Annotated in this window: 102 protein-coding genes, 2 tRNA genes and 7 pseudogenes (1 of these 111 only partly in view); 47 read left to right on the plus strand and 64 right to left on the minus strand. The window is 70.7% G+C overall.

What is annotated here, in order from left to right; all coding sequences use genetic code 11:
- From ACWD1U_RS23820 to ACWD1U_RS23845, 6 genes are all read left to right on the plus strand, one after another.
- On the plus strand, positions 1 to 1,718 hold the 3' portion of the coding sequence (locus ACWD1U_RS23820; RefSeq protein ID WP_451110310.1) for a phosphatidylglycerol lysyltransferase domain-containing protein. It extends 124 nt beyond the left edge of the window; 1,718 of the gene's 1,842 nt are visible here — the last part of the coding sequence; the start codon falls outside the window, past its left edge; its stop codon occupies positions 1,716 to 1,718.
- Between the two features lie 72 nt (positions 1,719 to 1,790).
- Entirely contained in the window at positions 1,791 to 2,672 is an 882-nt protein-coding gene (gene folP / locus ACWD1U_RS23825; RefSeq protein WP_451110312.1) for a dihydropteroate synthase, read from the plus strand.
- Positions 2,669 to 3,172, plus strand: a complete 504-nt coding sequence (locus ACWD1U_RS23830; RefSeq protein WP_451110314.1) for a nuclear transport factor 2 family protein — start codon at positions 2,669 to 2,671, stop codon at positions 3,170 to 3,172. The genes folP and ACWD1U_RS23830 overlap by 4 nt, the downstream gene beginning before the upstream one ends.
- A gap of 238 nt (positions 3,173 to 3,410) precedes the next feature.
- The gene (gene folB, locus ACWD1U_RS23835; protein WP_451110316.1) at positions 3,411 to 3,770 is read left to right on the plus strand and encodes a dihydroneopterin aldolase; all 360 of its coding nucleotides are present in this window, start codon (positions 3,411 to 3,413) and stop codon (positions 3,768 to 3,770) included.
- Complete coding sequence (gene folK, locus ACWD1U_RS23840) at positions 3,767 to 4,378, plus strand: 2-amino-4-hydroxy-6-hydroxymethyldihydropteridine diphosphokinase (RefSeq protein WP_451110317.1); 612 nt, start codon at positions 3,767 to 3,769, stop codon at positions 4,376 to 4,378. Before folB ends, folK begins: the two co-directional genes overlap by 4 nt.
- 58 nt (positions 4,379 to 4,436) lie before the next feature.
- Positions 4,437 to 4,925, plus strand: a complete 489-nt coding sequence (locus ACWD1U_RS23845) for a DUF3180 domain-containing protein (protein ID WP_451110318.1) — start codon at positions 4,437 to 4,439, stop codon at positions 4,923 to 4,925.
- A 158-nt stretch (positions 4,926 to 5,083) separates the two neighbouring features.
- Here ACWD1U_RS23845 and folE read toward each other — a convergent pair whose 3' ends face one another.
- From folE to dacB, 6 genes are all read right to left on the minus strand, one after another.
- Complete coding sequence (gene folE, locus ACWD1U_RS23850) at positions 5,084 to 5,689, minus strand: GTP cyclohydrolase I FolE (protein WP_451110320.1); 606 nt, start codon at positions 5,687 to 5,689, stop codon at positions 5,084 to 5,086.
- A gap of 112 nt (positions 5,690 to 5,801) precedes the next feature.
- Positions 5,802 to 7,841 carry an ATP-dependent zinc metalloprotease FtsH gene (gene ftsH / locus ACWD1U_RS23855; RefSeq protein WP_451110322.1) on the minus strand — a complete coding sequence of 680 codons (2,040 nt, stop codon included), beginning with the start codon at positions 7,839 to 7,841 and terminating at the stop codon, positions 5,802 to 5,804.
- Between the two features lie 186 nt (positions 7,842 to 8,027).
- Positions 8,028 to 8,588: a hypoxanthine phosphoribosyltransferase gene (gene hpt / locus ACWD1U_RS23860; protein WP_094057060.1), complete on the minus strand. Its 561-nt coding sequence runs from the start codon at positions 8,586 to 8,588 to the stop codon at positions 8,028 to 8,030.
- A 60-nt stretch (positions 8,589 to 8,648) separates the two neighbouring features.
- Positions 8,649 to 9,686, minus strand: coding sequence for a tRNA lysidine(34) synthetase TilS (tilS, locus tag ACWD1U_RS23865; protein WP_451110324.1), 1,038 nt, complete (start codon positions 9,684 to 9,686; stop codon positions 8,649 to 8,651).
- Between the two features lie 196 nt (positions 9,687 to 9,882).
- On the minus strand, positions 9,883 to 11,010 hold the full coding sequence (locus ACWD1U_RS23870; protein ID WP_451110325.1) for a zinc-dependent metalloprotease: 1,128 nt from the start codon (positions 11,008 to 11,010) through the stop codon (positions 9,883 to 9,885).
- 393 nt (positions 11,011 to 11,403) lie between these two features.
- On the minus strand, positions 11,404 to 12,990 hold the full coding sequence (dacB, locus tag ACWD1U_RS23875; protein WP_451110326.1) for a D-alanyl-D-alanine carboxypeptidase/D-alanyl-D-alanine endopeptidase: 1,587 nt from the start codon (positions 12,988 to 12,990) through the stop codon (positions 11,404 to 11,406).
- A gap of 79 nt (positions 12,991 to 13,069) precedes the next feature.
- On the opposite strand from dacB, the gene ACWD1U_RS23880 reads away from it, so the two are divergent.
- Complete coding sequence (locus ACWD1U_RS23880; RefSeq protein WP_010044289.1) at positions 13,070 to 13,561, plus strand: inorganic diphosphatase; 492 nt, start codon at positions 13,070 to 13,072, stop codon at positions 13,559 to 13,561.
- Between the two features lie 117 nt (positions 13,562 to 13,678).
- Entirely contained in the window at positions 13,679 to 15,376 is a 1,698-nt protein-coding gene (locus tag ACWD1U_RS23885) for a threonine/serine ThrE exporter family protein (RefSeq protein WP_451110328.1), read from the plus strand.
- Positions 15,377 to 15,416: 40 nt separating this feature from the next.
- Here ACWD1U_RS23885 and ACWD1U_RS23890 read toward each other — a convergent pair whose 3' ends face one another.
- Positions 15,417 to 16,325, minus strand: a complete 909-nt coding sequence (locus ACWD1U_RS23890) for a DedA family protein (RefSeq protein ID WP_451110330.1) — start codon at positions 16,323 to 16,325, stop codon at positions 15,417 to 15,419.
- Positions 16,326 to 16,460: 135 nt separating this feature from the next.
- Here ACWD1U_RS23890 and ACWD1U_RS23895 point away from each other — a divergent pair, with 135 nt between their 5' ends.
- Entirely contained in the window at positions 16,461 to 16,826 is a 366-nt protein-coding gene (locus ACWD1U_RS23895; RefSeq protein ID WP_451110332.1) for a YbjQ family protein, read from the plus strand.
- A 19-nt stretch (positions 16,827 to 16,845) separates the two neighbouring features.
- On the opposite strand, the gene ACWD1U_RS23900 is transcribed toward ACWD1U_RS23895, so the two are convergent.
- Positions 16,846 to 17,607: a MerR family transcriptional regulator gene (locus ACWD1U_RS23900; protein ID WP_451110334.1), complete on the minus strand. Its 762-nt coding sequence runs from the start codon at positions 17,605 to 17,607 to the stop codon at positions 16,846 to 16,848.
- 102 nt (positions 17,608 to 17,709) lie between these two features.
- Between ACWD1U_RS23900 and ACWD1U_RS23905 the strand changes: the two genes are divergently transcribed.
- Positions 17,710 to 18,996, plus strand: coding sequence for an ion channel protein (locus tag ACWD1U_RS23905; RefSeq protein ID WP_451110336.1), 1,287 nt, complete (start codon positions 17,710 to 17,712; stop codon positions 18,994 to 18,996).
- Between the two features lie 30 nt (positions 18,997 to 19,026).
- A complete protein-coding gene (locus ACWD1U_RS23910) occupies positions 19,027 to 20,433 on the plus strand; it encodes a glutamate decarboxylase (RefSeq protein ID WP_451110338.1) in 1,407 nt (468 codons plus the stop codon).
- On the opposite strand, the gene ACWD1U_RS23915 is transcribed toward ACWD1U_RS23910, so the two are convergent.
- From ACWD1U_RS23915 to ACWD1U_RS23940, 6 genes are all read right to left on the minus strand, one after another.
- Positions 20,430 to 21,191 (minus strand): ABC transporter permease, encoded by a 762-nt coding sequence (locus ACWD1U_RS23915; RefSeq protein ID WP_451110340.1) that lies wholly within the window; start codon positions 21,189 to 21,191, stop codon positions 20,430 to 20,432. The genes ACWD1U_RS23910 and ACWD1U_RS23915 overlap by 4 nt on opposite strands.
- Complete coding sequence (locus ACWD1U_RS23920) at positions 21,188 to 22,138, minus strand: ATP-binding cassette domain-containing protein (RefSeq protein ID WP_451110342.1); 951 nt, start codon at positions 22,136 to 22,138, stop codon at positions 21,188 to 21,190. The genes ACWD1U_RS23915 and ACWD1U_RS23920 overlap by 4 nt, the downstream gene beginning before the upstream one ends.
- A gap of 73 nt (positions 22,139 to 22,211) precedes the next feature.
- The gene (locus ACWD1U_RS23925; RefSeq protein WP_451110343.1) at positions 22,212 to 22,853 is read right to left on the minus strand and encodes a PadR family transcriptional regulator; all 642 of its coding nucleotides are present in this window, start codon (positions 22,851 to 22,853) and stop codon (positions 22,212 to 22,214) included.
- Between the two features lie 24 nt (positions 22,854 to 22,877).
- On the minus strand, positions 22,878 to 23,426 hold the full coding sequence (locus ACWD1U_RS23930; protein ID WP_451110345.1) for a DinB family protein: 549 nt from the start codon (positions 23,424 to 23,426) through the stop codon (positions 22,878 to 22,880).
- 106 nt (positions 23,427 to 23,532) lie between these two features.
- Positions 23,533 to 24,996 (minus strand): aldehyde dehydrogenase family protein, encoded by a 1,464-nt coding sequence (locus ACWD1U_RS23935; protein ID WP_451110347.1) that lies wholly within the window; start codon positions 24,994 to 24,996, stop codon positions 23,533 to 23,535.
- 72 nt (positions 24,997 to 25,068) lie between these two features.
- Entirely contained in the window at positions 25,069 to 25,893 is an 825-nt protein-coding gene (locus ACWD1U_RS23940) for a helix-turn-helix domain-containing protein (protein WP_059419115.1), read from the minus strand.
- Positions 25,894 to 26,255: 362 nt separating this feature from the next.
- Between ACWD1U_RS23940 and ACWD1U_RS23945 the strand changes: the two genes are divergently transcribed.
- A complete protein-coding gene (locus tag ACWD1U_RS23945; protein ID WP_451110349.1) occupies positions 26,256 to 26,750 on the plus strand; it encodes an ATP-binding protein in 495 nt (164 codons plus the stop codon).
- Between the two features lie 91 nt (positions 26,751 to 26,841).
- On the opposite strand, the gene ACWD1U_RS23950 is transcribed toward ACWD1U_RS23945, so the two are convergent.
- The 5 genes from ACWD1U_RS23950 to rpmG all read right to left on the minus strand — a co-directional run bounded on the left by ACWD1U_RS23950 (position 26,842) and on the right by rpmG (position 29,550).
- Positions 26,842 to 27,060 carry a DUF397 domain-containing protein gene (locus ACWD1U_RS23950; protein ID WP_359762346.1) on the minus strand — a complete coding sequence of 73 codons (219 nt, stop codon included), beginning with the start codon at positions 27,058 to 27,060 and terminating at the stop codon, positions 26,842 to 26,844.
- Between the two features lie 637 nt (positions 27,061 to 27,697).
- On the minus strand, positions 27,698 to 27,931 hold the full coding sequence (gene rpsR / locus ACWD1U_RS23955) for a 30S ribosomal protein S18 (RefSeq protein WP_451110351.1): 234 nt from the start codon (positions 27,929 to 27,931) through the stop codon (positions 27,698 to 27,700).
- Positions 27,932 to 27,937: 6 nt separating this feature from the next.
- Positions 27,938 to 29,131, minus strand: a complete 1,194-nt coding sequence (locus ACWD1U_RS23960) for a CobW family GTP-binding protein (RefSeq protein ID WP_451110353.1) — start codon at positions 29,129 to 29,131, stop codon at positions 27,938 to 27,940.
- A gap of 4 nt (positions 29,132 to 29,135) precedes the next feature.
- Complete coding sequence (locus ACWD1U_RS23965) at positions 29,136 to 29,384, minus strand: type B 50S ribosomal protein L31 (protein ID WP_451110355.1); 249 nt, start codon at positions 29,382 to 29,384, stop codon at positions 29,136 to 29,138.
- A gap of 1 nt (position 29,385) precedes the next feature.
- Positions 29,386 to 29,550 carry a 50S ribosomal protein L33 gene (gene rpmG / locus ACWD1U_RS23970; protein ID WP_333932256.1) on the minus strand — a complete coding sequence of 55 codons (165 nt, stop codon included), beginning with the start codon at positions 29,548 to 29,550 and terminating at the stop codon, positions 29,386 to 29,388.
- A 64-nt stretch (positions 29,551 to 29,614) separates the two neighbouring features.
- Between rpmG and rpmB the strand changes: the two genes are divergently transcribed.
- The 4 genes from rpmB (at position 29,615) to ACWD1U_RS23990 (ending at position 31,505) form a co-directional block, all read left to right on the plus strand.
- The gene (gene rpmB, locus ACWD1U_RS23975; protein ID WP_031115922.1) at positions 29,615 to 29,851 is read left to right on the plus strand and encodes a 50S ribosomal protein L28; all 237 of its coding nucleotides are present in this window, start codon (positions 29,615 to 29,617) and stop codon (positions 29,849 to 29,851) included.
- On the plus strand, positions 29,851 to 30,156 hold the full coding sequence (rpsN, locus tag ACWD1U_RS23980; RefSeq protein ID WP_031115923.1) for a 30S ribosomal protein S14: 306 nt from the start codon (positions 29,851 to 29,853) through the stop codon (positions 30,154 to 30,156). Before rpmB ends, rpsN begins: the two co-directional genes overlap by 1 nt.
- A gap of 109 nt (positions 30,157 to 30,265) precedes the next feature.
- Entirely contained in the window at positions 30,266 to 30,781 is a 516-nt protein-coding gene (locus ACWD1U_RS23985) for a hypothetical protein (RefSeq protein WP_451110357.1), read from the plus strand.
- Positions 30,782 to 30,962: 181 nt separating this feature from the next.
- Positions 30,963 to 31,505 carry a DUF4232 domain-containing protein gene (locus ACWD1U_RS23990; RefSeq protein ID WP_451110359.1) on the plus strand — a complete coding sequence of 181 codons (543 nt, stop codon included), beginning with the start codon at positions 30,963 to 30,965 and terminating at the stop codon, positions 31,503 to 31,505.
- A gap of 7 nt (positions 31,506 to 31,512) precedes the next feature.
- Here the strand turns inward: ACWD1U_RS23990 and ACWD1U_RS23995 are convergent, their stop codons facing one another.
- On the minus strand, positions 31,513 to 32,613 hold the full coding sequence (locus tag ACWD1U_RS23995) for a DUF2786 domain-containing protein (protein WP_451110361.1): 1,101 nt from the start codon (positions 32,611 to 32,613) through the stop codon (positions 31,513 to 31,515).
- A gap of 108 nt (positions 32,614 to 32,721) precedes the next feature.
- On the opposite strand from ACWD1U_RS23995, the gene ACWD1U_RS24000 reads away from it, so the two are divergent.
- The 3 genes from ACWD1U_RS24000 (at position 32,722) to ACWD1U_RS24010 (ending at position 35,913) form a co-directional block, all read left to right on the plus strand.
- Positions 32,722 to 33,354, plus strand: coding sequence for a LysE family translocator (locus ACWD1U_RS24000; protein ID WP_451110363.1), 633 nt, complete (start codon positions 32,722 to 32,724; stop codon positions 33,352 to 33,354).
- 67 nt (positions 33,355 to 33,421) lie between these two features.
- Complete coding sequence (locus tag ACWD1U_RS24005; RefSeq protein WP_451110365.1) at positions 33,422 to 34,165, plus strand: Clp protease N-terminal domain-containing protein; 744 nt, start codon at positions 33,422 to 33,424, stop codon at positions 34,163 to 34,165.
- 56 nt (positions 34,166 to 34,221) lie between these two features.
- Positions 34,222 to 35,913: a bifunctional 3'-5' exonuclease/DNA polymerase gene (locus ACWD1U_RS24010; RefSeq protein ID WP_451110367.1), complete on the plus strand. Its 1,692-nt coding sequence runs from the start codon at positions 34,222 to 34,224 to the stop codon at positions 35,911 to 35,913.
- Between the two features lie 676 nt (positions 35,914 to 36,589).
- On the opposite strand, the gene ACWD1U_RS24015 is transcribed toward ACWD1U_RS24010, so the two are convergent.
- A complete protein-coding gene (locus ACWD1U_RS24015) occupies positions 36,590 to 37,483 on the minus strand; it encodes a glycosyltransferase family 2 protein (RefSeq protein WP_451110369.1) in 894 nt (297 codons plus the stop codon).
- Between the two features lie 566 nt (positions 37,484 to 38,049).
- Between ACWD1U_RS24015 and ACWD1U_RS24020 the strand changes: the two are divergent.
- Positions 38,050 to 38,993 (plus strand): annotated as a pseudogene (locus ACWD1U_RS24020) (tyrosine-type recombinase/integrase); the annotation flags it as partial.
- 128 nt (positions 38,994 to 39,121) lie between these two features.
- On the opposite strand, the gene ACWD1U_RS24025 reads toward ACWD1U_RS24020, so the two are convergent.
- From ACWD1U_RS24025 to bldG, 11 genes are all read right to left on the minus strand, one after another.
- Positions 39,122 to 39,195: transfer RNA gene (locus ACWD1U_RS24025), tRNA-Thr, on the minus strand.
- 108 nt (positions 39,196 to 39,303) lie between these two features.
- Positions 39,304 to 40,932 (minus strand): alpha/beta hydrolase, encoded by a 1,629-nt coding sequence (locus ACWD1U_RS24030; protein ID WP_451110371.1) that lies wholly within the window; start codon positions 40,930 to 40,932, stop codon positions 39,304 to 39,306.
- A 123-nt stretch (positions 40,933 to 41,055) separates the two neighbouring features.
- A complete protein-coding gene (locus ACWD1U_RS24035) occupies positions 41,056 to 42,261 on the minus strand; it encodes a DNA polymerase III subunit delta' (RefSeq protein WP_451110373.1) in 1,206 nt (401 codons plus the stop codon).
- A gap of 506 nt (positions 42,262 to 42,767) precedes the next feature.
- A complete protein-coding gene (gene tmk / locus ACWD1U_RS24040; protein ID WP_451110375.1) occupies positions 42,768 to 46,064 on the minus strand; it encodes a dTMP kinase in 3,297 nt (1,098 codons plus the stop codon).
- Positions 46,065 to 46,262: 198 nt separating this feature from the next.
- Positions 46,263 to 49,094, minus strand: a complete 2,832-nt coding sequence (topA, locus tag ACWD1U_RS24045) for a type I DNA topoisomerase (RefSeq protein WP_451110377.1) — start codon at positions 49,092 to 49,094, stop codon at positions 46,263 to 46,265.
- A gap of 245 nt (positions 49,095 to 49,339) precedes the next feature.
- Positions 49,340 to 49,537 carry a hypothetical protein gene (locus tag ACWD1U_RS24050; protein ID WP_451110379.1) on the minus strand — a complete coding sequence of 66 codons (198 nt, stop codon included), beginning with the start codon at positions 49,535 to 49,537 and terminating at the stop codon, positions 49,340 to 49,342.
- A gap of 233 nt (positions 49,538 to 49,770) precedes the next feature.
- A complete protein-coding gene (locus tag ACWD1U_RS24055) occupies positions 49,771 to 51,300 on the minus strand; it encodes a DUF7059 domain-containing protein (protein WP_451110381.1) in 1,530 nt (509 codons plus the stop codon).
- Between the two features lie 165 nt (positions 51,301 to 51,465).
- Complete coding sequence (locus ACWD1U_RS24060; protein ID WP_451110383.1) at positions 51,466 to 52,053, minus strand: small secreted protein; 588 nt, start codon at positions 52,051 to 52,053, stop codon at positions 51,466 to 51,468.
- 193 nt (positions 52,054 to 52,246) lie between these two features.
- Positions 52,247 to 54,652 (minus strand): sodium-translocating pyrophosphatase, encoded by a 2,406-nt coding sequence (locus ACWD1U_RS24065; protein WP_451110385.1) that lies wholly within the window; start codon positions 54,650 to 54,652, stop codon positions 52,247 to 52,249.
- 273 nt (positions 54,653 to 54,925) lie between these two features.
- Positions 54,926 to 55,363, minus strand: coding sequence for an ATP-binding protein (locus ACWD1U_RS24070; RefSeq protein ID WP_451110387.1), 438 nt, complete (start codon positions 55,361 to 55,363; stop codon positions 54,926 to 54,928).
- A gap of 122 nt (positions 55,364 to 55,485) precedes the next feature.
- Positions 55,486 to 55,827, minus strand: coding sequence for an anti-sigma factor antagonist BldG (gene bldG, locus ACWD1U_RS24075; protein WP_003991900.1), 342 nt, complete (start codon positions 55,825 to 55,827; stop codon positions 55,486 to 55,488).
- Positions 55,828 to 55,906: 79 nt separating this feature from the next.
- On the opposite strand from bldG, the gene ACWD1U_RS24080 reads away from it, so the two are divergent.
- Positions 55,907 to 58,423 carry a DEAD/DEAH box helicase gene (locus ACWD1U_RS24080; protein ID WP_451110389.1) on the plus strand — a complete coding sequence of 839 codons (2,517 nt, stop codon included), beginning with the start codon at positions 55,907 to 55,909 and terminating at the stop codon, positions 58,421 to 58,423.
- Here ACWD1U_RS24080 and ACWD1U_RS24085 read toward each other — a convergent pair.
- From ACWD1U_RS24085 to ssd, 7 genes are all read right to left on the minus strand, one after another.
- Positions 58,326 to 58,796: an Rv3654c family TadE-like protein gene (locus tag ACWD1U_RS24085; RefSeq protein WP_451110391.1), complete on the minus strand. Its 471-nt coding sequence runs from the start codon at positions 58,794 to 58,796 to the stop codon at positions 58,326 to 58,328. The genes ACWD1U_RS24080 and ACWD1U_RS24085 overlap by 98 nt on opposite strands.
- A complete protein-coding gene (locus ACWD1U_RS24090; RefSeq protein WP_451110393.1) occupies positions 58,793 to 59,152 on the minus strand; it encodes a TadE family type IV pilus minor pilin in 360 nt (119 codons plus the stop codon). Before ACWD1U_RS24090 ends, ACWD1U_RS24085 begins: the two co-directional genes overlap by 4 nt.
- Positions 59,139 to 59,348, minus strand: coding sequence for a DUF4244 domain-containing protein (locus ACWD1U_RS24095; RefSeq protein WP_451110632.1), 210 nt, complete (start codon positions 59,346 to 59,348; stop codon positions 59,139 to 59,141). The genes ACWD1U_RS24090 and ACWD1U_RS24095 overlap by 14 nt, the downstream gene beginning before the upstream one ends.
- A 70-nt stretch (positions 59,349 to 59,418) precedes the next feature.
- Positions 59,419 to 60,210: a type II secretion system F family protein gene (locus ACWD1U_RS24100; RefSeq protein WP_451110395.1), complete on the minus strand. Its 792-nt coding sequence runs from the start codon at positions 60,208 to 60,210 to the stop codon at positions 59,419 to 59,421.
- 90 nt (positions 60,211 to 60,300) lie between these two features.
- Entirely contained in the window at positions 60,301 to 61,176 is an 876-nt protein-coding gene (locus tag ACWD1U_RS24105; protein WP_451110397.1) for a type II secretion system F family protein, read from the minus strand.
- Positions 61,173 to 62,447 carry a TadA family conjugal transfer-associated ATPase gene (locus ACWD1U_RS24110; RefSeq protein WP_451110399.1) on the minus strand — a complete coding sequence of 425 codons (1,275 nt, stop codon included), beginning with the start codon at positions 62,445 to 62,447 and terminating at the stop codon, positions 61,173 to 61,175. Before ACWD1U_RS24110 ends, ACWD1U_RS24105 begins: the two co-directional genes overlap by 4 nt.
- Complete coding sequence (gene ssd / locus ACWD1U_RS24115) at positions 62,444 to 63,553, minus strand: septum site-determining protein Ssd (RefSeq protein WP_451110401.1); 1,110 nt, start codon at positions 63,551 to 63,553, stop codon at positions 62,444 to 62,446. Before ssd ends, ACWD1U_RS24110 begins: the two co-directional genes overlap by 4 nt.
- 566 nt (positions 63,554 to 64,119) lie before the next feature.
- Between ssd and ACWD1U_RS24120 the strand changes: the two genes are divergently transcribed.
- Positions 64,120 to 64,953 (plus strand): HAD family hydrolase, encoded by an 834-nt coding sequence (locus tag ACWD1U_RS24120; protein ID WP_451110403.1) that lies wholly within the window; start codon positions 64,120 to 64,122, stop codon positions 64,951 to 64,953.
- A gap of 333 nt (positions 64,954 to 65,286) precedes the next feature.
- On the opposite strand, the gene ACWD1U_RS24125 is transcribed toward ACWD1U_RS24120, so the two are convergent.
- Positions 65,287 to 66,108, minus strand: coding sequence for an oxidoreductase (locus ACWD1U_RS24125; RefSeq protein ID WP_451110405.1), 822 nt, complete (start codon positions 66,106 to 66,108; stop codon positions 65,287 to 65,289).
- 90 nt (positions 66,109 to 66,198) lie between these two features.
- Positions 66,199 to 67,464, minus strand: coding sequence for a polysaccharide deacetylase family protein (locus tag ACWD1U_RS24130; RefSeq protein WP_451110407.1), 1,266 nt, complete (start codon positions 67,462 to 67,464; stop codon positions 66,199 to 66,201).
- A gap of 291 nt (positions 67,465 to 67,755) precedes the next feature.
- Between ACWD1U_RS24130 and ACWD1U_RS24135 the strand changes: the two genes are divergently transcribed.
- The 6 genes from ACWD1U_RS24135 (at position 67,756) to ACWD1U_RS24160 (ending at position 76,055) form a co-directional block, all read left to right on the plus strand.
- Entirely contained in the window at positions 67,756 to 70,137 is a 2,382-nt protein-coding gene (locus ACWD1U_RS24135; RefSeq protein ID WP_451110409.1) for a bifunctional SulP family inorganic anion transporter/carbonic anhydrase, read from the plus strand.
- 395 nt (positions 70,138 to 70,532) lie between these two features.
- Positions 70,533 to 72,491, plus strand: coding sequence for an acetate--CoA ligase (gene acs, locus ACWD1U_RS24140; protein WP_451110411.1), 1,959 nt, complete (start codon positions 70,533 to 70,535; stop codon positions 72,489 to 72,491).
- 202 nt (positions 72,492 to 72,693) lie between these two features.
- Positions 72,694 to 74,130 (plus strand): Na+/H+ antiporter NhaA, encoded by a 1,437-nt coding sequence (gene nhaA / locus ACWD1U_RS24145; protein ID WP_451110412.1) that lies wholly within the window; start codon positions 72,694 to 72,696, stop codon positions 74,128 to 74,130.
- A gap of 121 nt (positions 74,131 to 74,251) precedes the next feature.
- Positions 74,252 to 74,740: a phage holin family protein gene (locus ACWD1U_RS24150; protein ID WP_451110414.1), complete on the plus strand. Its 489-nt coding sequence runs from the start codon at positions 74,252 to 74,254 to the stop codon at positions 74,738 to 74,740.
- Positions 74,737 to 75,687: an alpha/beta fold hydrolase gene (locus ACWD1U_RS24155; RefSeq protein WP_451110415.1), complete on the plus strand. Its 951-nt coding sequence runs from the start codon at positions 74,737 to 74,739 to the stop codon at positions 75,685 to 75,687. Before ACWD1U_RS24150 ends, ACWD1U_RS24155 begins: the two co-directional genes overlap by 4 nt.
- A gap of 185 nt (positions 75,688 to 75,872) precedes the next feature.
- The gene (locus tag ACWD1U_RS24160; protein WP_451110417.1) at positions 75,873 to 76,055 is read left to right on the plus strand and encodes a hypothetical protein; all 183 of its coding nucleotides are present in this window, start codon (positions 75,873 to 75,875) and stop codon (positions 76,053 to 76,055) included.
- Between the two features lie 50 nt (positions 76,056 to 76,105).
- Here ACWD1U_RS24160 and ACWD1U_RS24165 read toward each other — a convergent pair whose 3' ends face one another.
- From ACWD1U_RS24165 to nth, 3 genes are all read right to left on the minus strand, one after another.
- Entirely contained in the window at positions 76,106 to 77,305 is a 1,200-nt protein-coding gene (locus tag ACWD1U_RS24165; protein ID WP_451110419.1) for a MarP family serine protease, read from the minus strand.
- 13 nt (positions 77,306 to 77,318) lie between these two features.
- Positions 77,319 to 78,014 carry an NUDIX hydrolase gene (locus tag ACWD1U_RS24170; RefSeq protein WP_451110421.1) on the minus strand — a complete coding sequence of 232 codons (696 nt, stop codon included), beginning with the start codon at positions 78,012 to 78,014 and terminating at the stop codon, positions 77,319 to 77,321.
- Between the two features lie 169 nt (positions 78,015 to 78,183).
- Positions 78,184 to 79,308, minus strand: a complete 1,125-nt coding sequence (nth, locus tag ACWD1U_RS24175; RefSeq protein ID WP_451110422.1) for an endonuclease III — start codon at positions 79,306 to 79,308, stop codon at positions 78,184 to 78,186.
- Between the two features lie 275 nt (positions 79,309 to 79,583).
- Here nth and ACWD1U_RS24180 point away from each other — a divergent pair, with 275 nt between their 5' ends.
- Both ACWD1U_RS24180 and ACWD1U_RS24185 read left to right on the plus strand, forming a co-directional pair.
- Entirely contained in the window at positions 79,584 to 80,258 is a 675-nt protein-coding gene (locus tag ACWD1U_RS24180; RefSeq protein ID WP_010031945.1) for a Crp/Fnr family transcriptional regulator, read from the plus strand.
- Positions 80,259 to 80,372: 114 nt separating this feature from the next.
- Positions 80,373 to 81,192: pseudogene (locus ACWD1U_RS24185) on the plus strand (nucleotidyltransferase domain-containing protein).
- Positions 81,193 to 81,204: 12 nt separating this feature from the next.
- Here ACWD1U_RS24185 and ACWD1U_RS24190 read toward each other — a convergent pair.
- The 4 genes from ACWD1U_RS24190 to ACWD1U_RS24205 form a co-directional block, all read right to left on the minus strand.
- Positions 81,205 to 82,035, minus strand: coding sequence for an MBL fold metallo-hydrolase (locus ACWD1U_RS24190; protein WP_451110424.1), 831 nt, complete (start codon positions 82,033 to 82,035; stop codon positions 81,205 to 81,207).
- Complete coding sequence (locus ACWD1U_RS24195) at positions 82,032 to 82,910, minus strand: NUDIX hydrolase (RefSeq protein ID WP_451110426.1); 879 nt, start codon at positions 82,908 to 82,910, stop codon at positions 82,032 to 82,034. Before ACWD1U_RS24195 ends, ACWD1U_RS24190 begins: the two co-directional genes overlap by 4 nt.
- Positions 82,911 to 82,991: 81 nt before the next feature.
- The gene (locus ACWD1U_RS24200) at positions 82,992 to 83,453 is read right to left on the minus strand and encodes a RidA family protein (protein ID WP_451110428.1); all 462 of its coding nucleotides are present in this window, start codon (positions 83,451 to 83,453) and stop codon (positions 82,992 to 82,994) included.
- Positions 83,453 to 83,611, minus strand: a complete 159-nt coding sequence (locus ACWD1U_RS24205; RefSeq protein WP_003991873.1) for a DUF4177 domain-containing protein — start codon at positions 83,609 to 83,611, stop codon at positions 83,453 to 83,455. Before ACWD1U_RS24205 ends, ACWD1U_RS24200 begins: the two co-directional genes overlap by 1 nt.
- A 129-nt stretch (positions 83,612 to 83,740) precedes the next feature.
- Here ACWD1U_RS24205 and ACWD1U_RS24210 point away from each other — a divergent pair, with 129 nt between their 5' ends.
- Complete coding sequence (locus ACWD1U_RS24210; protein WP_451110430.1) at positions 83,741 to 84,718, plus strand: ArsA family ATPase; 978 nt, start codon at positions 83,741 to 83,743, stop codon at positions 84,716 to 84,718.
- 49 nt (positions 84,719 to 84,767) lie between these two features.
- Positions 84,768 to 86,168, plus strand: a complete 1,401-nt coding sequence (locus ACWD1U_RS24215) for an ArsA family ATPase (RefSeq protein ID WP_451110432.1) — start codon at positions 84,768 to 84,770, stop codon at positions 86,166 to 86,168.
- 76 nt (positions 86,169 to 86,244) lie between these two features.
- Here ACWD1U_RS24215 and wblA read toward each other — a convergent pair whose 3' ends face one another.
- Positions 86,245 to 86,583 carry a transcriptional regulator WblA gene (gene wblA, locus ACWD1U_RS24220; RefSeq protein ID WP_451110434.1) on the minus strand — a complete coding sequence of 113 codons (339 nt, stop codon included), beginning with the start codon at positions 86,581 to 86,583 and terminating at the stop codon, positions 86,245 to 86,247.
- A 407-nt stretch (positions 86,584 to 86,990) separates the two neighbouring features.
- Here wblA and ACWD1U_RS24225 point away from each other — a divergent pair, with 407 nt between their 5' ends.
- Positions 86,991 to 89,297 (plus strand): transglycosylase domain-containing protein, encoded by a 2,307-nt coding sequence (locus ACWD1U_RS24225; protein ID WP_451110436.1) that lies wholly within the window; start codon positions 86,991 to 86,993, stop codon positions 89,295 to 89,297.
- A 79-nt stretch (positions 89,298 to 89,376) separates the two neighbouring features.
- Here ACWD1U_RS24225 and ACWD1U_RS24230 read toward each other — a convergent pair whose 3' ends face one another.
- Complete coding sequence (locus ACWD1U_RS24230) at positions 89,377 to 89,841, minus strand: GatB/YqeY domain-containing protein (protein WP_451110438.1); 465 nt, start codon at positions 89,839 to 89,841, stop codon at positions 89,377 to 89,379.
- A gap of 74 nt (positions 89,842 to 89,915) precedes the next feature.
- Positions 89,916 to 90,068: a hypothetical protein gene (locus ACWD1U_RS24235; RefSeq protein ID WP_451110439.1), complete on the minus strand. Its 153-nt coding sequence runs from the start codon at positions 90,066 to 90,068 to the stop codon at positions 89,916 to 89,918.
- A 20-nt stretch (positions 90,069 to 90,088) separates the two neighbouring features.
- Between ACWD1U_RS24235 and ACWD1U_RS24240 the strand changes: the two genes are divergently transcribed.
- The 3 genes from ACWD1U_RS24240 to ACWD1U_RS24250 all read left to right on the plus strand — a co-directional run bounded on the left by ACWD1U_RS24240 (position 90,089) and on the right by ACWD1U_RS24250 (position 92,146).
- Positions 90,089 to 91,015 (plus strand): metallophosphoesterase, encoded by a 927-nt coding sequence (locus ACWD1U_RS24240; protein ID WP_451110441.1) that lies wholly within the window; start codon positions 90,089 to 90,091, stop codon positions 91,013 to 91,015.
- Positions 91,016 to 91,254: 239 nt separating this feature from the next.
- Positions 91,255 to 92,040, plus strand: coding sequence for a Pr6Pr family membrane protein (locus ACWD1U_RS24245; RefSeq protein ID WP_451110443.1), 786 nt, complete (start codon positions 91,255 to 91,257; stop codon positions 92,038 to 92,040).
- Between the two features lie 32 nt (positions 92,041 to 92,072).
- Positions 92,073 to 92,146 (plus strand) — tRNA-Pro (locus tag ACWD1U_RS24250).
- A gap of 331 nt (positions 92,147 to 92,477) precedes the next feature.
- On the opposite strand, the gene ACWD1U_RS24255 is transcribed toward ACWD1U_RS24250, so the two are convergent.
- Entirely contained in the window at positions 92,478 to 93,275 is a 798-nt protein-coding gene (locus ACWD1U_RS24255) for an SDR family NAD(P)-dependent oxidoreductase (protein WP_451110445.1), read from the minus strand.
- Positions 93,276 to 93,334: 59 nt separating this feature from the next.
- Between ACWD1U_RS24255 and ACWD1U_RS24260 the strand changes: the two genes are divergently transcribed.
- On the plus strand, positions 93,335 to 93,715 hold the full coding sequence (locus ACWD1U_RS24260) for a MerR family transcriptional regulator (protein WP_451110447.1): 381 nt from the start codon (positions 93,335 to 93,337) through the stop codon (positions 93,713 to 93,715).
- A 111-nt stretch (positions 93,716 to 93,826) separates the two neighbouring features.
- Here the strand turns inward: ACWD1U_RS24260 and ACWD1U_RS24265 are convergent.
- The 9 genes and pseudogenes from ACWD1U_RS24265 to ACWD1U_RS24305 all read right to left on the minus strand — a co-directional run bounded on the left by ACWD1U_RS24265 (position 93,827) and on the right by ACWD1U_RS24305 (position 99,780).
- Positions 93,827 to 94,991 (minus strand): annotated as a pseudogene (locus ACWD1U_RS24265) (site-specific integrase).
- Positions 94,991 to 95,179, minus strand: a complete 189-nt coding sequence (locus ACWD1U_RS24270; protein WP_451110449.1) for a helix-turn-helix domain-containing protein — start codon at positions 95,177 to 95,179, stop codon at positions 94,991 to 94,993. The pseudogene ACWD1U_RS24265 and the gene ACWD1U_RS24270 overlap by 1 nt, the downstream one beginning before the upstream one ends.
- Positions 95,176 to 96,165, minus strand: a pseudogene (gene repSA, locus ACWD1U_RS24275) (replication initiator protein RepSA); the annotation flags it as partial. The pseudogene repSA and the gene ACWD1U_RS24270, both read right to left, overlap by 4 nt.
- A 207-nt stretch (positions 96,166 to 96,372) precedes the next feature.
- Positions 96,373 to 96,696, minus strand: coding sequence for a SpdD-like protein (locus tag ACWD1U_RS24280; protein WP_451110633.1), 324 nt, complete (start codon positions 96,694 to 96,696; stop codon positions 96,373 to 96,375).
- 192 nt (positions 96,697 to 96,888) lie between these two features.
- Positions 96,889 to 97,080, minus strand: coding sequence for a mobile element transfer protein (locus ACWD1U_RS24285; RefSeq protein ID WP_451110451.1), 192 nt, complete (start codon positions 97,078 to 97,080; stop codon positions 96,889 to 96,891).
- A 1-nt stretch (position 97,081) separates the two neighbouring features.
- Positions 97,082 to 97,276, minus strand: a complete 195-nt coding sequence (locus ACWD1U_RS24290) for a hypothetical protein (protein WP_451110453.1) — start codon at positions 97,274 to 97,276, stop codon at positions 97,082 to 97,084.
- 19 nt (positions 97,277 to 97,295) lie between these two features.
- The gene (locus ACWD1U_RS24295) at positions 97,296 to 97,985 is read right to left on the minus strand and encodes a DUF2637 domain-containing protein (RefSeq protein WP_451110455.1); all 690 of its coding nucleotides are present in this window, start codon (positions 97,983 to 97,985) and stop codon (positions 97,296 to 97,298) included.
- An 83-nt stretch (positions 97,986 to 98,068) separates the two neighbouring features.
- Complete coding sequence (locus ACWD1U_RS24300; RefSeq protein ID WP_451110456.1) at positions 98,069 to 99,424, minus strand: FtsK/SpoIIIE domain-containing protein; 1,356 nt, start codon at positions 99,422 to 99,424, stop codon at positions 98,069 to 98,071.
- Between the two features lie 2 nt (positions 99,425 to 99,426).
- Positions 99,427 to 99,780: an SCO3933 family regulatory protein gene (locus ACWD1U_RS24305; protein ID WP_451110458.1), complete on the minus strand. Its 354-nt coding sequence runs from the start codon at positions 99,778 to 99,780 to the stop codon at positions 99,427 to 99,429.
- Positions 99,781 to 99,939: 159 nt separating this feature from the next.
- On the opposite strand from ACWD1U_RS24305, the gene ACWD1U_RS24310 reads away from it, so the two are divergent.
- The 3 genes from ACWD1U_RS24310 (at position 99,940) to ACWD1U_RS24320 (ending at position 101,620) form a co-directional block, all read left to right on the plus strand.
- The gene (locus ACWD1U_RS24310) at positions 99,940 to 100,671 is read left to right on the plus strand and encodes an XRE family transcriptional regulator (protein ID WP_451110460.1); all 732 of its coding nucleotides are present in this window, start codon (positions 99,940 to 99,942) and stop codon (positions 100,669 to 100,671) included.
- A 92-nt stretch (positions 100,672 to 100,763) separates the two neighbouring features.
- Positions 100,764 to 101,234: an NUDIX hydrolase gene (locus ACWD1U_RS24315; protein ID WP_451110462.1), complete on the plus strand. Its 471-nt coding sequence runs from the start codon at positions 100,764 to 100,766 to the stop codon at positions 101,232 to 101,234.
- 107 nt (positions 101,235 to 101,341) lie between these two features.
- Positions 101,342 to 101,620, plus strand: coding sequence for a hypothetical protein (locus ACWD1U_RS24320; RefSeq protein ID WP_451110464.1), 279 nt, complete (start codon positions 101,342 to 101,344; stop codon positions 101,618 to 101,620).
- A gap of 27 nt (positions 101,621 to 101,647) precedes the next feature.
- On the opposite strand, the gene ACWD1U_RS24325 is transcribed toward ACWD1U_RS24320, so the two are convergent.
- The gene (locus ACWD1U_RS24325; RefSeq protein WP_451110466.1) at positions 101,648 to 102,199 is read right to left on the minus strand and encodes an HD domain-containing protein; all 552 of its coding nucleotides are present in this window, start codon (positions 102,197 to 102,199) and stop codon (positions 101,648 to 101,650) included.
- 117 nt (positions 102,200 to 102,316) lie between these two features.
- Positions 102,317 to 104,138 (minus strand): annotated as a pseudogene (locus ACWD1U_RS24330) (IS481 family transposase).
- A gap of 721 nt (positions 104,139 to 104,859) precedes the next feature.
- On the opposite strand from ACWD1U_RS24330, the gene ACWD1U_RS24335 reads away from it, so the two are divergent.
- From ACWD1U_RS24335 to ACWD1U_RS24360, 6 genes are all read left to right on the plus strand, one after another.
- Positions 104,860 to 105,102: a hypothetical protein gene (locus tag ACWD1U_RS24335; protein WP_451110467.1), complete on the plus strand. Its 243-nt coding sequence runs from the start codon at positions 104,860 to 104,862 to the stop codon at positions 105,100 to 105,102.
- A gap of 193 nt (positions 105,103 to 105,295) precedes the next feature.
- On the plus strand, positions 105,296 to 105,907 hold the full coding sequence (locus ACWD1U_RS24340) for a hypothetical protein (protein WP_451110469.1): 612 nt from the start codon (positions 105,296 to 105,298) through the stop codon (positions 105,905 to 105,907).
- Positions 105,908 to 106,651: 744 nt separating this feature from the next.
- On the plus strand, positions 106,652 to 107,794 hold the full coding sequence (locus ACWD1U_RS24345) for a TIGR02391 family protein (RefSeq protein WP_451110471.1): 1,143 nt from the start codon (positions 106,652 to 106,654) through the stop codon (positions 107,792 to 107,794).
- Between the two features lie 439 nt (positions 107,795 to 108,233).
- Positions 108,234 to 109,142 carry a NucA/NucB deoxyribonuclease domain-containing protein gene (locus ACWD1U_RS24350; RefSeq protein WP_451110473.1) on the plus strand — a complete coding sequence of 303 codons (909 nt, stop codon included), beginning with the start codon at positions 108,234 to 108,236 and terminating at the stop codon, positions 109,140 to 109,142.
- A 19-nt stretch (positions 109,143 to 109,161) separates the two neighbouring features.
- Complete coding sequence (locus ACWD1U_RS24355; RefSeq protein ID WP_338781954.1) at positions 109,162 to 109,689, plus strand: hypothetical protein; 528 nt, start codon at positions 109,162 to 109,164, stop codon at positions 109,687 to 109,689.
- 77 nt (positions 109,690 to 109,766) lie between these two features.
- On the plus strand, positions 109,767 to 110,543 hold the full coding sequence (locus ACWD1U_RS24360) for a hypothetical protein (RefSeq protein ID WP_451110475.1): 777 nt from the start codon (positions 109,767 to 109,769) through the stop codon (positions 110,541 to 110,543).
- A gap of 132 nt (positions 110,544 to 110,675) precedes the next feature.
- Here the strand turns inward: ACWD1U_RS24360 and ACWD1U_RS24365 are convergent.
- A pseudogene (locus ACWD1U_RS24365) lies at positions 110,676 to 110,846 on the minus strand (LacI family transcriptional regulator); the annotation flags it as partial.
- A gap of 56 nt (positions 110,847 to 110,902) precedes the next feature.
- Between ACWD1U_RS24365 and ACWD1U_RS24370 the strand changes: the two are divergent.
- Positions 110,903 to 111,559: pseudogene (locus ACWD1U_RS24370) on the plus strand (transposase); the annotation flags it as partial.
- Positions 111,560 to 112,630 lie beyond the last annotated feature (1,071 nt).

Here is a 112,630-nt window from a genome sequence, read left to right on the forward strand (position 1 = left end):
GCCTCCTGGACATCGCCGCGGGCGTCTTCCCCCGCTTCCGGCACAGCCGGATGCACGCCATCGCCGAAGTGCTGCCCGGCGCGCTCGGCCCCTTCGCGGCCGCCCTGGCCCTCAGCACCGGTGTCCTGTTGCTGCTGCTCGCCCACGGCCTCAAACGCGGCAAGCGCCGGGCCTGGCGGGCGGCCGTCGCCCTGCTCCCGGCCGGCGCCGTCGCGCAGTTCACCTACCGGCACTCGATCGTCGGGGTCCTCATCTCCCTGGCCCTGCTGGCACCCCTGCTGCGCCACCGCGACCAGTTCGACGCCCTGCCCGACCCGCGCAGCCGCTGGCGGGCCCTCGCCAACTTCGTCCTGATGAGCGCCGGTTCGCTGATGCTGGGCCTGCTCATCGTCAGCGTCCACGCCGAGCGCATGCTGGGCGACCCGAGCCTGGCCGACCGCATCACCCACGTCATCTACGGCCTCTTCGGCTTCGAAGGCCCCGTCGACTACCGGGGCGACGCCTCCTGGACCGTCGCCTTCTCGCTCGGCGCCCTCGGCCTGCTCACCGCCGTCACCACCATCTACCTGGCCTTCCGCCCCGAGCACCCGGCCGCACACCTCACCGAGGAGGACGAGGCGAAGCTGCGCGCCCTGCTGGAGCGGCACGGCGGCCGCGACTCCCTCGGCCACTTCGCGCTGCGCCGCGACAAGGCCGTCGTCTTCTCCCCCAGCGGCAAGGCGGCCGTGACCTACCGCGTGGTCTCCGGCGTGATGCTCGCCAGCGGCGACCCCATCGGCGACGTCGAGGCCTGGCCCGGTGCCATCGAACGGTTCATGGACGAGGCCAAGGCCCACTCCTGGACCCCCGCCGTCATGGGCTGCTCCGAGACCGGCGGCGAGGTGTGGACCCGCGAGACCGGGCTCGACGCCCTCGAACTGGGCGACGAGGCGGTGGTGGACGTCAAGGATTTCTCCCTCGCCGGCCGTGCGATGCGCAACGTGCGCCAGATGGTCAAGCGCATCGAGCGCGCCGGTTACGAAACCCGGGTACGACGTGTCCGTGACCTCGGCGATGCCGAACTGGAGCGCATCCGGCTCGCCGCCGACGACTGGCGCGGCACCGACACCGAGCGCGGCTTCTCCATGGCACTGGGCCGCGTCGGCGACCCCGCCGACGGCGACTGCCTCATCGCCACCGCCCACAAGCAGGAGGAACACCCCGGCCCCTACGGCGACCTGAAGGCCATCCTGCACTTCGTGCCGTGGGGCACCGACGGCGCCTCCCTGGACCTCATGCGCCGTGACCGCTCGGCCGACCCCGGCATGAACGAACTGCTCATCGTGGCCGCCCTCCAGGCCGCCCCGAGGTTCGGCATCGCACGCGTCTCCCTCAACTTCGCCATGTTCCGCTCGGCCCTCGCACGCGGCGAGAAGATCGGCGCCGGGCCGGTGCTGCGTGCCTGGCGCGGCCTGCTGGTCTTCCTCTCCCGCTGGTTCCAGATCGAGTCCCTGTACAAGTTCAACGCCAAGTTCCAGCCGCGCTGGGAGCCCCGCTTCGTCGTCTACCGCGCCTCCGCCGACCTGCCCCGCATCGGCTTCGCCGCCATGCAGGCCGAGGGCTTCGTCAACCTCGCCCTGCCCCTGCCGCGCTTCCTGCGCCGCGGGCGCCTGGCCGGCCGCCGCCCCTGCGCCCACGGCACGGGCACGGCGACGGAACGCAGCGTCAGAGCGGCGTGACCCGAACCCTCGCACGGGGCCGCGCCCGGGCCGCAGCGCCGGGCGGCCCCCGCCTGGGCCTACGCTGAACATATGAGCAACCAGAGCGGACGCCGGTGCGTGGCGGGCCTACCCGAACGGGACCGCTGCGCGGTCATGGGAGTCGTGAACGTCACCCCCGACTCCTTCTCCGACGGCGGCCGCTTCTTCGACACCACAGCGGCCGTCAAACACGGCCTCGACCTGGTCACCGAGGGCGCCGACCTGGTCGATGTCGGCGGCGAGTCCACCCGCCCCGGCGCCACCCGCGTGGACGAGGCCGAGGAACTGCGTCGCGTCATCCCCGTCGTCCGCGGCCTGGCCTCCGAGGGCGTCACCGTCTCCGTCGACACCATGCGCGCTTCCGTGGCCGAACGGGCCCTCGCGGCCGGCGCCGCCCTCGTCAACGACGTCAGCGGCGGCCTCGCCGACCCGCGCATGATCCCGGCCGTCGCCGACGCCGGCGCCCCCTTCGTCGTCATGCACTGGCGCGGCTTCCTCGAGGGCGGCAACGTCCGCGGCGCCTACACCGACGTCGTCACCGAGGTCGTCGACGAACTGCACGCACGGGTGGAGGCCGTCCTGGCGGGCGGCATCGCCCCCGACCGCGTCATCGTCGACCCCGGCCTCGGCTTCTCCAAGGACGCCGAGCACGACCTCGCCCTTCTCGCCGGGCTCGACCGGGTCCTCGCCCTCGGCCACCCGCTGCTCGTCGCCGCTTCCCGCAAGCGCTTCCTCGGCCGGGTCCTGGCCGGCCCCGACGGCCCGCCGCCGCCCGCCCGCGAACGCGACGCCGCGACCGCCGCCGTCTCCGCCCTCGCGGCGCACGCCGGCGCATGGGCCGTGCGCGTGCACGAAGTACGCGCCACCGCCGACGCCGTGCGCGTCGCCCGGGCCATCGCAGAAGCACGCACTCGCGCAGAAGGAACCCGGTGAGCGCCCCGCACACCGACGTCGAGCAGGTCGAAGCCGCCAACACCGCCTTCTACGAGGCACTGGAGCGCGGCGACTTCGAGACACTCGCGTCGCTCTGGCTGACCCCCTCCGACCTCGGCGTCGACGAGACCTACCACGACCCCGCCGACACCGGCGTGGTCTCCTGTGTGCACCCCGGCTGGCCCGTGCTCACCGGCCGCGGCGAGGTCCTCCGGTCGTACGCCCTGATCATGGCCAACACCGACTACATCCAGTTCTTCCTCACCGACGTGCACGTCTCTGTCACCGGCGACACCGCCCTCGTGACCTGCACCGAGAACATCCTCAGCGGCGGCCCCGCCCCCGAGGGCGACGAGGAGCTCGGCCCGCTCGTCGGCCAGCTCGTGGTCGCCACCAACGTGTACCGGCGCACGCCCCAGGGGTGGAAACTCTGGGCCCACCACGCTTCCCCCGTCCTGGCCGAAACCGACGAGGACGAACAGGACGACACCCCCGCCTGAGTGGGTACGCGCCAGGAGGTGGTGGGAATCACCGACCCGCGGGTAGGGGCGGCTACCAGCCTGTGAGCCGCCGGATCCCCCAGGGGAAACACCAGATGAACCCTGACGGGCCCGGCCAGGACCCACACCCCCGTGGCCCGGCCCCAGCCGTGCTCGCGGGTAGATTCGACCGAGGCCGATGTGCCGCCCGCACACGGCACCGACCGGCCCGAGACCGACGACTGCAGGAGTGATTCGCGTGGATCGTGTCGCGCTGCGCGGCCTGAAGGCCCGCGGGTACCACGGTGTGTTCCCCAGGGAACGCAAGGAGGGCCAGACCTTCATCGTGGACCTCGTCCTCGGCCTGGACACCCGACCGGCCGCGGCCGACGACGACCTGGCGAAGACCGTGCACTACGGCATCGTGGCGGAGGAGGTCGTGGCCGTCGTCGAGGGCGAGCCCGTCGACCTCGTCGAGACACTCGCCGAGCGCATCGCCCAGGTCTGTCTGAAGCACGAAGAGGTCCAGCAGGTCGAGGTCTGCGTCCACAAGCCGGACGCCCCGATCACGGTCCCCTTCGACGACGTGACCGTCACCATCACCCGGAGCCGAGTATGACCGCGCCCTTCCTCAAGGGTCCCAGTGACCCGACCGTACAGCCGGTACCGACCTCCGTCGTCGAGAAGGTCGACGCCGCCGACACCACCCTGTCCAACCCGAAACGGGCCGTCGTCGCCCTCGGCTCCAACCTCGGCAACCGCCTGGAGACCCTCCAGGGAGCCATCGACGCCCTCGAGGACACCCCCGGCGTCCGCGTCAAGGGCGTCTCCCCGGTCTACGAGACCGAGCCCTGGGGCGTGGACCCGGACAGCCAGCCCTCCTACTTCAACGCGGTCGTGGTCCTCAAGACCACCCTGCCGCCGTCCTCCCTCCTGGAGCGCGCGCACGCCGTCGAGGAGGCCTTCCACCGCGTCCGCGACGAGCGCTGGGGCCCCCGCACCCTCGACGTCGACATCGTGTCCTACGCCGATGTCGTCTCCGACGACCCGCAGCTCACGCTCCCCCACCCCCGGGCCCACGAGCGCGCCTTCGTCCTGGCTCCCTGGCACGACCTCGACCCCGAGGCGCAGCTCCCCGGCCGCGGCCCGGTCGCCGGCCTGCTGGACGCCGTCACCCGGGAAGGCGTGGCGCCCCGCAGGGACCTGGAACTCCGGCTGCCCGAGTAGCCGTTAAGGTCAAGACGGCCGCGAACCGGGCCGAAGCCGGGGGAACCGAAGGGACACCGTGAAAGAGCTGCGCATCAGGTTGCTGGCGGGCGTCTTCGTCGTGGCCGGAATCCTGTCCTGGGCGGGCGCCCGCCTGTGGAACTCGATCGGCACGCTCCCAAGCGTCCCCCTGGCCGCCCCCATCGTCCTGGCCCTGATCGCCGTGGTCCTCCTGGCCACGGCGCTCTCGATCCGCGCCCGCCTCAAGGCCCAGCGCGAGCGCCGCCCCGAGGCCAAGGGCGTCGACCCCCTCATGGCGGCCCGCGCGGTCGTCTTCGGCCACGCCAGCGCTCTGGTCGCCGCCCTCGTCGCCGGAATGTACGGCGGCACCGGCGTCTTCCTCCTGGAGTCCCTCGACATCCCCGCCCGCCGGGACCAGGCCATCTACGCCGGCTTCTCCGTCCTCGCGGGCATCGGCGTCATAGCCGCAGCGATCTTCCTGGAGCGGGTCTGCAGACTCCCGGAAGACGACGAGAACGACGGCGCGGGCGCGGCACCGGCGGTGTGACGGGCGGAGGTCACCAGGGCAGGCGGGCGAGATGTCCTTCGGCCACGAACGGCGTTCACCGCCTGCTTGCTCGGCCGTCCGCAGCCCACCGCGATCCCCCTTGACCGGCGATCCCCATCACTGAGCAAGCACAGTGCCGGGCGCCACCGACCATCAGGTCAGCGCGCCAGTATCAGGCTCATGGCCTCGGCCCGGGTCGTGGAGTCCCGAAGCTGGCCGCGGACCGCGGAGGTCGTGGTCTTGGCCCCCGGCTTGCGGATGCCGCGCACGGACATGCACATGTGCTCCGCCTCGATCACGACGATGGCGCCCCGCGCCTCGAGGATCTTCATCAGGGAGTCGGCGATCTGCGTGGTGAGTCGCTCCTGCACCTGCGGCCGCCGGGCGAACACCTCGACGAGACGTGCCAGCTTCGAAAGGCCGGTGATCTTGCCGGTCTCGGCCGGGATGTATCCGACGTGAGCCACGCCGTGGAACGGCAGCAGATGGTGTTCGCACAAAGACACGATCTCAATGTCCTTGACCAGGACCATCTCGTCGTGCCCCAGGTCGAACGTAGTCGTCAGGACGTCCTCTGGTTCCTGCCGAAGCCCGGCCAGAAGTTCCCGGTACGCCCGTGCCACCCGCGTCGGCGTCTCCCGCAGGCCCTCGCGGTCGGGGTCCTCGCCGACCGCGATCAGGAGTTCGCGGACGGCGGTCTCGGCGCGCTTCTCGTCGAACTCGCCGATCTTGCCGGCGCCGGCCAGCGTCACGGGGTCGGTCATCTGGTGCCTCGTTCCTGTGTCCTAAATGGCGGAAAGCCGCGCCCCCCAGGCTATAAAACCTGGGGGGCGCGGCATCCATTCCGGGGCCGGTGGGCCGCCGGGAGAGCGTCGGTCAGCTCTCGGGGCGGTCCTCCGGGGTCCGCTCGGGCGCCGGGGCGGGCTCCGCCACGGTGCTCTTCGCGGTGGTGATGGCCGGCGTCGCGCCGTTCGCCCCGTTCGTCAGGGCCAGCTCCTTGGGGGAGAGGACCGGCGGACGGGTGGACGGCGTGCGGCGGGAGGAACCGGTCCAGGCGGGCCGCGGCGGGCGCTTGACGATCGGGGCGAAGATCTCGGCGATCTCCTCCTTGCCGAGCGTCTCCTTCTCCAGCAGCTGCAGCACCAGGTTGTCGAGGACGTCGCGGTTCTCGACCAGGATCTCCCACGCCTCGTTGTGCGCGGTCTCGATGAGCTTCTTGACCTCTTCGTCCACGAGCGCGGCGACCTCTTCCGAGTAGTCGCGCTGGTGAGACATCTCACGTCCGAGGAACGGCTCGGTGTTGTCGCCACCGAACTTGATCGCGCCGAGCCGCTCGGTCATGCCGTACTGCGTGACCATCGCGCGGGCCAGGCCCGTGGCCTTCTCGATGTCGTTGGCGGCACCCGTGGTCGGGTCGTGGAAGACGAGCTCCTCGGCCGCGCGGCCGCCCAGCATGTACGCGAGCTGGTCGAGCATCTCGTTGCGCGTGGTGGAGTACTTGTCCTCGTCCGGCAGCACCATCGTGTAGCCGAGGGCACGGCCTCTCGACAGGATCGTGATCTTGTGGACCGGGTCGGAGTTCGGCGAGGCCGCCGCGACCAGGGCGTGACCGCCCTCGTGGTACGCGGTGATCTTCTTCTCCTTGTCCGACATGATCCGGGTCCGCTTCTGCGGGCCCGCGACCACGCGGTCGATCGCCTCGTCGAGCATGTGGTTGTCGATCAGCTTCTGGTCGCTGCGGGCCGTCAGCAGGGCGGCCTCGTTCAGCACGTTGGCGAGATCGGCACCCGTCATGCCGGGCGTACGGCGGGCGACGGCCGACAGGTCGACATCCGGCGCGACCGGCTTGCCCTTCTGGTGGACCTTGAGGATCTCCAGGCGGCCCTGCATGTCCGGGCGGTCGACGGCGATCTGCCGGTCGAAGCGGCCGGGGCGCAGCAGCGCCGGGTCGAGGATGTCGGGCCGGTTCGTCGCGGCGATGAGGATCACACCGCCCTTGACGTCGAAGCCGTCCATCTCGACGAGGAGCTGGTTAAGGGTCTGCTCGCGCTCGTCGTGACCACCGCCGAGGCCGGCGCCGCGGTGGCGGCCGACCGCGTCGATCTCGTCGACGAAGACGATCGCCGGGGCGTTCGCCTTGGCCTGCTCGAACAGGTCACGGACACGGGAGGCGCCGACACCGACGAACATCTCGACGAAGTCGGAACCGGAGATCGAGTAGAACGGCACACCCGCCTCGCCCGCGACGGCACGCGCGAGCAGCGTCTTGCCGGTACCGGGAGGCCCGTAGAGCAGGACGCCCTTGGGGATCTTGGCGCCGACGGCCTGGAACTTGGCCGGCTCCTGGAGGAACTCCTTGATCTCGTGGAGCTCCTCGACGGCCTCATCGGATCCGGCGACGTCGGAGAACGTCGTCTTGGGGGTGTCCTTGGTGATGAGCTTCGCCTTGGACTTCCCGAAGTTCATGACGCGGGAGCCGCCGCCCTGCATCTGGTTCATCAGGAACAGGAAGACGACCACGATGAGGACGAAGGGCAGGAGCGAGAGCAGGATCCCGACGATGGGGTTCTGCTTGGACGGCGAGACCGTGTAGCCGTCCGGGATCTGCTTGTCCTGGTACTTGTTCTGCAGGTTGTTGGCGATGGCCACGCCCTGGTCGCCGATGTAGCTCGCCTGGATCTTCGAGCTGCCGTCGACCTTTACGCCGTCCTTGAGCGAGACCTTGATGATCTGCTCGTCACCGGTGGTCAGCTTGGCCGACTCCACCTTGTTCTGGTTGATCGCCTGGACGACCTCGCCGGTGTCCACCGTCTTGTAGCCGCCGGACGAGCCGACGACCTGCATCAACACGACCACGGCGAGGACGGCCAGCACGATCCACATGACCGGCCCACGGAAGTATCGCTTCACGTCCATCCATACGGAGCGGTGCCGCCCCGTCCCTCCTGCCATAGTGAGTTTGATAAAGACTGTTCTTCGGACGGTACCCCAGCATTGTCACCTGAAGCTGCCCGGGATGACTGGCGATCCGTCTACGCATGCTCCAACGGCGGGAAGCCCGCTGGGGTTCCCGATCACCGTCACGGCACTCCGGCCGGGAATTCAGCCGCCGTACACGTGGGGCGCGAGCGTACCGACGAACGGGAGGTTGCGGTACTTCTCGGCGTAGTCGAGGCCGTAGCCGACGACGAACTCGTTGGGGATGTCGAACCCGACCCATTCCACGTCGATCGCGACCTTCGCGGCCTCGGGCTTGCGCAGCAGGGTGCACACCTTGAGGGAGGCGGGCTCGCGCGAGCCGAGGTTGGAGAGCAGCCACGACAGGGTCAGGCCGGAGTCGATGATGTCCTCGACGATCAGGACGTGCTTGCCCTTGATGTCGGTGTCGAGGTCCTTGAGGATCCGCACCACACCGGAGGACTGGGTGCCCGCCCCGTACGAGGATACGGCCATCCAGTCCATGGTGACGGGGGTGGACAGCGCCCGGGCGAGGTCGGCCATGACCATCACCGCGCCCTTGAGGACGCCGACGATCAGCAGGTCCTTGCCCGCGTACTCCGCGTCGATCTTCGCGGCCAGCTCGGCCAGCTTGGCGTCGATCTCTTCCTTGGTGATGAGTACCTGCTGAAGGTCGGCACCCATGTCTTTCGCGTCCACCCGCATCACTTTCGGTCGTCCCACCGGCTGAGCGGCCCTCCTCCGACTGCTCGGAGGGGTGGTGCTTCAGCCTTGCCGAATCACCAGTCTGCCACCCTGCCGCCGGGCCACGACCTTGCCGGGGAGGTTGATGGCTCCCTGACCGCGCCAGCCGGTGATCAGCCGGTCGACTTCCTCGATGTGGCGGGCGAACAGCGATCCGGCCGGCGCACCGGCCGCGATGGCGGCCCGGCGCAGGACGCGGCGGCGTACGGCGGGCGGCAGGGCGTAGAGCTTGGCGCACTCCAGCAGCCCGGTGGCGTCGATGACGGTGGCCTCGGCCTGGGCGGCCCAGGAGTCGAGGGCGTCGGCGTCGTCCCGGGAGAGCCGGGCCGTACGGGCGAGGGCTTCGACGAGGCCCTTGCCGAGGGCCTTCTCCAGGGCGGGCAGGCCTTCGTGGCGCAGCCGGGAGCGGGTGTAGGCCGGATCGGCGTTGTGGGGGTCGTCCCAGACGGGCAGGGACTGGACCATGCAGGCCTTGCGGGCGGTCTGCCGGTCGAGTTCCAGGAAGGGGCGTCGGTAACGGCCGTCGGCCCCCGAGACCGCGGCCATTCCGGACAGGGAGCGGATGCCGGAGCCCCGGGCGAGGCCGAGCAGGACGGTTTCGGCCTGGTCGTCGCGGGTGTGCCCGAGCAGGACGGCGGCGGCGCCGTGGCGCTCGGCCGCGGTGTCGAGTGCGGCGTAGCGGGCGTCGCGGGCGGCGGCTTCGGGTCCGCCGGCGCGGCCGACGGTGACGGCGACGGAGTCGACGGGGTCGAGGCCGAGTTCGCGCAGGCGCTGGACGACTTCCGCGGCGCGTACGTCGGAGCCGGGCTGCAGGCCGTGGTCGACGGTCACGCCGCCGGCTCTGATGCCGAGCTTGGGGGACTCGAAGGCGAGGGCGGAGGCGAGGGCCATCGAGTCGGCGCCGCCGGAGCATGCCACGAGCACGAGCGGCGGGGGCGGCCCCTCGTGCGAGGAGTCGTGCGGGAGTGCGGCGGGGGCGCGGTGGTGTTCGGTGAGGAGGTCGTGGAGGACGCGGCGGACCGCCAGGCGTATCGCCGCGACCGCAGGATGGGGACCCATGTCCGGTTCCCTTCATGAAGTTTTCGGGGGGTGGCCCGAGTGTCGGTCACGCAGAGTGTGTAAATGGTGACAGAACCGGGCCGTTCCCTGAGCATTGCACGCCTACCCCTGCCTCACGGTCCCTCGAACGGGTGATTGAAGGGGCGTCCGCCTGCCGCCGGCCGGTTTCCTTTCACGACCCTCTCCCCGCCGTGCACTACTCGGACCTGCGGTGCACCCGCGCGACCCAGTCCGCCGGTTTGGCGATCTCCGACTTGGTGGGGAGGGTGTTGGGCGAGGTCCACACGCGGTTGAAGCCGTCCATGCCGACCTCGTCGACGACGGCCCGTACGAAGCGTTCGCCGTCCCGGTACTGGCGGAGTTTGGCGTCCAGGCCGAGCAGCTTGCGCAGGGCCAGGTCGAGGCGGGAGGCACCCTTGGCGCGGCGTTGCTGGAACTTCTCGCGGATCTCGCCGACGGACGGTACGACGGCCGGGCCGACGCCGTCCATCACGAAGTCGGCGTGGCCTTCCAGCAGGGACATCACGGCCGTGAGGCGGCCGAGGATCTCGCGCTGGGCGGGGGTCTGCACGATCTCGACGAGGGAGCGGCCGCCGTCGTCCTCCTCGCCCTCGGGGCGGCCTCCGGCGAGGCTCTGGGCGGCTTCCCGGACGCGTTCCAGGAGGGTCATGGGGTCGACGTCGGTCTCTCCCAGGAACGACTGGATTTCACCCTCGAGGTGGTCCCTGAGCCAGGGCACGGCGGTGAACTGCGTCCGGTGCGTCTCCTCGTGCAGGCACACCCAGAGGCGGAAGTCGTGCGGGTCGACGTCGAGTTCGCGCTCGACGTGCACGATGTTCGGGGCGACGAGCAGGAGCCGGCCGCCGCCGTTCTCGCCGGCCGGGAGGTCGCGGGTGGCGGGGGCGAAGGTCTCGTACTGGCCGAGGACGCGGGAGGACAGGAAGGACAGCAGCATGCCGAGCTCGACGCCGGTGACCTTGCCGCCGACGGCGCCCATGACCGCGCTGCCGGGGGTGCTGCCGCGTCGTTCCTGCATCTTGTCGAGCAGGGGCCGGAGGATCTCCCGGAAGCCGGCGACGTTCGCGCGGATCCAGCCCGGGCGGTCGACGACGAGGACGGGGGTGTCGTGCCCCTCCTCGGTGCCGAGCCGGGTGAAGCCGCGGACGTGTTGCTCCGAGGCCTTGGCGTGCCGGCGCAGTTCCGCGACGGCGGCCCTCGCCTCGTCGCGGCTGACCTCGGGGCCCGGCCGTACGAGCCGGGTCGCGGTCGCCACCGCGAGATTCCAGTCGACCATGCCGGTTGAAGCACCACCGATGCTCGTCATGCGTCAACCGTACGTGAGCCCCGGCCGCTGGGGCAGGGCGGCGAGGGGTGGGTGATGCCGGGGGCGCTTTCCTGTGCTCGGGGTCGGCGGGGCCCACAGGTCCTTGAGTTCCCCGGCCGGTGCCCGGCGCCGATGGCCGTGCCCACCCGTTCCGCCCCAGCGGAACGACTGACGCGCGGCGGGGCGGAACGGCTGTCCGCGGCCAGGGTGGCCGGCGACCTGCGGCGGGGCTGCGCGGCTGCTCGCGGCGGGCAAAGCGGCTGCCTCAGTCCCCCCGAGGGGCCGCGGCCCGCGTCCGGGGGCGGCTGCCCGCGGCGGTACAGAGCAGCTGCCGCCGACCGGCCGGTGGGACGACTGCCTGCGGCGGCCGGCGGCGGCCGGGTTCCTGGTTGTTCAGCCGCAGCCGCACGCCGCCAGCGTCGTCGCCGCTCTGTCCAGCGCCTTCTGGGTCGCCTCCGGAGCGATCCCGTCCGTGTCCGTGGCCATGAAGGCGAAGGCCAGCAGGCGGCCGTCCTGGTCGACCAGGGTGCCCGCGAGGGCGTTGACACCGCTCAGGGTGCCGGTCTTGGCGCGGACCACGCCGGATGCCCCGTCCGTGTAGCGACCGGTCAGGGTGCCGGTGAAGCCGGCGACGGGGAGGCCGGTGAGGGCCGGGCGGAGTTCGGGGTGGGCGGGGTCGGCGGCCTTCGCGAGCAGGGCCGTGAGGAGGTCGGGTGTCAGCCGGTCGGCGCGGTTCAGGCCGCTGCCGTCCTTGAAGGCGGCACCCTTCAGGGGCAGCCCGAGCTCGCGCAACCGGGAGCTGATCGCCTTGTCGGCACCCGCGAAGTCGGCCCGCTCGCCCGTGGCGATCGCGGTCTGGCGGGCGAGGGCCTCGGCGATGTCGTTGTCGCTGTTGGTCAGCATGCGTTCGACGAGGGCCGACAGCGGGGGCGAGGAGACCACAGCGAGGGTCTCGGCGCGGGTCGTGGCCTTGGAGAGGCCGGGGGCCGTGGTCTTGATGCCGTGGGCCCTCAGGAGGTCCCCGAACTGGCGGGCCGCGTCCACCGCCGGATCCTCGACCCGCTTGGCCGGGCCGCTCGTCGAGTCGTCGATGCGACCCTCGTCGGCCATGAGGGGGCTGACCGGGGCGAGATTGCCGTTGACTCCGATCGGGTGCATTCGGGGGCCCGCGTAGAGGGTCGTGTCGTAGGAGAGGGTCACCTCGCGCACCCCGCGTTCGCCGAGGGCGGCGGCCGTCTCGGCCGCGAGGGTGCGCAGGCTCGCCGCGCCCTCGGCGTTCTCGCGGGCCGTGAGGGTGGGATCGCCGCCGCCGACCAGGACGACTTCCTTCGTGTCGGGTTCCAGCGCGGCGCGGGTGGTGAGGCGGTGGTCGGCGCCCATCGCGGACAGTGCCGCGACGGCCGTGGCGACCTTCGTGGTGGAGGCCGGGGTGAGCGCGGCGTCCGAGTTCGTGCCGTACAGGCGCCTGCCCGTGGTGACGTCGATGACCGCCGCGGCGGGCCGGGGGCCGAGCGCCGGGTCCTTCATCAGGGGCGTGAGGGCATCGGCGAGGGCCTTGCCGTCCGGGGCCGACTTCACCGTGCTGACGCCGCCGAGACCGGTCAGCACGGGGCCGGCGCTGGGCGCGGGCCGGGGCCGGCCGGGCGCCCCGGAGGCGCTGCCGTGATCTGCGCCACCCGCGCGCCCCAGCACCACTGCCCGGTCCCGCTCGGCCGTACGCTGACCCGAGGAGTCCCAGGGACCGGCGGCGGTCACCACTCCGGCCGCCAGTGCGAGCCCGGCGGTGGCGGCACCCGTGGTGTACTGCCAGGTCCTGGGCCGCATGAGCTGCGCGACCTGCGGTCTCCCGGCTCGTCCGAGCCGCGCGAGCCGAGGTTTCGCGGCCGCCGCGGCCCGGGCCAGGCGTGGTCGTACGGCACCCGCGATCCGCACCACGTGCGGCCTCGCGGCCCGCCAAGGCCTCAGCTCTGGCACGACCACCAGCCCCTTTCGCGATCACCCACCTGCGTGAGGGACACTTAACCACCAGAACTATGTGTTGATCATGGAGGAGCCACCGGTGGAGTTCGACGTCACGATCGAGATTCCGAAGGGTTCGCGCAACAAGTACGAGGTGGACCACGAGACCGGTCGTATCCGCCTGGACCGGCGACTCTTCACCTCGACCGCCTACCCGACCGACTACGGCTTCGTCGAGAACACCCTCGGCGAGGACGGCGACCCGCTGGACGCGCTGGTCATTCTCGACGAGCCGACGTTCCCGGGCTGCCTGATCAAGTGCCGTGCGATCGGTATGTTCCGCATGACGGACGAGGCCGGCGGCGACGACAAGCTGCTGTGCGTGCCGGCGACGGACCCCCGCGTGGAGCACCTGCGGGACATCCACCACGTGTCGGAGTTCGACCGCCTGGAGATCCAGCACTTCTTCGAGGTCTACAAGGACCTTGAGCCCGGCAAGTCGGTCGAGGGCGCCAACTGGGTGGGCCGTACGGACGCCGAGATCGAGATCGAGCGCTCCTACAAGCGGTTCAAGGAGCAGGGCGGTCACTGACCCCTTGGGATACTCACGGGCCGTACGCCTGCGCGTGCGGCCCGTTCGCCTGTATGTGCGCATACTGAGGCTGATGGGGGTACTGGGGCTGAGGTGTCGTACAGGGAGCGCCAGGCAGTGACGGACGCGGAGGACCGCAAGCCGAAGTCGGACGAGGTGAGGAGTTCCTTCCTGCCTCCGTCCGGTCCGGCCGTCGACGGGGACATGTCGACGACGTCGGAGTTCGCGATCCCCGAAGGGCTGGCCGTCCTCAGGGCGACCGTTTCGGAGTCCGAGACCACGTCCGAGTTCGCCCTCCCCCAGGGGCTGGACGTCCCGCCGGTGCCCGCGGTCGAGCCGGAGGGGTCGGCGTTCACGCCGCCGAGCACGTACAGCGCGAAGCACGCCCCGACGGCCTTCACCCCGCCGAACGGGATCCCCAAGGTCAGTCTGACCAAGGACGTGCCCTGGCAGGACCGGATGCGCACGATGCTGCGCATGCCGGTGGCTGAGCGCCCGGCACCGGAGAGCAGTCAGCGCAGCAGCGACGAGAGCGGGCCCGCGGTGCCGCGCGTGCTCGACCTGACGCTGCGTATCGGCGAGTTGCTGCTGGCGGGCGGTGAGGGCGCCGAGGACGTGGAGGCGGCGATGTTCGCCGTCTGCCGGTCCTACGGGCTGGACCGCTGCGAGCCCAACGTCACGTTCACACTGCTGGCGATCTCGTATCAGCCGTCCCTGGTCGACGACCCCGTCACGGCGTCGCGGACCGTGCGGCGCCGGGGCACCGACTACACGCGGCTGGCGGCCGTGTACCAGCTGGTGGACGACCTCAGCGACGACGAGACGGCGGTGTCCCTGGAGGAGGCCTACCGGCGGCTCGCGGAGATCCGCCGTAACCGGCACCCGTATCCCGGCTGGGTGCTGACCGGGGCGAGCGGGCTGCTGGCGGGTGCGGCCTCCGTGCTGGTCGGCGGTGACCTGATCGTGTTCGTCGCGGCGGCGCTGGGCGCGATGCTCGGTGACCGGCTGGCGTGGCTGTGCGCGGGGCGCGGGCTGCCGGAGTTCTACCAGTTCACGGTGGCCGCGACGCCGCCGGCCGCGATCGGGGTCGCGCTGACGCTGGGCCAGGTGGACGTGAAGGCCTCCGCGGTCATCACCGGTGGGCTGTTCGCGCTGCTGCCCGGGCGGGCGCTGGTGGCGGGCGTGCAGGACGGGCTGACCGGGTTCTACATCACCGCGTCCGCGCGTCTGCTGGAGGTTCTCTACTTCTTCGTGGGCATCGTCGCGGGTGTGCTGCTGGTGATGTACTTCGGCGTGCAGTTGGGGGCCCGGCTGAACCCGGACGCGGCGCTCGGGGTGTCCGATCAGCCGGCGCTGCTGATCGGGGCGTCGATGCTGCTGTCACTCGCGTTCGCGGTGCTGCTTCAGCAGGAACGGTCCACCGTGGTCTGGGTGACGCTCAACGGGGGTGTCGCCTGGATCGTGTACGGGGCGATGCACTACGCGGGCGACATCTCGCCGGTGGCGTCCACGGCTGCGGCCGCGGGGCTGGTGGGGTTGTTCGGGCAGTTGCTGTCCCGGTACCAGTTCGCCTCCGCGCTGCCCTACACGACCGCGGCGATCGGGCCCCTGCTGCCGGGTTCCGCCACGTACTTCGGGCTGTTGGCGATCGCGCAGAACGAGATCGACGAGGGGCTGGTGTCGCTGTCCAAGGCGGTGGCGCTCGCCATGGCCATCGCCATCGGGGTGAATCTGGGGTCCGAGATCTCGCGGATGTTCCTGCGCATCGGATCTGCGGAGAAGCGGCGAGCCGCCAAGCGGACCAGGGGTTTCTGAGGTCCGGTGGCGGCTGCCGGTTGTTCGTGGCTGTGCCGGCTCAGTAGCCGCCGTTGTAAGGCTGCTGGCCGCCGCCCTGCTGCGTGCCGTAGGGCTGCTGCGTGCCGTGCGGCTGCTGCGTGCCGTGCGGCTGCTGCCGGCCGTAGCCCGGGGACTGGGGGTACTGGTTGTAGTACTGCTGGTCGTTGTAGCCGCTCTGGTTGCCGTACGGGGGCTGCGGCTGCTGGTGCGGGGGCTGGTCGTCCGGGGTGATGCGGCGAAGCTGGGTCGTCGCGTCGTCCATGACGGGGGGCTGCTGCTGCCGCTGCGCGGGGGCCTCGGCCGCCGCGCGCTTCTTCTTCGAGCGGTCCCGGAGGTACTCGATGATGATCGGGACGACGGAGAGCAGGACGATCAGGATGAGGATCGACTCGACGTTCTTCTTGATGAAGTCGATCTGGCCGAGCCAGTAGCCCGCGAGGGTGACGCCGGTGCCCCAGGCGATGCCTCCGATGACGTTGTACGTGAGGAACGTGCGGTACTTCATGCGGCCGGCGCCGGCGACGATGGGGGCGAACGTACGCACGATCGGAACGAAGCGGGCCAGGACGATCGCCTTGGGGCCGTACTTCTCCATGAACTCGTGGGCCTTGTCCAGGTTCTCCTGCTTGAAGAGCTTGGAGTTGGGACGGTTGAAGAGCTTCGGGCCCAGGAACTTGCCGATCGTGTAACCCACTTGGTCGCCGATGACGGCGGCGAGCACGATCAGCGTGCACACCAGCCACAGGGGCTGGGTGATGTAGGTGCCCTCGGCCACGAAGAGGCCCGCCGTGAACAGCAGGGAGTCGCCGGGCAGGAACGCGAAGAGCCCGGACTCGGCGAAGACGATCAGCAGGATGCCGGGCAGGCTGAAGGTCTCGATCAGGTAGTTCGGGTCGAGCCACTCGGGGCCGAGCGCAAGCGTGGTCACGGGGATGTGGCTCCTGCTGCTGTGGGATACGGGCTGGGGCTGACTGCCTCAAGGTATCAACGCAGCCGTCACGGCCCGGGTTCCATGGGGGTACTCAGGATGCACCGTGGGTCGTCCCGGACGAAGCTGTGAGCCATGGGCATCGATGAATACGGCGGCGGTCAGGGCCCTGAGCCCGATGTGCTCGTCGTCACCACGAACGACGTACCCGGCTACCGCGTGCAGGAGGTGCTCGGCGAGGTCTTCGGCCTGACCGTGCGCTCCCGGCACCTGGGGAGCCAGATCGGCGCCGGGCTGAAGTCGATGGTCGGCGGCGAGCTGCGCGGGCTGACCAAGACGCTCGTGCAGACCCGCAACCAGGCCATGGAGCGACTCGTCGAGCAGGCACGCGCCCGTGGCGCCAACGGCGTGCTCGCGTTCCGCTTCGACGTGACGGAGGCGGCCGACGTGGGCACCGAGGTGTGCGCGTACGGCACGGCGGTGATCCTGGCCCGGGAGTGAGACACCCCCGGGCCAGGGATCAGGAGGTGTGACGCTCCGCGTTCGCGGCGATCGCTTCCTTGAGGTGCTCGGCGAGGCCCGGGCGCATCGAGTCGTAGAACGCCTTGAAGCGCTCGTCGGAGACGTACATCTCACCGAGGCAGCGGTGGAGCTCGTAGGAGCACTCGTAGTACCAGGTGCAGATGTGCTGCCGGTGCTCCTCCGCCAGGGCCATGGCCGCCTCGCCGGTGGGCGGTTCGCCGGCGGTCATCAGGGCGTCGTAACGCTCGCCCCAGTCGGCGGTCCGGTCCTGGATCCGCTGCCAGTCCTCCTTGGTGTAGCGGGCGACGCGGCGTTGCGACTCGGCGTACTCCGCCGTACCGCCCCAGCGCGCCTCCACCTCGTCGGCGTACTGCTCCGGGTCGTTGTCCCCGAAGACCTCGAACTTCTCCTCGGGCGTGAGGTTGAGTCCCATCCTGCGTGCCTCCATGGCGTGCTCCACGGCCGCCGCCATCTTCCGCAGCTTCTCGATCCGGGCGGTCAGCAGCTCGTGCTGGCGGCGCAGGTGCGCGCGCGGGTCCGCGTCCGGGTCGTCGAGCAGGGCGGCGACCTCCTCGAGCGGGAAGCCGAGCTCCCGGTAGAACAGGATCTGCTGCAGCCGGTCGAGGTCGGCTTCGCTGTAGCGCCGGTGCCCCGCGTGGCTGCGTTCGCTCGGGACGAGCAGGCCGATGTCGTCGTAGTGGTGCAGGGTGCGCACCGTGACGCCGGCGAAGCCCGCGACCTGTCCCACGGAGTAGCTCACTTCCGCTCCCTTCTTCTTCCGTGCTTCACGGTCGGGCCTCACGCCACGTGAGGTGCAAGCGTGTTTCCGGTTTGTTCCCTTTGATCCCCTTATCGTGTGCCCGTGGTCCAGGACACCGAGCGGCAGGCGCCCTCCGTCACCCCGGCGGCCCCCGCCCGCGTGCTGCTGCCGTCGATCCTGCCCGCCGTGGCCGTCGGCGTGGTCTCCAGCCTGCTCCTGGTGGGGGTGGAGGTCGCCGCCGGGGAGCTCCAGCACGTGCTGTGGGAGACCGTGCCGGACGCGCTCGGAGTCGGCCGGTACTCCGTGGTGTGGATGTGCGTGGTGCTCGTCGCGACCGGGGCCGCGGTAGGGCTGGTGGTGTGGAAGGTGCCGGGGCACGCGGGCCCGGATCCGGCGACCGTCGGCCTGGACGCCCCCGTCCTGCCGCCCGTCGTGCTGCCGGGGCTGCTGCTGGCGACCGCGCTGATGCTGGCCGGCGGGCCCAGCCTGGGGCCGGAGAACCCGATCATCACCGTCAATGTCGGTCTGGCGGTCTGGCTGGGCGGCCGGGCCCTGCCCCGCGCCCCGGACCGGATGTGGCCGGCCCTGGCGGAGGCGGCGACGCTGGGCGCGCTGTTCGGCACGCCCGTGGCGGCCGCCCTGGTGATCTCCGAGGCGCTGTCGAGGCGGGAGACGCGCGGGCTGCTGTGGGACAACCTCTTCGCGCCGCTGACCGCCGCCGCGGCCGGTGCCCTGACCGCCACCCTCGTCGACCACCCCGGCTTCGACCTGGACCTGCCCTCGTTCGGCCGGCCGGGGTGGGGAGACCTGCTGGCGGTGGTGGTGGTCACCTGCGCGGGCGCCCTGCTCGGCATGTGCGCCGTGCGGGCCTTCCCGTACGTCCACGGAGCCTTCCGGCGGCTGCGGCACCCGATGCTGATGCTCCCGGCGGGCGGGGCCGTGCTCGGCGCCCTGGCGGCGCTGGGCGGGCATCTGACGCTGTTCAAGGGGCTCGACGAGCTCGCCGCGCTGGCGCACGACCCGGACGGCCGGTCCGCCGGGGAGTACGCCGTCCTGACGGTGGTGAAACTGGCCGCGCTGCTGGTCGCCGCGTCCTGCGGCTTCCGCGGCGGGCGCATCTTCCCGGCCGTGTTCTGCGGAACGGCCCTCGGCCTGTGCGCGCACGCCCTGGTGCCCGGGGTGCATCCCTCGGTGGGGGTGTCCGCCGGTGTGCTCGGGATGCTGCTGGCGATCACCCGGCAGGGCTGGATCAGCCTGTTCGTCGCCGCGGTCCTGGTCGCTTCGCCGGGGGTCCTCGCCCTGCTCTGTGTCGCCTCGCTGCCGGCCTGGCTGCTGGTCACCGGCCGCCCGCAGATGCAGCTGCACCCGGACGGCACGCCCGTCCGCTGACCCCTCTCGAACCCACCCCTGGAGGCTCCCTTGCCGCTCAACGAAGGCCCCCGCCAGACCGGCGACCACCGCCTGTCCGTCAACCCGTTCTACGGCCCCGCCAACCCGCTCGGTGACATGGCCGAGGCCCCGCCCACGCACCGGCTCCCGGACCAGCCCATGGCACCGGCGACCGCCCACCAGCTGGTCCGCGACGAGCTGATGCTCGACGGCAACGCGCGGCTGAACCTCGCCACCTTCGTCACCACCTGGATGGAGCCGGAGGCCGGGGTGCTGATGGCGGAGTGCCGGGACAAGAACATGATCGACAAGGACGAGTACCCGCGCACGGCCGAGCTGGAGCGGCGGTGCGTGGCGATGCTCGCCGACCTGTGGCACGCGCCCGACCCGGCGGCGGCCGTGGGGTGCTCGACGACCGGGTCGAGCGAGGCGTGCATGCTCGCCGGGATGGCCCTGAAGCGGCGCTGGGCGCGGCGCAACGCCGACCGGTACCCGGGAGCCCGGCCCAATCTGGTGATGGGCGTGAACGTGCAGGTCTGCTGGGAGAAGTTCTGCAATTTCTGGGAGGTGGAGGCCCGGCTGGTCCCCATGGAGGGTGAGCGGTTCCACCTCGACCCGCAGGCCGCGGCCGAGTTGTGCGACGAGAACACCATCGGGGTCGTCGGCATCCTGGGCTCGACCTTCGACGGGTCCTACGAGCCGGTCGCCGAGCTGTGCGCGGCGCTGGACGCGGTGCAGGAGCGGACCGGGCTCGACATCCCCGTGCATGTGGACGGGGCGTCCGGTGCCATGGTCGCGCCGTTCCTCGACGAGGACCTGGTGTGGGACTTCCGGTTGCCGAGAGTGGCGTCGATCAACACCTCGGGACACAAGTACGGACTGGTCTACCCGGGTGTCGGCTGGGCGCTGTGGCGGGATGCGGAGGCACTGCCCGAGGAGCTGGTGTTCCGGGTGAACTACCTGGGCGGTGACATGCCGACGTTCGCGCTGAACTTCTCCCGGCCGGGCGCGCAGGTCGTGGCGCAGTACTACACGTTCCTGCGGCTGGGCCGGGACGGCTACCGGGCCGTGCAGCAGGCGGCGCGGGACGTGGCCACGCGGCTGGCCCGGCGGGTCGAGGCACTCGGCGACTTCCGGCTGCTGACCCGGGGCGACCAGCTGCCGGTGTTCGCCTTCACGACCGCGCCGGACGTGATGGCGTACGACGTCTTCGACGTGTCCCGGCGGCTGCGCGAGAGCGGCTGGCTGGTGCCCGCGTACACCTTCCCGCCGCACCGGGAGGACCTGTCCGTGCTGCGGGTGGTGTGCCGCAACGGCTTCTCCGCCGACCTCGCCGACCTGCTCGCGCAGGACCTGGAACGGCTGCTGCCGGACCTGCGCCGGCAGCCGCGCCCGCTGACCGTGGACAAGGGCGCGGCCACCGGCTTCCATCACTAGCGGCTGAGCCGCCCGAACCGCCGTACCGCCAGCGGGAAGAACACGGCCAGCAGCGCCAGGGGCCACAGCACCGCGGCCCAGATGTGTCCGGACTCCGTGCCGGGGACGCCGAACAGGTGCCGCACGGCCGTGGCCGTGTGGGACATCGGGTTCCACTCGACGGCTGTGCCCAGCCAGCCGGGCATGGAGCCGGGAACGGCCAGGGCGTTGGAGAGGAAGCCGACCGGCCAGACCAGGATCTGCACGGCCTGGACCATCTCCGGCTTCCCGGCCACCAGCGCCAGGTGGATGCCGATCCACAGCATGGCGAAACGGAACAGCAGCAGCAGGCCCACGGCTCCGAGAAGGGCCGCCGGACCGCCCTCAGGACGCCAGCCGAGCGCGGCGCCCACGCCGACGAGCACCAGCAGGGCCATCGCCGACTGGAGCATGTCGGCGGCCGAACGGCCCACCAGCACCGCCGCGTTGGTCATGGGCATGGAGCGGAAGCGGTCGATGACGCCCTTGTCGAGGTCCCGGGTGACGGCGATCATCGTGCCCTCCAGGCCGAAGGCCATGGTGAGCGCGAGCATGCCCGGGATGAGGTAGTCGCGGTACTCGCCGCTCACGCCCCGGCCGCCGCCGACCAGGTAGCCGAACATGAGCAGCAGCATCACCGGGAAGACGAGATTGACGACCAGCTGGACCGGCTGCCGCCCCCAGCGGGCGAGTTCGCGGCGGGTCATGGTCCAGGAATCGGTCAGGGCGTAGGCGGTCACGCGGCCTCCTTCACTCGGCGGTCGTCTCCGGTGAGGTGCAGGAACACCTCGTCCAGCGTCGGGCGGCGCAGGGCGACGTCCTCCGCCTCGATGCCGGCCCCCTGCAGGGCTCGCACGACCCCGGAGAGTGCCTCCATGCGGTCGGTGACGGGGGCGCTCAGCAGGCGGCGGTCGGGGTCGACGGTGACCCCGGTGAGGGGCAGCAGGGCGACGGCCGTACCGAGCAGGCCCGCATCACGCAGGACCACGTCGATGCGGTCGCCGCCGGTCTCGGCCTTCAGCTCGTCCGCCGTGCCCTCGGCGATGACGCGGCCGGTGTCGACGACCGAGATGCTGTCGGCGAGCTGGTCGGCCTCCTCCAGGTACTGCGTGGTGAGCAGGACCGTCGTACCTCCGCCGACCAGGGAGCGGACGGAGCGCCACACCTCGGCGCGGCCGCGCGGGTCGAGGCCGGTGGTCGGCTCGTCCAGGAACAGCACCTCCGGTTCGGTGATCAGGGAGGCCGCGAGGTCCAGGCGGCGCCGCATGCCGCCGCTGTACTGCCCGACCGCCTTGCGGCCGGTGTCAGCCAGGTCGAAGCGCTCCAGGAGCTCGTCGGCACGCGCGCGCGCCCGCCGGGCGCCCAGATGGTGCAGCCGGCCGAACAGCTCCAGGTTCTGCCGGCCGCCGAGCTCCTCGTCGAGTGCGGCGTGCTGGCCGAGCAGGCCGATGCGCAGCCGCACGGCGTACGCCTCGCGCACCACGTCGTGGCCGGCGACCTCGACCCGGCCCGCGTCGGGCCGCAGCAGCGTGGACAGGATCCTGACCAGGGTGGTCTTGCCCGCGCCGTTCGGGCCCAGCACCCCGTGCACCGTGCCGCGCGCGACCGTGAGGTCGAGCCCGTCCAGCGCCTTCTTGGCGCCGTACCTCTTCTCCGCGCCTTCGACGGTGATCGCCGCGTCGGCCACTGAGCCTCCCTCGCTAGTCAAACTTGACTACAGGCTCGAGAGTAACCCCGTCCACGCCATTCGTCAAATTTGATTAGAGAGCGTCCCCGGGATGCCGCTCCCCCGTCGCGTACGGGTTCTCCTCGTCCTCGGCCAGCACGCCGACGAACGGGTCGCCCTCGTCGGCGAAGGTGTACGCACCGCCCTCGATGCGCTCGATGAGACCGCGGGTCCACTCGGCCTCGGAGTCGGCCGTGTGGACCCACATGTTCATGATCTCGCCGATGTGGCCCAGCTGTCCGGGCCCTTCCTCGGGGACGTAGTGCTCCAGGACGGAAGCCCGCCACTGCTCGATCCGCAGAGTGCGCTCCTTCAGCAGCGCGACCGCCTCGGCCCGCGGCAGGTCGACGACGAAGCCGACGGCGGCCGTCTTCACGTCCCCCCGCTGGTCGTACGTGACCAGCGCCTCGCGCAGCAGCCGGAAGTACTCCTCGGTCCCCGGCTCGGTGATCTCGTACTCCGTGCGCGGCGGGCCGCCGGCCGTGGACGGGGCGACCTCGTGCGCGTGCAGCAGTCCCTGCTTCGCCATCTGCTTCAGGGCGTGGTAGATCGAGCCGGGCTTGGCGTTGGACCACTCGTGCGCGCCCCAGTACTCCAGGTCGTTGCGTACCTGGTAGCCGTGGGCCCGCCCGTGCATGCGGACCGCGCCGAGCACGAGGAGACGGATCGCTGACATGGGCCCAGCGTAGAACCAGGGAGATCAGCCCCAGGAGCTGCCCTGCTCCTTCGCCACCAGCTCGAAGGCCGTCGCGCCGTCCAGCGACTCACGGATGATGTCGGCGTGACCGGCGTGCCGAGCCGTCTCGCGGATCAGGTGCAGGCACAGCCAGCGCAGCGAGAGCCGCTCGTCCTTCGGGTTCCAGGACGTCTTCGCCAGCAGGAAGGTGTCGTCGAGGCTGGGCGCCGAGCGGATGAACCTCTCCGTCTCGGCCGCCACCTTCTCGTAGTACGCGAGACAGGACTCCACGGTCTCGTCGCCCACCAGCCGGAAGCACTCGTGCCAGTTCGACTCGTCCCGGTGGACGGCCGGCGGCTCGCCCTTCGCGCGGGCGACCCAGCCCTGCTCGACTTCCGCGACATGCTTGAGCAGCCCGGCCAGGGACAGCTCGCCGGCGCTGGGACGGGACGACGCCTGCTCCTCCGTCAGCCCCAGCAGCGCCCGCCGGATGCCGCCGCGCTGCTCGGCGATGAAGGACAGCAGCGCACCGCGCTCGTCGCCCTGCGCCTCCGCGGGAACGTGAGTGACCATGACCGCCGCCTTTCGTCGGTGTCAGGGGGCTGCTCCCCCTGACACCGACGAAACTACGGGCCCTTGCGGTCAGGTTCTGTCCGCAAGGGCCCGGCGTGCGGACGTTCTAGAACGGGAACCCGCTCCGGCCGTGCTGCACCGAGATCCACTTGGTCGTGGTGAAGGAGTCCAGCATCGTCTCGCCGTTGAGCCGGCCGAGGCCCGAGTGCTTCTCGCCGCCGAAGGGGACGATCGGCTCGTCGTGGACGGTGCCGTCGTTCACGTGGAACATGCCCGTGTCGATCTGCTTGGCAAAGTTCACACCGCGCTCGATGTTCCCGGTGTGGACCGCGCCGCTCAGGCCGTACGGGGTGTCGTTGACCAGGCGGACGGCCTCCTCCTCGCCGTCGAACGGGACGAGGAAGACGACCGGGCCGAAGACCTCCTGCCGCAGCAGCGCCGAGTCTGCGGGCACGTCGGTCAGCACGGACGGCTCGACGAGGTTGTCGGTCCGCCCGCCCCGCACCAGGGCCGTGGCGCCTTCGGCGAGGGCCTGCTCGACCACGCCCGCGATCGCGTCGGCCTGCGAGGAGTTGATGACCGGGCCGATGACCGTCTCCGGGTCGCCCGGGTCGCCCGCCTTCAGGGTCTTCACCCTGGCGACGAACTTCTCGGTGAACTCGTCCGCGATCGAGAGGTCCACCAGGACGCGGTTGGCGGCCATGCAGACCTGGCCCTGGTGGACGTACCGGCTGAAGACGGCCGCGTCGACGGCGTAGTCGATGTCGGCGTCGTCGAGGACCACCAGCGCGCTGTTGCCGCCCAGTTCGAGAACGGAGCGCTTGAACTGCCGGGCACAGACGGTCGCCACGTGCCGGCCGACCTGGTCGGAGCCGGTGAAGGAGATGACCTTGGGGACCGGGTGCTCGAGGAAGGCGTCGCCGATCTCGGCGATGTCGGTGATGACGACGTTCAGCAGCCCGCCGGGCAGACCCGCGTCCTCGAAGATCTTCGCCACCAGGGAGCCGCCGACGATCGGCGTGTTCTGGTGCGGCTTGAGCACCACGGCGTTGCCGAGCGCGAGCGCCGGGGCGACGGACTTGATCGACAGCAGGAACGGGAAGTTGAAGGGGCTGATCACGCCCACCACACCGACCGGCACGCGGTAGACGCGGTTCTCCTTGCCCTCCACCGGCGAGGGGATGATCCGGCCCTCCGGGGAAAGCGCCAGGTGGACCGCCTCGCGCAGGAACTCCTTGGCGAGGTGCAGCTCGAAGGCGGCCTTCAGGCGCGTGCCGCCGAGCTCGGCGATGATGGCCTCGGAGATCTCCGCCTCGCGCTCCTCGATGAGCCTTAGGGCCTTCTCGAAGACCGCGCGGCGGGCGTAGGGGTTGGTCGCGGCCCACTGCTTCTGGGCGCGGGCGGCGGCCCGGTACGCCTGGTCGACCTCGTCGACCGTGGCTATGGTGATCGACGCCAGCTTCTCGTCGTCGTACGGGTTGAAGTCGATGATGTCCCAGGAACCGGTACCCGGGCGCCACTCACCGTCGATGTACTGCTGTGCAAGGTCGGTGAAGCAGGACGACGACATGTGATCCCTCGATCCCTAGCAGACCCTCGATCGCGCCTCCACGATCTGATCACATGTCATCGTACTTATGTTTCAGGAGAGTTGGAGGAGTCCCCGGAGAAGATCCCGGCTCTCCGAAGGGCCCGGGCTGTCGCTCTGGAGCTCCTTGAGCGCCTTCTCGTACTGGGCGACGTCCTCGGGCTTGTCCAGGTACAGCGCGCTGGTGAGCTGCTCCAGGTAGACGACATCCGAGAGGTCGGACTCCGGGAAGCTGAGGATCGTGAACGCGCCACTTTCGCCGGAGTGGCCGCCGAGGCTGAACGGCACCACTTGGAGCCGCACGTTGGGCCGCTCGGAGACCTCGATGAGGTGCTGGAGCTGGCCGCGCATCACCTCGCGGTCGCCGTACGGGCGGCGCAGGGCGGCCTCGTCCAGGATGATGTGGAAGTCGGGCGCGCTCTCGTCGACGAGGTACTTCTGCCGCTCCAGCCGCAGTGCCACCCGCCGCTCGACATCGGCCTCGCTCGCGCCCTGCATGCCCCGGCGGACCACAGCGTGCGCGTACGCCTCGGTCTGGAGCAGGCCGTGCACGAACTGCACCTCGTACGCCCGGATCAGCGAGGCGGCGCCCTCCAGACCGACGTAGGTGGGGAACCAGCTGGGCAGCACGTCGGAGTAACTGTGCCACCAGCCCGCGACGTTGGCCTCCTTCGCGAGCGAGAGCAGGGAGGCGCGCTCCTGCTCGTCCGTGATGCCGTACAGCGTCAGCAGGTCCTCGACGTCCCTGGTCTTGAAGCTCACCCGGCCCAACTCCATCCGGCTGATCTTCGACTCGGAGGCGCGGATCGAGTAGCCCGCCGCCTCGCGCGTGATGCCTCGCGCCTCACGCAGTCGCCTGAGTTGTGATCCGAGCAGCATGCGCCGCACCACCGATCCCGGCTCTCCCGCGCTCACGTTCGCCAGCCTCCCCAACGTTTTCAGGGGCCGAAGTCTGCCACTAAAACACTCCGAGCAGTACTCGTCCGGTTACGGAAACGGAATCCGGTCGGTGCACGCTCGCGCGCGAGGGAAGAAAGAGGCAAGTGAACGACCGGAGAGCCACGTGAAGGTGACGGAAAAATTGACCAACAAGCGGTACGGGACGTCTCATTCCGGTCACCTGCACGTGCATCTGCCCTTGCATCTGCTGAACGCATCCGAAACCATGGTCCCGCACCACCGCCGCTCGCACCGACCGCGAATTCCCGGGAGTGCCTCGCATGGGGACGAATGGATCGACCATGCTCGAGCCGTTACGGCAGGGCCTTCCGCCGCTGGACCCCGCGGCCGCGTCCGACGCCGCCTCCTGCGCCTTGCCCGCCCGCTTCGAAGCGGTGCGCGAGGCACGGCAGTTCACCTGCAGGACCCTCGACCAGTGGGACCTGGGCGACCGTTTCGACGACGTCTGTCTGGTGGTCTCGGAACTCGTCACCAACGCCCTGCGACACGGTCTGCCGGCGCACACCATGCGCGGCACCGGCCAGGAGTCCCCGGTGCGGCTGCACCTGATGCGGTGGACCGGGCGACTGGTGTGCGCGGTGCGCGATCCCAGCCACGACAGCCCGGTCGCCCGGGAGACCGACGACTTCTCGGCCGAGTCGGGCCGGGGGCTGTTCCTCGTCGACTCCTTCAGCGACGGCTGGGGCTGGCACCCGCTCGCGGGCGCGCTCGACGGCAAGGTGGTCTGGGCGCTGTTCCGGCTGCCGCGGAGCGGAGCCCGGCCGCACGCGGAATGAGGAACCGCGACGCTTCCTCGCGTCGCGGTTCTACGCGCGTCACAGCGCGTCGGGTCCCCGATCACCCTGTGGGCGGGGGCCGGTCCTGCGGTCAGCCGCCCACCAGGTGGTCGAACTCGCCGTCCTTCACGCCGAGCAGCATCGCCTCGATCTCCGCCCGGGTGTAGACCAGCGCGGGGCCGTCGGGGAAGCGGGAGTTGCGGACGGCCACGTCACCACCCGGCAGCCGGGCGAACTCCACGCACGAACCCTGCGAGTTGCTGTGCCGGCTCTTCTGCCAGGCCACGCCGTGCAGCCTGGCGGCCGCCATCCCGTTGTACACGTCGTGGTCCACAGGTCGCTCCCCGATGGTGCACTGGCTGGTGTGGCCATTGATGCAGTGGTCAACTGACCCGGATCATAGCCCTGTTCATGTGCAGATGCATGGGCAGATGCACGTGCACGCGGGGTGGGCATGCGGTTACAGCTTTGACGACCGCTTTACCGCGAGAAGGCTCTCGCTTGTCTGACGGCCCTGCCACGCCCCGCGTTCCCCCAAGCCGACGCGGAAGCCGGCGGGTTCGGCGGGAATCTGATGGAGGCGGAGCATCCGCTCGGCGGTGCCGACGGGTGGCTGTGCCGGGGCGAGGCGGGCCGGCCGGCGGCGATGCGGAAGCGGCGGGCACCGGCCGGGAGCATGGAGAAATGCGCCGGGCGGACGACCGCGGCGCCGTCCCCGGGTCGGATGCCCGGCTCGGACCATCGCCGGACCCGTGGTCGGCGAACCGCACCTGACGGCCCGGTGGCAGCGTGCCCCTGACGGTCCGTCGAGCATCCGAGGCGGGGCGGGCGACCAGCCGGCTCGGCCGGCCCCCGCGGCCGACCGGAGTCGTGTCGCGCCCGTCGTGCCGACGACATGAGGTCCCCCACGCGTCAAGCGTGGGGAACCTCACCCGGACCGGACGCGCTCAACGACTGGAGTACGGCAGCAGCGCCATCTCGCGCGCGTTCTTGATCGCCTTGGCGAGCTGCCGCTGTTGCTGCGCCGAGACCCGGGTGACGCGGCGGCTGCGGATCTTGCCGCGATCGGAGATGAACTTCCGCAGCAGATCGGTGTCCTTGTAGTCGATGTACGTGATCCCGGCCTGGTCCAGGGGGTTGGGCCGGTTCTTCACGGGCTTGCGGTCGAGCTTGCGGGGCATGTCGGGTCAGACCTCCAGGAGGGTGTCGAAGGCGTGCGGCAGCCGCTGCCAGGCATCGCGCCCGGCGGCGTACTCGGCGTCGGTGAGCAGGCAGGACTCCAGCAGGCGCTCCAGGCCGTCCCGGTCGAGGCCGGGCGAGGTGAAGACGAGGTGCTGGCAGCGGTCGCCGTGTTCGGGGTGCCAGTCCAGCGCGGCGGCGGCGCGGCGCACCGGCGGGACCATCTCCCAGGCCGCGTCCGGCAGGGAGGCCAGCCACGGCCCGGCGCTCTCCACGCACAGGGCTCCGCCCGCCGCGTCCCAGTGGAACAGCGTGTCGGGCTTGTCGGCGAGCCAGAAGCGGCCCCGGCTGCGGGCGGCCGCGCAGGTCAGGTCCTCCAGCGCCGCGTACAGCCGCTCCGGGTGGAAGGGGCGTCGCTGGTGCCACACCAGGGTGGAGACGCCGTGCGCGTCGGCCTCGGCGGGCAGCAGGGCGCAGGCCGGGTGCTGGGCGGCTGCGGCCGCCTCGACGTCGAAGCCGGCCAGGGCCGCCTGGGCCAGGGACGACAGCGGGCGCGGGCGCGGCGCCGGAACCGTCAGGCCGTCCTCGGCCGGGTCCGCCGGGCTGTCCGGGCCGATCGGGACCTGGCGGGCCGTCGGATGCAGCTGGGCGAGCAGCTCGCGGTCCTCGTCGTCGGCTTCCGGGGACTCGGCGACCGCGAGGACGGGGGCGTACTCCAGCTGGCGCGCGAAGGTGTCGGCGACCGTGCGCTGGTCGGTGGTGGCGGCGGCGAGACCGCCGTCGGCCAGGTCGTCGCCGTTGCCCAGGTACGGCAGGACCAGGGCCGGGTCGACGGCGGTGATCACACCGGTGACGGTGAGACCGCCGGCCGTGACGACCTCGGCCATGGCCTTGGGCTCGACGGAGTCCCACAGCTCGACGACGGCGAGGCGGGTGCCGCCCGCGTCCTGGAGCCGCTCCAGCTCCGGCACCAGGTCCTCGCGCAGGGCGCAGCAGGCGCAGTCGTTGACGAGCGGCGCCTCCCCCGCGTCCAGGACGCCGTCGGCGTCCCGGACGGTCCGTACGACCGTGCCCGCGGCGGCCGTCGCCAGGTCGTGGTGGAGGACGACGCTGCCGGGCACGTCGGCGAGCAGCCGCGCGACGGCCGCCTTGCGGGCGTCGGCGTGCAGCCCGCCGACGATCACGACGGGGAGCTCGGGCACGGGGTCAGCCCTTCTTTCCGTACCGGCGCTCGAAGCGCTCGACGCGACCGGCGGTGTCCAGGACGCGGGCCGTGCCCGTGTAGAAGGGGTGGCTGACGTCGGAGATCTCGACGTCGACGACCGGGTAGGTGTTGCCGTCCTCCCACTCGATCGTCTTCTCGCTCGTCATGGTCGAGCGGGTGAGGAAGGCGTAGTTCGCGGCACGGTCGCGGAAGACGACGGGGCCGTACTCCGGGTGGATTCCCTCGCGCATGTCAGCGCTCCTCTCGGAAGTCGACGTGGCGGCCGGCGACCGGGTCGAACTTGCGCAGGGTCAGTCGGTCCGGGTCGTTGCGACGGTTCTTGCGGGTCACGTAGGTGTAGCCGGTCCCGGCCGTGGACCGGAGCTTGATGACCGGCCGGAGTTCATTGCGTGCCATGCCGCTATGCTACTGAAAATGAATTCCATTTACATCACCTGAGCCAGAGAGGTACGTCACCACCATGTCCGCGCACTGCATGCTGACCGGGACCCAGCCCGGCTTCGGCAACCGCATCTCGCACTCCCACCGGCGCACGTCCCGCCGGTTCGACCCCAACATCCAGTCCAAGCGGTACTGGCTGCCGAGCGAGGGCCGGTACGTCCGGCTCCGGCTCAGCGCCAGGGCGATCAAGACCGTCGACACGATCGGGATCGAGGCGGCCGTCGCCCGGATCCGGGCCCGGGGAGTGAAGGTCTGATGGCGAAGAAGAGCAAGATCGCGAAGAACGACAAGCGGCAGGAGGTCGTCGCGCGGTACGCCGCCCGGCGGGCCGAGCTGAAGGAGATCATCCGGCGGCCGTCGTCGACGGAGGCCGAACGGCTGGCCGCGCAGGCCGAGCTGCGCAGGCAGCCGCGCGACGCGAGCGCCACGCGCGTGCGCAACCGGGACCAGGTGGACGGGCGCCCGCGCGGTTACTTCCGGGCGTTCGGGCTGTCCCGGGTGAGTCTGCGGGAGCAGGCGCACGCGGGGTATCTGCCGGGGGTGCGCAAGTCGTCCTGGTAAGAGGCCGTCCCAGGGTCCTTGACGGGCCCTGGTAGCTTGCTGCGGTCGTTCCGGCCACGGGGCCGGCCGGTTCCGCCCGGGCCGGCCGGCTACAGCTTGGGGGCTCGCAGTGACTTCGGTGATCTTCTCGCGCCGCTCCGGCGCCGTGCGCGTCGCGGCGGCCGCCGCGGGTCTGGTCGGCGCGCTCGCGCTGACCGCGTGCAGCAGCGACAGCGGCTCCGGGGACGACTCGGCGTCCAGCCCGTCCCCGTCGCCCTCGGTGTCCGCCACCACGGGCGGGGACTCCGGCTCCGGTTCCGGCGCCCCGGCCGGCGGCGAGCTGGCGGGCAGTTGGCTCGCGACGACCGGCGGCAAGGCCGTGGCCCTGGTGATCACCGGCAAGCAGGCCGCGCTCTTCGCCACCGGCGGCAGCATGTGCAGCGGCACGGCGGGCGAGGAGGCCGGGATGCGGATGATCCGCCTGAAGTGCACGGACGGCAGCAAGGACCGGACGACCGGCATGGTCGACTCCGTGAACGGCAAGAGCCTCAAGGTCACCTGGGAGGGCGGCCTCGGCACGGAGACGTACACCAAGGCCGAGGGCGGGAAGCTGCCGACCGGGCTGCCGACGGCAGGCCTCGGGTAGGAGCCCGGGGGTTGTTGCGGGCGGGGGCTGTTGCGGGCGGGGGTGCTGCGGGCGGGGGTTTTACGGGCGGCGGTTCGGAGGCCGCCCCGGTGAACGCCCTGCCGGGATGCGTGACGATGCCCGCGTCCGAGATGATCCATGCGTCGGAACCGCTCATCGCCATCACGCACCAGAGGACCCCATGCGCACCCTTCCTCCCCTCGCCCTGGCCGCCGCCCTCGCAGCCGCACTCCTGCTGACCGCCTGCGACGACGCCAAGACCAGTGCCGACGACGCCAAGAACGCGGACCGGCCGGGCGGTTCGGCCTGCGCGATCGGCGACTTGGGCGTGGAGGTCGGGGCCGGCGCCGCCCCGGCGGCCGGGGACACCGGCAACGTCACCGTCACCCTCACCAACAACGGCGCCCCGTGCACGCTGAAGGGCTTCCCCGCCGTCGACCTCGCGGCCGAGGACGGCACGACGTCCGTGTCCCCGGAGGAGGGCGCGAAGGCCCAGCCGCTGACGCTGGAGAAGGGCGGCACCACGTCCTTCACGATCACCTACGTCCGGGGCGAGGCCGGCTCCGCGAAGAGCCTTGCCGTGCGGAAGGCGTCCTTCACCCTGCCCGGCGCCCCCGAGGACGCGCACGACCTGACGTGGTCGTACGGCGAGGTCGCCCGGAGGGACGGGAGCGGCGGCGCGGCGCAGGCCTCGGTGAGCGGCTTCGAGTCCTCGGGCGACTGACGGCAGGTCAGCGCAGCGGTGGGCGGTGGCCGACCTGGGCGTGGTCCGCCGCCTGGGTGCCTTCCGTCCAGCCCGCCGCGTCGCTTACGCCGCGCAGGCGGGTCGTGGTCGTTTCCGGGAACATCGAGTCCAGCCGGCCGGTGACCGCCACGTCGCGGGAGGCGAGGACCGGGAGCAGGTCCTGCGTCACCTGGGTCTCGGCGGCTGCCGCCAGGCGGGTGCCGATGCGGTGGGCGTAGGCCGCGAGGAAGGACTGCCGGAACGTCTTGGTGCGCTTGCGGCCGGCCGCGCGCTGGGCGGCCTCCGCCTTCGTCATCGCGGTCGTGGCCTGCACGAGGAGTGAGGTGTAGAGGAGTTCGACCGCTTCCAGGTCGGTTTCGAAGCCGACGACGGTGGAGAAGCCGAGGGGCTCGTTCCACACCGCCCGGCAGTGGTTGGCGGCGGCGACGGCGTCCAGCAGGACCGCCTTGGCCTGCTCGTACGGCGGTTCGACACCGATACGGCAGGCCCCGGGCGTCTCGGGCGAGGGTGCCCGGGCCGCGAGCAGCGCCTCGTCGACACTGTGCCGGGCCATCAGCTCCTGCGCCTTGGCACTGAGCGCCTCCGCCTCCTCCGGGAAGCCGGTGGCCTCCGCCTTGGCGAGCAGGGCGCGGATGCGGCCGAGCATCCGGGACTCGGTCTTCGGCTCCCCGGGCGACTCGTCGAGGGACTCGAGCGCGGGCAGGCGCAGCAGCAGGCGGTACAGCTCCAGCACGGCGGTGGCGTACGAGAAGCGGTCGGTGCGGGGCGGGGCGTCGGCGGGGAGCTCCGCGAGCTGCGCGCTCCAGCGGCGGCCGCGCGGGCGGTCGTGCGGCGCCTGCGCCCGGATCAGCGCCGCCACCAGGCGTACGTGCGCGTCGTCCAGCTCCCGCCGGACGGTCCGTACGACATCGGCCGGCTGCCAGCCGCGCCGCCAGGCCGCCGCCAGGAACTCCTCACCGCGCCGGGCGAGTTCGGCGTCCGCCGCCGGATCGGACGCGAGCAGGGAGGCGCCGGTGTCGAGGGCCGTCTCGCTGCTGTCGTACAGGGCGGCCTCGAACGCGCGGTCGACGGTGGTGGGCGTACTCACAGGCCGATGGTGCCACGCCGGCGCGGACGGCCCGGCATGCGCGACCTCGTACGTCTCACTCCCCGGAATTGGGTCGTCCGCGCGCGGCGGGGCATCGAGCATGGCCGCATGGTGGACATGTCTCTGTACGCGGCGTTCCTCGTCGCCGCCTTCGCGCTCTGCATCACCCCCGGCCCGGACATGATGTTCATCGTGGCGATGGGCGGCCGGGGCGGGCCCACCGCCGGGGTGATGGCGGCATTCGGGGTGGCGTGCGCGATGCTCGTGCACGCGGTCGCGGCGGCTCTCGGTCTGTCGGCCCTGTTCACGGCGTTACCGACGCTGTACCACGTGCTGCGCTGGGCGGGCGCGGCCTATCTGCTCTATCTGGCGGTGAAGGCGTTCCGCGACCGTTCGGTGCCGGGCGAGGAGGGGGCGGGCCCTGTGGGGCCGGGAATGAGGCGGGCGTTCTGGCAGGGCGCGATCACCAACCTGCTCAACCCCAAGGTGATCCTCTTCAACGTGGCGTTCCTGCCGCAGTTCGTGGACCCGTCGCTCGGCCATGTCCAGGGCCAGTTGCTGCTGCTCGGCGTCACGCTCGTCGTGATGGGTTTCCTGTGGGACGGCAGCATCGGCCTGCTCGCGGGACGGCTGTCGTCCTTCCTCAGGCGCAGTGCCCGGGTGAACCGCTGGCTGAACATCGTCTCCGGGACCGTGTTCACGGGGCTGGCCGTGCGGTTGGTGGCGACTTCTCCGAAGTAGAGGCGAGGGGGCGCCGACTGTCAACTCGCGGTTGACACCCCTGGGGGCGCAACCTACGGTTGACACCATGACGACGAACCCCGCCATCACGTCATCCGTACGCCTCGACGACCTCATCGCGGCGATCAAGACGGTTCACCAGGAACCCCTCGAACAGCTCCAGGACGCGGTGCTCGCCGCCGATCACCTTGGGGAGGTGGCCGACCACCTGATCGGCCACTTCGTGGACCAGGCCCGGCGTTCGGGCGCCTCCTGGACGGACATCGGCAAGAGCATGGGGGTCACGCGGCAGGCCGCGCAGAAGCGCTTCGTGCCGAAGGAGTCGGCCGACCTCGACCCGAGCCAGGGCTTCAACCGCTACACGCCCCGCGCCCGCAACACGGTGATGGCCGCGCACAACGAGGCCAAGTCCGCGCGCAACGCCGAGGGCGTGCCCGAGCACCTCGTCCTCGGCCTGCTGGCCGAGCCCGACGGTCTCGCCGCGAAGGCGCTCGTCGAGCAGGGCGTCTCCCTCGACACGGTCCGCGAGGCGGCGACCGCCGCACTGCCGCCGGCCGTCGAGGAAGTCCCGGAGCTCGTACCGTACGGCCAGGCCGCCAAGAAGGTCCTGGAGCTCACCTTCCGCGAGGCCCTGCGCCTCGGCCACAACCACATCGGCACCGAGCACATCCTGCTCGCCCTGCTGGAGCACGAGAACGGCGAGGGCGTCCTCAGCGGCCTCGGCATCGGCAAGGAGCCGACCGAGCAGTACGTCGCCCGAGCGCTGGAGAAGATCGTGCAGGCGCAGAAGGGCGCGCTGGACGAGTCCTGACACCACCCGGCGGGCGGCGAGGGGGCGTTGTCAGACCCCCCTGTCACACTCGCAGCATGGCCGACCGGTGGGCGCTCGCTCCGGCCGAGGACGGTGGCGTGGACGTCGCCCCCCTCGGTCCGGACGGGCTGCCCGCCGGGCCGGTGCGGCGGGAGGCTGATCCCGCCGAGGCCGTGCGGAGCCGTCCCGGCGTCACGCGGTGGGTGTGGCGGTCCACCGCCGAGGTCTACCCGCGTCTGCTCGCCACGGGGGTGCGAGTCGAGCGGTGCTACGACATCGAGGCCGCCGAGACGCTCCTCCTCGGCCACGAGGGGCGGTACGGGGAACCACGCTCGGCCGCGGCCGCCCTGGCCCGGCTGCGCGGCGGCCCCGTACCGCCCGATCCGCCGCAGCGCTCCGCCGAACCGGGCTCCCAGTCCTCCCTGTTCGAACCGCAGGGCGTCCACCTGCCCCTGACGGACCTCCTCGCGGTCTACGCCGAGCAGCAGCGGCGACACGAGAGCGCCGAGCACCCCGACCGGATGCGGCTGCTGACGGCCGCCGAGTCGGCGGGCATGCTGGTGGCCGCCGAGATGAACCGCGCCGGGCTGCCCTGGAGCGCCGAGGTGCACCGGGCCGTGCTGCACGACCTGCTGGGCGAGCGGTACGCGGGCGGTGGTGAGCCACGCCGCCTGGCCGAGCTGGCCGACGAGGTGTCCACCGCGTTCGGCCGCCGCGTCCGCCCCGACCTGCCCGCCGACGTGGTCAAGGCCTTCGCCCAGGCCGGCATCAAGGTCTCCTCGACCCGCCGCTGGGAGATCGAGTCCGTCGACCACCCGGCCGTGAAGCCCCTGATCGAGTACAAGAAGCTGTACCGCATCTGGGTCGCCCACGGCTGGTCCTGGCTCCAGGACTGGGTGCGCGACGACCGGTTCAGACCCGAGTTCCTCGCGGGCGGCACGGTGACCGGGCGCTGGGTGACCAACGGCGGGGGCGGGCTCCAGATCCCCAAGGTGATCCGGCGGGCCGTGGTCGCCGACCCCGGCTGGCGGCTCGTCGTCGCCGACGCCGACCAGATGGAGCCGCGCGTCCTCGCGGCGATCTCCCGCGACCCGGGCCTGATGGAGGTGGCCGGGCGGGAGAGCGACCTGTACCAGTCCGTCTCCGACCGCGCCTTCTCCGGCGACCGCACCCAGGCCAAACTCGCCGTGCTCGGCGCAATCTACGGCCAGACCTCCGGCGACGGCCTGAAGAACCTCGCCGCGCTCCGGCGCCGATTCCCCCGGGCCGTGGCCTACGTCGACGAGGCGGCCCGGGCAGGCGAGGAGGGCCGGCTCGTACGGACCTGGCTCGGCCGGACCTGCCCGCCCGCGGCCCGGGGGACGGACGATGCGACGGAGGAGGCCGGCATCCCGGCCGCCGACGACGACCAGCCCGACGGCAGCGCGCCCTGGGTGCCCGGGTACGCCTCCACCAACGCCCGGGCCCGCGGCCGCTTCGCCCGCAACTTCGTCGTCCAGGGCAGCGCGGCCGACTGGGCGCTGCTGCTGCTCGCCGCGCTGCGGAAGACGTGCGCGGACCTGGCCGCCGAACTGGTCTTCTTCCAGCACGACGAGGTGATCGTGCACTGCCCGGAGGAGGAGGCCGAGACGGTCGTCGCGGCGATCCGCGAGGCAGCGGCCCTGGCCGGCCGGCTGACCTTCGGTGAGACACCGGTGCGGTTCCCGTTCACGACGGCGGTGGTGGAGTGCTACGCGGACGCCAAGTGATCGGGCGGGAGAAGCCGGCGGCTCAGCGCGGCTCGGTGACCACCGCGTGCTCGTCCGTCCCCTCCAGCGCCGCGAGAGCCGTGCCCACTCCTCGCCTGCCCCGCCGACGCGCCCCCGCTCGCGCAGAGCACGTGCTGGTGGCGGGCGAGGACGCCGGTGCAGCGGTCGGCGCGGGCCTCGGCCCGGCCGAGCAGCTCGGCGCACTCGCGGGCGGCCCGCCCGTGCGGCCCCGCAGCCGCGGGGCGCGGACCAGGCCGAGCCGGGTCTGCGACTCGCCGTGCCGGTCACCGTGGCCGCCGAGGATGCGCAGGCTCTCCTCGAAGTGCGGGAGGGCGGCCGCCGGTTCGCCGAGCCGCAGACGGGCGTACCCGATGTTGCGGCGCGGAGTGCCGCACGATCACGGCGCCGATCTCGTACCCGAGGGCGAGCGACCCGCGGTGCTGCTCGATGGCGGCCCGTGGGTGGGAATGCTCGTCGTGGGTGCCGAGGTGGCCGTGGGTGACGGCCTCGCCGTACGGGTCGTTCGACTGCCGCGCGTACCCCAGGCTGCACGGCAGTTGCCTGTCCCGGCTCGGCGTGCCGGCCCAGCTGTCAGCGATCCGTCGGCAGAGCCTGATGCGATCACTACATCGGATCCGGCCCGGCGGTGCGCGGGCGACGAGCCATCCCCGGCGCGTCAGATCACGGGCGGCCGCCCCAGCCGGGTGAGCCGCCACACCGTACGCCAGCGCATGGGCCGCCGCTCTCCCGCCGGTTCCCGTACGCCTTCCACGAATCCGCCGAACCACGCGCGCAGCCCGGCGGCCGACCGGTTGCGTACGAGGGTGAGCAGCACCCACACGCCCAGGTGGACGGGGATGAGCGCGAACGGCAGCCGGCGACGGGCCAGCCAGACCCGGTTGCGGGCGTTGACGCGGTAGTAGATGGCGTGCCGGGCGGGCGAGGTCTTCGGGTGCTGGAGAAGGAGGTCGGGCGCGTACAGGATGCGCCAGCCCGCGTCGGCGGCGCGCCAGGCCAGGTCGGTCTCCTCATGGGCGAAGAAGAACTGGGCGGGCCAGTCGCCGACCTCGTCGAGCATCGCCGTCCGCAACGCGTGCCCGCCGCCGAGGAACCCGGTGACGTACCCGCCCCGCCGCGGATCCGACCCGCCGACCCGGGGCACGTGCCGCTGCTGCGTCTCCCCCAGCTCGTCGGCGATGCGGAAGCCGACGATCCCGAGCCGGTCGTCGGCCGCGTACAGGTCCCGTACGCGGCGCAGCACATCGGGGTCGACGAGCAGACCGTCGTCGTCCAGGTCCACGACGACATCGATGTCTCCGAACTCCCGCAGCCGCGCGAGGGCCGCGTTCCGCCCGCCGGGGCAGCCGAGATTCTCGTCGAGCTCGATCGGGGTGACCTCGCCCGGCAGCGACAGCCGCCGGGCGAACTCGGGCAGGGGGCAGCCGTTGCCGACGATCACGATCCGCTCGGGCGGCACGTCCTGCTTCGCCACCGACTCCAGCAGCGCGTCGACCTCGGCGGGCCGGTTGCCCATGGTCACCACGGCGACCGCGATCCTGGGCGCCCCCATGTCCTCACCTCATCGCGGTCGGCGACTGACGGCTCGACGGGCGATGCTAGCCGTTCACGGTAGGGATGTCCCGAGTACGCCTGTCGGTCGGCGGTTCGCCCGTGCCGTTCGGCCGCCCGCTCTCCCGTACCGGCTGAACCCACGCAGCAACGGTGCCCGGGGGACCTCCCCGTCCTGTCCTTCCGGTGGATCAGTAGGGGACGCGGCGGTGCATCCGCTGGGCCCGCACCAACCAACTCACCACAGTCCATGTCCCCGCCATCCGCTGGAACGGCCCCACCCGCCGCTCGATGACGGGCATCGCCGGAACGTCGCCACCGGCTCCTGCACGACGACACTTCCAAGCCCGGAGACCGCCTCGCCGGGCTGCTTCTCCTCCCCCAGCTCCAAGGGCCGTGGGACGTCAGCCGGTTACCATCGAGGACATTGGGGTCGGCGCTCAGGAAGTACGTCTCCACCTCGGCGATGCCCCCGTCCGGTTGCCCGAGCCCGTCGCCGCGTCAGCCCGCGCGGTCGCCGAGAACCGCGAAGGCCACGCGACCACCGGGGCCCTGGCCCCGTCGCCACGGCCGTTCCGGCGTGTGACCGGCCCGGCCACCCGGCTGCGTATCAAGGCCACGCTGCGGGCTGCATTGAACGACGCGATCGGCCAGCAGATCCTCACCTTGAACCCCGCGGCCCACGTCGAACTCGATCCCGTACGCAAGCCGAAGGCTTTGGTGTGGACGGACGCGCGGGTCGCCAAGTGGGAGCAGACGGGCGAGAAACTCTCGCCCGTGATGGTCTGGACGCCCGAACAGACTGGCGCGTTCCTCGACTTCATCGCGGAGGACCGGCTGTACGCGATGTGGCACCTGATCGCCTTCCGCGGCCTGCGGCGGGGCGAGGCATGCGGTCAGCCCTGGTCGGAGACCAACCTCGATGACCACTCCCTGACCGTCTCCGCCCAGCTCGTCCAGGACGGGTGGGAGGTCGAGACCTCCGAGCCCAAGACGGACAGCGGCTTCCGCGTGGTCGCGCTCGACGACGACACCGTCAACGTCCTGAAGCGCCACCGCGAACAGCAGGACGCCGGCCGCGAGGAGTGGGGATCAGCCTGGGTGGACACCGGCATGGTCTTCACCCAGGAAGACGGCTCCTGGCTCCATCCCGGCAAGGTCACCGACCTCTTCGAACGCCTCGTCGCCGCCTCCGGGCTCCCGCCGATCCGGATGCACGACCTCCGCCACGGCGCGGTCACGCTCATGCTCGCCGCCGGCATCGACGTGAAGATCGTGTCGGACACGCTCAGGCACAGCCACACCCGGATCACGCGGGACATCTCCCAGAGCGTCCTGCCGCAGGTCGGCAAGAACGCGGCCGAGGCCACCGCCAAGCTGGTTCCGCTTCAGCGGAAGACCGCGGCGGAGGAGGCCCGTAAGGCCGCCAAGAAGGCCAAGGACAAGGCGAAAGCCGAGGCCAGGGCCAAAGGGCCAAGAGGAAGGGCAAGCGGAAGAAGCCCAAGAAGTAGGGGGCCTGACCGCTCCGCTCACGCATCGCTCACGCAAGCCACCTCGCGGCATCACGACCGCGTGACGCGTCATGCCCCGAGCAACACAAAAGGCCAGGTCACGAGCTATGTGACCTGGCCTTTGCCGGAGCCGCCTTCGGGATTCGAACCCGAGACCTACGCATTACGAGTGCGTTGCTCTGGCCATCTGAGCTAAGGCGGCGCGCTGTCCGCACCATGGTGCGATCAGCAACGACGGTAAGTCTACACAGTTTCCGAGGGTGCTCCGTACCAGCCCCGGAGGCAGCGCCTCCGGGGCCCGGAGCAGGGACTATGAGCAGCGTTTTCCGTCCTTGGGCGGGGTGCCGCGCAACAGGTAGGCGTTGATCGTCCGGTCGACGCAGGAGCTGCCGCGGCCGTAGGCCGTGTGGCCGTCGCCCTCGTAGGTGAGGAGGCGGGCCGAGGACAGCTGGCCGGCCAGGGCCCGGGCCCAGCGGTACGGGGTGGCGGGGTCCCGGGTGGTGCCGACCACGACGATGGGGGCCGCGCCCTTCGCCTCGATGCGGTGCGGCTCACCCGTGGCCCGCACGGGCCAGTACGCGCAGTTCAGGGCGGCCCACGCGAGGCCCTCTCCGAACACCGGGGACGCCTTCTCGAACTCGGGCAGTGCCCTGCGCACCTCATCGGGGGTGTCGAAGGCGGCCGGCAGGTCCAGGCAGTTCACCGCCGCGTTGGCGAACATCAGGTTGCTGTAGGCGCCGTCGGCGTCCCGCTCGTAGTAGCTGTCGGACAGGACGAGGAGTCCGGAACCGTCGTTCTCCTTCATCGCGGACGTCAGCGCCTCGCGCAGCTGCTCCCAGGCGCCCTCGTCGTACATGGCCGCCATGACGCCGGTCGTGGCGAGCGACTCGGTGAGCCTGCGGCCGTCGGCACCACCGGTGGGGACGGGTCGGGTGTCCAGCTTCCGGAAGAAGGCCTTGAGGTTTTCACCGACCTGCTCGGGCCCGGTGCCGGCGCCGCCCAGCGGGCAGTCGGACCGGCGTACGCAGTCCCGCGCGAACGACCGGAACGCCGTCTCGAAGCCCGCCGTCTGTTCGAGGTTCAGCCGCCGCGCCGGCAGTGACGGGTCCATCGCGCCGTCCAGCACCAGCCGGCCCGCCCGCTCCGGGAAGAGTCCGGCGTAGGTCGCCCCGAGGAAGGTCCCGTAGGAGGCCCCGACGAAGTTCAGCTTCTTGTCACCGAGCGCCGCCCGAACGATGTCCATGTCCCGGGCCGCCTCGACGGTGGACACATGGCGCAGCAGCCGGGGCGCGTCCGCGCCGCAGCCCTCGGCGAACGTCCGGTACGCCGCGACCAGACCGTCCGTCTCCTTGTCGTCGTCGGGCGTGGTGTCCGTCTGCGTGTAGGTGTCCATCTCCGGCCCGTCCAGGCATTCGACGGGTTCGCTGCGGGCGACACCGCGTGGGTCGACCGCCACCATGTCGTAACGGGCGCGCACCTCGGCCGGGTAGCCGATGCCCGCGTACGACTGCACATAGCCGATCGCCGAGCCGCCCGGTCCGCCCGGGTTCACGAGCAGCGAGCCCAGCCGCTCGCCCGGGCCGGTGGCCTTCTTGCGGGCGACGGCGAGCCGGACGTCGCCCGCGGACGGCTCGGCGTAGTCGAGGGGTGCCTTCAGGGTGGCGCACTCGAAGCCGGGGACACCGCAGCGGCGCCAGGCCGGCTTCTGCCCGTAGTACGAGGAGAGCGCGGCGGGGGTGGACCGTGGCAGCGCGACCAGCGCCGCCGCGTCCGCCGCGGAGGCGGCGGACGTCGTCGAACTCCCGGAGGAGCAGCCGGAGACGAGCAGCGCGGCCGTGGCGAGGAGGCCGGCCGCGGTCCTGGCCCGGTCACGGGTCCGGCGGTGGCCGCCACCGGAGCGAGCGGCGGAGGCGGTGCGTGGGGTGCGCCTTGAGTCCATCCATCGAGCGTAACTCTGGGCAACCAGTTGGGTGCTCTGAGTGCGTGTCGTGCCTCGTACGAGTGACGCCGTCAACCTCGCGACTGCCCGGTGTGCGGCGCCGGGCCTTTCCTCAGCCCGCTGTCAGCCCGCTCTGAGCGCCATCGTCATCGCCTCCACCGCGAGCAGCGGCGCCACATTGCGGTCGAGGGCGTCGCGGCAGGCGGCGATCGCCTCGATACGGCGGAGGGTGGACTCCGGGGAACTGCCGCGAGCGAGGCGTTCCAGGGCGTCCTCGGCGTCCGCGTTGGCGATGGCCACGCGCGAGCCGAGCTGGAGGGCCAGGACGTCGCGGTAGAAGGCCGTGAGATCGGTCAGGGCGAGGTCGAGGCTGTCACGCTGCGTGCGCGTCCTGCGGCGCTTCTGCTTGTCCTCCAGGTCCTTCATCACACCCGCGGTGCCACGCGGCATACGGCCGCCCTGGGCCGCGCCGAGGGCGGCCTTCAGCTCTTCGGTCTCCTTGGCGTCCGTCTCCTCCGCGAGCTGCTTGGCGTCCTCGGCGGCCGCGTCGACCAGCTCTTGGGCCGCCTTGAGCGCGCTGCCGATCTCCTCGACTCGCAACGGCAGTTTCAGCACGGCGGCACGGCGCGCACGCGCGGCCGGGTCGGTGGCGAGGCGGCGCGCCCGGTCGACATGGCCCTGGGTCGCGCGGGCCGCCGCCGCGGCGACTTCCGGCTCGATGCCCTCGCGGCGGACGAGCATGTCGGCGACGGCGTAGACCGACGGCGTGCTCAGGTTCAGGTGGCGGCAGCGGGAGCGGATGGTCGGCAGGACGTCCTCGATGGAGGGGGCGCACAGCAGCCAGACCGTGCGGGGGGCGGGCTCCTCCACGGCCTTGAGGACGGCGTTGGCCGACTTCTCGTTCAGCCGCTCGGCGTCCTCGACGAGGATGATCTGCCAGCGGCCGTTCGCCGGCGAGGTGAACGACTTGCGGACGGTGTCGCGCATGTCGTCGGCGAGGATCTGGGTGCCGACCGCGGCGACCGTGGTGACGTCGGCGTGCGTCCCCACCAGTGCCGTGTGGCAGCCGTCGCAGAAGCCGCAGCCGGGGGAGCCGCCGAGCGCGCGGTCGGGGCTGACGCACTGCAGCGCCGCCGCGAAGGCCCGTGCCGCCTGGTTCCGCCCGGCCCCGGGCGGGCCCGTGAACAGCCACGCGTGCGTCATCTTCGACGCCTCGGGCGGCGGGGCGTCGGCGGCGGCCGCGGTGACCAGGGCATCGGCGTCCCTAGCGGCAGCGTCCAGCTGCTCGCTCACCCTCTCCTGCCCGACGAGGTCGTCCCACACGGTCATGGGTCACGCCGCCCTTCCGTCACGTTGCGCGTTGCGAGCTCCATTGTGGGGGCGACCACTGACATCGCCCCGTCGGCGCCGGCCCGGCAGGGCAGCGGCGGGTCTCATGCGCCGACGGGGGCTCCTCACGGAGCCGGGCCGCCGGCCGCCGCCCGGGGAGCAGCTAAGCCCGGGGCCATCACGGCCCGGGCACCGTCACGGCCCGGGGATCATCGCCCCCCGGGGACCGCCTCGGCCCGGGGATCATCGTCGGGCTCTGGCGCTTCCCGGCCCGGTCGTCGCTCCGCGGCCATGTCGTGGTTCCCCGGGCCTGTCGTCGCTTCCCGACCGTGTCGTCGCTTCCCGAGTCTGCCGCGCCCTCCTCGCCTACCGGACTCCGCGCCGACTGAGGCTGGTGGCCGGTCCGGGACACCGCGCCCTCGGGCTGATGACCGGCCCAGGGACACCGCGCCGGCCCGCACCTTCGCGTCCGCCCCGGCCTCCGGTCCGTCGGCGCGTCCAGGGCGTCACCGGCCCCGGCCGCCCCTTCCCCGGCGTCCCCCGCCCTCGTCCGGCTCGTCCTCGTGCGGTCCGAGCAGTTCGTCCGCCAGGGACGGCAGGTCGTCCAACGGTGTCTCCTCGGCCCAGTCGGACCGGCGGCGCCGCGGCGCCCCCTCGGCGTCGACCTGGGGCAGCTCCCGCGTACGGTCCTCGGTCCCGTCGGGCCGGGGAGCCGGGGCGTCCTCCCGGAAATACCGGGGCGGCACCCGGTCCGCCGCTTCGTCGCCACGTACGGGCGGCAGTACGGCTGTCTCCTCGGCGTCTGCTGGCCGGACCGGAGGCAGCACGGCCGTCTCGTCACCCGCCCCGGAGGGCACCTGGGGCAGCACCGCGGTCTCGTCCCCGGACCCGGACCCGGATCCGGCCTCGGGCCTGGGGCGGACCGGCGGCCGTGCCTCCGTCTCCTCCCCCGCAGCCGGCGGAACCGGCGGCATCGGCAGCTCGGCCGTCACCTCGGAGTCGGAACCGTCGGGCCCGCCGGAAGCCCGGCGCGCGGCCTCGTCGTCGGCACGCTCGTCCCGCACCGGGCGCAGCACGGTCGTGTCGTCCGCCGAGCCGCCCGGCGTCACCACGGGGGTGGGGACGGTCGCCGCCTCCTGAGCAGCCGTCCGACCGGCGGCGCCCTGCGGGGCAGAGCTCCTGTGGCCGGCCTCGGCAGCGGCGGCCGCCGCCTCCGCGAGGCGCCGCGCCTCCTCGGCCCGCAACAGGGCCTGCTCGGCCTTGCGCTGCTTCTCCAGGCGGAGCGCCTCGGCCTCGGCACGCAGCCGTGCCTCCTCCTCGGCCTGCTCGCGGCGCCGCTCCTCCTCTGCCTTGCGGCGGGCCTCCTCCTCGGCCCGGGCCTTCTCCTCCGCGAGGAGCCGCGCCCGCTCCTCCTCGGCCTTCTTCCGCGCTTCCTCAGCCCGGCGGCGGGCCTCCTCCGCCTGCCGCTCGGCCTCGCGGCGCTGCGCCTCCTCCAGCTCGCGGCGCTTGCGCTCCTCCTCCTCGGCGCGCAGCTTGGCCAGCTGCTCCTGGCGCTCGCGCTCCAGGCGCTCCTCCTCGGCCTTGCGAGCGGCCTCCTCCTCTGCCTTGCGGCGGGCCTCCTCCTCAGCCTTCTTCCGGGCCTCCTCGCGGGCCTTGATCTCGGCCTCGGACAGCGGCAGCACCCGGTCGAGCCGGTGCCGGATGACAGTCGTGACGGCCTCGGGCTCCTGGCCCGCGTCCACCACCAGGTACCGCCCGGCGTCGGCCGCGGCCAGGGTGAGGAAACCGGCCCGCACCCGCGCGTGGAACTCGGCGGGCTCCGACTCCAGCCGGTCCGGCGCCTCGGTGAACCGCTCGCGCGCGGTCTCCGGCGCGACGTCCAGCAGGACGGTCAGGTGCGGCACGAGGCCGTTCGTCGCCCAGCGGTTGATGCGGGCGATCTCGGTCGGCGACAGATCGCGGCCCGCTCCCTGGTAGGCCACGGAGGAGTCGATGTAGCGGTCGGAGATGACGACCGCGCCGCGCTCCAGGGCGGGCCGTACGACGGTGTCGATGTGCTCGGCCCGGTCGGCCGCGTACAGCAGCGCCTCCGCGCGGTTGGACAGGCCCGCGCTCGACACGTCCAGCAGGATCGACCGCAGCCGCTTGCCCACCGGTGTCGCCCCCGGCTCGCGCGTCAGCACGACCTCGTGGCCCTTGGCGCGGATCCACTCGGCGAGCGCCTCGGCCTGCGTGGACTTACCGGCCCCGTCTCCGCCCTCCAGGGCGATGAAGAAGCCGGAGGCCGCGAACCTCTGGTCCGGGTCGTCGCCGCCGCGCAGCGCGTCCTTCAGGTCCTGCCGCAGCGGCACACCGGAACGGTCGTCGACCTTGGCCAGCACCAGCGCGGCGACGGGCAGCAGCAGGGCGCCGGCCAGCATCAGCGTGAAGGCCGCGCCGCCGTGCGCGAAGACGAACCTGCCGCTCTCCAGCCGGTGCGGCCCGATCGCCGCCGCCACCAGCGGGGCGATCACTGCGCCGAGCGCCACGCAGACCCGCACGACGGCGTGCAGGTGCTCGGTCGTCCGGGACCGCCGGTACTCCTCGGTCTCCTGGTCGAGCAGGATGTGCCCGATGTTGGCGGACATGCCCGCGCCGACGCCGGTCAGCGCGAGGATCAGCAGCACGGTGGTGACATCGGGGACCAGCCCGGCGGCCAGCAGCGCGACACCGGTGAAGGCGATCGTCAGCGCGAGCAGCCGACGGCGCGACAGGGCGGGCAGCAGGGCGGGCGCCGTACGGATGCCGATGACGACGCCGCCGGTCAGCGCGGCCACGAACAGCCCGTACAGCACCGGGCCGCCGCCCAGGTCCTTGGCGTGCAGCACGGCCACGGAGACACCGGCCGAGACCGCCGCGGCGACGGCCGCGCAGGCCGATACCAGCAGCGGCATCGCACCGGTGCGGCCCTTGTCGGCGCCGGCGGTGGTCTTCGGACGGCGCAGTCCCTCGAGCGGCGACCGCGCGCGCGGGGTGCGCGTGCCGGGCAGCTCCAGGAAGGTCAGCACGGACAGAGACGCGGCGAACAGCCCGGCCGCGAGGTAGGAGGCGAGTGCCGCCTGGTGCTGGCCGAACCAGTCGATGCCGGCGCCCAGCAGGTTGTTGAAGAGGGACGCGACGACGAGCGCGACGGCCGCGAGGGGGATCGCCACGAAGCCGGTGCGCAGCGACAGGCGGCGCAGGGCGTCCATGTGGTCGGGCAGTGGCCGGACCGTGGCGCCCTCCGGGGGCGGGGCGGGCAGCAGCGCGGGAGCCGCGCTCTCCCGGCACACCGTCCAGAACCGCTCGGCGACACCGGTCACGAAGGCCGTGACAAGAAGGACGGCCAGGGCGTCCTCGGGCGTCCAGTCGATCCACAGGGGCGCGACGATGAGCAGCGCCGCGCGCAGGCCGTCCGCGCCGACCATGGTCCAGCGGCGGTCGAGCGGGCCGTCCTGCGAGGTGAGCGCGGTGAGCGGGCCGAGGAGAACGGCTCCGAACAGCAGCGTCGCGAGGATGCGTACCCCGAAAACGGTCGCCACTGCGAACGCCACGCCCCGGTAGCCGCCTCCGAACGAGCCCTCGGCGACAGCCGCCTGGAGAGCGAGGAGAACCAGCACGAGAAGGGCGAGGGTGTCCCCCACGCCACCCACGAGCTGGGCGCTCCACAACCGCTTCAGCTGGGGACGTCGCAACAGGGCGCGGACGGCGCGCTCGCGGGAGTCCGTGACCAGGGCGTCGTCAGGGGCCGGCTGAGGGGCCGTCGGTTGGTCGGCTCGCGTCATGCATTCAGCCTATCGGGAGCCACCGACACCCCGGGGCGCCCGGCCTGGCATGCGCACGCCCCGACACCGAAGTGTTGCCGGGGCGTTCGCATTCCGAACCCGGGGCGAAGATCCGGACCTTGGCGGCCCGGGTCCTCAACGGGCCCTCGACAGATCCCCATCAGGCCTTCAACAGGTCTTCACCTGTCCTGAACAGTCTCAGTCCTCCGCCGGCTTCGCAGCGGTCGCCGTCGTGGCGGCCGTCTTCTTCGCGGTGGTGGTCTTCTTCGCCGTCGTCTTCTTCGCGGTCGTCGTCTTCTTCGCCGTCGTCTTCTTCGCGGTCGTCGTCTTCTTCGCCGGGGCCTTCTTGGCCGCCTTCTTCGCGGTCTTCTTCGCTGGTGTCTTCGCGCGCTTCTCGGCGAGCAGCTCGAACCCGCGCTCCGGGGTGATCGTCTCGACGCTGTCGCCGGAGCGCAGGGTCGCGTTGGTCTCCCCGTCGGTGACGTACGGCCCGAACCGGCCGTCCTTGACCACGACCGGCTTCTCGCTCACCGGGTCGGTGCCCAGTTCCTTCAGCGGCGGCTTGGCCGCGGCCCGGCCACGCTGCTTGGGCTGGGCGTAGATCGCCAGCGCCTCCTCCAGCGTGATCGTGAAGAGCTGCTCCTCGGCCTGCAGCGAACGCGAGTCCGTGCCCTTCTTCAGGTACGGGCCGTAGCGGCCGTTCTGCGCGGTGATCTCCTGGCCCTCGGCGTCGGTGCCGACGACCCGGGGCAGCGACATCAGCTTCAGGGCGTCGTCGAGGGTCACCGTGTCCAGCGACATCGTCTTGAACAGGGACGCCGTCCGCGGCTTGACCGCGTTCTTGCCCGTCTTCGGGGTGCCCTCGGGGAGGACCTCCGTCACGTACGGGCCGTAGCGGCCGTCCTTCGCGACGATCGTGTGGCCGGTGGCCGGGTCCGTGCCCAGCTCGTAGTCGCCGCTCGGCTTGGCGAGCAGTTCCTCCGCCAGGTCGACGGTCAGCTCGTCCGGTGCCAGGTCGTCCGGGATGTCGGCGCGCTGGTGCTGCTCGGTGTCCTTCTCGCCGCGCTCGATGTACGGCCCGTAACGGCCGACCCGCAGCACGATGTCGTTGCCCACGGGGAACGACGACACCTCGCGCGCGTCGATCGCGCCCAGGTCCGTCACCAGTTCCTTCAAACCGCCGAGGTGGTCCCCGTCGCCGTTGCCGGCGTCGGCGGCGACGCCGCTGACGGTGCCCTCGCCGAAGTAGAACCGCTTCAGCCACGGCACGGACTGCGCCTCACCGCGGGCGATGCGGTCGAGGTCGTCCTCCATCTTGGCGGTGAAGCCGTAGTCGACGAGCCGCCCGAAGTGCTTCTCCAGGAGGTTGACCACGGCGAAGGACAGGAAGGACGGCACCAGGGCCGTGCCCTTCTTGAACACGTAGCCGCGGTCGAGGATCGTGCCGATGATCGACGCGTACGTCGACGGGCGGCCGATCTCGCGCTCCTCGAGCTCCTTGACCAGGGAGGCCTCGGTGTAGCGGGCCGGGGGCTTGGTGGCGTGCCCGTCGACCGTGATCTCCTGGGCGCTCAGGGCGTCGCCCTCGGAGACCTGGGGCAGCCGGCGCTCGCGGTCGTCGAGCTCGGCGTTCGGGTCGTCGGCACCCTCGACGTAGGCCTTCAGGAAGCCGTGGAAGGTGATCGTCTTGCCGGACGCGCTGAACTCGACGTCCCGGCCGTCGGCCGCCGCGCCGCCGATCTTCACCGTGACGCTGTTGCCGGTCGCGTCCTTCATCTGGGAGGCGACTGTCCGCTTCCAGATCAGCTCGTAGAGCTTGAACTGGTCGCCGGTCAGTCCGGTCTCGGCGGGAGTGCGGAAACGGTCACCCGAGGGGCGGATCGCCTCGTGCGCCTCCTGCGCGTTCTTGACCTTCCCGGCGTACGTCCTCGGCTGCGGCGGCAGGTAGTCGGCGCCGTACAGCTGTGTGACCTGCGCGCGGGCGGCTGCGACCGCCGTGTCGCTCAGGGTCGTGGAGTCCGTACGCATGTACGTGATGTAGCCGTTCTCGTACAGCTTCTGCGCGACCTGCATGGTCGACTTCGCGCCGAAGCCGAGCTTGCGGCTGGCCTCCTGCTGCAGCGTCGTCGTCCGGAACGGGGCGTACGGCGAGCGGCGGTACGGCTTGGACTCGACGGAACGGACGGCGAACCGCGTCTGCTCCAGGGCGGCGGCCAGGGCGCGGGCGTTCGCCTCGTCGAGGTGGAGGGTGTTCGCGCTCTTCGGTTGCCCCAGGGAGTCGAAGTCACGGCCCTGCGCGACCCGCCTGCCGTCGACGGTCTGCAGGCGCGCGACCAGCGACGACGGGTCCGACTGGTCTCCCGCGCGGCCGGTCGCGAAGGTGCCCGTCAGGTCCCAGTACTCAGCCGAACGAAAGGCGATGCGCTCGCGTTCCCGCTCCACGACGAGCCGGGTGGCGACCGACTGGACACGGCCCGCGGACAGCCGCGGCATGACCTTCTTCCACAGGACCGGCGAGACCTCGTAACCGTAGAGACGGTCGAGGATGCGGCGGGTCTCCTGGGCGTCGACCAGCTTCTGGTTCAGCTCGCGCGGGTTGGCGACGGCGGCCTGGATCGCGGCCTTGGTGATCTCGTGGAAGACCATCCGCTTGACCGGGACCTTGGGCTTGAGCACCTCCTGCAGGTGCCAGGCGATGGCCTCGCCCTCGCGGTCCTCATCGGTGGCGAGGAAGAGCTCGTCGGACTCCTTCAGCAGGTCCTTGAGCTTCTTGACCTGTGCCTTCTTATCGGCGTTGACCACATAGATCGGCTGGAAGTCGTGTTCGACGTCCACACCGAGGCGGCGGACCTCGCCGGTGTACTTCTCCGGCACCTCGGCGGCGCCGTTGGGAAGGTCGCGGATGTGCCCGACGCTCGCCTCGACGGTGTATCCGGGCCCGAGATAGCCCTTGATCGTCTTCGCCTTGGCAGGCGACTCGACGATGACGAGTCGGCGGCCGCCCTTCGCGGTCTCGCTGGTCGGGGACAACTTCGCTCTTCTCTCCGGTCGACGCTGGGGCCTCCCCGGAGTCGCACACCGGGGCTGGGTCGTGGTGACGCTGCGGAGTGTGACGGTACATCCCGCCCCCGTGTCAAACGGGAAAAGCCCGCAACGGCCACTCGAACGGTAACCCGACTACCACCATTCCTGCCGCCCGGAGTGCCAGGAGCAGGCCCGGCCCGTAGGCGGAGTGCGACCTCGCGGTTACCTCGGGCGCCTCGCCGGGCCCGGCCTCAGAGGCGGGTGAAGCACCAGGTTCCTGCCGCCAGGGCGAGCACCGCGACGACGCTCGCGAGGGTCGCCGACGCGAGGGGCCTCACACCGTGGGCGATGGGCAGGTGATGACGCAGGCGCGTCACGGTCCAGGCCAGGAGCCCGCCTCCGAACAGGGAGAACACCGCTCCCGCGAAGATCGCCGGTTCCCTCTCCATGGTGCGCCGTGCCCCTTTTCTCCGGTCCGCCCAGCCCTGACCGGGGAGGCTGACACGCCTGGGCGGCGGGCAGGCGAACCCGAGGTGAACGCCGGAGCGGCAGGGCAGTGGATCAAGGAGGTCCGGCCCGCACGACCCGTCTCGGACGAGGTGTTCAAATCGACTCGAATTTGTTGGCGAGCCACCTCGACGGGTTCGGGCAAGCTCCCTGACGGACTTCCCCCCCGGGTCCGTCAGCGGACCGGCTCCAGGAACCCCTGCTCGACGAGCAGCCGGATCTGCGCCGGTGTGCGGTCGCGGAGCAGCACCGGGTCCTCGCCGACCAGCTGGGCGATGGCGTCCAGGATGACGCCGGCGCTCATCGAGCCGTCGCACACGCCCGCGAAGCCCGCGCCGACCGTGTCCACCCGGGTGGCCCGGCGCATGCCACGGTTCTGCCGCAGCACGACATGCTCGGGGTCCTCCGCGCCGGGCAGCCCGACCTGCTCCTGCACGACCTCGGCGGCGAGCCGGAAGCGCCCTTCGAGCAGGGCGGCGTCATCGTGGTCGCGGAGATGGTCGAGGCGGTCGAAGTGGTTCCGGATGGTGTCCCCGAGCGGCTGCTCGACCGGATGCGGCCATTCCTCGACCGTCACGGAGGGCACGGCGGCGCCCGTCCTGCGCAGGGTGATCCAGCCGAAGCCGACGGCCCGCACCTTGCGCGCCTCGAACTCGTCGAGCCACGCGTCGTACCGCGCCTGGTACTCCGCCATGTCGCCCTGGTGGTCGCCGGCGTCCCGCAGCCACAGTTCGGCGTACTGATTCACGTCCTGCACCTCGCGCTGCACGATCCACGCGTCGCAGCCGCGGGGCACCCACGACCTGAGCCTGTCCTGCCAGTCCTCCCCTTCGACGTGCTGCCAGTTGGCGAGGAACTGCGCGAACCCGCCTTCGTTCAGCCGCTTCCCCGCCTCCTGAACGAGCGTGCGGCACAGATCGTCCCCGCCCATGCCGCCGTCGCGGTAGGTGAGCCGGGCACCGGGCGAGATCACGAACGGCGGATTGGAGACGATCAGGTCGTACGTCTCGTCGTCCCGGACCGGCGCGAAGAGCGAGCCCTCGCGCAGATCGGCGGCCGGGGCGCCGGACAGCGCCAGCGTGAGGGCGGTGACGTGCAGGGCGCGCGGGTTGAGGTCGGTGGCCGTCACACGCGTGGCGTGCTGCGCGGCGTGCAGCGCCTGGATGCCGGAGCCGGCGCCGAGGTCGAGCGCCGTGGCGACGGGCGCGCGGACGGTGATGCCGGCGAGAGTCGTGGAGGCACCGCCGACGCCCAGGACGACCCCTTCGTCACGCCGGCCGATCCCGCCGGCGCCGCCGACCGCGCAGCCCAGGTCCGACACGATGAACCAGTCCTCGCCGCCGGGCCCGCCGTAGGGCCGTACGTCCACCGTGGCGGCCAGCTCACCGTCCCCGGCGTGGGCCAGCCAACCGCTCTCCAGGCAGGCGTCGACGGGCAGGACGTCCGCCATGCGCGCGTGCGGCACGGGCTGCTGGAGCAGGAACAGCCGGACGAGCATCTCCAGCGGCGTGTCCCCGCGGGTCGCCCGGAGCGCGGGCACGATCTCGCTCCGGGCGAGCGCCGCGTACGCGGGGGCGCCGAGCAGTTCGAGCAGTCCGTCCGCGGTGAAGGAGGCCGCGAGCAGGGCGTCCCGGAGCCGGGCGGCGACCTCGGGGCGGTCGGGGGCGGGCAGCGAGGGCAGGGGTGACTGGCTGGCGTTACTCACGCCCCCATTGTGGCCGCCGGCGGCAGTAGCGCACGTGCCCGTGCCGGGCATCGTTTCCACGCCTCTGCGACTCGGCACAGCAGTCACTCTCGGCTCGGCAGTCACTGCCGCTCCCAGGTCGAGCCGCTCCTCGTGTCAAGCCGCTCCGTGCGCAGCCGCAGCCGCTCAGCTCTGCGTGGCTCCCGCCGACGCCGTGGCCGCCTTGCAGCTGGACTGGCGGGCCATCGCCTGTCCGACCTCGCCCTCCTCCAGGTTCCTGAGGGCGTTGTTCCCGCTCTGGCTCAGCTTGTCCAGCTCGGTGGCGATGTCCTTGAGGCCGTCGGCGAACTTGCCCTGGTCCTTGGTGTCGAGCCCGTCGACCTGCTTCTTCAGCGAGGCGTACGACGCGGAGATCGAGTTGAGCTCCTTGACCGCGTCCTGCTGCTTCTTCTCACCGTTCTCGACGTCCGGCGCCCCGGCCTTGTTCACGGCACTCCCGATCGCCTTGTAGGCGTCGGACATGTCCTGGAAGGCCTGGGCGTCGGTCTTCTGGACGTCCTGAGGCGTGCTGTTGTCCGAGGTCTCCTTCTGGATCGCGGCATTCGCCGACTCGATCTTCTTGGCCTGCGGCTGTACGGCGTCGCAGACCTGCTTCGCCCAGGAGTCCAGCTTCTCGTTCTCGTCGCCGCCGCAGCCCGACAGCGCCAGTACCAGTACCGCACCGCCGGACAGTGCGGCCGCGAGCTTCTTGTTCACCGGTTTGGTCCCTTCCATGGCTCTCGGCCCCGGAACATACACGCCGGATGCACGGCAACCGCACGCCGAACCCCTATTAAGACCGTTTTGTAACCTTTTGCACCAAGCGAGAGAAGGCTCACGCGTGATCGTGTACCCACACAGCGCGGGCGGGCGACGCGTCAACGCGCGCCGCCCGCCCTCAGCTTGAGCTGGACTTCCGGGAACCTCCCTACGAAACCACCGCCCGATCGGCCGACTTGGGCTCGGGTTCGGCGTTGTCTTCGTCACCCATGGCGATCCCGCGCCGCTTCGACACGTACACCGCCCCGGCGATCACGACGAACGCCAGGGCCGCGATCAGGATCCGCACCCCGATGCTCTTGTCCGGGCCGTAGGAGAACTGGATCACCGCGGGCGCGATGAGCAGGGACACCAGGTTCATGACCTTCAGCAGCGGGTTGATCGCGGGGCCGGCGGTGTCCTTGAAGGGGTCGCCGACCGTGTCTCCGATCACGGTCGCCGCGTGGGCCTCGCTGCCCTTGCCGCCGTGGTGGCCGTCCTCGACGAGCTTCTTGGCGTTGTCCCAGGCGCCACCGGAGTTGGCGAGGAACACCGCCATCAGCGTGCCCGCCCCGATCGCGCCCGCCAGGAACGCGCCGAGCGGGCCGACGCCGAGCGTGAACCCGATGAAGACGGGCGCCATCACGGCCAGCAGACCGGGAGTGGCGAGCTCACGCAGGGCGTCCTTGGTGCAGATGTCGACGACCTTGCCGTACTCCGGTTTCTCGCTGTAGTCCATGATCCCGGGCTTCTCGCGGAACTGCCGCCGCACCTCGAAGACCACGGAACCCGCCGACCGCGACACGGCGTTGATCGCCAGCCCCGAGAAGAGGAAGACGACCGCCGCGCCCGCGATGAGACCGACGAGGTTGTTGGGCTGTGAGATGTCCATCATCAGGCTCATCGGCGCGCCCTCGCCGCTGAGCCGCTCGCCCACGTCCCGCGCCCCGGTGATGATCGCGTCGCGGTACGACCCGAACAGCGCCGCCGCGGCGAGCACGGCCGTGGCGATCGCGATGCCCTTGGTGATCGCCTTGGTGGTGTTGCCGACCGCGTCCAGGTCGGTCAGTACCTGTGCGCCCGCGCCCTGGACGTCACCGGACATCTCGGCGATGCCCTGCGCGTTGTCGGACACCGGCCCGAAGGTGTCCATCGCGACGATCACGCCGACCGTGGTGAGCAGGCCGGTGCCGGCCAGCGCCACCGCGAACAGCGCCAGCATGATCGACGTACCGCCGAGCAGGAACGCCCCGTACACACCCAGGCCGATCAACAGGGCCGTGTAGACGGCTGATTCGAGACCGACGGAGATTCCGGCGAGGACGACGGTGGCCGGGCCGGTGAGCGAGGTCTTGCCGATGTCCCTGACAGGCCGGCGGGTGGTCTCGGTGAAGTATCCGGTCAACTGCTGGATCAGGGCGGCCAGCACGATGCCGATGGCCACGGCGACGAGCGCGAGGACCCGCGGATCGCCGTCCTTGCCCTGGATCGCGGCATCGGTAACACCGTCCAGCTCGGAGTACTTCCCGGGCAGGTAGACGAACACGGCCACCGCCACCAGCACGAGCGAGATCACCGCGGAGATGAAGAACCCGCGGTTGATGGCGCTCATTCCGCTGCGGTCGGCGCGCCTCGGCGCCACCGCGAAGATGCCGATCATCGCCGTGATCACGCCGATCGCCGGCACCAGCAGCGGGAAGCCGAGTCCGGCGTCGCCGAACGCCGCCGAGCCGAGGATCAGCGCGGCCACCAGAGTCACGGCGTACGACTCGAAGAGGTCGGCCGCCATGCCCGCGCAGTCGCCGACGTTGTCGCCCACGTTGTCGGCGATGGTCGCGGCATTGCGCGGGTCGTCCTCCGGAATGCCCTGTTCGACCTTGCCGACCAGGTCGGCGCCGACGTCGGCGGCCTTGGTGAAGATGCCGCCGCCGACCCGCATGAACATCGCGATCAGCGCGGCCCCGAGGCCGAAGCCCTCGAGCACCTTCGGCGCGTCGGCCGCGTACACCAGCACCACGCAGGAGGCGCCGAGCAGGCCGAGGCCCACCGTGAACATGCCGACCACGCCGCCCGTGCGAAATGCGATCTTCATCGCCCTGTGCGAGACGGTGGTCAGATCCTTTTCCGGCTCGCCTTCCGCCGGGGTGGCTTCACGCGCCGCCGCGGCGACGCGCACATTACTGCGGACGGCGAGCCACATGCCGATATAGCCGGTGGCCGCCGAGAACGCCGCTCCGATCAGAAAGAACACCGAACGTCCGGCACGCTGACTCCAGTCGTCCGCGGGCAGCAGCATGAGCAGGAAGAACACGACCACGGCGAATACGCCGAGTGTGCGCAGCTGGCGTGCCAGATAGGCGTTCGCGCCTTCCTGGATCGCCACCGCGATCTTCTTCATGCTGTCGGTGCCCTCGCCGGCCGCGAGTACCTGGCGCACCAGGACTCCCGCGAGCACCAGTGCCGCCAGTGCGACGACCCCGATGACCACGACGAGGACGCGGTTGCCATCGGTCAGTACGGCGGCTGCGAGGTCTGTGGGATGGCCCGACTGTGGTGAGAAGGAAAGCCCCGCCATTCGTCCTCCTTGACGCTTGGGCTGAGCTCAAGATGTGGACGGGATTGTAGGTACCGGAACCTGATCAAAACAGAGCGCGATAAACGGAATTGGCCTTCTGGGGTAATGCCCTGAAAGCATTCTGGGACGGCCGTGGAGCGCGCGAACGATCGTGAACGAATTCACGCGATGAACAGCACAGGAACCACTGTAAATGCGATCACTGACACCCGCACATGACGAAGGGCCCCACGGGTGGGGCCCTTCGGAAGAACGGTGTGCGTGGTGGCCGGTTCAGACCAGGATCGTCGGCGGTGGCGTGGTCGGCCAGGTCATCTTGATCGATCCGCCGTGCTCTCCCGCGCTGACCTCGACGTCGTCGACGAGTCCGCTGATGACCGCGAGGCCCATCTCGTCCTCCTCGGCCTCACCGTCGGGGTCACCGGGGCCGGCTCCGGACGCACGGTCGCCGGGTACTGCGTGCGGGGCCTCGTCGCCGACCTCGATGGAGAACTGTTTCTCCTCCTCGATCAGCAGCACCTTCACCGGTGCCGAGATCCCGCCGATCTGGTGCAGTCCGACGGCCCTACTGCACGCCTCGCCGACGGCGAGCCTGACCTCGTCGAGGACGGCCTCGTCCACTCCGGCCCTGCGCGCCACCGCTGCCGCCACCAGCCGGGCGGTCCTGACGTGCTCGGGCAGCGCGCTGAAACGGAGCTCAACGGTGGCCATGCATCCCCCTCGCAACTTCGGGCGTGCGGTCGAGGGGCTCCGGGCCGCCGTAAGCCCGGGCCCCCTCGGTCTTCACTTCAGCCGAACGTCGGCCGGCCTGGGCACGGGGCCCGGGACCGGTGTCAGTCGGTGGCCGCAACCGCTTCCTCGACCGAGGTGTGAATCGGGAACACCTTGGTGAGGCCGGTGATACGGAAGATCTTCAGAATGCGCTCCTGGTTGCAGACCAGGCGCAGGGAGCCCTCATGGGCACGCACGCGCTTCAGGCCGCCGACCAGTACGCCGAGCCCGGTGGAGTCGAGGAAGTCCACGCCCTCCATGTCGACGACAAGGTGGAAACTGCCGTCGTTCACCAGCTCGACCAACTGCTCGCGCAGCTTGGGCGCGGTATATACGTCGATTTCGCCACCGACCCTGACGATCGTGCGATCGCCCATGGTCTCGGTCGACAGGGACAGGTCCACGGATCCTCCAGCACCTAGCTATCGAGCGGTCGCCCTTGGGGCATCTCGGCTTCAGCCCTTGGACGCTTCGCCAGCCGCGATGGCATTCAATCACTTACCGGCAGGCGTGCACGACGCCTTGGCTCCATTGTCCGTCACGCCAGTGACACACTCGGTGCCGATGGCCAAGAAACACCGATCCGATCGGACCCCGACAGACCCCGCCTCCCGGCCCGCGCCGGGCGCGGTCCTGGGCCGGCTCACGTCCGGTCCGAGCAGGGCTTCGCGCATTACTCATACGGAGCACTTGCCCCCGCGTGAGGGTCGGCATGCCGTCTGGCCGGACCGGATCCGCGCGGAGGTCGTCGCCGCCGTGCAGACCGCGGGCATCCGACACCCCTGGGCCCACCAGGCCCGCGCGGCCGAGCATGCCCTCGACGGCGAGTCGGTCGTCGTCGCCACCGGCACCGCCTCCGGCAAGTCCCTGGCGTACCTCGTGCCGGTCCTGTCCACCCTTCTGGAGGGTGCCGAAGCCCCGAACGGCCGCGGCGCGACCACCCTCTACCTGGCTCCCACCAAGGCCCTTGCGGCGGATCAGTGCCGCTCCGTGAAGGAACTTTCACATCCGCTGGGCAATTCTGTTCGAGCCGCCGTGTACGACGGCGATACTCCGTTCGAGGAACGCGAGTGGATCCGCCAGTACGCCAACTACGTGCTGACCAACCCGGACATGCTGCACCGCGGCATCCTGCCCTCCCACCCCCGCTGGTCCTCCTTCCTGAAGTCGCTGAGGTACGTCGTCATCGACGAGTGCCACACCTACCGGGGCGTCTTCGGCTCGCACGTCGCCCAGGTGCTGCGCCGGCTGCGCCGCCTGTGCGCCCGCTACGGCGCCTCTCCTGTGTTCCTGCTGGCCTCCGCGACCGCCGCCGAACCCGCGGTGGCCGCCCGCCGCCTCACCGGCCTGCCGGTCGTCGAGGTCGCCGACGACGCCTCACCGCGCGGTGAACTGGTGTTCGCCCTCTGGGAGCCGCCGCTGACCGAGCTGCACGGGGAGAAAGGCGCCCCCGTCCGCCGCACGGCCACCGCCGAGGCCGCCGACCTGCTGACCGACCTCACCGTGCAGGGCGTCCGCTCGGTCGCCTTCGTACGGTCCCGGCGCGGCGCCGAGCTGATCGCCGTCATCTCCCAGGAGCGGCTGGCCGAGGTCGACCGGTCGCTGGCCGGGCGTGTCGCGGCGTACCGGGGCGGTTATCTCCCGGAGGAACGCCGCGCCCTCGAGCGTGCCATCCATTCGGGTGAACTCCTGGGCCTCGCCGCGACGAACGCCCTCGAACTCGGCATCGACATCTCCGGCCTGGACGCCGTCGTCATCGCGGGCTACCCGGGCACACGCGCCTCCCTCTGGCAGCAGGCGGGCCGGGCCGGACGGTCCGGGCAGGGGGCCCTGGCCGTCCTGGTCGCCCGTGACGATCCCCTGGACACCTTCCTCGTGCACCACCCGGAGGCCCTGTTCGACCAGCCCGTCGAGTCCACGGTCCTCGATCCGGACAACCCCTACGTGCTCGCCCCGCACCTGTGCGCGGCCGCCGCGGAGCTGCCCCTGACGGACGAGGATCTCGACCTGTTCGGCCCGGCCAGCGAAAGCCTGCTGCCCCAGCTGGAGGCCGCGAAGCTGCTGCGCCGCCGTACCAAGGCCTGGCACTGGACCCGCCGCGAGCGCGCCGCCGATCTGACCGACATCCGCGGTGAGGGCGGCCGCCCGGTCCAGGTCGTCGAGTCGGGCACGGGCCGGCTGCTCGGCACGGTCGACGCGGGCGCCGCGCACTCGACGGTGCACGAGGGGGCGGTCCACCTCCACCAGGGCCGCACGTACCTGGTGCGTTCCCTGGATCTGGAGGACTCCGTCGCCCTCGTCGAGGAGGCCGCCCCGCCCTACTCCACGGTCGCCCGCGACACCACGTCGATCTCCGTCCTGGAGACCGACGTCGAGGTCCCCTGGGGCGACGGCCGCCTGTGCTACGGCTCCGTCGAGGTCACCAACCAGGTCGTCTCCTTCCTGCGTCGTCGGCTCATGACAGGTGAGGTCCTGGGCGAGACGAAGCTCGACCTTCCTCCTCGTACGCTGCGCACCCGGGCCGTGTGGTGGACCGTCACCGAGGACCAGCTGGACCGCGCCCGGATCAACCCGGAGATCCTCGGCGGCTCGCTGCACGCCGCCGAGCATGCGTCGATCGGCCTGCTGCCCCTCTTCGCGACCTGCGACCGCTGGGACATCGGCGGCGTGTCGATCCCGCTCCACCCCGACACGCTCCTGCCCACCGTCTTCGTCTACGACGGCCATCCCGGCGGCGCGGGCTTCGCGGAGCGCGCCTTCCACACCGCCCGCGCCTGGCTGACCGCCACCCGGCAGGCCATCGCCTCCTGCGAGTGCGAGGCCGGCTGCCCGTCCTGCATCCAGTCCCCCAAGTGCGGCAACGGCAACGACCCGCTGCACAAGAGGGGGGCGGTGCGGCTGCTCACGGTGCTGCTGGAGGGGGCGCCGGAGGAGAAGGAAGCGGTGGGGCAGCCCACGGGGGACCCGGTGGCCGGCCGGGAGGATCCGCCCGGACCTTGATCTCCGCCGACGGGAGCACCGGCGGAGCCGCCGGAGGCCCCGCCCGGGCCCTGACCTCCGCCGTGAACGGCCCCCGTCCCGAGGCCGCCGTCACGTCCGAGATCTCCCCGGCGACCTCGCACCGCACGAGCCGCACACCCTGTGCTCGGGCCACCCGGGCGGCCCGGGCACAGGCCGCCGTACCGCCCTCGGACCAGTGGTCCGCCGCCGCGAGGGCCGCGAGGTCGGCGCCGCCCGCCGCACGGTGCCGGATCACGACCGCCTGTCCCAGCGCCAGGACGACGCCGAACACCACGCACAGGACGGCGATCGCCCCGACGCTCCAGACGGTGGCGGACCCCCGGTCCGCGAGGACGCGCCCCCGGCACCTCATGTGCCCACCGCCTCCTCCACCGACGCCACGGCCTCCTCGCGCACGGCGAAGGACAGACCGCGCAGCACCGGCGGCTCGGCAACGACGACCACCCGGACATGCTCCGCCCCGCGGCTGACGGTGATCTTCGCACCGGGCGGCGCCGCCTCCCGGGTCAGTCGCACGACCGCGTCGGGCGGGTCCTGGCGGGCCGCCGCACGGGCACCCGTCCGCGCCGCGTCCACGCACTGGATCTGCGCGGCCACGACCAGCAGCCCCCACACCAGCGCCATGGCGAACATGACCAGCACGGGCAGCACCACGGCCGACTCCGCCGTCACGAACCCCCGGTCCCCGCCCCGCTCACATCCGCGCATTGAGGGCTTCCTTCACGATGCCCTGCAGCTCCGCGCTGACCGTGCCGCTCGTGATGACCTTGTAGAGCACCACCGCGAACGCCACCGCTGCCACGATCCCCATCGCGTACTCGGAGGTGACCATCCCCGCGTCCCTCCGCGCCGCACGCACCCCGCACATCAGGGCACGCAGCCGTGCCCGTACCGCCTGATACATCTCAACCCCCGTGGGAAAGAGTCCGAACTTCTGTTGGTTGTCGCTCACTTGCTCCCGGCCGGCGTCCGCGTCATCCACCACCCCCTCCGAGCACCCCGCCCGCAAGCCCGATCACCACGGGCAGCACCCCGATCGCGATGAACGCGGGCAGGAAGCACAGCCCGACCGGCGCGCTGACCAGCACGCCCGCCCGCCGGGCCCTGACCGTCGCGGCGCGGCCCCAGTCGGCCCGGGCCTCCGCGGCGAGCTGTGCGACCGGCGCGGCGGCGGGAAGTCCGGACACGTCGGCCCGCTCGAGCAGCCGGGCCAGATTTCCGGCGCCCGGGACGGCGGCCAACCTCCGCCACGCAGCGCCCGGTTCGCCGCCCAGCCGTACCTCCGCCGCGCCACGGGCCAGGGCATCACCCACAGGGCCGCCCAATGCCTCACCCACCGCCTGCGCCGCGATCACCGGGCCGGCGCCCGCCGCGATGCAGGCCGCCAGCAGATCGGCGGCGAGGGGCAGTTGCCGTGCCGCCTCGGCGAGGTCGGGTGCGTGCTGGTCCGTGCCGGCCCTCGCCTCCTGCCGCAGTCGCCACCGCCACATCCCCACCGCACCGGCCAGTCCCACGACGGCACCGGCGAAGCCGCCGACCAGCGCCCACCCGGCACACGCCACGCCCACGGGGGCCGGCCATCTCCGCGCCACCCCGCGTAAGGCGAGGCGAGGGCCAGGTGCGGTCACTTCCACGACCGCCAGCCCGGTCAGCCGCCGCCGCATCCTGCGACGGTGTCGCGCCTCGACCAGCCACCGCCCCCACCACCCGAGGGCGAGCACCATCGCCATGGTCATCCCCAGCCTGTGGACGACTTCCCCGCTCATGTCACCGCCTCCGCACTCCGCTCCTCGCTCATGTCACGGCCTCCACTCCCCAGCTCCGTTCACCCGCCACCTCCGCGCCCCGTTCCCCTCTCACCCCGCCGCCTCCGCGCCCCGCACGATGCGCGCCACCCACCACAGCCCCAAGCCCTCCAGCACACCGCCGGCCGCCAGACAGCCCAGCCCCGCAGTGGTGTGCAGCAGGACATGGAGGGGATCGGCGCCGAGAGCGGTGCCGATGAGCAGCCCCAGGGCAGGCAGTCCGGCGAGCATCACCGCCGTGGCCCGGGCGCCCGCCAACTGGGCACGCAGATCGGACCGTTGATCCCGTTCGGCGCGAAGAGCAGCCGCCAGCCGGTCGAGTCCGGCCGCGAGCCCCGCGCCCTGGTCCACGGCCACCCGCCAGCACGCGGCGAGTCCGCGCAGCCCCGCGGCACCCGGTTGCCGTGCTGCCGTCGTCGCGAGCGCTTCCGGCACGTCGCCGCCGAACCGCGCCGCCGCCAGTACCGTGGCCTGCGCCTCCGCGAGTCCACCGCAGTCCCGCGCGGCCCGCAGCAGTGCTTCACCCGGCTGGCGCCCGGCCCGCACCTCCCCGGCGAGCGCCGCGCACAACGCGATCGCCTCGTCGGCCCGGCGCTCCCGGTCCCGGCGCGCCAGACCGGACAGCCGGGCCTTCCGCAGCAACGGCACGCCGGCCACCCCCAGGACGACCGGCAGCACCGACGCCCCGAGCACCGCCAGCACCAGCCCGGCCGCCGGCGACCACCACTCCGCCCGCAACCGCCCACGCACGCGGCGCAAGGCACCGACCATCCGCCGCCACCCGGGTGGATCGCTCCCGACGGATCCGCCGCCCGCGAGCAGCAACCGCGCGCGCCGTGCCACCGAGTCCCGCTCGCCCAGCAGCCAGACCGCCGCTCCCATGCACGCCACGGCCGTTCCCATGGACATCCCAGCCGCCCCCGTCATCCTTCGCCCCTTTCCGGCCGCGTCACCACTTGGCCCTCCAAGTCCCCGCCACGGCCCACCCCGTCGACCGGCGCCCAGCCGCACTGCCCCGGCGCGGCCGCGCTCCTCTCGCCCCGAAGCAACCCCCGCAGCCGCTCCCACCCCCGCTCCCGCACGAACGCCTCCGCTCCCCACCGCAGCGCCGGCACCGTCCGCACCAGTCCCGACGGCTCCCGCTCCAGCACGTGCACCTCGGCGATCCGCCGCCGCCCGGCCCGGTCGCGTACCAGGTGCAGCACCACGGAGAGGGCGGCCGCCACCTGGCTGTGCAACGCGGCCCGGTCGAGTCCGGCTGCCGTGCCGAGCGCCTCCAGCCGGGCAGGTACGTCGGCGGCGGCGTTGGCGTGCACGGTTCCGCAGCCGCCCTCGTGGCCGGTGTTCAACGCGGCCAGCAGATGCACCACTTCGGGCCCGCGTACCTCGCCCACGACCAGCCGGTCGGGCCGCATCCGCAGCGCCTGGCGCACCAGGTCCTCAAGGGTGACCAGGCCCGCGCCCTCCTGGTTGGCGGGTCTGCTCTCCAGCCGCACGACGTGCGGATGGTCCGGCCGCAGTTCCGCCGAGTCCTCGGCGAGGACGATCCGCTCGTCGGGCCCCACCAAGCCCAGCAGGGCACTCAGCAGCGTCGTCTTGCCACTGCCCGTGCCGCCGCTGACGAGGAAGGACAGCCGGGCGTCGAGCAGGGCGCGCAGCACGCGGTCCCCGCCCGGCGGCACCGTGCCCGCCGCGACCAGCTCGCCGAGCGTGAAGGCGCGCGGCCGTACGACCCGCAGTGACAGGCAGGCGCAGCCCACGGCCACCGGTGGCAGCACCGCGTGCAGCCGGGTCCCGTCGGGCAGCCGGGCGTCGACCCATGGCCGGGCGTCGTCCAGCCGGCGCCCGGCCACGGCGGCGAGTCGCTGAGCCAGCCGCCGTACGGCCGCGGCGTCCGCGAAAGTCACCGGCGTCAGCTCCAGCCCGCCGCCCCGGTCCACCCAGACCCGGTCCGGAGCGGACACCAGCACGTCCGTCACCGACGGATCGGCGAGCAGCGGCTCCAGCGGCCCGCTGCCAACCAGCTCGGACCGCAACCTCGCGGCGGCTCCCAGGACTTCGGCGTCCCCGAGCACCCGCCCCTGCTCCCGCAGGGCCTGCGCCACGCGCGCGGGGGTCGGCTCCGCCCCGCTCTCGGCCAGCCACCGCCGCACCCCGTCGAGCAGCTCCGCGCCTTCGAGTCCGGCCAGGGTGCTCATCCGGCACCCGCCTCGACGAGCGCCCGCTCCCAGAACTCCTGGCAGAACCGGGCGAGCGGCCCGCGCGAGGCGGCACCCGGTGGTGCCATGCCCTGGTCGGGGCGCAGGAGGCCCGGCTCGACCGGCACCTCGCCGGCCAGGGGCAGTCCGAGCAGCCGGGCCACCTCCCGGTCGTCGAGCCCCGGCGCGTACGGCCCGCGGACCGCCAGCCGCAGATCCCGCAGGACCATGCCGACCGCGGACGCCACCCGCCCGGCGGCTGCGACGGCCCGCAGCTCGGCGGGGACGACCAGCACGCCCATGTCCAGCTGGGCCAGCACCTCGGCGGCCCCGTCGTCGATGCGGCGCGGCAGGTCGACCACGACCGTGCCGCCTCGGCGCCGGGCCGCCGCCAGCACAGCGCGCACGGCGTGGGGCGGGACGGCGATCCGGTCGCCGCGGTCCCAGCTGAGCACCCGCAGCGAGTGCAGCTCGGGCAGCGACTCCTCCAGGGCGCCCCCGCCGACCCGCCCGCGGGAGGAGGCGAACGCGGGCCAGCGCAGCCCTGCGGCCGTCTCACCGCCGAGGAGTACGTCGAGTCCGCCACCCAGCGGATCGGCGTCCACGAGGAGGGTGCGCAGCCCCTCACGCGCGGAGGTGACCGCGAGGGCGCAGGCGAGCGTGGACGCTCCGGCCCCGCCCCGGCCGCCGATGACGCCCACGGTGAGGGCGGGCCGGCCGACGCCCTCGGCCACATCGGCGATCCGGTCGACCAGCCACTGCTCGCCGTCGGGCAGCATCAGGACGTGCTCGGCGCCGATCTCGACGGCCCGTCGCCACACCCCGGAGTCGTCCTGGTCCCGGCCGACGAGGACGACGCCCCTTCTGCGCGGGGCTCCGCGTACCCGCTGCGCGGCGTCGTCGCCGACCAGGACGAGCGGCGCGGCCTCCCAGCTGCCTCTGCGCTCGGGCACCCCGTGATGCACCTCGGGTGTGGCGCCCGCCGCCGCGCACAGGCGCAGCAGGTCGTCGAGGAGCCCGGTGTCCTCGGTGACGATCAGCGGTCCGCCCTGCCGGCTTCCGGCGGGCGGCGGATCGTGTGTGACGGTTCCGGCCACGGTCTCCATCCCCTTCGCTGCTCGCGCGGCCCCTGCGGCCACGCGATTCCCAAACGTGGGAAGAACCGACAAGCGGTCTCCCTATGAACGGCCGACAGAAACCGGCCAAGCGCCCCCGGCAATCGGAACGGCCAGGAACTCGCCGCGAGCGGGACGCGCTGGAATCACGGTGCAGCGAACCCGGAAATCGTGTGGATCTTGGTGAATAACTGTGGACGTCCCGGGGGTTGTGGATATCGCCGTCACCCATACCGGTGACCCCCGCAGATCCTCTGCGCTACATCCAGAGAGCAGTCCGGCAACTACGCAACGTGACGGCTCATGGGCGTGACGAAAGGCGGCCGAAGCCGCCCGACAGCGGCGCACAGGCCGCATAAGGAAGGAGAAAAAGCCACCCGGACATGCGACGACCCCCGCCGGGGGGGAGAGCGGGGGTCGTCCCCACGGCCGACTCGGGGGGGGAGGAGTCGGGCCGGGTTAGCACGGTCGCGAACGATCCGTGACTTCCATGGTGTACCCGAGAGGCCTCTCAGGCAAACCCACGCGCCCCACCTTACGCCGAATGGGCTGCCCCTATGCTCAAGGGCGTGGAAAACCACTCCTTGCCCCGCACAGCGGCGTTCTTCGACCTGGACAAGACGGTCATTGCGAAGTCAAGCACGCTCACCTTCAGCAAGTCGTTCTACCAAGGCGGTCTGATCAACCGCAGGGCTGTCTTGCGCACCGCATATGCCCAGTTCGTCTTCCTGGCCGGCGGTGCCGACCACGAGCAGATGGAGCGCATGCGCGCGTACCTGTCCGCGCTGTGCCGCGGCTGGAACGTGCAGCAGGTCAAGGAGATCGTCGCCGAGACCCTGCACGACCTGATCGACCCGATCATCTACGACGAGGCCGCCTCCCTCATCGAGGAGCACCACACCGCCGGCCGCGACGTGGTCATCGTGTCCACGTCGGGGGCGGAGGTGGTCGAGCCGATCGGCGAACTGCTCGGCGCGGACCGCGTGGTGGCCACCCGCATGGTCGTGGGCGACGACGGCTGCTTCACCGGCGAGGTGGAGTACTACGCGTACGGCCCCACCAAGGCCGAGGCCATCAGAGAGCTGGCCGAGTCAGAGGGGTACGACCTCAGCCGTTGCTACGCCTACAGCGACTCGGCGACCGACGTGCCGATGCTGGAGTCCGTCGGCCATCCCCATGCCGTGAACCCGGACCGGGCCCTGCGCCGCGAGGCCCTCGGGCGCGGGTGGCCGATTCTGGACTTCCACCGTCCGGTCCGGCTCAAGCAGCGCCTTCCCGCCTTCTCGGTACCGCCGCGACCGGCGCTCGTCGCGGTCGCCGCGATAGGCGCCGCGGCCGCCACCGCGGGACTCGTCTGGTACGCGAACCGGCGCCGGGCGACACCCGCCTGACCTGAGCGGTTCCGCGGTCCTGTTTGAACCCGAAAGTAAAGAAGTGCAGCCTGGACTTCCGCTTGTTCCGGGTCAGGAGTACAAAGGACTCAACGGCCCGCGAGACCAAGGACATCCGAGAGGATCACCTTAAATACGCATGTGGCCCCACGGACCGAGCATGAACACCGGGCACCCACGCGACGTCGACCCGTCGAATACGGGCCAGCCGCACCAGGTGACGGGCGAAGTTCCCGACCTGATGGGCATATATCGAGGACGCTTGGTAACCCGATGCTCATGCCAGCGGCGGTACGAGTACTCGTACCGCCGCATTTCTGTTCCGCGAAGGTGTCACGCCGCTCCGCGCTGCAGCGCCTCGCACACCGCCGTCGATTCCCGGGCCCCCAGCTCGACCGCCCTGCCGCAGTGGGCGATCCAGGCGGCCATGCCCTCCGGGGTACCGGAGACGTACCCGTCGAGGGCCTCCAGGTAGGCGACGCGGCCCAGCTCGGCGTGGCCGACCTCGGCCGGGCAGACCGACTTCGGGTCCAGACCGCTGCCGATCAGGACGATGCGCTCGGCCGTACGCGCGACCAGGCCGTTGTGGGACGTGAAGGGGCGCAGCGCGAGGAGTTCGCCGTGGACGACGGCGGCCGAGACCAGGGCCGGCGCGGACCCGCCCGCGACGATCAGCTCCGCCAGTCCCTCCAGCCGGCCGTGCGTCTCGGCCGCGCTCGGCAGCGGCAGACGGACGAGCGGCTCGTCGACCGGCTCGCCCTGCTGCCGGGGACGCCCCACCTGGTCGGCCTTGTCCGCGGCCGCCACCAGGTGCAGCCGGGCCAGCACCCGCAGCGGCGACTGCCGCCAGATCGACAGCAGCTGGCCCGCCTCCGCGGTGAGCCGTAGCGCGGCGCCGACGGTGCGCGCCTCGTCGTCGCCGCTGAAGTCCGTACGGCGGCGCACCTCCTCCAGGGCCCAGTCCGCGCCGGACAGCGCGGCCGAGCCGCGGGCACCGCGCAGGGCGGCCTCGGAGGTGATCGCGTTGCTGCGCCGCCGCATGATCCGGTGCCCGTAGACCCGGTCCACGGCCTTGCGTACGGACTCCACGGAATCGGCCACTCCGGGCAACGCGCCCAGGGCCGCGAGCGGATCGGTCGCGCCTGCTGTACTCATGAGTACGACCCTACGCATCCCGCGGCCCCGCCCCACGGCCAAGTGGCCTTCTTCACGCGCGCCTGCGCGTCACAGCGCCCTCCAGGAGGGCTACCTCCTGTTCGCCGGAGGCCCGGGCACGCCCTTCGGGGCGGCGGCGGGGCGGCCCGACAGGAAGGACGCCCAGCCTCCCTTCGGCGCCTCGCCGACCCTCAGGGTGCGCAGCTTCTCGAGGGTCTTCGGGTCCTGGGCGTCCAGCCAGTCCACGAGCTGCCGGAACGAGACGCAGCGCACCTCCTCCTTGGTGCACACCGTCTCGATGACCTCCTCGACGGCCCGCATGTACGTGCCGCCGTTCCAGGACTCGAAGTGGTTGCCGATGATCAGGGGAGCGCGGTTGCCGTCGTAGGCCCGCTGGAAGCCCTTGAGCAGGCCGTCGCGCATCTGGTCGCCCCAGAAGTCGTGCATGGCGGGGTTGCCCTGGGTCTTGGTGCCCGACTGGTTGACCATGAAGTTGTAGTCCATGGTGAGCTGCTCGAAGGAGTGGCCGGGGAACGGCACGAGCTGCAGGGACAGGTCCCACAGGCCCTGCTTCCGCTTCGGCCAGACCTGATCGTTGACGCCGCTGGTGTCGTAGCGGAAGCCCAGGTCACGGGCCGCCCTCATGAAGTTGTGCTGACCCTCGAGGCAGGGCGTGCGGGCGCCGATGAGCTCCTTGTCGTAGTCGAAGGGGAGCGGGGCCGCGCCCTTCATTCCGGTGTTGGTCTTCCAGGTCTTCACGAACTGCTTGGCCTGGGAGATCTCGTCCTTCCACTCCTTCACCGACCACTCGCCGACGCCACCGCCGCTGCCGCAGAAGTGGCCGTTGAAGTGGGTGCCGATCTCGTTGCCCTCGAGCCATGCCAGGCGCAGCTGCTTGGCGGTGGCGGCGATGCCGCGGCGGTCGTTGAAGCCGATGTCGGAGCGCCCCGGGGAGTGCTGCGGCGGCCGGTACAGGTCGCGCTTCTCCTCCGGCAGCATGTACACGCCGCTGAGGAAGTACGTCATGGTCGCGTTGTTCTCCTTGGCGACCTTGCGGAAGTGGGAGAACAGCTTCTGACTGTCCTCGCCCGCGCCGTCCCAGGAGAACACGACGAACTGCGGGGGCTTCTGGCCGGGGCGCAGCCGCTCGGGCCTGGGCAGGTGGGGCTGGGCGCCGGTGTAGGCGGTCGAGCCGTCTCCGATCAGCCGGACCGTGCTCCTCGGTGCCTGGGCGGGCTTCGCCTTGGACGGTTCGGGAGTGCTTTGCCGGGAAGTGCCGGTCGAGCAACCGGCCAGCGATGCGGCGCAGACCGCGGCGATCACGGAGCCCGCGGCGATCTTATGGGTGGCGGCCATGTTCCGCCCACCTTCTTCCTTCTCTCGGTGCCGACAGCGCCGCCAAATTCGCACGACTCCGAGAAGGAATTAGTACGACAAGCCGATCGAAGAATCACTTCACTCTTCAAGGTGCTTTATTCACCCATTTGCCCGTAAAGACTATTCTCTCCCTTTACTCTGCATTACGATCCGTTTACCGAACGTTGATGCATCCCGCCGTTCTACGCCGTGACCCACGGCCGTGACCGCCCCCGCCCCGAGCGGGAATCCCCGGTCACGCGACCGCAGCCCCGGAGGAGACGGGAAAACATGTCAGCCTGCGTCCCCACACGCGCCGCCGACCCGAACCGGGCCGAGCGCCCCCATCCGCCCCACAGTCCGCCGCCGACCGGCCCCCGCCGCTTCCAGATCGCGGGAGCCGACGTGTCGGCCTCGATCGCGGTCTTCCTGATCGCCCTGCCCCTGTCCCTGGGCATCGCCCTCGCCACCGGCGCACCCCTCCAGGCCGGCCTCGTCGCCGCCGCCGTGGGCGGGCTCGTCGCCGGGCGGCTCGGCGGCTCCCCGCTCCAGGTGAGCGGGCCGGCCGCCGGACTCACCGTCGTCACCGCCGACCTCATCCAGCGCTACGGCTGGCGGACGACCTGCGCCATCACCGTCCTCGCCGGACTCGCCCAACTGGGCCTGGGCTGCCTTCGTGTAGCCCGTGGCGCCCTCGCCGTCAGCCCCGCCATCGTGCACGGCATGCTCGCCGGGATCGGCGTCACCATCGCCGTGGCCCAGCTGCACATCATGCTCGGCGGCACACCGCAGAGCTCGGTGCCCGACAACCTCCGCGCACTGCCCGCCCAGTTGGCGGACATGCGCCCCGCATCGGTGTCGGTGAGCGTACTGACCCTGGCGCTGCTGCTGCTCTGGCCGAGACTGCCCGGCCGGGCCGGGCGCCTGCTGCGCAAGGTCCCGGCCGCGCTCGTCGCCGTCGCCGGAGCCACCGCGGCCGCCGCCCTCGCCGGTCTGCGCCTGCCCGAGGTCGACCTGCCGTCCTGGAGCAATCACGCCTTGGCCGGGCTGCCCGAGGGCCCCGTGCTCGGCCTTGTCGCCGCCGTGCTCACGACGACGCTGGTGTGCAGCGTGCAGTCGCTGCTCGGCGCGGTGGCCGTGGACAAGCTGGTGGCCGGCCGTCCGGGCCTGTCCGCCCGCGTCGGCCGCTCCGATCTCGACCGCGAACTGCTCGGGCAGGGCGCCGCCAACATCGTCTCCGGATCGCTCGGCGGGCTGCCCATCGCCGGTGTCGCGGTGCGCAGTTCGGCGAATGTGCACGCGGGTGCGGTGAGCCGGAACTCGACGATGCTGCACGGCGTTCTCGTAGTGATCGCCACGCTGCTGATGGTCCCGATCCTGGAGTTCATCCCGCTCGCCTCGCTCGCCGCCCTGGTGATGGCCGTCGGCATCCAGATGGTGTCCCTGAACCACATCCGCACGGTGACGCGCCACCGAGAGGTGTGGGTCTACGCCGTCACGACCCTGGGCGTGGTCTTCCTCGGCGTCCTGCAGGGCGTGGCGCTGGGGGGCGCGATGGCCGTCGGCGTCGCCCTGCACCGCCTCACCCGCACCCGCATCACGCACGAGGAGAGGGAAGGAGTCCATCACGTACACGTCCGAGGGCAGTTGACGTTCCTCGCGGTGCCTCGGCTCAGCCGGGCCCTGCATCTCGTGCCCCACGGCGCCGACACCGTCGTCGAGCTGGACGGGTCGTTCATGGACCACGCGGCGTACGAGACGTTGCAGGACTGGCGGAAGACGCACACCTCGCAGGGCGGCACCGTGGAGATCAGCGGCCGTCATTCCGGCATCCGCATCACCGAGCCACGGGACTTCACCGGCTGCCGCTGCCGGCCCTGGACGCCCTGGCGCAACCACCAGTGCGACCGCGCCCGGTCCGCTCCGCTCCTCGGGAACGACCCGGACGGCAACGACGGGACGGACCGCTGCGAGCCGGACCCGCCCGGCACCGGCGGAGGAGGCAGCGGGCATGACCTGGCGCGTGGCATCAGTGCGTTCCAGCGCAACACCGCACCCCTGGTGCGCGGCGAGCTGGCCCGGCTGGCGCGTGAGGGGCAGCGGCCTTCGCAGCTCTTCCTGACCTGCGCCGACTCCCGGCTGGTCACGTCAATGATCACCTCCAGTGGCCCGGGCGATCTGTTCGTCGTGCGCAACGTGGGCAACCTCGTGCCGCGTCCGGGCGAAGAGAGCGGCGACGACTCGGTGGCCGCCGCGATCGAGTACGCCGTGGAGGTGCTGCGGGTGCGGCACATCACGGTGTGCGGGCACTCGGGGTGCGGCGCCATGCAGGCCCTGCTCGACTCCGAGCCCGACGGCGAGCGGACACCGCTGAAGCGGTGGCTGCGGCACGGACTGCCGAGCCTGGAGCGCATGGCCGACGACCGCCTGCTCTGGGGCCGGCTGGCCGACCGGGCCCCCGCGGACGCGGTCGAGCAGCTCTGCCTGACCAACGTCGTCCAGCAGCTGGAGCACCTGCGCGCCCACGAGCCGGTGGCACGGGCCCTTGAGGAGGGCACGTTGGAGCTGCACGGCATGTACTTCCACGTGGGCGAGGCCGAGGCGTACCTGCTCACCGAGGCGGAGACCGGTGGCGTCTTCGATCGCGTACGGGAGGCGAACGTGACGGCGTGAGCCGGGCGCCTGCCCGGGGGTGCGGCTTCGTGGCTCGCGGGGCCGCTCCCCCGGCCGTCTTGGCGCTGACGCCCGACGAGCCGCCGGAGACCCGCGCCCGGGCCCTGCGCAGGGCCCGGGCGGCGTGCGAGCGCCCGGTACGGCCTTCTCGTCCCGTCGCGGCTCGGGCGAGGCACCACACGCACTGAACTTTCCCTGGTCGGCGTCCGTGGGTACGGATGACCCCGGTCCCCGAAAACACCGCCTGACAGGTCTAAACCAATCGGCGGTCGGCCCTTGTCATCGCACCCTCGGGTCTGATGAGCTGTGGCCTGGGACACAACGGACACCCTGGGAAAGGCAGATGCCGTGAGCAATGAAAGCCTGGCCAACCTCCTGAGCAAGGAGATGGGACAGTGAGCGAGAGTCCTTCCCTCTCCAACCTGCTGAAGGAGGAGCGACGCTTCGCGCCGCCCGCTGACCTGGCCGCGAACGCCAATGTCACGGCGGAGGCGTATGAACAGGCCAAGGCTGACAGGCTCGGCTTCTGGGCCGAGCAGGCCCGTCGGCTGACCTGGGCCAAGGAGCCCACCGAGACCCTCGACTGGTCGAACCCGCCGTTCGCCAAGTGGTTCAAGGACGGCGAACTCAACGTCGCCTACAACTGCGTCGACCGGCATGTGGAGGCCGGGCACGGCGACCGCGTCGCCATCCACTTCGAGGGCGAGCCCGGCGACAGCCGCGCCCTCACCTACGCCGAGCTCAAGGACGAGGTGTCCAAGGCCGCCAACGCCCTGCTGGAGCTGGGAGTCCAGGCCGGGGACCGGGTCGCGGTCTACATGCCGATGATCCCCGAGACGGCGATCGCGATGCTGGCCTGCGCGCGGATCGGTGCCGCCCACTCGGTCGTCTTCGGCGGCTTCTCCTCGGACGCGCTCGCCACCCGCATCCAGGACGCCGACGCCCGTGTGGTGATCACCTCCGACGGCGGCTACCGGCGCGGCAAGCCGTCCGCGCTGAAGCCGGCCGTGGACGAGGCCGTCGAGAAGGCGGGCAACGTCGAGCACGTCCTGGTCGTGCGCCGCACGGGCCAGGAGGTCGCCTTCGCCGAGGGCCGCGACGTGTGGTGGCACGACCTCGTCGGGCGGCAGAGCGCGGAGCACGCGCCGCAGGCGTTCAACGCCGAGCACCCGCTGTTCATCCTCTACACCTCGGGCACCACCGGTAAGCCGAAGGGCATCCTGCACACCTCCGGCGGCTACCTCACCCAGACCGCCTACACCCACCACGCCGTCTTCGACCTCAAGCCGGAGACCGACGTCTACTGGTGCACCGCCGACGTCGGCTGGGTCACCGGCCACTCGTACATCGTCTACGGCCCGCTCGCCAACGGCGCGACGCAGGTCATGTACGAGGGCACGCCCGACACCCCGCACCAGGGCCGCTTCTGGGAGATCGTCCAGAAGTACGGCGTGACGATCCTCTACACCGCGCCGACCGCGATCCGTACGTTCATGAAGTGGGGCGACGACATCCCCGCCAAGTTCGACCTGTCCAGCCTGCGCGTGCTGGGCTCGGTGGGCGAACCGATCAACCCCGAGGCGTGGATCTGGTACCGCAAGAACATCGGCGGCGACCGCACCCCGATCGTCGACACCTGGTGGCAGACCGAGACCGGCGCGATGATGATCACCCCGCTGCCGGGCGTGACCGCGACCAAGCCGGGCTCCGCGCAGACGCCGCTGCCCGGCATCTCCGCCACGGTCGTCGACGACGAGGCCAATGAGGTGCCCGACGGCGGTGGCGGCTACCTGGTCCTGACCGAGCCGTGGCCGTCGATGCTGCGCACCATCTGGGGCGACGACCAGCGGTTCATCGACACGTACTGGTCGCGCTTCGAGGGCAAGTACTTCGCCGGTGACGGCGCCAAGAAGGACGACGACGGCGACATCTGGCTGCTCGGCCGGGTCGACGACGTCATGCTCGTCTCCGGGCACAACATCTCCACCACCGAGGTCGAGTCCGCTCTCGTCTCCCACCCGTCGGTCGCCGAGGCGGCCGTGGTCGGCGCGGCGGACGAGACGACGGGGCAGGCGATCGTCGCGTTCGTGATCCTGCGCGGCACGGCCTCCGAGACCGAGACCCTGGTCGACGAGCTGCGCGCCCACGTCGGCAACGCCCTCGGCCCGATCGCCAAGCCCAAGCGGGTCCTGCCCGTGGCCGAGCTGCCCAAGACGCGTTCCGGCAAGATCATGCGCCGCCTGCTGCGGGACGTCGCCGAGAACCGCCAGCTCGGTGACGTCACCACGCTGACGGACTCCACAGTCATGGACCTCATCCAGGCGAAGCTGCCCGCCGCGCCCAGCGAGGACTGATCACGGCACAGGCATAGCGCAGCGGACGAGGGGGCACCCGGCGGTCGGCACGCCGAGTGCCCCCTCGGCACACCCGGTGATGATCACCGGGGTGCGTTCGGCCACATGTTTACCTAGACTAAGAAAAACAACTGCTTCATGGTGCGCCGGGAAGTCTGGTCGGCATGTGCTCAGTCCTGCCCACCGACCGGAGGTCTCCCACGTGCCCGCCCCCCGCCCCTCCACGCCCCGCAAGGTCCTCGACCGGCTTTCCCTTCCTGAGCGGACCTACGTGGCGGACGCGCTGCGTACCGAGACCGTAGGCGGGGTGCTGCTGCTCGCCGCCGCGGTCACCGCGCTGCTCTGGGCGAACATCCCCGCGCTGCGCGAGAGCTACGAGAGCGTCTCCCACTTCCACCTGGGCCCCGCCGCCCTCGGCCTGGACCTGTCGGTCGCGCACTGGGCCGCCGACGGGCTGCTCGCGATCTTCTTCTTCGTCGCCGGCATCGAGCTCAAGCGCGAGCTCGTCGCGGGGGATCTGCGCGACCCCAAGGCCGCCGCGCTGCCGGTCGCCGCCGCGCTGTGCGGGATGGCCGTACCGGCGCTCGTCTACGTCGTCACCAACGTCACCGGCGGCGGTTCCCTGGCCGGCTGGGCCGTGCCCACCGCGACCGACATCGCCTTCGCGCTGGCCGTGCTCGCGGTCATCGGCACGTCACTGCCGAGTGCGCTGCGGGCCTTCCTGCTCACGCTCGCCGTCGTCGACGACCTCTTCGCGATCCTGATCATCGCGGTGTTCTTCACCGACCAACTGAACTTCGCCGCGCTCGGCGGCGCCGTCGTGGGTCTGGCCGTCTTCTGGCTGCTGCTGCGCAAGGGCGTACGCGGCTGGTACGTGTACGTGCCGCTCGCGCTGGTCGTCTGGGCGCTGATGTACAACAGCGGCATCCACGCCACCATCGCCGGTGTCGCCATGGGCCTCATGCTGCGCTGCCACCGCCACGAGGGCGAGGCCCACTCCCCCGGCGAACACATCGAGCACCTCGTACGGCCCCTGTCGGCGGGGCTGGCCGTGCCACTGTTCGCGCTGTTCAGCGCGGGTGTCTCCGTCTCCGGCGGCGCGCTCGTCGACGTGTTCACCAAGCCGGAGACCCTCGGTGTCGTCCTCGGGCTGGTGCTCGGCAAGACGTTCGGCATCTTCGGCGGGACGTGGCTGACGGCCCGTTTCACCAAGGCCTCGCTCAGCGACGATCTCGCCTGGGGGGACGTGCTCGCGGTGTCGAGTCTCGCCGGCATCGGCTTCACCGTCTCGCTGCTCATCGGCGAACTCGCCTTCGAGGGCGACCAGACGATGACCGGCGAGGTCAAGGCCGCCGTGCTGCTGGGCTCGCTCATCGCCGCGACACTCGCGACGGTCCTGCTGAAGATACGCAACGCCAAGTACCGCCGGCTGTGGGAGAACGAGGAGCGGGACGAGGACGCCGACGGCATCCCGGACGTCTACGAGGAGGACGATCCGGCGTACCACCTGCGGCTGGCCGACGTCTACGACCGCAAGGCCGCCGAACACCGCCGGATCGCCCGGGAGAAGGCAGACGCGCGGCAGGGGCTTGCCGAAGTACCGGGCGGGGCAGGCGAGGACCACGACCGTCGGGCATGATCTGACGAGACGGTACAAAAGACGGGACCGTGACGCAGTCAGGCCGTACACAGTGGGACGACTGTGGCGGGTCAGGCAGAGGCAGCGGAAATCGGACCGTACGCAGAAGAGGGAGACCGCGATGAGCGCACCCGACGGCAGCCCGGTCGGCGCCGAACGCAGCATCGGCCAGCTGTTCGCCTCGGCGACGGCGGAAATGTCGGCGCTGGTGCACGACGAGATCGCGCTGGCGAAGGCGCAGCTCAAGCAGGACGTCAAGCGCGGTGCGACCAGCGGCGGCGCCTTCTCGTTGGCCGGCGCGGTGCTGGTGTTCTCGCTGCCGATGCTGAACTTCGCGCTGGCGTACGGCATCCGCACCTGGACGGACTGGAACCTCGCGGTCTGCTTCCTGCTGTCCTTCGCGGCGAACGTGCTGGTCGCGCTGGTCCTCGCGCTGATCGGCGTGGTCTTCGCGAAGAAGGCGAAGAAGGGCAAGGGCCCGCAGAAGGTCGCCGCGTCGATGAAGCAGAGCGCGGTCGTCCTGCAGAAGGCGAAGCCGCACCCGCGTCCCGAGCTCGCGCAGGACCGGGTGCCCGAGGCCATCGAGGCTGTGGCACGCTCGTCGTCATGACGGACCCAGCCCCTCCTCCCGCACAACCGGCTTCGGCCGTCCTGCTCGACGTCCCCGGCGGGAGGCAGGTGAGCCACCGCGACGTCGCCGCCAACGGCGCCCGTTTCCACATCGCGGAGCTGGGCGACGGGCCGCTGGTGCTGCTGCTGCACGGCTTCCCGCAGTTCTGGTGGACGTGGCGGCACCAGCTGGTGGCGCTCGCCGACGCGGGCTTCAGGGCCGTGGCCATGGACCTGCGGGGCGTCGGGGGCAGCGACCGCACGCCGCGCGGCTACGACCCCGCCAACCTCGCGCTCGACGTCACCGGCGTCATCCGCTCCCTCGGCGAGCCGGACGCCGCGCTGGTCGGCCACGACCTGGGCGGCTACCTCGCCTGGACGGCCGCCACGATGCGCCCCAAGCTGGTGCGGCGGCTGGCGGTGGCGTCCATGCCGCATCCGCGGCGCTGGCGCTCGGCCATGCTGAGAGACGTCAAGCAGACCCGCGCCGGTTCACACATCTGGGGGTTCCAGCGGCCCTGGATCCCGGAGCGGCAGCTCACCGCCGACGACGGGGCGCTCGTGGCCGAGCTGATCCAGGACTGGTCCGGCCCGCGCCCGCCGGAGGACGAGGCGCTGGAGAACTACCGCCGGGCCATGTGCATCCCCTCCGCCGCGCACTGCGCGGTCGAGCCGTACCGCTGGATGGTGCGCTCCCTGGCCCGCCCGGACGGCATCCAGTTCAACCGCCGGATGAAGCGGCCCGTGCGGGTGCCGACGCTCCATCTGCACGGCTCGCTCGACCCCGTGATGCGCACGCGCAGCGCGGCCGGATCCGGCGAGTACGTCGAAGCCCCGTACCGCTGGCGCCTGTTCGACGGTCTCGGCCACTTCCCGCACGAGGAGGACCCGGTCGCGTTCTCCTCGGAGCTCATCAACTGGCTGCGGGATCCCGAACCCGATCGGTGACCGGGGTTCCCGAAGCGACCGGTGACCGGACCCGCGAATCTCCCGATCACATCGGTGACCGCCCGACCCCGCCCCGCGTCCGCACCTGAACACTTGTCCTACGAACGGCCACTTGCCCGGCGCATAGGCCAATTGGACGCCCCGGGGGCGGTTATGGACCATGAGGCGGGGGCACACGTCGGGGTATGGGCTGGACGCACGACTACAGTGACGCAACCCGCAATCGCCGCTCGGCGAGCGGTACGAACCCCCACCGGCGAAGCGGTGCACCGCAGATGGCGACCGCCGACCCCAGGGTGGGTATCCCGCGCATCCTCCGCCGCCGGGCCCGCTGGGTCTCCGTGCGTCTGCGCCCCACACGCGACTGAGGCGCCACTCGCGCGAGTGACGCCCCGGCCGGCTCGCTTCAGGGCCGCCCCTAGAGGGCGCAGCTGTCGCTGTCCACCTGCTGGTTGGCGGTGCGCCCCTGGGTGATGTCCTCCTGGATCTCGTCCACGGTCAGCGCGTATCCCGTCTCGGCGTCGTCGAGGGACTTGGCGAAGACCACGCCGTAGACCTTGCCCTCGGGCGTGAGCAGCGGGCCGCCGGAGTTGCCTTGGCGGACGGTCGCGAAGAGGGAGTAGACGTCGCGGCGGACCGTGCCGCGGTGGTAGATGTCCGGGCCGTTGGCCGTGATGCGGCCTCGCACGCGCGCGGCCCGCACGTCGTACGCCCCGTTCTCCGGGAAGCCCGCGACGATCGCGCCGTCGCCGCTGCTCGCGTCCTTCTCGGTGAACCGCAGCACGGGCGCCTTGAGATCCGGCACGTCCAGGACGGCGATGTCGCGCCGCCAGTCGTAGAGCACGACCTCGGCGTCGTACTTCCGGCCCTCGCCGCCTATCTGCACGGTCGGCTCGTCGACGCCGCCCACCACGTGCGCGTTGGTCATGACCCGGCGGTCGGCGAAGACGAAGCCGGTGCCCTCCAGGACCTTGCCGCAGCTCGGGGCGGTGCCCATCACCTTGACGATGGAACGCTGGGCGCGGGTGGCCACCGGGTTGTTCGCCAGGGCCGGGTCCGGGGGCTGGACGTCGGTGATCGGCTCGTTCGAGAACGGACTGAAGACCTGCGGGAAGCCGTTCTGCGCGAGGACCGAGGAGAAGTCCGCGAACCACGTGGCAGCCTGTTCGGGCAGCGCCTGGGAGACGCCCAGCAGCACCTTGGAGTTGCGGACCTCCTTGCCGAGCGTCGGCAGCGTGGTGCCCGCGAGGGCGGAGCCGATCAGCCAGGCGACCAGGAGCATCGCCACGACGTTGACCAGGGCGCCGCCGGTGGCGTCGAGGGCCCGGGCCGGAGTCCAGGTGATGTGCCGGCGCAGCTTGTTGCCGAGGTGGGTGGTGAGGGCCTGGCCGACGGAGGCGCAGACGATGACGACGACGACCGCGACGACGGCGGCGGTCGTGCTCACCTCCGCGTTGTCCGTCAGCGCGTCCCAGATGACCGGCAGCACGTAGACCGCGACGAGGCCGCCGCCCAGGAAGCCGATCACCGACAGGATGCCGACGACGAACCCTTGGCGGTACCCCACGACCGCGAACCACACAGCGGCGACCAGCAGCAAGATGTCCAGCACGTTCACGGAGGCCACCCTGTCATGCGCGCCAGTCGAGCGGGACCTGCTTCTCGCGGTCCCAGGGCCGCTCCCAGCCCGCGAAGTGCAGCAGCCGGTCGATGATTCCGGCCGTGAAACCCCAGACAAGGGCCGATTCGACCAGAAATGCCGGACCTCGGTGGCCCCTGGGGTGGACGGCGGTGGCCCGGTTGGCGGGATCCGTGAGATCCGCCACGGGGACGGTGAAGACCCTGGCGGTCTCGTTCGGATCGACCACCCCCACCGGGCTGGGCTCGCGCCACCAGCCCAGCACCGGTGTGACGACGAAGCCGCTGACCGGGATGTACAGCCGGGGCAGGACGCCGAAGAGCTGCACGCCCGAGGGGTCGAGGCCGGTCTCCTCCTCCGCCTCGCGCAGAGCGGCCCGCAGCGGGCCGTCGCCGCGCGGGTCGCCGTCCTCGGGGTCGAGGGCGCCGCCCGGGAAGGAGGGCTGGCCGGCATGCGAGCGCAGGGAGTGCGCGCGCTCCATGAGCAGCAGCTCCGGTCCGCGCTCGCCCTCACCGAAGAGGATCAGCACGGCGGACTGCCGCCCGGCGCCGTCCTCCGGCGGCAGGAAGCGGCTCAGCTGCCGCGGCCGGACCGTCTCCATGGCGCGCACCACCGGGTCCAGCCAGCCGGGCAGCCCCTCCTTGCTCACCGTCACCGGCCCGCCCTGTGTGTCGCTCGCCCGCGTCATCGCAACCCCCGTCGTCCTGCCGCTTCCAACGCCCGGCGACCGCGAGATCGTTCCGCGAACGGCCGCGATCCACTGATCGGGGAGCTCGCCCGGAGGCCCAGACGGGCGCACGAGCCACGCGAGCGCGCCCCCGGGCCCTCCAAGGTCCGCGGCGGTTCCGGAGCGCAGCTCATCCGGCCCCCAGCGGTGGCGCCGGTTTGCCGCCCGCGTCCAGATACGCCTGCGGGGGCCTCAGGCGCTGGCCCGGGAAGCCGCCCTTCTCGTACTTGAGAAGCTTCTTCGCCTTCTCCGGGTCGGTCTCTCCCTCGCCGTACGCCGGGCACAGCGGGGCGATCGGGCAGGCGCCGCACGCGGGCTTGCGGGCATGGCAGATGCGGCGGCCGTGCCAGATCACGTGGTGCGAGAGGTCCGTCCAGTCGCTCTTCGGGAACAGCGCGCCGATGGCGGCCTCGATCTTGTCCGGGTCCGTCTCGGCGGTCCACTGCCAGCGCCGCACCAGGCGCTGGAAGTGCGTGTCGACGGTGATGCCGGGGCGCCCGAAGGCGTTGCCGAGCACGACGAAGGCGGTCTTACGGCCGACGCCGGGCAGCTTGACGAGGTCCTCCAGCCGGCCGGGCACCTCGCCGCCGAAGTCCTCCGTCAGGGCCTTCGACAGCCCTATCACCGACTTCGTCTTGGCCCGGAAGAAGCCGCACGGGCGGAGGATCTCCTCCACCTCCTCCGGGTTGGCGGCGGCGAGGTCCTCGGGGGTGGGGTACTTGGCGAACAGCGCCGGGGTCGTCTGGTTGACGCGCAGGTCGGTGGTCTGCGCGGAGAGCACCGTGGCGACGACGAGTTGGAAGGGGTTGTCGAAGTCCAGCTCGGGGTGGGCGTACGGATAGACCTCGGCGAGCTCGCGGTTGATCCGGCGGGCCCGGCGGACCAGGGCCGTACGCGATTCGTCGCTCGGCGGGCGGACGACGGTCTTGGCAGGGGCGGTGCCCTTCAGCCGGGCGGTGGCCTTCTTGGGCGCGACCGTGACCTTCTTGACCGCCGGGGCCTTCTTCACAGCCGGTGTCTTCTTCACAGCCGGCGTCTTCTTCGCTGCCGTCGCCTTCTTCGCGGCACGGGCCTTGTCCGCTGCCGTGGAGGCGACCTTCTTCGCAGGAGCCGCCTTCTTCGCGGATGCCTTCCCACTCCCCGTCCCCGCCTTCTTGGCAGGCGCCTTCCCGGCCGGCGTCGACCTGCTTGGAGGCGCCGCCCCCTCTGCCGCTTTCGCCGTATTCCTACCGCCATCGGGGCTCTGTTCGCCCACAGCGGAATCGCGACGTACAACCACCCGCGCAGCCCCCTCGGCCTGTGCTCTCACCGGCGATTTGGACACCCGGCCAGCCTAAGGCCCGGCGCCGACATCCGCCCCGGCCCCTGAAGATCGGCGCCCAATCGGACCCCTGCCGCGTACCCCGGGACACCTGTACGGCATCCTTGTGACAGATCACACTGTTTGGACTGTCCGGCAAAATGGGCACCACAGTGCCTTGATACAAGGGGGATCAAGGTCCCCTGAGCAGGTCGACAAGGAGAGAACTCGTGGACGACGTTCTGCGGCGCAATCCGCTCTTCGCGGCGCTCGATGACGAGCAGGCCGCGGAGCTCCGCGCCTCCATGAGTGAGGTGACCCTCGCCCGCGGTGACTCGCTGTTCCACGAAGGCGACCCGGGTGACCGCCTGTACGTGGTCACGGAGGGCAAGGTCAAGCTCCACCGCACGTCCCCCGACGGCCGCGAGAACATGCTGGCCGTGGTCGGCCCCGGCGAGCTGATCGGCGAGCTGTCGCTGTTCGACCCGGGCCCGCGCACCGCGACCGCCACGGCGCTGACCGAGGTGAAGCTGCTCGGCCTCGGCCACGGCGACCTCCAGCCCTGGCTGAACGCCCGCCCCGAGGTGGCCACGGCGCTTCTGCGTGCCGTCGCGCGCCGGCTGCGCAAGACCAACGACGCGATGTCCGACCTCGTCTTCTCGGATGTCCCGGGCCGTGTCGCCCGCGCCCTGCTGGACCTGTCGCGCCGGTTCGGCGTGCAGTCCGAGGAGGGCATCCACGTCGTCCACGACCTCACGCAGGAGGAGCTGGCCCAGCTGGTCGGCGCCTCCCGGGAGACGGTCAACAAGGCCCTGGCGGACTTCGCCCAGCGCGGCTGGCTCCGCCTGGAGGCCCGCGCGGTGATCCTCCTGGACGTCGAACGCCTCGCCAAGCGCTCGCGCTGACACGCGCCCGTCCGTCCGTCATCGGGCCCTTTCCCTTCACGGGACGGGGCCCGACATCGTCAAGGGACCCGAAAACCAGCCCCCCAGGGGCCCTGCTCGCGCCACAGTGACCGCATGACCGGCAGCACTGTCCACCGCCCGGGACTCGACGCGCAGGGCTTCTTCACCCGGGAGGGCTCCCTCGCGCGCGTGCCCCACACGTTCCGCCCGGTCGTCTCCGCGGCGCGGGACCGGCTGGCCGACGTGTTCGGGCCCCGGCTGCACAGCGCGTACCTCTACGGGTCGATACCGCGCGGCACCGCGCGTGCGGGCCGCAGCGATCTGGACCTGCTGCTCGCCCTGCACGAGGAGCCGACCGGGGCGGACCGGGACGCCGCCCGGGCGCTCGGCGCGGCACTGGACGAGGAGTTCGATTAGATCGACGGGCACGGCACCCTGCTGTTCAGCCGGGCGCGGCTGCTGAGCGACCTGGAGAGGTACGACCTGGGGTGGTTCGTCGCCTGCCTGTGCACACCGCTGCTGGGCAGGACCTGGCCACCTGCCTGCCGCGTTACCGCCCCGACACGGTGCTGGCCCGCGAGACCAACGGCGACCTGGCCCTGCTCCTCCCGCTCTGGCGCCGGCGGATCGCCGAGGCGGACGACACGGAGGAGGCCCGCCGGCCCCTGGTCCGCTTCATGTCCCGGCATCTGGTCCGTGCGGGCTTCACGCTCGTCATGCCCCGCTGGAACGGCTGGACCAGCGACCTGCGTGAGATGGCCGAGTCTTCGCCGGGTACTACCCCGAGCGCGCCGAGCAGATGCGGTCCGCGGCCGACTTGGGGCGGGAGCCGACCGGCGACACGGCCGTACTCGCGTCGTACGCCGACGATCTCGGGCCCTGGCTCGCCGGGGAGTACGCGCGCGTGCACGGCAGCAAGGCGCCGCGGCCCTGAACGGCCCCGGGTCTAGATGAGACCGTGCTCCTCCAGGTAGTCCAGTTGCGCCCGGACCGACAGTTCCGCCGCCGGCCACAGGGAGCGGTCCACGTCCGCGTAGACGTGGGCGACGACCTCGGCCGGGGTGCGGTGACCGTCCTCCACGGCCGTTTCCACCTGGGCGAGGCGGGTGGCGCGGTGGGCGAGGTAGTACTCGACGGCGCCCTGGGCGTCCTCCAGGACCGGGCCGTGGCCCGGCAGGACGGTGCGGACGCCGTCGTCGACCGTGAGGGACCTGAGGCGGCGCAGGGAGTCCAGGTAGTCGCCGAGGCGGCCGTCGGGGTGGGCCACGACCGTCGTGCCGCGGCCGAGGATCGTGTCGCCGGTGAGGACGGCCCGGTCCGCCGGGAGGTGGAAGGAGAGGGAGTCGGCGGTGTGGCCGGGGGTCGGCACGACCCGCAGTTCGAGGCCGCCGGTGGTGATCACGTCTCCAGCGGCCAGCCCCTCGTCGCCCAGCCGCAGTGCCGGATCGAGGGCACGCACGCGCGTGCCGGTCAGGTCGGCGAACCGGGCGGCGCCCTCCGCGTGGTCGGGGTGGCCGTGAGTGAGCAGGGTGAGGGCGACGCGCTTGCCGGCCTGTTCGGCGATGGCGACGACCCGGCGCAGGTGCCCGTCGTCCAGCGGGCCCGGGTCGACCACGACGGCGAGGTCCGAGTCCGGCTCGGAGAGGATCCAGGTGTTCGTGCCGTCCAGGGTCATCACCGACGGGTTGGGGGCCAGGACGTTGACGGCCCGCGGGGTGGCGGGCCCCGAGAGGACCCCGCCACGCGGCTGGCCGGGAAGGGCTGCTGCGTCCGTCATGTGGTGGCTCCACCGGTCGGGGCGGTCGGGATGTGCTTGGTGAACTCTTCGTGGCCCGGCCAGGAGAGCACGATCTCGCCGTCCACCAGGCGGGCGGTGGCCAGGACGGGCGTGAGGTCCCGTCCCGGGGCGGCCGCGAGCGCCTGGGAGGCGCTCTCGTACGCCGTCAGCCGGCGCAGGGTCGCGATGGTCGGCGGCATCATCAGCAGCTCGCCCTTGTCGTAGCCGGCCGCCGCCTCGCGCGGGGAGATCCACACCGCGCGGTCGGCCTCCGTGGAGGCGTTGCGCGTGCGCTGCCCCTCGGGAAGGGCGGCCACGAAGAACCAGGTGTCGTAGCGGCGGGCCTCGAACTCGGGGGTGATCCAGCGGGTCCAGGCGCCGAGCAGGTCGGAGCGCAGGACCAGGCCGCGGCGGTCCAGGAACTCCGCGAAGGACAGGTCCCGGTCTACCAGGGCGGCCCGGTCGGCCTCCCAGTCGGCGCAGGTGGTGTCGCCGACGACCGAGTCGGGCGCCGGACCGGCGAGCAGCACCCCCGCCTCCTCGTACGTCTCCCGTACGGCCGCGCAGACGATCGCCTGGGCCGCCGTCTCGTCGACGCCGAGCCGGTCCGCCCACCACGCGCGCGTGGGGCCGGCCCAGCGGACGTGGTGGTCGTCGTCGCGCGGATCGACACCGCCGCCGGGATAGGCGTACGCGCCTCCGGCGAAGGCCATGGAGGCGCGTCTGCGCAGCATGTGGACGGCGGGGCCGCTGCCGGTGTCCTTCAGGAGCATGACGGTCGCCGCGCGCTTCGGGGTCACCGGGGTGAGGGTGCCGGCCGCGAGTGCGCGGATGCGGTCCGGCCACTCCGGGGGGTACCACTGACCGTTCGCCATGGGCGCGAGGCTATCCCGTGACGGGCGGATGTTCGAGTGACCCCGGGGAAGGATTCCGCAGCTGGGGCCGCGGAAAGGGCCCTACGCGAGTTCCACCTGGATCTCGACCTCCACGGGCGCGTCCAGCGGCAGCACCGCCACGCCCACCGCGCTGCGCGCGTGCACGCCCTTGTCGCCGAGGACCTCGCCGAGCAGCTCGCTGGCACCGTTGAGCACCGCCGGCTGGCCGGTGAAGTCCGGGGCCGAGGCCACGAAACCGACGACCTTCACCACTCGGGCGACGCGGTCCAGGTCACCGGCGACGGACTTGACGGCGGCCAGGGCGTTCAGCGCACACGTGCGTGCCAGCTCCTTGGCCTCCTCCGGGGTGACCTCCGCACCGACCTTGCCGGTGACCGGAAGCTTGCCGTCCACCATCGGGAGCTGCCCGGCGGTGTAGACGTACGGGCCGGACTGCACGGCCGGCTGGTACGCGGCGAGCGGCGGGACCACGTCGGGCAGGCTCAGGCCGAGCTCGGCCAGCTTTGCCTCGACGGCGCCCACTACTGCTTCTCCCGCTTCAGGTAGGCCACGAGCTGCTCGGGGTTGTTCGGCCCGGGCACGACCTGGACGAGCTCCCAGCCGTCCTCGCCCCAGGTGTCCAGAATCTGCTTCGTGGCGTGGACGAGCAGCGGCACGGTTGCGTATTCCCACTTGGTCATGCGGCCGACTCTAGCCGCTGCCGGACAGGGGTCACGCGGCGGCCGCGGCCACCGTCACCGGCCGACCCCGGCCACGGTTGTCCACAGCCTCCCGCGTAGCCCGGGCGCGGACTGGTTAGGCTCGAATACGTGAGCAGGCTCCAGGTCGTCAGCGGCAAGGGCGGTACCGGCAAGACCACGGTGGCCGCCGCCCTAGCGCTGGCCCTCGCCACGGAGGGGAAGCGGACGCTTCTCGTCGAGGTCGAGGGCCGGCAGGGCATCGCGCAGCTCTTCGAGACCGAAGCGCTGCCTTATGAGGAGCGGAAGATCGCCGTCGCTCCCGGGGGCGGGGAGGTGTACGCACTGGCCATCGACCCCGAACAGGCCCTTCTGGACTACCTCCAGATGTTCTACAAACTGGGCAGCGCCGGACGGGCCCTCAAGAAGCTCGGCGCGATCGACTTCGCCACCACCATCGCGCCCGGTCTGAGGGACGTCCTCCTGACCGGCAAGGCGTGCGAGGCGGTGCGGCGCAAGGAGCGCAGCGGGCGCTTCACGTACGACCACGTCGTCATGGACGCCCCGCCGACCGGGCGCATCACGCGCTTCCTGAACGTCAACGACGAGGTCGCGGGGCTGGCCAAGATCGGCCCGATACACAATCAGGCCCAGGCGGTGATGCGGGTGCTGAAGTCGCCGGGGACGGCGGTTCACCTGGTGACGCTGCTGGAGGAGATGCCCGTCCAGGAGACCGCGGACGGCATCACCGAGCTGCGCTCGGCCCGGCTGCCCGTGGGGCGGATCATCGTGAACATGGTGCGGCCGGAGGTGTTGGACGCGGCCGACCTGGAACTCGTACGGACGGCCCCGCGTTCCACTGTCGCGCGGTCGCTGTCGTCCGCCGGGCTCGGCGGGGCGCGGCGCGGGGGGCACGCCGAGCGGCTGGTGGACCCCTTGCTCACGCAGGCCGAGGAGTACGCCGAGCGGTACACGCTGGAGCACGAGCAGCGTGCGGTCCTCGCCGAGCTGGGCCTGCCGCTGCACGAACTGCCGCTGTTCGCCGAGGGCATGGACCTGGCGGGGCTGTACGAGTTGGCCCGCGAGCTGCGCGAGCAGGGCGTGTCATGAGCCGGGGCACACAGGCAAGGTCGGTCCCGAGTCGGAAGCAGGGGATGTCATGAGTCGTCCGGACCCGGCCCACCCGCACGATCCGGCCCGTCACCGCCTGCCCCCCTCGCGTCTGCTCGACATCGATCCGCTGCTGCAGGACCCGAAGACGCGGATCGTGGTCTGCTGCGGCTCGGGCGGGGTCGGCAAGACCACGACCGCGGCGGCCCTCGGCCTGCGCGCGGCCGAGCGGGGCCGCAAGGTCGTCGTCCTCACCATCGACCCGGCCCGCCGGCTCGCCCAGTCCATGGGCATCGACTCCCTCGACAACACCCCGCGCCGGGTGAAGGGCATCGACGACTCCGCGGGCGGCGAACTGCACGCGATGATGCTCGACATGAAGCGGACCTTCGACGAGATCGTCGAGGCGCACGCGGATCCCGAGCGGGCGGCCGCGATCCTGGGCAACCCCTTCTACCAGTCGCTCTCGGCGGGCTTCGCGGGCACGCAGGAGTACATGGCGATGGAGAAGCTCGGGCAGCTGCGGGCCCGTGACGAGTGGGACCTGATCGTCGTCGACACCCCGCCGTCCCGCTCGGCGCTGGACTTCCTGGACGCGCCCAAGCGGCTCGGGTCGTTCCTGGACGGGCGACTGATCCGGCTGCTGACCGCACCGGCGAAGCTGGGCGGCCGCGCCGGCATGAAGTTCCTGAACGTCGGGATGTCGATGATGACCGGCACCCTCGGCAAGCTGCTCGGCGGTCAGCTCCTCAAGGACGTCCAGACGTTCGTGTCCGCGATGGACACGACGTTCGGCGGCTTCCGCACCCGCGCGGACGCGACGTACAAGCTGCTCCAGGCGCCCGGGACGGCGTTCCTCGTGGTCGCGGCCCCGGAGCGGGACGCGCTGCGCGAGGCCGCCTACTTCGTGGAACGCCTGGCCGCGGAGGACATGCCGCTCGCCGGTCTGGTGCTCAACCGGGTGCACCGCAGCGGCGCCGACGGGCTGTCGGCCGAGCGGGCCCTCGCCGCGGCGGAAAATCTTGAAGAGCCCCGCATTGTGGATCAGGACGGCGGGAAAGCAGTACTTCGTAACTCCCCCGACACAGACGACAGTTCAGACTCTCCCACGTCCGGAACACCAGCTCATGCCGCTGCCCCGGCTTCCGACGGTGGCTCCCCCGCCGAGGACACCGCGCACGCCGAGCGGTCCGTCGACCAGCTCACGGCAGGCCTGCTGAGGCTCCACGCCGACCGTATGCAGCTGCTCTCCCGTGAGCAGCGCACGCGTGACCGCTTCACCGCGCTCCACCCCGAGGTGGCCGTGACCGAAGTGGCCGCGCTGCCCGGCGATGTGCACGACCTCGCGGGACTGCGCGACATCGGCGACCGGCTCGCGACCAACGGGCACGAGCTGCCCCACCCGGTCGGGACACCCGGGACGGGATCCGCGCCGGAGGCCAGTGCCTGAGGGCTGCCGGCTGCCCGGCGATGGCGAAGGGCCCGAGCAGGGCCCTCGACCCCCGGAGCTCCCCGGTGGGAACTCCTCAGCTCACCGCCGCGTAGTTCTCGTAGACCTCGTCGTCGTCGAGAGGCACGACACCGCACCCCCGCTCGTACTCCGTACGCGCCGTCTCCAGCAGCCGGCGCCAGGAGGTCACGGTGGGACGCCTGCGCAGCAGTGCGCGGCGCTCCCGCTCCGTCATTCCTCCCCACACGCCGAACTCGACGCGGTTGTCCAGCGCGTCGGCCAGGCACTCCGTGCGCACCGGGCATCCGGTACACACCGCCTTGGCCCTGTTCTGCGCCGCTCCTTGAACGAACAGTTCATCCGGATCGGTAGTGCGGCAGGCCGCCTGCGCACTCCAGTCGACTACCCAGCCCATACCGGCGCCGTCCTCTCCCGAATCGAGGCTCCCCCACGGCGGCAGCGGCATATGCACCGCCGCCAGTTGAGGACGTTACGGAAGGTGGGCACAGCGCAACACCCCCTTCGGGCCCAATCTTGAATGGCCCGAACGGACTATGGGTAAGCGGCAGATCACCCGGGGGAGTGAGGTGGCGACATACGCAACCTTCCCGTCAAACCGGGACAGTTCAGTTGCGCTACAACGGACGCCGCGTGACACACAAGGCGGATTCGGACACTGCCCCACCAAAAAAGTCGGGGACGCCCGGAACGCTTCGGGGTCGCCGGACGTATTGATACGTGGCCTCACTGTTGTGACAGTCGAGAGCAGCTTAGGCCAAGGCATATACGCCTGTCCGGCGAATGAGAACGTAGGCTGCCCTCATGCCAAAGAAGCGCTCGGGCGGTGGTCTGTCTCCCACGCAGCAGGCCGCGAAGTTCCTCGGTGTCAGTGTCCTCGCGGGAGCCGTGCTGGCCGGCATCGCGCTGCCCGCGGTGGGCGCGCTGGGGCTGGCGGCGAAGGGATCGGTCGAGAGCTTCGACGAACTCCCGGCCAACATGAAGACCCCGCCGCTGAGTCAGCGCACCACGATCCTCGACGCCGAGGGCGGCCAGATCGCCACGGTGTACTCGCGCGACCGCACGGTGGTCCCCCTCAAGGACATCTCGCCGTACATGCAGAAGGCGATCGTCGCGATCGAGGACTCGCGCTTCTACCAGCACGGCGCGGTCGACCTGAAGGGCGTCCTGCGCGCCCTCAACAAGAACGCGCGGACCGGCGAAGTCTCCGAAGGCGCCTCGACCCTGACGCAGCAGTACGTGAAGAACGTCTTCGTCGAGGAGGCCGGCGACGACCCGACGAAGGTCGCGCAGGCCACCCAGCAGACCATCGGCCGCAAGATCCGCGAGCTCAAGTACGCGATCCAGGTCGAGGAGGAGCTCGGGAAGAAGAAGATCCTCGAGAACTACCTGAACATCACCTTCTTCGGCCAGCAGGCCTACGGCGTCGAGGCCGCGGCCCAGCGCTACTTCTCCAAGTCCGCCAAGGACCTGAACATCCAGGAGGCGGCCCTCCTCGCCGGCATCGTCCAGTCGCCCAGCCGGTACGACCCGGTCAACGACGAGGCGGAGGCCACCAAGCGGCGCAACATCGTGCTGCGGCGCATGGCCGACGTCGGCGACATCTCCCGGGCGCAGGCCGCGGAGGCGATGAAGGCGCCGCTGGGCCTGAAGGTCAGCAAGCCCAAGAACGGTTGCATCACGGCGACCAAGGGCGCGGGCTTCTTCTGCGATTACGTGCGCGAGGTCTTCCTGAACGACCCGGTCTTCGGCAAGACCAAGGAGCAGCGCGCGACGATCTGGAACCAGGGCGGCCTCACCGTCCGCACCACCATGGACCCCCAGGCCCAGAACGCGGCACAGACGTCCATCAAGGACCACGTCTACAAGAGCGACGAGGTGGCCACCGCCGCCACCATCGTCCAGCCCGGCACCGGCAAGATCCTCGCCATGGGCCAGTCGCGTCCGTACGGCGTCGACATCAAGAAGGGCGAGACGACCCTCAACCTGTCCGTCGACGGCGACATGGGCGGCGGCATGGGCTACCAGCCCGGTTCGACGTTCAAGCCGATCGTGGCCGCCGCGGCCCTCGAGGACGGCATGCCGGCGAACAAGGTGTACTCCTCGCCGTACCAGATGGCGTACCCGAGCCCGGTCGCGGAATGTGACGGCAAGCAGTGGGTGAACGACCGGGACAACCCGGCCAGGCTCGAGAACGAGAACGAGTCGGAGGTCGGCCCGTACGACATGAAGGAAGCGACCGCCAAGTCGGTCAACACCTACTACGTGCAGATGATCAGCGACATCGGTATCTGCCCGGTCACGACGATGGCGAAGAAGATGGGCGTCGAGCGGGCCGACGGCCGCAAGATGGACCAGGCTCCGTCCATCGCCCTCGGCACCCAGGAGATGTCCCCGCTGACCATGGCCAACGCGTACGCGGCCTTCGCCTCGCGCGGCATGTACTGCACGCCGGTCGCCATCGAGTCGGTCAGCCAGCGGGTCGGTGACAAGACGAAGTCGCTCGCGGTTCCGAAGTCGACCTGCTCGCGGGCCATGTCGGAGAAGACCGCAGACACGATCAACGCGCTGCTGAAGGGCGTCGTCGAGGACGGCACGGGTTCGAAGGCGGGCCTCGGCAGCCGCCCCAGCGCCGGCAAGACCGGTACGACGGACGAGCGCTACGCGGCCTGGTTCGTGGGCTACACCCCGAACATGGCCGGCGCGGTGTGGGTCGGCGACCCGGCGCACGAGCGGAAGATGGTGAACATCACCATCGGCGGCCGGGGGCACAGCAAGGTCTTCGGTGGGGAGGTTCCCGGTCCGATCTGGCGCGACATGATGTCCGGTGCGCTGGAGGGCAAGCCGGTCGAGAACTTCAACGACGTCCACATCCCCAGCGGCATCGACCGTGACCGCGGCGACGGCAACGGCAACGGCAACGGCAACGAGGACGACCGCGACGAGGGGGACAACGGTGGTGGCGACGGCTTCATCGGCGGTCTGGTCGGCGGCAACGACGGCGGCGGGGGCGGCGCCCCCTTCCCGACACCTTCCTTCTCCGTCCCGGAGGGCTTCTTCCGGGGGCAGGGCAACGGGGGCGGAAACGGCAACGGCGGGCGGTCCGGCTGAACCGCCGGTGTGACCGAACGGGGGCGGCCCCCTCCTGCCCGTACAGGCAGGAGGGGGCCGCCCCCGTTTGCTGAGGAGGTCAGCCGGCCAGCAGCTTCTTCACGACGGCGGCGACGCGGCCGCCCTCGGCCTGCCCGGCCACCTTCGGGTTCACGATCTTCATGACCGCGCCCATGGCCCGCGGCCCCTCCGCACCGGCCGCCTTGGCCTCCTCGACGGCCTGGGCCACGATCTGCTGGAGTTCCGCGTCGGACAGCTGCTTGGGCAGGTAGCCGGCGAGCACCTCGCCCTCCGCCTTCTCCCGCTCGGCCTGCTCGGCACGACCACCCTGCGCGAAGGCCTCGGCCGCCTCACGCCGCTTCTTCGCCTCCCGCGTGATCACCTTCTGGACCTCGTCGTCGGAGAGCTCGCGCTTCTCCTTGCCCGCGACCTCCTCCTTGGTGATCGCGGCGAGCGTCAGCCGGAGCGTCGAGGAGCGGAGCTCGTCGCGCTCCTTGATCGCGGCGTTGAGGTCTTCCTGCAGCTTCGACTTGAGCGTGGTCATGGCGTCGATTGTCGCAGGTGCGGAAGGGAAGACGCCCCTCGATTTGCGGGGCGGTCGTTCATCGGCTCCCGCCCTCAGCCGAAGAGGACGAGGAAGAACTGGCACCTGACCGGGTGGATGAGCGACCGGTCGTGACCGACGCCGGTGGCCTCGTCGGCCCGGAAGGCGTTCCTGAAGGGCCGGTGCGCCAGGGGCTTCGGGCACCGCCGGGGGCGGACCACCGGCACGGTCTGACACGATGGGTCGTATGCGCGCGCGATACGGAGTCCCCATGGGAATAGCGGCGGCCGGCGCCGCCGGTCTGTTGTACGCCGCGGGCTTCGAAGCCCGCTCCTTCCGCCTCCGCCGGGTGACGGTCCCGGTCCTGCCCGCAGGGATACGCCCCCTGCGCGTGCTTCAGGTCTCCGACATCCACATGGTCGGCGGCCAGCGCAAGAAGCAACGCTGGCTGCGCTCCCTGGCCGGCCTGCGCCCCGACTTCGTGATCAACACGGGCGACAACCTGTCCGACCCGGAGGGCGTCCCGGAGGTCCTGGACGCGCTCGGCCCCCTGATGGAGTTCCCGGGCGCGTACGTCTTCGGCTCCAACGACTACTACGGCCCCAAGCTGCGCAATCCGGCCCGCTACCTGATGGAGAAGGCCCAGGGCCGCCACGGCCTGAACGGCAACCCGCCGGCCGAGGGCGTGGTGCACAACCCGTGGGAGGACCTGCGGGACGGTTTCGACGCGGCGGGCTGGCTCAACCTGACCAACACGCGCGGCACGCTCAAGATCGAAGGCGTCTCGGTGGAGTTCACGGGCCTGGACGACCCGCACATCAAGAGGGACCGCTACGAGCAGGTGGCCGGCGGCCCGTCCGACACCGCGGACTTCTCGATGGGCGTCGTCCACGCCCCGTACCTGCGCACCCTGGACGCCTTCGCGGCCGACGCCTACCCCCTGATCCTGGCCGGCCACACGCACGGCGGCCAGCTGTGCGTCCCCTTCTACGGCGCCCTGGTCACCAACTGCGACCTGGACACGGAGCGGGTGAAGGGCCTGTCCACACACACATCGAAGGGCCGTACGTCGTACCTGCACGTGTCGGCGGGATGCGGGACGAACCGCTACACCCCGGTACGGTTCGCATGCCCGCCGGAGGCCACGTTGCTGACGCTGGTGGGGCGGGAGTAGGCGAGGCCGGCGGCTCCGGCCGCTCACAGACGGGTCTCAGCGGGATCTGAGCCGGGTCGACGGGGGCAACGAGCCGGGCGGGCGGGGGTAACCAGCCGAGCCGACGGGGGTAACCAGCCGGGTCGACGGGGGCAACGAGCCGGACGGGTGGGCGGGGCTAACCAGCCGGGTGGGCGGGGGTAACCCACACAGCCCGGCCCGGATCGCCCCCTATGTCCGCTTCTGTCAGCGTAGGGGGCATGACAGCCCCGATACCCAGGGACATCCCGGAGCTCCCCGCGATTCCGGGCAAGCCCGCGCTGAAGCCGTCCCCCGTCCCCGCCGCGGCCGTCGTCACCCCGGTCCGCCGCCCCACGGCCACGGTCTTCCGTCTGCTGATCGCCCTCACGGCGGCCGCCGGCGTGACGCTCGAGCTGCTCCTCGGCGACCCGTCCCGGGTACTGGGCCACTTCGCGGTCCAGAGCAACATCCTGCTGGCCCTGGTCATGACCCTGTCGGCCCGCCGTGCGTGGACGGCCAGCCGCCCACTGCCGGGTGCCCTGGTGGGCGCGACGCTGCTCTACGTCGTGATCGCGGCAGCGGTGCACCACCTGCTCATGGCGAACGAGGCCAGCCCCTTCTCCCTCATGGGCGGGGCCGCGGCACCGACGGGCTGGCAGGCCCTCGCCCACGGCGCACTTCACATCGCGACCCCGATCGCAGCGGTACTGGACTGGCTCCTGCTCACGGCCCCCGGCCTCCTGCACCTGCGCCAGGCCGGCACATGGCTCCTCTACCCCCTCACCTACCTGGCCTTCTCCCTGGCCAGAGGCGAACTGCTCCTCCCGGGCACCCCCGACCGCTACCTCTACCCCTTCCTGAACGTCGACCAGGACGGCTACAAGCGCGCCCTCGGCAACGCTTGCCTGCTGGGCCTGTCCTTCTACGCCCTGGCCGTCCTCCTGGTGGCCCTGGACCACACCCGCCCGAACCCCATCCGCCACCGCGGGAAAACCGGATTTCGTCTCCAGCCACCGGTGGGCTAAAGTAAACGTCGTCGCCGCGACAGCAGCGACATCGGGGTGTAGCGCAGCTTGGCAGCGCGCTTCGTTCGGGACGAAGAGGTCGTGGGTTCAAATCCCGCCACCCCGACAGTGAAACACCAGGTCAGGAACCTACTCACCGTGAGTGGGTTCCTGACCTGTTTCGTTTGCGTGTCTATCTGCGTGACTAAAGGTTGTCCCGTTATTGGCTCTGGGGACGTCGGGGCGGTGGGGAGACGTGGGGGCCGGCCGGTCAGGCGGTACGGGCGCGGTTGTGGAGGCGGGCGACGCCGAGTATGTCGGTGGCGACGCCGTCGCCGTGCAGCATTGATGTCCCCCTGCGACCGGCTGAGGGGACCGCAGGGGGACAGATTGTGGTCTGCATACGTTCGCTTCGGCGCAGCGGAGTCGATCCGGGGCCGCCTACCGCGCGGGGTCGGTCATTCGCCGAGGCCCTGGCCAAACCCGCCGTCCACCGGCAGTTCCACACCAGTGGTGAAGGTGGCCTCGACAGCCAGATACAGCGCGGCGGCGGCGATCTCCTCCACGGTGCCTCCTCGGCCCATCGGCGTGGAGGCGTTGCCCTGTTCGACGAACTCGGCGCGTTGCTCGTCGGTCAGTTCGGCGACGCCCATGGTGGGGGTGAGGATGAACCCGGGGGCGATCGCGTTGACGCGGATCTTGCGGGGGAGCAGCTCGGCGGCGAGCACTTTGGTGAAGGCGGCGACGGCCTCCTTGGCCCCGGAGTAGGCGCTGAGACCGGGGAAGATCTGGTCGTTGGAGACGGTGGTGAACACGACCGAGCCGCCCTCAGACACCAGCGGCGCCAGCCGCTGGACGGTGAAGAAGGCGCCCTTGGCGTTGACGTCGAAGATGCGGTCCCACGATTCCTCGGTGACCTCTTCGAGCGTCTGGAACTCGGCGATGCCCTGGTTGACGAACAGGTAGTCGATGTGGCCGAGACGGTCGGCGACCTGATCTCCGAGGGCGGCGATGGCGATGGTGTCAGTGGCGTCGGAGCGCACCGGGTGGGCCAGTGGGGTGTCGAGCGCCGCTTGGGCCTCGGCGAGTCGCTGGTCACTGCGCCCGGTGTACATCACCTCGGCGCCGCGGTCGGTTAAGGCCCGGACGATGGCCCGGCCCATACCGATGGTCCCGCCGGTGACCACGGCCTTCTTACCCGCCAGGGCCTTCGGATCGATGGTGGGAGATTCCTGGGTGCTGTGAGTCGTTGCCATGGCGGCTAAGCTAAACCTTGACATTGATGTCAGAGTCAAACTTCTGTGCCGGGAGTCACATGTTCATCGGCGAGCTGTCGAGGCGGACCGGCGTCAGCACCAGGAGCCTTCGGTACTACGAGCAGCAAGGGCTGCTGCGACCGCAGCGGCGAGCCAGCGGCTACCGCGAGTTCGACGAGTCCGATGTGGCCACCGTGCGCCGGGTGCGGATCCTGCTTGCGGCCGGGCTGAATACCGACCTGATCCGGGAGGTGCTGCCCTGCATGGCCGACGAGGGAGCCATCCTGGCGCCAACATGCGAGGAAATGGCCCAGGACCTCAAGCACGAACGCGAGCGCCTGAGCCGCTCCATCGAACAGCTCCAAGCCGCCCATGCCATGCTCGGCTCGATCATCCACGCAGGCGAAGCGATCACCGCCCGAGTCGGCCGCAACGAATAGGGACGCGACTCCACAGCGGACGCCTCCACAACCTCGCCGGCACCATCTGACCGACCCCGACGCCTCCGGCGTTGCCTCGCGCTGCCGCCCAAACCAATAACGGGACAGCCTTTAGCGCTCCTGATCGCGCTTGAAGATGCCGTCCATGACCACGGCCCCGGTCTGGATCACGGGTCGGATCTACTTCGGTAAACCTCCTCGGTCACGGCCGTGCCGGAGTGGCCGACGAGCCGAGAGATCTCCTCCAGTGGGACGCCACGGTCGGACAGCAGCGACACGAAGCTGTGCCGGAGCTCCCGAGGCGTCCACTCGTCGGCGTTGATCCCCTCGGCGTCCTTGAGCCCCTGGCGGAAGGCGCGCCGCACGTTGGTCGCGTCGAGCGGCTTGCCGACGGCCGACGAGAAGACCAAGCCGTGTTCCTCCCAGCTATCGCCAGCGGCGAGCCGCTCCCAGCCCTGGTCCTCGAACTGCTGCCACAGGACCTCGACACAACGCGCCAGCAGAGCGAGTGTCGCCGGGACTTCCGGGTCTTGGTGTCCCCGCCTCGCCGGACCGAGCGCCACACAGCGATATGCGGGGGCTGCGGCGGATCGGCGTACGGCCTTCCCTTCAGGAAGACGTGGTCCCAGGTGAGTGCCCGCAGCTCCTCGGTACGGGCCCCGGTCAGCAGGGCGACGACGATATACGCGTGCATCGAGGTCCCCTCGGCCGCTTTGAGGACCGCCTCAGCCTGGGCGAAGGTGAGCGCCTTGGACGGCCGTCCCGGCTGGCCCTGAGGTACCGAGCACAGCTCGACGACGTTGCGCTTCACCTTGTCGCGCGCCATGGCCCGCTTGACCGAGCGGTTCAGGCAGGAGTGGATCGCCTCCAGCGTGCGGGTGCTGAGGGTCTTGGCCTTGGCAGCCAGCCAGCGGTCGACGTCTTCCGCACTGAGGTCGCGGAGCTTTCGGGCGCCCAGAGCGGGGATGACGTGGTTCTGGCTGAGGATGGTGCAATTCTCGACAGTACCCGGGTCACGACCCGCCAGGCCGTAGGCAAGCCAGTCGTTCACGGCGTCGGCGACGGTGTAGCCCGTGAGCGCGATCGCGAGACCATCCTCGTGGTCCCGCAATACCTCCTTGAGCTTGTTCTTCGCCTCTGTCTTGGTCTTGCCACTCCCCCGCTGCACAATTCGCTTGCCGCTCGGGTCGAAGCCGAGGTTCGCCGTGGCGATCCAACGCTGTCTCTTCTCGTCCCAGTGGAGCCCACCGTCACCGCGGCTGCGTCGCTTGGTCATCAGGCGGCCTCCTCCAACTGGTGCTGGATGAAGTCGCGTACGGCCTCGGCAGGTATCCGGCGGGCTCCGTCGATCTTTATGGAGGCCAGCCGGTGCGTACGTATCAGGTCGTAGACCTTGGAGCGTCCGACTTTGAGCCGCGTCATGACGTCCGACACCGTCAGCAGTTCAGGGGTGGCAGTGGTCATGCTGCGGCTCCTTCCTGGGCGAGTTGGTCGCGTAGGGCTTCGCGGGCGGTTTCGCGGTTGAGCTGTAGGTCGCGGGCGATGGTGGCGGCGAGGGCGGATTCGCCGGGGGTGTGGCCGTGTCCGGCGTACTGCCAGTCGGCCAGGACCAGGACGGTGTCCGGCTCCCGGTCGTCCAGGCCGAGGGCGGCGTGTTCCTGGGCCGCGCGGTAGTCGGCGCGGACCCGGCGCAGGGTGCCGAGGGTGGTGGAGTAGCGGCGGGATTTGGAGGAGAAGTGGCCGCGGAAGCCGAGCATGTGTGCCCAGGCCCACAGGCGCCGGTCGGGGTAGAGCGGGTCGAGCTGCTTGCAGGCCTCGATGAGGCGGCGGGTGTGGTCGGGGACCTGGTGGCGGTCGAGTTCGGAGAGTTCGCCGATGCGGCGGTCGAGGGTGCCGGTGTTCTCGGCGGCCTTGGTGGCGTACTTGGCCACGTAGGAGGCGACGGCCTGTTCGGTGATGTCAGAGCCGTCGCCGAAGGCCTTCACGGGCCTCACGTCGAGCTGGGTGCCCCAGCGGAAGGTGCGGGCGGGCTGGTCTTCGGTGGCCGGGACGGAGACCGAGGTGTAGGAGTGCGCGGCAGCTGCACGGATCGCCTCGGCGAGGAGATCGACCGTCGCCCAGGACGGCGGGGCCGTTTCCGGTCCGTCGGGGCCGTCGATGCGGATCACGGCGTGGAAGTGCAGGGCGCCGCGCTTCTGGAACTCGGCGACCTTGCCGTAGGAGAGCCGGGCGCACTCTTTCAGCTCGCGCTGAGTGATGCCGGCGCGGGCGGCGATCTCTCGGCGGAGCCGGTTGGTGAAGCGCTGCCAGAGCTGCCCGGCGTGGTTGTTGAACAGCACAGCCCCCGCGTAGTCGTACGTCGCCGGGTCCAGGGCGGTGCCCAGTTCCGGGGCGTCTGGGGCGTGGTGGGTGCCGCAGCGGCATGCGCCGTGGTCGGGCCGGTTGTGAACACGACGGTGATGGTCTGCAGGTGGCCGTGCCGGTCGCGGCCGCCGGTGGTGATGGCGGCGGAGGCGTGACCGTCGCAGTTCGGGCAGATACGGGGCGAGGTCGTGGTGCGGTCGGTCATGCTGGGGGTTCCTTCCGGTTGTGAGATCGGACAGGGGCGCGGCTCCCGGGCGGCGGATGCTTGGCGGTTGAGGCCGCCCGGCGGCCGGTCAGCGGCGTTTGGCGTCGGCGTTGATCAGGGAGCGGATCACCAGGGCGCAGATGGCGAGCGAGGCGCCGGTGATGGCGACGGCCAGGAGCATGGAGACCAGGACGGCGCCGACGACCAGGACCACGGCGGTGCCGACGCCGACGAGGGCGAGGGCCGTGCCGGGGGTGAGCTGCACCGTCGGCCGAGACGGCGCGGGGGCCGGGGCCACCGGGGCGGGCTGCGGTGTCTGAGCGGCCGGGACGATGGTGGTCGGCTCGACCACGGCGGGCGGGCTGACGTGGCCGGTCGGCGTGGGCATGGTCGGGATCTTCGGGCGGAACATCGGCGGTTCTCCCTTCCGGGGGCGGTTACTTGATGAAGGTGTCGATGGCGGGGCCAGGACGCTGTCGGCGAGGAGGAAGCCGCCGAGCAGCAGGACGGCGATGAGCCAGGCGGGCGGGCGGATGAGCTTGACGCCGAGGTAGCCGACGACGAGCAGCGCGAGCCAGAGTGGTACTTCCATGGCGGAGGCCTCCTAGCGGACCTTGCAGCGGTGGGTGCGGGCAGCGAGCTGGGCGGCGGACTGTCTGGAGTAGTCGGAGGACCAGCCGCACCGGTCGGCGGTGCACACGGCGGCGTACTTGGTCTGGCCGTGGCGGTCGCGGTGGGTGCCGATCTGCACCGGCCCGATCCGCATCACGGAGTGGAAGTGGTCACGAGCGGGCATGTCAGTCGGTCTCCTCTCGGGTCAGGGCCGGGTCGGGGAAGGCGGCGCGGATACCGGCGGCGGTGGCCGGGTCGGCGGTGCGGCGGGCGGCTTCCTCGGCGAGCAGGTACGCGAGGAAGGGCCGGTTCGCGGCGGCCATCTCGTGGGCGGCGTTGAGGTGGTCGGCGGCGGTCAGGTCGGCCGGATCACTGGTCATGGCGTATCTCCCTTCGATGTCAGGCGAGTTGGGCGGCGATGGCGTCGGCGAGCTGGGGCGGGACGCCCAGGCGGGCGCGCAGGGTGTCGGCATCGATCGGCGTACCGGTACGGGCGTGGTGGTCGTCGGCGACCTTTCGGGCGTGGTCGACCAGCGCGGCCGGGACCGGCACAGCCGGAGCAGCGGCGACCGGGGCAGGCTCTGCAGGAGCGGGCTCGGCAGCCGGGAGGGCCGGGGTGTCGTCGACCGCCGGAACCGACTCAGGCTCTGGTTCGGTCTCGGTGACCGGCTCAGGGTCCGGCTCGGTGACCGGGGCTGCGGGTGCCGGCGGTTCCGGAACCTGCTCGGTGGTGGAGTGGGCGAGGAGGGTGCCGCCCATGAAGGCCAGGGCGGGCCAGGCGGCGACCAGGATGCGCAGCCAGGCCGGGACGTCAGTCAGGTCGAGGAGTCCGGCGGTGGCGACGTTGGCGCCGAGCGAAGCAACAAGGGCGATCACGAACCAGCACCAGGCCAGCCGTGAGGGGCCGTCCGAGCGGAGTCGGCGCCAGGCAGCGACCAAAAGCAGGTCGACGCTGATCGGGTAGGCCCAGGCTTTCCAGCCGTCCTGTCCGGCAGCGGCGGCGAGGTCGTGGAGGTGGGCGAAGGACAGCGCCCCGGCGATGACGGCCTGGACCAGGACGGCGTCGACGCGGAGAGCGGGGCGGGCCATCACGGCTCCTTCCTGTGATGTGGCATGGCGGGGGTAGGGACCTGGCGCGAAGCGGTCACGCCGACCGGTGGAGCAGGGGAAGGTCAGGCGGTGGCGGGAGCTGTCTTGGACAGCGGCACCCGGGCCGAGGGCAGTGAGCCAGTCGCGGGCCGGTATGCGGCCAGGGCAGGCACGTCGGGAGTGCGGTCGGCGTGCCTGTTGCAGACGTTCACGGCCTGGCGCAGCGAGGTGTGCGGGGCGCGGATGCGGTGCCAGCCCCCGGTCGAGTCACCGGCGATGGCCAGCCCACGTGTCTCGGCGGGGATCTGGATGGCGGCTAGGACGGCGTCCGGGGCGATGTCGCCGAAGGCCATGTTCGCGGAGGTTTCGTCGTTGACGCGGTGGGCGGTTCGTCCGGTGAGCTGGGCGCGGAGCATGGTGATGCCCTTGCCGAGTTCGGAGCCGAAACGCTGCCCGCAGATCTCCAGGTAGATGCCGGCCGCGCGACCGAGCTGGGCGAGACGCACGAGGGCGGTGATGATCCGGTCCCGGCGCTTCGCCTCCTCCCTCGAAGCGAACAGGGCGAGTTCGGCGACCTCGTCGACCAGGACCACGACCGGGACCGGTCGGATGTCCTCGGGCAGGTCCCAGATGTCGGCGGCGATCTCCGCATCCGGCACCGCGACACTGATGCGCTGCTCCGCCCGGATCAGCTGATACACCTCCTCCATGTGAGACACCAGCGCCTCCAGCAGCACAAGGGCGGTATCAGGGCTGTCGGCCAGGGCGGAGAACCGGCGGGCCAGCGGGAACAGCTCGACGCCTTGCTTGCAGTCGATGCCGACCAAGGCGACGTCCATCGGGGCGAGCCCGGCGACCAGGTTGCGCTGGTAGACGGATTTGCCGGACTCCGTCGAGCCCAGGGTCAGGCCGTGCGGGACGGCGCGGTAGTCGCGGTAGTGCACCGAGCCGTCCTCCCGCAACGCGACCGGAACCCGCATCGGACGCGTGTCGGTCTTGGCAGGCATCTGGACCTGCTTGAGCACGTCGTAGCCGGTCATCCGCACCTCGACGACACCGGAGCGGACCTCTCGGGAGGTCACGCCGTACATCCCGAAGGAGTGCCGCAGCCGGTCCGTCGCCGCCGACACGTCGAACGCGTCCTGTCCCGGTCGGAGCTTGAGCCGCAGGACCAGGCCGGTCCGGGTGGGCCGCAGCCGCAGGATGCGCGGCACACGGGACTCCGGAACCGGCCGGTGGGCCACCCGGGCCAGAGCCAGCCGCCAGCGCGAAGGCGGAACGGTGAGCCCGCAGGCGTCCATGACCGAGGCGTAGCGCACCAGGACCCGCACGGTCGCGACGATGACCCCGAAGGTCAGCCAGTACCAGGCGGGGCGCCGCCACCGCAGGAGACCCGCAGCAGCGACGACCACAACCACAGCGACCATGAACCAGGTCATGATCAGGCCGCCTCGGACGCCGAGCCGGTGGCGGCCAGCGAGGTCACGGCGACCGCACGGAACGCGATCCCGTGGCGCTTCTGGCCGTTGAACTCGTTCTCCCACGCCGAGGCGACCAGGCCGGTCAGCGCGACCGGGGTGCCCATAGTCAGCTCCTCGGAGACGCCGGGCTGCGGGACGGTGAGCTTGAGGATCTCCACCTCATCCGGCGTGGAGAACATGACCTCCACGGTCATCAGCGTGACGCCGTCCTTGTCGGTGGCGATCTCACCGGTGCGGCGGTCCTTGACCTTCGGCTGCGGAGCCTTGGCGACCATCACGGTGGCGTTGGCGGTGTCGACGGGAATCTGACGCATGGTCTGTCTCCTGATTTTGGAGGGCTGTTCGAACCGACGGAACGCCGGTGAGATCAGGAGACCGCGAGAGGCAGTGGACGTATCACGGTCCGTTTGGACGTTTAGGGACGTCTGAGTCATCGTCAAAACGTCCCCCACACGTCCTATGGAAGGACAGCCATGGCGAACGAGCGTCTGCGCGCGGCAATTTCAGCGAAGGGCGAGACCATCCAGTCCCTGGCTCAGCACGTTGGGGTCGACCCCAAGAGCGTGGAACGCTGGATCACGACCAACCGCACACCGCACCGGGGACACCGCTGGAAGGCCGCGAGCTTCCTCGGCGCCGATGAGGTCTACCTGTGGCCCACCGTCGAGAAGCAGGCCGAGTCCGCCAGCACGTCCGAGCTGATCACGTACTACCCCCACCGGGGCGCGGTCCCGGCAGCGCTGTGGTCATCGCTGATCGAAAAGGCGAAGGACCAGGTGGACATCCTCGTGTACGCGGGGCTGTTCCTCTTCGACAACCACCCCGACCTGCCGGACCAGTTGGCGGAGAAGGCCAAGGCTGGGGCCCAGGTTCGGGTCCTGCTTGGCGACCCCGACTGCGAGATGGTCCGCCAGCGCGGTGAAGAGGAAGGCATAGGGGGCGACCTGGCCGCACGTGCCCGAACCACGCGGCGCTACCTCGAACCGGCCATGACGACGCCCGGGGTAGAAGTCCGGTTACACGACACGATCCTCTACAACTCGATCTACCGGTTCGATGACGACGTCCTGGTGAACCCGCACGTACTCGGAGCACCCGCCGGGCAGAACCCCGTGCTGCACTTCCGCTACATCCCGGGCGCCCGCACGTTCCGGCACTACATGCGCAGCTTCGACTACACCTGGGAGCGCGGCCGACCCGCATAGGCAAGCGGCGACACGTTGGATACCCGGGCTGCGGGCGCCGGCGGAACCGACGCCTGGTCTCCAGCCGACGATGAGCGTGCGACGCTGGAGTCATGGCCCGAGTCGACTACTTCAACGATCCGAACGCGCCGAAGGCGAACAGCATCGTGCCATCCGTAACCGCGGTGGCCCTCAACGACGCCGGGGAAGTACTGCTGATCCACAAGACGGACAACGACCTATGGGCCCTGCCCGGCGGCGGAGTCGACGTCGGCGAGTCGGCACCCGATGCCGCCGTGCGGGAGACCAAGGAAGAGACCGGATTCGACGTCGAGGTGACGGGCCTGGTCGGCACCTACACCAACCCGGCTCACGTCATGGCGTACGACGACGGCGAGGTACGCCAACAGTTCTCGATCTGCTTCCGAGCACGCATCGTCGGCGGCGAGCTGCGCACGAGCAGCGAGAGTAAGGAAGTGGCGTTCGTGCATCCCAGTCGGCTGGACAGCCTGAACATCCATCCGTCGATGCGGATGCGGGTCGATCACGGCCTGAGTGACCGGCCTGAGCCCTATGTCGGTTGATCGTCTCGACCACTAAAGCTGATCTAGGCAGTCCCCAGAGGAACCAGGTGGCGAGGCCGCATGATGAGGCCTCGCCACCCTCACCAGAGAGAGTGAGTATGGGAGACATGACCGCTAAGGCGCGGGTGGCGGATCTTGTCATCGCGTACGCGGCCCTGGTCGACGCGACCAACGCGTGCGACGCCCTGGACGAGGTGGTGGTGGCCGCCGACAGTTGGGCTTCAGCCACGGATCTCCTCCGCGCCTGCGGCTACCTCAAGGTCCCCAGGCGGGCCATGAGCAAGAAGATCCCGGCAGAGGCAGTCGAAGCAGCCCTCACCAATCCCGGAACGGTTTTCCGGAAGCGCTTCATGGCGGACACACCGTGGACACCCGCCGCCAAGTGAGAGTAAGGCCCTCCAAGAACCTTGGACTCATTCATCTAGGCGAGCGAGCGTCCGCCCGACAGCGGCGCCGAGGTACGGCCGCGCCTTGCTGATGGCGTTGTGTACCTCGCTACCCGGCTCGTACCGCTCCAAGATCTCATCAATGCGGCTGTCGAAGACGAAGGACTGTCCGGCCGGGCCGGTCGTCATGTCCGCGTAGATCAGCGCGTCCAGGACCGGAGAGTCCTCTCGGTCGTACACGGCCAACTCGGCGGTCAGGCCGCGCTGCTCAGCCTCGTACACAGCACCGGAGTGGTGAGCGACCAGGCGCACGAGCCGGGATGGCGCACCAAGCGTCTCCAGATACCGCGCACCGTCGAGGGGATGAAATCCCGTCTCTCGCAGTTCTGGCGCGTAGCCGATGTCATGCAGCCACGCGGCAGCGACGAGCAGATCACGATCATCCTCGGACACTGCCGCCGACGCTTCGCGGGCACGAGCCGCAACGGCCTGAGTGTGCAGCCAGCGATTCCCGAGGGGAGGCAACAGCGACTCGGCCAGCTCGGCCGCTCCTTGAGGCGTGTCTAGAGCAGAGGACATAGATCGCACGGTAGCCCAGTGGGCAGGCAGCCGACAGCCCCGGACCAGTCCAGGGATCTTTGTCTAGTCCCAGGTGATGTTTGACGTTCTGGTCCCAGCTGATGCTTGACGGTGGGCCTAGACAACATCGGAAACCTTGTAGGGCTTGTTCGCTTTCACGTTGCGGACGGGGATGTCAGTGGTTCGCTGGATGACGCGGGCCTGACCGTCCAGTTCCACGGTGATCGTCGACTCCGACACGTGCATGATCACGGTTTGCCCCGCGCAGGGTCGGCCGAGGTGGATGACCTGTCGGCAGACCATGACCGTGCCGACCGCGCTGACCCGCCGCTGGACACGGGCCGGCTCCACCCGGGGCCGGGGCGGCGGGCCTGCGGGCCGCAGGCCGTGCAACCTCTGCACCTCCTCGCTGGTGAGCGGGTTGGGCCGCACTCGCAGCAGCTCCCTCGAGGACGGGTCGAAGAACGACAGCGTGGCCTCGTCGATGCGGACGCTCACCCGGCGCCCGCCCAGGATCTCCGCCGCCAGCACCTGGCGCCCGCCCAGACCCACCAGCCCGTGCTTGTTCACCATCCGGTCCACCTCGAACGCAGCACCGTCACCCGCCGGCAGCGGCGACGGCCCTGCCGCACGCCCACCCCGGGCCGCCAGCTGAGCCAGATCCGCCACCGACAGGTGCGACCGCACCGACTTGACCCGCGCCCCAGCGATCAGTAGATGAATCACCTGCGTGTCGGCCCAGAACGTCACCGTCAGCCCCGAGCGGGCCGGGCCCAGCCAGAACTGCTTGCCCGCGACCTGCAGATTCCCACTCGCAGGCACCACCCGCTCGAACTCCACCGGCCCGCCATGCTCCACCGGCAGGTGGCCAACCGGCTCCTGATCCGACAGCTCGGGCATGGCCGCGACCGGCTCAGCCGACTCCGCGGCCGGGGCCACCTCCGCCGGGGCCGTCCGCTGCTGCGGGACGAGCGCGAGGACCCCGGGCACCTTCAGGCCGAGCACCGCCCGCTCCTGCTCCGGGACAGGCGTGAACCGGTCCGAGGGGCTCTGCATCTGAAGCGCCTGATGCGGCCGGACGGAGTTGTAAATCCTCCACCCACGCATCCAGCGCCTGCTGAGCCGCCTCAACGCTCTCGAACACACCGCAGTCGTCGAGGAGTTCACGCCGCAGCGTCTGATGGAACCGCTCGACCTTGCCCGTCGTGGTCGGCGACGCCGGCTGGGTGAGGCGGTGCGCGATGCCGTTCTCCCGGCAGATCCGGTCGAACAACACCTCACCCCCCTGCCCGAACCGGTCGGTGAACTACTTCCCGTTGTCCGTCAGCACCTCCTCCGGCACCCCGAACCTCTGTATAGCCCGGGCGAACGCCGCACACACCGCTCGCCCGGTCGCCCGCTCGACCACCGAGGCGATCACGCAATACCGGGAATGATCATCCACACCCGTCACGACCTTGGCCTCGGTCAACTCCCCGGTCACCGGGTCGACCAGCATCACGCCGCCGACGATGTCCATCTGCCACAACTGCATCGCACTGTCCCGCTGCCAGCGCTTGTAATCGGACCGCTTCCGGCGCCGAACCCCCGGCTCCACCAGCCCATGCCGCACCAGAATCCGATACACCGTCATCCGCGACGGCACCGGCGCCACCGCCCCGGACCGCTCCAGCACATGAGCGATCCGCCGCGGGCCCCACCGAGGATGCTTGCGCCGCAGCTCACACACCGCCGCCTCCACCTCGGCAGACGCCTGATGCGGACACGAGGCCGGCCTGCGCGAACGATCCACCAAACCCGCCAGCCCCGAAGCCTCATACCGGGACTTCCACCCGCTCACCGTCTGCCGCGACACACCCAGCGACGCGGCGACCTCCGTCACCGTCGAACCCGCCAGCACCGCCAAGACAGCCCGGTATCTCTGCTCGACAACCGACAACTCCACCAGCGCCAATCCCGGCCTCCCCACACGCACCGCAACGACGCGCACAGCAAAGCCGAACACGGCCACTGTCAACCATCAGCTGGGACCGAAGTGTCAAGCATCTACCGGGACCGGACAAAGTCCAGGGATCTTGGCGCGGTAAGACTTTCCCTACTTCATCAAGGCGGCTCGCTCCGCTCACCGCGCGCGGCCCGGCCCCCGGCCGGGCCTGCGCTCCTGTCTCCGCCCCGCTCCAGCCCGGCCGGCGCCCGTGCCGCGCATTCAGCAATCAGCCGCCTGACGCCAGAGAAGAGGTGCATCGTGGCTGGGACGGTCGGCTCCACGGCCCAGCTCCTGTTGCAGGTGCAGGGCCACAGACCGAGCATGGAAGAACAGGATATGGCGGGTGGCGGCACGGATGGCGCGAACATAACTTCCATCTGCGACCGAGCCTCGGAGTTTTCATGAAGCGGAAGAGGGTTTACTCATACGCTTCCACACTGCTTTACGCCTAAATCTTCCTCGAAAAGCTAAGCCCGAGCGCGGATCATCTACTACATTCGAGCGAAGAACTGATCCCTGCAGAATTCAACACCTCAAGAATGGCGCCAAAGACATCCATTATGCCACTTTACGCTTGGCCTGAGACGCAAATCAGAATCTGCGGCCACAACTTCGAACAGGCCTTAAAATCTTAATCACTTCCGAGTCGCATCAAGGAAAAGGAGTAGGAGAAATGGCTACAGAAAGCGGCTGGAACGGCGACTGGTTCCCCCTCTCCGGACAGCACATCTTCGACCACCAAAAGCAGCAGATCGCAGCCGTATCACGCAACCCCGAGCAGCTCGACCTGTTCGTCATCGGCTTCGACAACAAGGCCTACTCCCGAGCAGCTCGACCTGTTCGTCATCGGCTTCGACAACAAGGCCTACTCCACCTTCTGGAGCGATCCGATAGGGCAGGCGCGTCGCGCGATTGAATCTCATTGGATCGCAAGGGGAGGACCGCTGTCCAAAGTTGGGCTTCCTATCGGAGGCGCGATAACCCCACATAGACTTAACGGCGGATACCAAGCGCAATTCCGCTCCGGAGGAATCAAATTCCTCCACCACGAACCGGGCCATCCGGCACAGTTTGAAGAAACACCCGGCGACTGGGTCCGTGTATGGTGGGTGGGGCTTGAGTGCGCTATACGCCAAGAGGCCGAGGATGAAATCTACGGCACTGTGTACTGCCATGCTCCAGGCCGGACTGCGAAAGCGAATGTCTCGATCTTCCCCGGCGGCAATGGGACGCTGGAAATGGGCAAGCCCGGTGCGCGCGTCATCCAGACGAACGAGCTGCTTTACGAGGGTCCGCTTGTGAACGTGACTCTTGGAGCCACGCTAATCGAGAACGATTCTGGGGACGTCGAGGAGATCTCAAAACAGGTAGCTGATAAAATCGTGGAGGCCAGTGGGGCTCTCTTGGCTGGCCTCACTGGGATTCCAGCAGAGGCTGTAAACAATCAGACTTGGTACAAGGAAGGCATTGGAACCATCGTAGGATTGGTCCTAGATGACATCTTCGGTATCGGTGACGATGCCTACCTGCCCACAGCAAAGCTCGTGCCGTGGCAAACGCTGGCTCGGTTCGCTCCACCAGGTAGTTACCAGCGGCCGGGTGAGCCACAAGTCATTAATGCCTTCAGTGACGTCCTCGATGCCTCTGGAGTTGACGACGCCGGAGATCGGGGCCATTACCGGTTCTTCTTCCTCTTCGAGCACGCGAACCACCCCGGCTAACGATGGCCCCCCGTGAACTCGCCGACGATCACCCCTATTCGACGGTAGTTGCCTTGACCGCAGGTCTTGGCAACTACCGGGGCCCCGTCACAGCACGTGCCGATCGTCGTGTCTTGCTCTGGCCCACGGCACTGGCAGCGTGGTGGAGGCCGGTGGGGGTGCAGCGAGGCATACGCGTGCGTGGTCGGCTGGCGCACCCGCCGTCGTGGCTGGCTGTCTTCGGCTGAGGTTCGTGCCACTGCCGTGCCAGATGCGGCGGTCAGCCACAGTCAATCAGGGCTTCTAGCAGTCGATTTGCCGGGCGCCTCGCCAGTCATCGAAGCCCCAGGTCACTGGCACTGCACTCCTGCCTCTCTCCTAAAGCGGTGATCAGTCGGCTTGTGGACCGTAGACGCGGCAGGAGCAGGGGAAAGCGGTCGTCGCCGTTGCCGGTGTCATCCTGCTGTGGCCCGGCTCGTCTTCCGCGCCCGCAGCGCCCCCCTCGGACCAGATCAAGGCCGCCGCGCAGTCCGCCTAAATGCCTCACCGGACGCGGGATACGTGGCCCTGGTGAACCCGCAGCCACCGGCAGGACGCCCGACGAGGCGCAGTGCTAGGCCGCATGGGCAACCTGCTGGAATGAGAAAAGCAGGGCCTTCGGCAGGCGATGTGGATGCACGGCTGCGCTGATGATCCCACCCCGTAGACCAGTACCTCAGTAGTAACCTGCGAGCAGGTTCAGGCTCGGACGCTGGGGGAAAGCACGTGATCGTTCGGACCATTGCGCCGGAGGGAATGCCGCGGCCCACCGGGGAGGATGGCCATGTCCTTCTCGACGTGGTCTGGCAGCACTTCTCTGCCTCCCTTCGCTGGCCGACCTTCGATTACGTGGATCGGAAGCTGTATGCGTCGGGCCTGAAGTTCGAAGAGGCCGTGCAACAGCTGTGCCCTGCACTGCTGCGGGGCGTAGACGCCGACCTGTGGCGGCTGCCGCAGGGCCCAACGGAGCTGTCTCTGACGGTCGCTGGCGCTGCGAACTGCGCCAATACCCTTATCCCCATCAACGGCGTCCTCGTCATGGTGCGGACAGCGGCCTCGATCGAGCCCCACTATCAGCCCAAGGAGCCCGGTGCGCTGCCAGAGCTGCGGCCCGACGACCTTCCGCCTCCAGTGGATGACGTCGATCTGGCGTTGCTGACCAAGAAGAGCAGGTTCGTTAGCTTCGCGCTCGCGCTGCATGAGCCCTGCTTTCGCGGTGGCGGCCACAACCTAGACAATCTCGATTGGACGCTGCGCTACGACCGGGACATTCGGCCGTTTGCTGGCGTGCACCGACTGGATGAGTACTGGCGCATCCGTGAGCAGATGCTGGGGCCGGCGCGGGTTGAGGCTGACAACACGCCCTTCGGACAACGCCCGGAGCCCACTTTCGCTCCGAGACTGACAGCCGTCCCGGTCGGATCAGAGGGCGGGAAGTCGACGGAGGCCATGGAGGTCACCTGCATGCTGCATCCGCTGATCGCGGAGGTCGCCGCCGAACGGTACAGCGGAGGCTTCTACTACGACGCGGTCAGGAGTGCCCTGCAGGCGGTAGAGCACCGCGTGCAGAACCTGGCCGGCACCACCGAGGTCGGTGAGAGGCTGATGGGCTTCGCCTTCGGCAACAAGCCGGATCCCCCAAAGATCACGGCGACCCGGTCCACGGGAGGCTCGCTGGAGAGCGAGCAGAACGGTATGCAGTTTCTGTTCAAGGGCGCGATGGGCGCCCTGCGTAACCCTCGCATGCACGGCCCGGACGAGAAGGACGCCCGCGACGAGGCCGACGAAATGCTGGTCTTCGCCAGTTTCCTGATGCGACGCCTCGACATCGAGGACGAGCAGCGTATCGCCGCCTCATCGAGTCCTTGATCGCGTGCTGCCTTTAGGCTGGCTGCGGTCGTGGGGCCCGGTCGCCTGGAGGGCCCGTGAGGCTGCGCGAACCGGCTCAAGCGGGTGTCACAGGTTCAACGCCTGCTACGGGCACGAGGACGGGGTGAACTCAGAAGGGTTGCCTCTCAGTCTGGCCCTTCGTCGTGTTCGGGTGTGCCACACGCTACGCGGTGCTGTTCGATCGTCAGGAGCGTCGGTCGAACCATGTAGACAGCAGGCCCGCGACGGTTGCGCATAGCAGGCCGACGGAAGCAAGCACGGCAGGAGCTGTGATCTCTGGTGCTTGTTCGAGGCTTACGAGTTCGATGCGCTCTCGAACGTGGACAAGGTCGCCCCAGGTGCTCTCGCTGGGTACTTCTCGTTCCAGCCTTGGATCAAATCCCGCTTCGAGAGCTGCCAGAAACGTCCATTTGACCTGGTGCTGCGTGACATCAGGGGTACGACCACGCTCGGCCGCCTCAAGTTCGACCAATGGGTTCTCGGCTTCGCCTACGACGGCAGTCGGCGCGTCGACTATGTCGCCAGCATCGAGAATATATGGGTCGAGCCGATACCCAGCGAAGATGCCACGAAGTGGCGGATCGGCCAGCACTTTCACCACAGCATCAACGCATCCAAGAGCGATCCGGATCCCAAGGTGACCGCGCCGCAGACCGTGAACCGCGATGAACTGCTCGGCGTGTGGGACACCAAGCCCCACTGGAACCTCACCTACACCTCCCCGGACAAAGGCGCCTTGTTCGACCAGGGCAACCAGCAACGCGTCCTTTCGACCGTCACGATGGACCTGAGCGCTAGCTCCCCCAACTCCGCCCCGTACTTGGAAGGCAGCAACGTCTACAACTCCGGCGTCCGCTATGACTACGCCGGTAAGGTCGCGGGCAAGTACAAGGGCACCGTCTTCACGAAGGCGCGTGTGGAACTCGTGATGAGTCAGAAGGACTCGGCGGTCAACGAAAGCGCCGTGCACATCTACGACGCCCTGAACCGCCCCGAGCGCACCTTCCCCTCCTGGCCCGGGCAGAGCGTTCCGGGATCGAAGGAACCCCTGCGCCGAGTCGTCGATCCGAAGAAGATCGAAGACAATCGCAAGAAGTCCATCAAGGAATGCAAGAAGGTCTGGGGCGACTACGCCGGCAGCAGCCTGGAGTGCGACGAGTACCCCTTCGCCTCCACCAAGGAAGGATCCACCAAGGGCGACAACCGCTTCTCCGTCCGGCTGATCGACGGCAAGGACAACCGCAAGGGCGGAGAGCGCCTCAACGAGATGTACACCCTCAACCGCGTCCTGGACGGCGACCCCTTCTACGTGAAGATCACCAACTAGCAGGAAGACACCACTGACCATGGCGCTTCTCGCCGAACACAACGTCACCGCTACCCCCGGCCGCCGCGTGCTGGAGGTCTACGACGCGGACGCCTACCTCGGCGACGAAGCAGCCATGGACGCCGCGGAGACACAGGTGGTGGCCGGCAACGGCTACCACCTGTACCTCCTCAGCCTGCAACCGGACATGAAAGTCCAGATGACGATCCGCATCTGGGACACCCCACCCACCCCGCCCGCCGAGGCCGAAGGCCACACCGACGTCAGCCTCGAATCCGAGACAGGCGTCCTGGTCGTCGGCCAACTCGACCGCGGACCCGCCGACGAGATCACCCTGCCCCGCCCCGGCGTCTATGAAGGCCACGCCTGGTGGCAGAACCGCCAAGCAGCAGCCGACTACTACAACACCACCCTCGACCAACTCACCGACGACTCCCCCGAAGACCAGCTCACCGAAGCCTGGAACAACTGCCCCGTCACCGAACGCTACGTCCTCGACCTCGCCTACACCCGCGAGCTCGAACCCGTCGATGAAGACGACCTCTGAAATCCGTACGGGCCGGTGTGACAGCCGCCTCGAAAGACCCGCCTTGATGACTGCGAACGCTGGCATGATGCGCGCTCATGAGAACGAGAGATGACAGTGACGAGGCGTACGTAGTCGGCTTGTGCAACCAGGTGCTCGGCGAGACCGCACTGACCCAGCACAAGTTCGACTGGCTGCAGGGCGACCCCGGTACGGGCGGCCGACGTGCCAAACTGCCGGTCGACGCCTACTGGCCCGGCCACCAACTCGTGGTCGAATACCGGGAACTCCAGCACGACCAGCCCATGCCCCACTTCGACAAGCCCGACAGGCTCACTGTCAGCGGCGTCCACCGGGGCGAGCAGCGGGCGTTGTACGACGCCCGGCGTGATACGGAGATTCCCGCGCACGGACTGCGGCTGATCGTGATCCGGCCGGCCGACCTCGATGCGGACGGTCGCGGACGACTGCGCCGTAACCAGGAGACGGACCTGGCTGCGCTGAGGAGGATCCTGGCACGCCACAGCGACGAGGACCGGGTCACCGACGCCTTCCGTACGTGGCTTCGTGCCGAGGGCTGGACGCCGGTTGATCCCACGGACCGTTGGACTGATCTTGAAGCCGTGCGTGGCGATGAGCGGCTGATCTGCGAAGCCAAAGGCCGCACCAGTGAGAAGGGAATCGACGCCGACATCGCCTACGGGCAGTTGCTGCGGCGGATGACGAGCCAGGAACCCCACACGCGGTACGCGCTGGTGGTGCCGTCCGCGTCCGTGAAGGCCATCGAGCGCGTTCCGGCGCATGTTCGCAAGCTGTTGCGCATCGACGTGTACGAGGTGACGGACGACGACGTGGTGCGCCGACCGTCGGCATAGAGGGGTTCCCGTCTTAGACCACTCCTCTCCGCCCCCATCGGATCTTTGGTGACCGTACTCCATTCTCGTGCCTTCCGCCGAGATCGGAAAAGCGGGCTCCGTTCGGGGTAATCGGAGCCCGTCTCCCGACCATCAGGCCATCGTCGTGGCACGAGCGCGCAGCAGCCGATCGAGTACGGCGACCGGCGAGCGCGGGTACAGGCTCCGACGGGCGTCCAGCGCCGACTCCCACTGCCCGGTCAGGCCGCCCTTGAGACGCTCACGCATGCCAGGGGTCACGTGGGCGTAGCGTGCCGAGACTGATCGATTGGTCACCGAGCAAGACCGGTGTTCGCAGCACCGGCCGGGAAGGCACGTCCGTGCTCAGCGTAGTGAACGACGACGGCAGCACCGCCAACGGCTCCTCCCTGATCGACGAGATCGTCCGGGAGGGCGCACGAAAGATGCTGGCCGCCGCGCTGGAGGCCGAAGTCAACGCCTACATAGCCGAGTTGGCTGATGAGCGCGATGAGCGTGGCCGTCGCCTGGTTGTGCGCAACGGCTACCACCAGCCCCGGCAGGTCACCACCGCGGCCGGCGTGATCGAGGTGAAGGCACCGCGAGTCAACGACAAGCGCGTCGACGCCGAGACGGGCGAGCGCAAGCGGTTCTCCTCGGCGATCCTGCCGCCCTCGTGCCGCAAGTCCCCGAAGATCGGCGAGGTGCTGCCGCTGCTCTACCTGCACGGACTGTCCTCCGGCGACTTCGTGCCCGCCTTGGAGCAGTTCCTCGGCAGCTCGGCCGGGCTCTCCCCGGCCACGGTCACCCGGCTGACGACGCAGTGGCAGGCCGACCACGCCGCCTTCATGGACCGCGGTCTCTCGGAGGTCGACTTCGTCTACGTGTGGGCCGACGGCATCCACCTCAAGGTCCGCCTGGAGGAGACCAAGGCGTGCGTGCTCGTACTCGTCGGCGTGCGTGCCGACGGCTCCAAGGAGCTGGTCGCGCTCAAGGACGGCTACCGCGAGTCCGCCGAGTTGACAATTGCTCGAAGCGTCGAAGGCCGCAGCCCAGGGACAGCCGCGGCCGATTCACCAAGACCGGCATGCCGGTCTGGCTGGGCGTCGTGGTGGTCGTCATCCTGCTGTACGCCTACGCCCGCTAACATCGACGGGGCGCAGACGGACCACGACTCGCACCACAACCGCACCAGATCGAAGCGGGAAACAGCGGGGAATCCAGGTGAAAGCCACCGAAGTCGACGAGGCACCATCCGGCGTTCCTGCCCAGGTCAGCGCCCGAGGCAGTTTCAACAGATCGCAGCTTCCCAAGCTCAGGGCTTCGGCCACCGGATACGCGGTGGCCACCTGACGCGTGATTCTGTAGCTTGCCCACATGACCGACAACCGAAGGGGCAATGCCGCGTAGGCGCCCGTCAGCCCTGCGGGGCGACGTCTCTATCCGCCCCTGGAGGCGGCTACGGTACCCGTTCATTGATCGCCTTTCAGGATCTTGCACAGCTGACCTGCGTCGGCTAGAGCGGACCCGCTTCTGGCCCGAAGCCACAGAAGAAGCGTTCTGGCACTGGCAGGCCTATGCCCATGGCCCCCTGAGACAACTTGTAGACCCACTCACAGGTCCCGATTGCGGCATCCCTGAGTGCGGGTGTTACGGCGCCGGCTTCCGCGAGCACCTCGAAGCCGTGCTTCACGCACTGCCCAGGAAGAGCGCGCGTGAGTTGCGCGCCCTCGTGTGGGCCCTCGACGGGAAGATTCTGGCAAGGGCCAAGGTCATCCCGGCTGACAGCCTGGATGTGCCATGGTGGCGAGGTCAGCTCTAGGACCATGGGCGGCCGCCTTGGTTTCCGTCTCATTCAGCCCCGTTCATGGCCGTTCAGGCGAGACCCTCAGCCGTCCCCGCGTCGACAGCCAGTCGCCCATGAACCCAGGTGAACGCCCCCGCACACAGCCCGCCACCCCACCAACACAGTTGGAAAATCGTGTTGGGGCAAACCTGCACGTGATCGTGTGTCGAATCCTCGGCGATGTCCGAACAGCCACAATGAAGGTCCCGACCGCTCAGCGCGGCCGGGACCTTCGTCATTGCCT

The sequence above is a fragment of the Streptomyces sp. NPDC002788 genome, assembly GCF_053592115.1.

Bases quoted from the DNA above. Each gene is read 5' to 3' on its own strand.
- folP (WP_451110312.1), top strand. From the start codon at position 1,791: ATGAGCAACCAGAGCGGACGCCGGTGCGTGGCGGGCCTACCCGAACGG.
- folK (WP_451110317.1), top strand. From the start codon at position 3,767: ATGACCGCGCCCTTCCTCAAGGGTCCCAGTGACCCGACCGTACAGCCG.
- folE (WP_451110320.1), bottom strand. From the start codon at position 5,689: ATGACCGACCCCGTGACGCTGGCCGGCGCCGGCAAGATCGGCGAGTTC.
- ftsH (WP_451110322.1), bottom strand. From the start codon at position 7,841: ATGGACGTGAAGCGATACTTCCGTGGGCCGGTCATGTGGATCGTGCTG.
- hpt (WP_094057060.1), bottom strand. From the start codon at position 8,588: ATGCGGGTGGACGCGAAAGACATGGGTGCCGACCTTCAGCAGGTACTC.
- tilS (WP_451110324.1), bottom strand. From the start codon at position 9,686: ATGGGTCCCCATCCTGCGGTCGCGGCGATACGCCTGGCGGTCCGCCGC.
- ACWD1U_RS23870 (WP_451110325.1), bottom strand. From the start codon at position 11,010: ATGACGAGCATCGGTGGTGCTTCAACCGGCATGGTCGACTGGAATCTC.
- ACWD1U_RS23895 (WP_451110332.1), top strand. From the start codon at position 16,461: ATGGGCATCGATGAATACGGCGGCGGTCAGGGCCCTGAGCCCGATGTG.
- ACWD1U_RS23925 (WP_451110343.1), bottom strand. From the start codon at position 22,853: ATGTCAGCGATCCGTCTCCTCGTGCTCGGCGCGGTCCGCATGCACGGG.
- ACWD1U_RS23930 (WP_451110345.1), bottom strand. From the start codon at position 23,426: ATGGTCACTCACGTTCCCGCGGAGGCGCAGGGCGACGAGCGCGGTGCG.
- ACWD1U_RS23935 (WP_451110347.1), bottom strand. From the start codon at position 24,996: ATGTCGTCGTCCTGCTTCACCGACCTTGCACAGCAGTACATCGACGGT.
- ACWD1U_RS23940 (WP_059419115.1), bottom strand. From the start codon at position 25,893: ATGCTGCTCGGATCACAACTCAGGCGACTGCGTGAGGCGCGAGGCATC.
- ACWD1U_RS23945 (WP_451110349.1), top strand. From the start codon at position 26,256: ATGCTCGAGCCGTTACGGCAGGGCCTTCCGCCGCTGGACCCCGCGGCC.
- ACWD1U_RS23950 (WP_359762346.1), bottom strand. From the start codon at position 27,060: ATGGCGGCCGCCAGGCTGCACGGCGTGGCCTGGCAGAAGAGCCGGCAC.
- rpsR (WP_451110351.1), bottom strand. From the start codon at position 27,931: ATGCCCCGCAAGCTCGACCGCAAGCCCGTGAAGAACCGGCCCAACCCC.
- ACWD1U_RS23965 (WP_451110355.1), bottom strand. From the start codon at position 29,384: ATGCGCGAGGGAATCCACCCGGAGTACGGCCCCGTCGTCTTCCGCGAC.
- rpmG (WP_333932256.1), bottom strand. From the start codon at position 29,550: ATGGCACGCAATGAACTCCGGCCGGTCATCAAGCTCCGGTCCACGGCC.
- rpmB (WP_031115922.1), top strand. From the start codon at position 29,615: ATGTCCGCGCACTGCATGCTGACCGGGACCCAGCCCGGCTTCGGCAAC.
- rpsN (WP_031115923.1), top strand. From the start codon at position 29,851: ATGGCGAAGAAGAGCAAGATCGCGAAGAACGACAAGCGGCAGGAGGTC.
- ACWD1U_RS23990 (WP_451110359.1), top strand. From the start codon at position 30,963: ATGCGCACCCTTCCTCCCCTCGCCCTGGCCGCCGCCCTCGCAGCCGCA.
- ACWD1U_RS24000 (WP_451110363.1), top strand. From the start codon at position 32,722: ATGGTGGACATGTCTCTGTACGCGGCGTTCCTCGTCGCCGCCTTCGCG.
- ACWD1U_RS24005 (WP_451110365.1), top strand. From the start codon at position 33,422: ATGACGACGAACCCCGCCATCACGTCATCCGTACGCCTCGACGACCTC.
- ACWD1U_RS24010 (WP_451110367.1), top strand. From the start codon at position 34,222: ATGGCCGACCGGTGGGCGCTCGCTCCGGCCGAGGACGGTGGCGTGGAC.
- ACWD1U_RS24015 (WP_451110369.1), bottom strand. From the start codon at position 37,483: ATGGGGGCGCCCAGGATCGCGGTCGCCGTGGTGACCATGGGCAACCGG.
- ACWD1U_RS24030 (WP_451110371.1), bottom strand. From the start codon at position 40,932: ATGGACTCAAGGCGCACCCCACGCACCGCCTCCGCCGCTCGCTCCGGT.
- ACWD1U_RS24035 (WP_451110373.1), bottom strand. From the start codon at position 42,261: ATGACCGTGTGGGACGACCTCGTCGGGCAGGAGAGGGTGAGCGAGCAG.
- tmk (WP_451110375.1), bottom strand. From the start codon at position 46,064: ATGACGCGAGCCGACCAACCGACGGCCCCTCAGCCGGCCCCTGACGAC.
- ACWD1U_RS24050 (WP_451110379.1), bottom strand. From the start codon at position 49,537: ATGGAGAGGGAACCGGCGATCTTCGCGGGAGCGGTGTTCTCCCTGTTC.
- ACWD1U_RS24060 (WP_451110383.1), bottom strand. From the start codon at position 52,053: ATGGAAGGGACCAAACCGGTGAACAAGAAGCTCGCGGCCGCACTGTCC.
- ACWD1U_RS24065 (WP_451110385.1), bottom strand. From the start codon at position 54,652: ATGGCGGGGCTTTCCTTCTCACCACAGTCGGGCCATCCCACAGACCTC.
- ACWD1U_RS24070 (WP_451110387.1), bottom strand. From the start codon at position 55,363: ATGGCCACCGTTGAGCTCCGTTTCAGCGCGCTGCCCGAGCACGTCAGG.
- ACWD1U_RS24080 (WP_451110389.1), top strand. From the start codon at position 55,907: ATGGCATTCAATCACTTACCGGCAGGCGTGCACGACGCCTTGGCTCCA.
- ACWD1U_RS24085 (WP_451110391.1), bottom strand. From the start codon at position 58,796: ATGAGGTGCCGGGGGCGCGTCCTCGCGGACCGGGGGTCCGCCACCGTC.
- ACWD1U_RS24090 (WP_451110393.1), bottom strand. From the start codon at position 59,152: ATGCGCGGATGTGAGCGGGGCGGGGACCGGGGGTTCGTGACGGCGGAG.
- ACWD1U_RS24095 (WP_451110632.1), bottom strand. From the start codon at position 59,348: ATGTATCAGGCGGTACGGGCACGGCTGCGTGCCCTGATGTGCGGGGTG.
- ACWD1U_RS24100 (WP_451110395.1), bottom strand. From the start codon at position 60,210: ATGAGCGGGGAAGTCGTCCACAGGCTGGGGATGACCATGGCGATGGTG.
- ACWD1U_RS24105 (WP_451110397.1), bottom strand. From the start codon at position 61,176: ATGACGGGGGCGGCTGGGATGTCCATGGGAACGGCCGTGGCGTGCATG.
- ACWD1U_RS24110 (WP_451110399.1), bottom strand. From the start codon at position 62,447: ATGAGCACCCTGGCCGGACTCGAAGGCGCGGAGCTGCTCGACGGGGTG.
- ssd (WP_451110401.1), bottom strand. From the start codon at position 63,553: ATGGAGACCGTGGCCGGAACCGTCACACACGATCCGCCGCCCGCCGGA.
- ACWD1U_RS24120 (WP_451110403.1), top strand. From the start codon at position 64,120: ATGCTCAAGGGCGTGGAAAACCACTCCTTGCCCCGCACAGCGGCGTTC.
- ACWD1U_RS24125 (WP_451110405.1), bottom strand. From the start codon at position 66,108: ATGAGTACAGCAGGCGCGACCGATCCGCTCGCGGCCCTGGGCGCGTTG.
- ACWD1U_RS24130 (WP_451110407.1), bottom strand. From the start codon at position 67,464: ATGGCCGCCACCCATAAGATCGCCGCGGGCTCCGTGATCGCCGCGGTC.
- ACWD1U_RS24135 (WP_451110409.1), top strand. From the start codon at position 67,756: ATGTCAGCCTGCGTCCCCACACGCGCCGCCGACCCGAACCGGGCCGAG.
- ACWD1U_RS24150 (WP_451110414.1), top strand. From the start codon at position 74,252: ATGAGCGCACCCGACGGCAGCCCGGTCGGCGCCGAACGCAGCATCGGC.
- ACWD1U_RS24155 (WP_451110415.1), top strand. From the start codon at position 74,737: ATGACGGACCCAGCCCCTCCTCCCGCACAACCGGCTTCGGCCGTCCTG.
- ACWD1U_RS24160 (WP_451110417.1), top strand. From the start codon at position 75,873: ATGGGCTGGACGCACGACTACAGTGACGCAACCCGCAATCGCCGCTCG.
- ACWD1U_RS24170 (WP_451110421.1), bottom strand. From the start codon at position 78,014: ATGACGCGGGCGAGCGACACACAGGGCGGGCCGGTGACGGTGAGCAAG.
- ACWD1U_RS24190 (WP_451110424.1), bottom strand. From the start codon at position 82,035: ATGACGGACGCAGCAGCCCTTCCCGGCCAGCCGCGTGGCGGGGTCCTC.
- ACWD1U_RS24195 (WP_451110426.1), bottom strand. From the start codon at position 82,910: ATGGCGAACGGTCAGTGGTACCCCCCGGAGTGGCCGGACCGCATCCGC.
- ACWD1U_RS24205 (WP_003991873.1), bottom strand. From the start codon at position 83,611: ATGACCAAGTGGGAATACGCAACCGTGCCGCTGCTCGTCCACGCCACG.
- ACWD1U_RS24215 (WP_451110432.1), top strand. From the start codon at position 84,768: ATGAGTCGTCCGGACCCGGCCCACCCGCACGATCCGGCCCGTCACCGC.
- wblA (WP_451110434.1), bottom strand. From the start codon at position 86,583: ATGGGCTGGGTAGTCGACTGGAGTGCGCAGGCGGCCTGCCGCACTACC.
- ACWD1U_RS24225 (WP_451110436.1), top strand. From the start codon at position 86,991: ATGCCAAAGAAGCGCTCGGGCGGTGGTCTGTCTCCCACGCAGCAGGCC.
- ACWD1U_RS24230 (WP_451110438.1), bottom strand. From the start codon at position 89,841: ATGACCACGCTCAAGTCGAAGCTGCAGGAAGACCTCAACGCCGCGATC.
- ACWD1U_RS24240 (WP_451110441.1), top strand. From the start codon at position 90,089: ATGCGCGCGCGATACGGAGTCCCCATGGGAATAGCGGCGGCCGGCGCC.
- ACWD1U_RS24245 (WP_451110443.1), top strand. From the start codon at position 91,255: ATGACAGCCCCGATACCCAGGGACATCCCGGAGCTCCCCGCGATTCCG.
- ACWD1U_RS24255 (WP_451110445.1), bottom strand. From the start codon at position 93,275: ATGGCAACGACTCACAGCACCCAGGAATCTCCCACCATCGATCCGAAG.
- ACWD1U_RS24260 (WP_451110447.1), top strand. From the start codon at position 93,335: ATGTTCATCGGCGAGCTGTCGAGGCGGACCGGCGTCAGCACCAGGAGC.
- ACWD1U_RS24270 (WP_451110449.1), bottom strand. From the start codon at position 95,179: ATGACCACTGCCACCCCTGAACTGCTGACGGTGTCGGACGTCATGACG.
- ACWD1U_RS24280 (WP_451110633.1), bottom strand. From the start codon at position 96,696: ATGTTCCGCCCGAAGATCCCGACCATGCCCACGCCGACCGGCCACGTC.
- ACWD1U_RS24285 (WP_451110451.1), bottom strand. From the start codon at position 97,080: ATGCCCGCTCGTGACCACTTCCACTCCGTGATGCGGATCGGGCCGGTG.
- ACWD1U_RS24290 (WP_451110453.1), bottom strand. From the start codon at position 97,276: ATGACCAGTGATCCGGCCGACCTGACCGCCGCCGACCACCTCAACGCC.
- ACWD1U_RS24295 (WP_451110455.1), bottom strand. From the start codon at position 97,985: ATGGCCCGCCCCGCTCTCCGCGTCGACGCCGTCCTGGTCCAGGCCGTC.
- ACWD1U_RS24300 (WP_451110456.1), bottom strand. From the start codon at position 99,424: ATGACCTGGTTCATGGTCGCTGTGGTTGTGGTCGTCGCTGCTGCGGGT.
- ACWD1U_RS24305 (WP_451110458.1), bottom strand. From the start codon at position 99,780: ATGCGTCAGATTCCCGTCGACACCGCCAACGCCACCGTGATGGTCGCC.
- ACWD1U_RS24310 (WP_451110460.1), top strand. From the start codon at position 99,940: ATGGCGAACGAGCGTCTGCGCGCGGCAATTTCAGCGAAGGGCGAGACC.
- ACWD1U_RS24315 (WP_451110462.1), top strand. From the start codon at position 100,764: ATGGCCCGAGTCGACTACTTCAACGATCCGAACGCGCCGAAGGCGAAC.
- ACWD1U_RS24320 (WP_451110464.1), top strand. From the start codon at position 101,342: ATGACCGCTAAGGCGCGGGTGGCGGATCTTGTCATCGCGTACGCGGCC.
- ACWD1U_RS24325 (WP_451110466.1), bottom strand. From the start codon at position 102,199: ATGTCCTCTGCTCTAGACACGCCTCAAGGAGCGGCCGAGCTGGCCGAG.
- ACWD1U_RS24335 (WP_451110467.1), top strand. From the start codon at position 104,860: ATGGCTACAGAAAGCGGCTGGAACGGCGACTGGTTCCCCCTCTCCGGA.
- ACWD1U_RS24355 (WP_338781954.1), top strand. From the start codon at position 109,162: ATGGCGCTTCTCGCCGAACACAACGTCACCGCTACCCCCGGCCGCCGC.
- ACWD1U_RS24360 (WP_451110475.1), top strand. From the start codon at position 109,767: ATGAGAACGAGAGATGACAGTGACGAGGCGTACGTAGTCGGCTTGTGC.